84 protein-coding genes, 1 pseudogene and 1 riboswitch (1 of these 86 running past the window's edge) are annotated in these 115,343 nt (G+C 70.5%); of the genes and pseudogenes, 42 read left to right on the top strand and 43 right to left on the bottom strand.

Annotated features, from left to right (window positions below):
• Window positions 1-205: 205 nt before the first annotated feature.
• Window positions 206-1,012 (bottom strand): SGNH/GDSL hydrolase family protein, encoded by an 807-nt coding sequence (locus ACFY3D_RS23605; RefSeq protein ID WP_389982539.1) that lies wholly within the window; start codon window positions 1,010-1,012, stop codon window positions 206-208.
• Entirely contained in the window at window positions 1,009-1,584 is a 576-nt protein-coding gene (locus ACFY3D_RS23610) for a PadR family transcriptional regulator (protein ID WP_389982542.1), read from the bottom strand. The genes ACFY3D_RS23605 and ACFY3D_RS23610 overlap by 4 nt, the downstream gene beginning before the upstream one ends.
• A 373-nt stretch (window positions 1,585-1,957) precedes the next feature.
• Between ACFY3D_RS23610 and ACFY3D_RS23615 the strand changes: the two genes are divergently transcribed.
• The 3 genes from ACFY3D_RS23615 to ACFY3D_RS23625 all read left to right on the top strand — a co-directional run bounded on the left by ACFY3D_RS23615 (window position 1,958) and on the right by ACFY3D_RS23625 (window position 4,700).
• The gene (locus ACFY3D_RS23615; protein WP_350943656.1) at window positions 1,958-3,307 is read left to right on the top strand and encodes a trypsin-like peptidase domain-containing protein; all 1,350 of its coding nucleotides are present in this window, start codon (window positions 1,958-1,960) and stop codon (window positions 3,305-3,307) included.
• A 581-nt stretch (window positions 3,308-3,888) separates the two neighbouring features.
• Window positions 3,889-4,452: a serine hydrolase gene (locus tag ACFY3D_RS23620; RefSeq protein WP_389982547.1), complete on the top strand. Its 564-nt coding sequence runs from the start codon at window positions 3,889-3,891 to the stop codon at window positions 4,450-4,452.
• A gap of 101 nt (window positions 4,453-4,553) precedes the next feature.
• Complete coding sequence (locus ACFY3D_RS23625) at window positions 4,554-4,700, top strand: hypothetical protein (RefSeq protein WP_389982550.1); 147 nt, start codon at window positions 4,554-4,556, stop codon at window positions 4,698-4,700.
• A 143-nt stretch (window positions 4,701-4,843) separates the two neighbouring features.
• On the opposite strand, the gene menC is transcribed toward ACFY3D_RS23625, so the two are convergent.
• The 8 genes from menC to ACFY3D_RS23665 form a co-directional block, all read right to left on the bottom strand.
• Window positions 4,844-5,944, bottom strand: coding sequence for an o-succinylbenzoate synthase (gene menC, locus ACFY3D_RS23630; RefSeq protein ID WP_389982553.1), 1,101 nt, complete (start codon window positions 5,942-5,944; stop codon window positions 4,844-4,846).
• Window positions 5,945-6,183: 239 nt separating this feature from the next.
• Window positions 6,184-6,966 carry a GNAT family N-acetyltransferase gene (locus ACFY3D_RS23635; protein WP_389982556.1) on the bottom strand — a complete coding sequence of 261 codons (783 nt, stop codon included), beginning with the start codon at window positions 6,964-6,966 and terminating at the stop codon, window positions 6,184-6,186.
• Window positions 6,963-8,177 carry a M20 family metallopeptidase gene (locus ACFY3D_RS23640; RefSeq protein WP_389982565.1) on the bottom strand — a complete coding sequence of 405 codons (1,215 nt, stop codon included), beginning with the start codon at window positions 8,175-8,177 and terminating at the stop codon, window positions 6,963-6,965. The genes ACFY3D_RS23635 and ACFY3D_RS23640 overlap by 4 nt, the downstream gene beginning before the upstream one ends.
• A complete protein-coding gene (locus tag ACFY3D_RS23645; RefSeq protein WP_389982568.1) occupies window positions 8,174-9,205 on the bottom strand; it encodes a dipeptidase in 1,032 nt (343 codons plus the stop codon). Before ACFY3D_RS23645 ends, ACFY3D_RS23640 begins: the two co-directional genes overlap by 4 nt.
• 161 nt (window positions 9,206-9,366) lie before the next feature.
• Window positions 9,367-11,133: a thiol reductant ABC exporter subunit CydC gene (gene cydC, locus ACFY3D_RS23650; RefSeq protein WP_389982572.1), complete on the bottom strand. Its 1,767-nt coding sequence runs from the start codon at window positions 11,131-11,133 to the stop codon at window positions 9,367-9,369.
• A complete protein-coding gene (gene cydD, locus ACFY3D_RS23655; RefSeq protein ID WP_389982575.1) occupies window positions 11,130-12,899 on the bottom strand; it encodes a thiol reductant ABC exporter subunit CydD in 1,770 nt (589 codons plus the stop codon). Before cydD ends, cydC begins: the two co-directional genes overlap by 4 nt.
• A 15-nt stretch (window positions 12,900-12,914) precedes the next feature.
• Window positions 12,915-13,685, bottom strand: coding sequence for a cytochrome d ubiquinol oxidase subunit II (locus ACFY3D_RS23660; protein ID WP_389982578.1), 771 nt, complete (start codon window positions 13,683-13,685; stop codon window positions 12,915-12,917).
• 11 nt (window positions 13,686-13,696) lie between these two features.
• Window positions 13,697-14,881 (bottom strand): cytochrome ubiquinol oxidase subunit I, encoded by a 1,185-nt coding sequence (locus ACFY3D_RS23665; RefSeq protein ID WP_389982581.1) that lies wholly within the window; start codon window positions 14,879-14,881, stop codon window positions 13,697-13,699.
• A gap of 166 nt (window positions 14,882-15,047) precedes the next feature.
• On the opposite strand from ACFY3D_RS23665, the gene ACFY3D_RS23670 reads away from it, so the two are divergent.
• The 6 genes from ACFY3D_RS23670 to ACFY3D_RS23695 all read left to right on the top strand — a co-directional run bounded on the left by ACFY3D_RS23670 (window position 15,048) and on the right by ACFY3D_RS23695 (window position 20,716).
• Window positions 15,048-15,377: a PadR family transcriptional regulator gene (locus tag ACFY3D_RS23670; protein WP_389982585.1), complete on the top strand. Its 330-nt coding sequence runs from the start codon at window positions 15,048-15,050 to the stop codon at window positions 15,375-15,377.
• A gap of 437 nt (window positions 15,378-15,814) precedes the next feature.
• Window positions 15,815-16,207, top strand: a complete 393-nt coding sequence (locus tag ACFY3D_RS23675; RefSeq protein WP_389982588.1) for a GntR family transcriptional regulator — start codon at window positions 15,815-15,817, stop codon at window positions 16,205-16,207.
• A complete protein-coding gene (locus tag ACFY3D_RS23680) occupies window positions 16,204-17,094 on the top strand; it encodes an ABC transporter ATP-binding protein (RefSeq protein WP_389982591.1) in 891 nt (296 codons plus the stop codon). The genes ACFY3D_RS23675 and ACFY3D_RS23680 overlap by 4 nt, the downstream gene beginning before the upstream one ends.
• Complete coding sequence (locus tag ACFY3D_RS23685) at window positions 17,091-18,134, top strand: ABC transporter permease (RefSeq protein WP_389982594.1); 1,044 nt, start codon at window positions 17,091-17,093, stop codon at window positions 18,132-18,134. The genes ACFY3D_RS23680 and ACFY3D_RS23685 overlap by 4 nt, the downstream gene beginning before the upstream one ends.
• On the top strand, window positions 18,131-19,549 hold the full coding sequence (locus ACFY3D_RS23690; protein ID WP_389982597.1) for a S41 family peptidase: 1,419 nt from the start codon (window positions 18,131-18,133) through the stop codon (window positions 19,547-19,549). The genes ACFY3D_RS23685 and ACFY3D_RS23690 overlap by 4 nt, the downstream gene beginning before the upstream one ends.
• Window positions 19,550-19,561: 12 nt before the next feature.
• Window positions 19,562-20,716, top strand: coding sequence for an alpha/beta hydrolase family protein (locus tag ACFY3D_RS23695; protein ID WP_389982600.1), 1,155 nt, complete (start codon window positions 19,562-19,564; stop codon window positions 20,714-20,716).
• Between the two features lie 103 nt (window positions 20,717-20,819).
• Here ACFY3D_RS23695 and ACFY3D_RS23700 read toward each other — a convergent pair whose 3' ends face one another.
• Window positions 20,820-21,506: a permease prefix domain 1-containing protein gene (locus ACFY3D_RS23700; protein WP_389982603.1), complete on the bottom strand. Its 687-nt coding sequence runs from the start codon at window positions 21,504-21,506 to the stop codon at window positions 20,820-20,822.
• A gap of 166 nt (window positions 21,507-21,672) precedes the next feature.
• On the opposite strand from ACFY3D_RS23700, the gene ACFY3D_RS23705 reads away from it, so the two are divergent.
• Window positions 21,673-22,509, top strand: coding sequence for an alpha/beta fold hydrolase (locus ACFY3D_RS23705; RefSeq protein WP_389982606.1), 837 nt, complete (start codon window positions 21,673-21,675; stop codon window positions 22,507-22,509).
• A gap of 81 nt (window positions 22,510-22,590) precedes the next feature.
• On the opposite strand, the gene ACFY3D_RS23710 is transcribed toward ACFY3D_RS23705, so the two are convergent.
• A complete protein-coding gene (locus tag ACFY3D_RS23710) occupies window positions 22,591-23,640 on the bottom strand; it encodes a pentapeptide repeat-containing protein (protein WP_389982609.1) in 1,050 nt (349 codons plus the stop codon).
• A gap of 163 nt (window positions 23,641-23,803) precedes the next feature.
• Between ACFY3D_RS23710 and ACFY3D_RS23715 the strand changes: the two genes are divergently transcribed.
• Window positions 23,804-26,185 (top strand): ExeM/NucH family extracellular endonuclease, encoded by a 2,382-nt coding sequence (locus ACFY3D_RS23715; protein WP_389982612.1) that lies wholly within the window; start codon window positions 23,804-23,806, stop codon window positions 26,183-26,185.
• 291 nt (window positions 26,186-26,476) lie between these two features.
• Window positions 26,477-26,848 (top strand): thioredoxin, encoded by a 372-nt coding sequence (gene trxA, locus ACFY3D_RS23720; RefSeq protein ID WP_344748620.1) that lies wholly within the window; start codon window positions 26,477-26,479, stop codon window positions 26,846-26,848.
• A 93-nt stretch (window positions 26,849-26,941) separates the two neighbouring features.
• Here the strand turns inward: trxA and ACFY3D_RS23725 are convergent, their stop codons facing one another.
• Together ACFY3D_RS23725 and ACFY3D_RS23730 are read right to left on the bottom strand one after the other, a co-directional pair.
• Window positions 26,942-28,273: a class II 3-deoxy-7-phosphoheptulonate synthase gene (locus tag ACFY3D_RS23725; protein WP_362896985.1), complete on the bottom strand. Its 1,332-nt coding sequence runs from the start codon at window positions 28,271-28,273 to the stop codon at window positions 26,942-26,944.
• A gap of 65 nt (window positions 28,274-28,338) precedes the next feature.
• Window positions 28,339-29,556, bottom strand: coding sequence for an FAD-dependent oxidoreductase (locus ACFY3D_RS23730; RefSeq protein ID WP_389982615.1), 1,218 nt, complete (start codon window positions 29,554-29,556; stop codon window positions 28,339-28,341).
• Between the two features lie 201 nt (window positions 29,557-29,757).
• On the opposite strand from ACFY3D_RS23730, the gene ACFY3D_RS23735 reads away from it, so the two are divergent.
• Window positions 29,758-30,189: a YkvA family protein gene (locus ACFY3D_RS23735; RefSeq protein ID WP_362896983.1), complete on the top strand. Its 432-nt coding sequence runs from the start codon at window positions 29,758-29,760 to the stop codon at window positions 30,187-30,189.
• Window positions 30,190-30,283: 94 nt separating this feature from the next.
• Here ACFY3D_RS23735 and ACFY3D_RS23740 read toward each other — a convergent pair whose 3' ends face one another.
• The 7 genes from ACFY3D_RS23740 to ACFY3D_RS23770 form a co-directional block, all read right to left on the bottom strand.
• Window positions 30,284-31,285, bottom strand: a complete 1,002-nt coding sequence (locus ACFY3D_RS23740) for a phosphotransferase family protein (protein WP_389982618.1) — start codon at window positions 31,283-31,285, stop codon at window positions 30,284-30,286.
• Between the two features lie 106 nt (window positions 31,286-31,391).
• On the bottom strand, window positions 31,392-32,399 hold the full coding sequence (locus tag ACFY3D_RS23745; RefSeq protein ID WP_350943623.1) for a LacI family DNA-binding transcriptional regulator: 1,008 nt from the start codon (window positions 32,397-32,399) through the stop codon (window positions 31,392-31,394).
• 34 nt (window positions 32,400-32,433) lie between these two features.
• Window positions 32,434-33,819, bottom strand: a complete 1,386-nt coding sequence (locus tag ACFY3D_RS23750) for a GH1 family beta-glucosidase (RefSeq protein ID WP_389982621.1) — start codon at window positions 33,817-33,819, stop codon at window positions 32,434-32,436.
• 35 nt (window positions 33,820-33,854) lie between these two features.
• Entirely contained in the window at window positions 33,855-34,757 is a 903-nt protein-coding gene (locus ACFY3D_RS23755) for a carbohydrate ABC transporter permease (RefSeq protein WP_389772256.1), read from the bottom strand.
• Complete coding sequence (locus ACFY3D_RS23760; protein ID WP_350943621.1) at window positions 34,754-35,731, bottom strand: sugar ABC transporter permease; 978 nt, start codon at window positions 35,729-35,731, stop codon at window positions 34,754-34,756. The genes ACFY3D_RS23755 and ACFY3D_RS23760 overlap by 4 nt, the downstream gene beginning before the upstream one ends.
• 83 nt (window positions 35,732-35,814) lie before the next feature.
• Entirely contained in the window at window positions 35,815-37,164 is a 1,350-nt protein-coding gene (locus ACFY3D_RS23765; RefSeq protein WP_350943619.1) for an extracellular solute-binding protein, read from the bottom strand.
• Window positions 37,165-37,593: 429 nt separating this feature from the next.
• Entirely contained in the window at window positions 37,594-38,289 is a 696-nt protein-coding gene (locus ACFY3D_RS23770) for a CHAP domain-containing protein (RefSeq protein ID WP_389982624.1), read from the bottom strand.
• Between the two features lie 18 nt (window positions 38,290-38,307).
• Window positions 38,308-38,446: riboswitch (cyclic di-AMP (ydaO/yuaA leader) on the bottom strand.
• Between the two features lie 728 nt (window positions 38,447-39,174).
• On the opposite strand from ACFY3D_RS23770, the gene ACFY3D_RS23775 reads away from it, so the two are divergent.
• Both ACFY3D_RS23775 and ACFY3D_RS23780 read left to right on the top strand, forming a co-directional pair.
• On the top strand, window positions 39,175-40,215 hold the full coding sequence (locus ACFY3D_RS23775; protein ID WP_389982627.1) for a hypothetical protein: 1,041 nt from the start codon (window positions 39,175-39,177) through the stop codon (window positions 40,213-40,215).
• Window positions 40,216-40,306: 91 nt separating this feature from the next.
• A complete protein-coding gene (locus ACFY3D_RS23780) occupies window positions 40,307-41,515 on the top strand; it encodes a DUF6716 putative glycosyltransferase (RefSeq protein WP_389982630.1) in 1,209 nt (402 codons plus the stop codon).
• Window positions 41,516-41,638: 123 nt separating this feature from the next.
• Here the strand turns inward: ACFY3D_RS23780 and ACFY3D_RS23785 are convergent, their stop codons facing one another.
• The 4 genes from ACFY3D_RS23785 to ACFY3D_RS23800 all read right to left on the bottom strand — a co-directional run bounded on the left by ACFY3D_RS23785 (window position 41,639) and on the right by ACFY3D_RS23800 (window position 47,417).
• The gene (locus ACFY3D_RS23785) at window positions 41,639-42,928 is read right to left on the bottom strand and encodes a polysialyltransferase family glycosyltransferase (protein WP_389982633.1); all 1,290 of its coding nucleotides are present in this window, start codon (window positions 42,926-42,928) and stop codon (window positions 41,639-41,641) included.
• Window positions 42,925-43,860 (bottom strand): glycosyltransferase family 2 protein, encoded by a 936-nt coding sequence (locus tag ACFY3D_RS23790; protein ID WP_389982636.1) that lies wholly within the window; start codon window positions 43,858-43,860, stop codon window positions 42,925-42,927. Before ACFY3D_RS23790 ends, ACFY3D_RS23785 begins: the two co-directional genes overlap by 4 nt.
• 323 nt (window positions 43,861-44,183) lie before the next feature.
• Entirely contained in the window at window positions 44,184-46,241 is a 2,058-nt protein-coding gene (locus ACFY3D_RS23795; protein ID WP_362896976.1) for an N-acetylneuraminate synthase family protein, read from the bottom strand.
• A gap of 213 nt (window positions 46,242-46,454) precedes the next feature.
• On the bottom strand, window positions 46,455-47,417 hold the full coding sequence (locus tag ACFY3D_RS23800; RefSeq protein WP_389982640.1) for an alpha/beta hydrolase: 963 nt from the start codon (window positions 47,415-47,417) through the stop codon (window positions 46,455-46,457).
• 271 nt (window positions 47,418-47,688) lie between these two features.
• On the opposite strand from ACFY3D_RS23800, the gene ACFY3D_RS23805 reads away from it, so the two are divergent.
• The 4 genes and pseudogenes from ACFY3D_RS23805 to ACFY3D_RS23820 all read left to right on the top strand — a co-directional run bounded on the left by ACFY3D_RS23805 (window position 47,689) and on the right by ACFY3D_RS23820 (window position 50,766).
• Window positions 47,689-47,961, top strand: coding sequence for a hypothetical protein (locus tag ACFY3D_RS23805; protein WP_389982643.1), 273 nt, complete (start codon window positions 47,689-47,691; stop codon window positions 47,959-47,961).
• A 48-nt stretch (window positions 47,962-48,009) separates the two neighbouring features.
• A complete protein-coding gene (locus tag ACFY3D_RS23810; protein WP_389982646.1) occupies window positions 48,010-48,723 on the top strand; it encodes an MgtC/SapB family protein in 714 nt (237 codons plus the stop codon).
• Between the two features lie 162 nt (window positions 48,724-48,885).
• Complete coding sequence (locus ACFY3D_RS23815) at window positions 48,886-49,683, top strand: metalloregulator ArsR/SmtB family transcription factor (protein ID WP_350943602.1); 798 nt, start codon at window positions 48,886-48,888, stop codon at window positions 49,681-49,683.
• Between the two features lie 208 nt (window positions 49,684-49,891).
• Window positions 49,892-50,766: pseudogene (locus ACFY3D_RS23820) on the top strand (IS5 family transposase).
• Between the two features lie 319 nt (window positions 50,767-51,085).
• Here the strand turns inward: ACFY3D_RS23820 and ACFY3D_RS23825 are convergent.
• Window positions 51,086-52,924, bottom strand: a complete 1,839-nt coding sequence (locus ACFY3D_RS23825) for an alpha/beta fold hydrolase (RefSeq protein WP_389982650.1) — start codon at window positions 52,922-52,924, stop codon at window positions 51,086-51,088.
• 236 nt (window positions 52,925-53,160) lie between these two features.
• On the opposite strand from ACFY3D_RS23825, the gene ACFY3D_RS23830 reads away from it, so the two are divergent.
• Complete coding sequence (locus ACFY3D_RS23830) at window positions 53,161-53,496, top strand: hypothetical protein (protein WP_389982653.1); 336 nt, start codon at window positions 53,161-53,163, stop codon at window positions 53,494-53,496.
• A 100-nt stretch (window positions 53,497-53,596) separates the two neighbouring features.
• On the opposite strand, the gene ACFY3D_RS23835 is transcribed toward ACFY3D_RS23830, so the two are convergent.
• The 3 genes from ACFY3D_RS23835 to ACFY3D_RS23845 all read right to left on the bottom strand — a co-directional run bounded on the left by ACFY3D_RS23835 (window position 53,597) and on the right by ACFY3D_RS23845 (window position 56,021).
• Window positions 53,597-53,965 carry a transposase gene (locus ACFY3D_RS23835; RefSeq protein ID WP_389982656.1) on the bottom strand — a complete coding sequence of 123 codons (369 nt, stop codon included), beginning with the start codon at window positions 53,963-53,965 and terminating at the stop codon, window positions 53,597-53,599.
• Between the two features lie 311 nt (window positions 53,966-54,276).
• On the bottom strand, window positions 54,277-55,041 hold the full coding sequence (locus tag ACFY3D_RS23840) for an ABC transporter permease (protein ID WP_350943600.1): 765 nt from the start codon (window positions 55,039-55,041) through the stop codon (window positions 54,277-54,279).
• Entirely contained in the window at window positions 55,038-56,021 is a 984-nt protein-coding gene (locus ACFY3D_RS23845; RefSeq protein WP_389982659.1) for an ABC transporter ATP-binding protein, read from the bottom strand. Before ACFY3D_RS23845 ends, ACFY3D_RS23840 begins: the two co-directional genes overlap by 4 nt.
• A 112-nt stretch (window positions 56,022-56,133) precedes the next feature.
• Between ACFY3D_RS23845 and ACFY3D_RS23850 the strand changes: the two genes are divergently transcribed.
• The 3 genes from ACFY3D_RS23850 (at window position 56,134) to ACFY3D_RS23860 (ending at window position 60,469) form a co-directional block, all read left to right on the top strand.
• Window positions 56,134-57,243: a histidine kinase gene (locus ACFY3D_RS23850; RefSeq protein WP_350943596.1), complete on the top strand. Its 1,110-nt coding sequence runs from the start codon at window positions 56,134-56,136 to the stop codon at window positions 57,241-57,243.
• Window positions 57,240-57,887 (top strand): response regulator, encoded by a 648-nt coding sequence (locus ACFY3D_RS23855; protein WP_389982663.1) that lies wholly within the window; start codon window positions 57,240-57,242, stop codon window positions 57,885-57,887. The genes ACFY3D_RS23850 and ACFY3D_RS23855 overlap by 4 nt, the downstream gene beginning before the upstream one ends.
• 134 nt (window positions 57,888-58,021) lie before the next feature.
• Complete coding sequence (locus ACFY3D_RS23860) at window positions 58,022-60,469, top strand: WD40 repeat domain-containing serine/threonine protein kinase (RefSeq protein WP_389982666.1); 2,448 nt, start codon at window positions 58,022-58,024, stop codon at window positions 60,467-60,469.
• 84 nt (window positions 60,470-60,553) lie between these two features.
• Here ACFY3D_RS23860 and ACFY3D_RS23865 read toward each other — a convergent pair whose 3' ends face one another.
• The 3 genes from ACFY3D_RS23865 to pulA form a co-directional block, all read right to left on the bottom strand.
• Window positions 60,554-63,538 (bottom strand): carbohydrate binding domain-containing protein, encoded by a 2,985-nt coding sequence (locus ACFY3D_RS23865; protein WP_389982669.1) that lies wholly within the window; start codon window positions 63,536-63,538, stop codon window positions 60,554-60,556.
• 96 nt (window positions 63,539-63,634) lie between these two features.
• A complete protein-coding gene (locus ACFY3D_RS23870; protein ID WP_389982672.1) occupies window positions 63,635-65,671 on the bottom strand; it encodes a carbohydrate binding domain-containing protein in 2,037 nt (678 codons plus the stop codon).
• Window positions 65,672-65,762: 91 nt separating this feature from the next.
• A complete protein-coding gene (gene pulA, locus ACFY3D_RS23875) occupies window positions 65,763-71,627 on the bottom strand; it encodes a pullulanase-type alpha-1,6-glucosidase (RefSeq protein WP_389982675.1) in 5,865 nt (1,954 codons plus the stop codon).
• Between the two features lie 366 nt (window positions 71,628-71,993).
• On the opposite strand from pulA, the gene ACFY3D_RS23880 reads away from it, so the two are divergent.
• From ACFY3D_RS23880 to ACFY3D_RS23940, 13 genes are all read left to right on the top strand, one after another.
• On the top strand, window positions 71,994-73,286 hold the full coding sequence (locus tag ACFY3D_RS23880; protein ID WP_389982678.1) for an extracellular solute-binding protein: 1,293 nt from the start codon (window positions 71,994-71,996) through the stop codon (window positions 73,284-73,286).
• A gap of 3 nt (window positions 73,287-73,289) precedes the next feature.
• Window positions 73,290-74,306: a carbohydrate ABC transporter permease gene (locus ACFY3D_RS23885; protein WP_389982681.1), complete on the top strand. Its 1,017-nt coding sequence runs from the start codon at window positions 73,290-73,292 to the stop codon at window positions 74,304-74,306.
• Window positions 74,303-75,181 (top strand): sugar ABC transporter permease, encoded by an 879-nt coding sequence (locus tag ACFY3D_RS23890; RefSeq protein ID WP_389982684.1) that lies wholly within the window; start codon window positions 74,303-74,305, stop codon window positions 75,179-75,181. The genes ACFY3D_RS23885 and ACFY3D_RS23890 overlap by 4 nt, the downstream gene beginning before the upstream one ends.
• Window positions 75,182-75,231: 50 nt before the next feature.
• Window positions 75,232-76,848 (top strand): glycoside hydrolase family 13 protein, encoded by a 1,617-nt coding sequence (locus ACFY3D_RS23895; protein WP_389982688.1) that lies wholly within the window; start codon window positions 75,232-75,234, stop codon window positions 76,846-76,848.
• Window positions 76,838-77,890: a LacI family DNA-binding transcriptional regulator gene (locus ACFY3D_RS23900; RefSeq protein ID WP_389982691.1), complete on the top strand. Its 1,053-nt coding sequence runs from the start codon at window positions 76,838-76,840 to the stop codon at window positions 77,888-77,890. Before ACFY3D_RS23895 ends, ACFY3D_RS23900 begins: the two co-directional genes overlap by 11 nt.
• Before the next feature lie 172 nt (window positions 77,891-78,062).
• A complete protein-coding gene (locus ACFY3D_RS23905) occupies window positions 78,063-80,633 on the top strand; it encodes an AMP-binding protein (protein ID WP_389982694.1) in 2,571 nt (856 codons plus the stop codon).
• A gap of 62 nt (window positions 80,634-80,695) precedes the next feature.
• Complete coding sequence (locus ACFY3D_RS23910) at window positions 80,696-83,791, top strand: amino acid adenylation domain-containing protein (protein WP_389982697.1); 3,096 nt, start codon at window positions 80,696-80,698, stop codon at window positions 83,789-83,791.
• Window positions 83,792-83,795: 4 nt separating this feature from the next.
• Window positions 83,796-89,291 (top strand): amino acid adenylation domain-containing protein, encoded by a 5,496-nt coding sequence (locus ACFY3D_RS23915; protein WP_389982701.1) that lies wholly within the window; start codon window positions 83,796-83,798, stop codon window positions 89,289-89,291.
• Complete coding sequence (locus ACFY3D_RS23920) at window positions 89,282-90,262, top strand: hypothetical protein (RefSeq protein ID WP_389982704.1); 981 nt, start codon at window positions 89,282-89,284, stop codon at window positions 90,260-90,262. The genes ACFY3D_RS23915 and ACFY3D_RS23920 overlap by 10 nt, the downstream gene beginning before the upstream one ends.
• Before the next feature lie 28 nt (window positions 90,263-90,290).
• Window positions 90,291-91,850, top strand: coding sequence for a condensation domain-containing protein (locus ACFY3D_RS23925; RefSeq protein ID WP_389982707.1), 1,560 nt, complete (start codon window positions 90,291-90,293; stop codon window positions 91,848-91,850).
• Between the two features lie 296 nt (window positions 91,851-92,146).
• Complete coding sequence (locus tag ACFY3D_RS23930; RefSeq protein WP_389982711.1) at window positions 92,147-93,367, top strand: hypothetical protein; 1,221 nt, start codon at window positions 92,147-92,149, stop codon at window positions 93,365-93,367.
• A 94-nt stretch (window positions 93,368-93,461) separates the two neighbouring features.
• Entirely contained in the window at window positions 93,462-94,100 is a 639-nt protein-coding gene (locus ACFY3D_RS23935; RefSeq protein ID WP_389982714.1) for an amino acid-binding protein, read from the top strand.
• Window positions 94,101-94,328: 228 nt separating this feature from the next.
• A complete protein-coding gene (locus ACFY3D_RS23940; RefSeq protein WP_389982717.1) occupies window positions 94,329-95,054 on the top strand; it encodes a hypothetical protein in 726 nt (241 codons plus the stop codon).
• A 65-nt stretch (window positions 95,055-95,119) separates the two neighbouring features.
• On the opposite strand, the gene ACFY3D_RS23945 is transcribed toward ACFY3D_RS23940, so the two are convergent.
• Window positions 95,120-96,409, bottom strand: a complete 1,290-nt coding sequence (locus ACFY3D_RS23945) for an ATP-binding cassette domain-containing protein (protein WP_350949274.1) — start codon at window positions 96,407-96,409, stop codon at window positions 95,120-95,122.
• A gap of 294 nt (window positions 96,410-96,703) precedes the next feature.
• Between ACFY3D_RS23945 and ACFY3D_RS23950 the strand changes: the two genes are divergently transcribed.
• Window positions 96,704-97,774 (top strand): LacI family DNA-binding transcriptional regulator, encoded by a 1,071-nt coding sequence (locus ACFY3D_RS23950; protein WP_389982720.1) that lies wholly within the window; start codon window positions 96,704-96,706, stop codon window positions 97,772-97,774.
• A complete protein-coding gene (locus ACFY3D_RS23955) occupies window positions 97,771-98,823 on the top strand; it encodes a carbohydrate kinase family protein (protein ID WP_389982723.1) in 1,053 nt (350 codons plus the stop codon). Before ACFY3D_RS23950 ends, ACFY3D_RS23955 begins: the two co-directional genes overlap by 4 nt.
• A 3-nt stretch (window positions 98,824-98,826) precedes the next feature.
• Here ACFY3D_RS23955 and ACFY3D_RS23960 read toward each other — a convergent pair whose 3' ends face one another.
• Window positions 98,827-102,315 carry an indolepyruvate ferredoxin oxidoreductase family protein gene (locus tag ACFY3D_RS23960; RefSeq protein WP_389982726.1) on the bottom strand — a complete coding sequence of 1,163 codons (3,489 nt, stop codon included), beginning with the start codon at window positions 102,313-102,315 and terminating at the stop codon, window positions 98,827-98,829.
• A gap of 112 nt (window positions 102,316-102,427) precedes the next feature.
• Here ACFY3D_RS23960 and ACFY3D_RS23965 point away from each other — a divergent pair, with 112 nt between their 5' ends.
• From ACFY3D_RS23965 to ACFY3D_RS23975, 3 genes are all read left to right on the top strand, one after another.
• Entirely contained in the window at window positions 102,428-102,880 is a 453-nt protein-coding gene (locus ACFY3D_RS23965) for an Lrp/AsnC family transcriptional regulator (RefSeq protein ID WP_362896948.1), read from the top strand.
• Window positions 102,881-102,992: 112 nt separating this feature from the next.
• Entirely contained in the window at window positions 102,993-103,523 is a 531-nt protein-coding gene (locus ACFY3D_RS23970; RefSeq protein ID WP_389982729.1) for a hemerythrin domain-containing protein, read from the top strand.
• Window positions 103,524-103,534: 11 nt separating this feature from the next.
• Window positions 103,535-104,236, top strand: a complete 702-nt coding sequence (locus ACFY3D_RS23975) for an NAD-dependent deacetylase (RefSeq protein ID WP_389982732.1) — start codon at window positions 103,535-103,537, stop codon at window positions 104,234-104,236.
• Between the two features lie 38 nt (window positions 104,237-104,274).
• On the opposite strand, the gene ACFY3D_RS23980 is transcribed toward ACFY3D_RS23975, so the two are convergent.
• The 7 genes from ACFY3D_RS23980 to zwf form a co-directional block, all read right to left on the bottom strand.
• Window positions 104,275-104,601, bottom strand: coding sequence for a cupin (locus ACFY3D_RS23980; protein ID WP_362896945.1), 327 nt, complete (start codon window positions 104,599-104,601; stop codon window positions 104,275-104,277).
• A 67-nt stretch (window positions 104,602-104,668) separates the two neighbouring features.
• Window positions 104,669-105,325 carry an AAA family ATPase gene (locus ACFY3D_RS23985; RefSeq protein WP_389982735.1) on the bottom strand — a complete coding sequence of 219 codons (657 nt, stop codon included), beginning with the start codon at window positions 105,323-105,325 and terminating at the stop codon, window positions 104,669-104,671.
• 386 nt (window positions 105,326-105,711) lie between these two features.
• Complete coding sequence (locus tag ACFY3D_RS23990) at window positions 105,712-106,953, bottom strand: TIGR03118 family protein (protein WP_389982738.1); 1,242 nt, start codon at window positions 106,951-106,953, stop codon at window positions 105,712-105,714.
• A 115-nt stretch (window positions 106,954-107,068) separates the two neighbouring features.
• Window positions 107,069-107,680, bottom strand: a complete 612-nt coding sequence (gene eda, locus ACFY3D_RS23995) for a bifunctional 4-hydroxy-2-oxoglutarate aldolase/2-dehydro-3-deoxy-phosphogluconate aldolase (protein WP_350949265.1) — start codon at window positions 107,678-107,680, stop codon at window positions 107,069-107,071.
• The gene (locus ACFY3D_RS24000) at window positions 107,677-108,633 is read right to left on the bottom strand and encodes a glucokinase (RefSeq protein WP_389982742.1); all 957 of its coding nucleotides are present in this window, start codon (window positions 108,631-108,633) and stop codon (window positions 107,677-107,679) included. The genes eda and ACFY3D_RS24000 overlap by 4 nt, the downstream gene beginning before the upstream one ends.
• A gap of 43 nt (window positions 108,634-108,676) precedes the next feature.
• On the bottom strand, window positions 108,677-110,572 hold the full coding sequence (gene edd, locus ACFY3D_RS24005; protein ID WP_389982745.1) for a phosphogluconate dehydratase: 1,896 nt from the start codon (window positions 110,570-110,572) through the stop codon (window positions 108,677-108,679).
• 74 nt (window positions 110,573-110,646) lie between these two features.
• Window positions 110,647-112,122 (bottom strand): glucose-6-phosphate dehydrogenase, encoded by a 1,476-nt coding sequence (gene zwf / locus ACFY3D_RS24010; RefSeq protein ID WP_389982748.1) that lies wholly within the window; start codon window positions 112,120-112,122, stop codon window positions 110,647-110,649.
• A 147-nt stretch (window positions 112,123-112,269) separates the two neighbouring features.
• Between zwf and ACFY3D_RS24015 the strand changes: the two genes are divergently transcribed.
• Window positions 112,270-113,481 (top strand): ROK family transcriptional regulator, encoded by a 1,212-nt coding sequence (locus tag ACFY3D_RS24015; RefSeq protein WP_389982751.1) that lies wholly within the window; start codon window positions 112,270-112,272, stop codon window positions 113,479-113,481.
• Window positions 113,482-113,499: 18 nt separating this feature from the next.
• On the opposite strand, the gene ACFY3D_RS24020 is transcribed toward ACFY3D_RS24015, so the two are convergent.
• Together ACFY3D_RS24020 and ACFY3D_RS24025 are read right to left on the bottom strand one after the other, a co-directional pair.
• The gene (locus ACFY3D_RS24020; RefSeq protein ID WP_389982754.1) at window positions 113,500-114,804 is read right to left on the bottom strand and encodes an MFS transporter; all 1,305 of its coding nucleotides are present in this window, start codon (window positions 114,802-114,804) and stop codon (window positions 113,500-113,502) included.
• Window positions 114,791-115,343: the 3' portion of a phytanoyl-CoA dioxygenase family protein gene (locus tag ACFY3D_RS24025; RefSeq protein ID WP_389982757.1), read on the bottom strand. It continues 317 nt past the right edge of the window; the window shows 553 of its 870 coding nt (coding positions 318-870); the start codon falls outside the window, past its right edge; its stop codon occupies window positions 114,791-114,793. The genes ACFY3D_RS24020 and ACFY3D_RS24025 overlap by 14 nt, the downstream gene beginning before the upstream one ends.

Genomic DNA, 115,343 nt, shown 5'->3' on the forward strand with positions numbered 1-115,343 from the left:
ATTACCTGCGTGGGGGGGGGGGCCCCCCCCGCCCAAAACCCCCGCCCCCGGGGGGGGGGGCAAAAACACCCCCCCCCCCCAATAACAACGGGGGCGGGCCCGGGGGGGGGCCCCCCCCGTCCGCCGGGCCGCGATCTCGTCCGTGAGATCGCGGCCCGGTCGCGTACGGGCACCTCTCGCCGAACCCGCGGGGCGAGCTCGTCGATCAGCCGATGCCTGATTTGCCGGGCATCGGCTGATCGTTCATCGCCGGTGGAGCGAGAAGGGGACGCTTGGCCGTGCGGCCGTCACCCGAGGATCGGCCACGCAGACGACGGCCGATCCACGGCCTGGCGAAGGTGACCAGCCAGCGCAGCTCCGTCGCCGCGGTCCGCCAGGCGGCGGGGACGGGCAGCGTGGGGAGCGGAGACATCCAGGTGGAATCGCTACCCGGAAGGCTCAGGGCGTGCGCCATGGCGGCGGCGAGCCTGGCGTGCCCCACGGAACTGATGTGCAGGCGGTCCTCGTGCCACATCCGGGCATCCGTGACGAACGCGAGCGGGTACATGTCGACCACGGTGACGCCGTGGCGGGCGGCGGCCTCGCGGATGCGCTCGTTGAGGTCGACCACCCTGGGCAGGAGCGGGCGGGTGAGCGGCGCGACCCTGGTGATGTCGGGGAAGGTCGCGGTGACCACGTGCGCCCCGATGGCGGTCAGGCCCGCGAACATGTCCTCCAGGGCGCCGGCGACCTCGGCGGCCCGGTATCCGGGCCGGATGACGTCGTTCATGCCGGCCACGACCGTGGCCAGGTCGGGGCGCAGTTCCAGGGCGACCGGCAGTTGCTCGTCGCGGATCCGGGCGGCCTGGCGGCCGCGTACGGCGAGGTTGGCGTAGAGCAGGTCCGGGTTTGCGGCGGCCAGGTGCTCGGCGAGCCGGTCGGCCCAGCCGCGGTACCCGCTCACGTCGTCGCCGTCGCCGAGGCCCTCGGTCTGGCTGTCGCCGAGCGCGACGTAGCGGTGGTAGGTCTTCACGTCGGTTTTCCCTCGTTGTGTACGGCGCGTTCACCCAGCGTCATGGCGGTCTGCAGGCACCAGTCGCGCATCTCCCGCTCCAGCCGAAGCCCTCCCAGACAGGTGAGGTACGGGCCGACGCGCTCCCCCCCGCGCAGGAACGACTCCTCGTCCATGTCGCCGCGCAGGCGCACCAGCATCTTGCCGAACAGCGCGAGCTTGGCCGCCGCCGCCTCCGCACGCTCGTGGAGCTGGGCGATCAGAATCTCGGGGTCGAGCAGGTCGGACGCGTGGACCTTCACGGCCAGGTCGTCGCGGATGAGCAGGGGCTTGACCGGGCTCGCGGCGAAGGCGGCGAGCTCGCTCATCCCGGCCTCGGTCACGGTGAAAACCCGCTTGTTGGGACGTCCTCGTTGCACGACCTCGCGGCCCGTCACCAGAGCGTCGGACTCCAGCTTGGCCAGCTCGGCGTAGAGCTGCTGGGGGGCGGCGTACCAGAAGTTGGAGACCCCCACATCGAAGATCTTGGTCAGTTGGTAACCGCTGTACTCGCCGTCCAGCAGCGCGGCCAGCACCGCGTGTCGCAAGGCCATCGACTAGCCACCACAGTCATGGTGATTAATACTCATATTTATGAGTATAGAGCTGAGATGGGCTGAGAGCACGAGAGCGAGGCGAAATGCCGGTGGTGTCCTCGCGGGTGATCACCGCATTCCCCGGCCGGAGAGGTGGGTGGTCCTCGGCATCCCCGTCCGCGCGCCGAGTTCGGAAAAGATCTTCACGGTGGTCTCCACGCCGCGGGGTGCCCGCTGAGCACGGCGGATAAAGCCGTTGTCAGAGGATCCCGCTCGACGCGATCAGGCTCTTAACCTGGTCTTACGCGCGGTCGGGCATTGTTTTCCCTAACCGGTGAGTACCGGCCTCCGCCCCGTCGAATCGTGGGGGATGTAGGACTTGGGGGAAGACATGGACCCGAACAGGAATGAGCAGCAGGGCACACCGGCCGAGGCGACCCCCGGGAACGACGGCTGGACCCAGTTCGGCAAGGTGCCGCCACGCGTCGGCGCCTACCGCGCCGACGCCGACACCGGACCGCAGCCGACGCTGATCCACCCGGTGCCGGAACAGCTCGCCGCCGAGGCGCCGGTAGGAGCCGGGGGGTACGGGGGATCGGGGGCGGTCCCCCCGCAGCGAGGAAGACTCAGCGTCGGGCAGAAGGTAGGCGCCGGTCTCGCTCTGGCGGCCATGGCCGTCGGAGGTGGGGTCGCGGGGGCCTTCGCCGCGACGAGTCTCAACGGCGGCGCCGTCGCCCAGGTCTCGTCGGCCGGCCCGGTGGTGAGCCAGGTCGGCAACGTGACCACGGTCGCCGACATCGCCCAGGCCGTCCAGCCCTCCGTGGTGTCGATCGAGATCAGGACCGCCGCCGGCGGGGGCGAGGGGTCCGGGGTGGTGCTGTCGGAGGACGGACTGATCCTGACCAACAACCACGTGGTGGAGGCCGGAGGCCAGGGGGGTCCGGGCAGCCAGGTGACCGTCAAGTTCAGCGACGGGAAGTCCGCCACCGCGAAGATCGTCGGTACCGACCCGGCCACCGACCTCGCGGTCATCAAGGCGGAGGGGGTCTCCGGCCTGACCAAGGCCTCGCTCGGCGACAGCGACCGGCTGAAGGTCGGTGACTCCGTCCTCGCGATCGGCAGCCCGCTCGGTCTGTCCGGCTCGGTCACCGCCGGTATCGTCAGCGCGCTGAACCGTACCCTGACCGTCGGCGGCGACCAGGGCCGGCAGCAGCTCCCGCCCGGCTGGGGCAGGCAGCAGCAGAGCGGCAGCGCGGGCACCACCATCGGCGGCGCCATCCAGACCGACGCGGCGATCAACCCCGGCAACTCGGGAGGTGCGCTGGTCAACGCGGCCGGCCAGGTGGTGGGCATCAACACCGCCATCGCCACCAACGGCGGGGAGGGCAGCATCGGCGTCGGCTTCGCGATTCCCATCACCACCGCCAACCAGGTCGCCCAGCAGCTCATCGAGAGCGGCAAGGTCTCCCACGCCTTCCTGGGCGTGAGCATGACCGACGCCACCGGGGACGCGGGCGGAGCCCTGGTCGGCCAGGTCACCGAGGGAAGCCCCGCGGCCAAGGCGGGCATCCAGCAGGGCGATCTGATCACCAAGATCAACGACACGGCGGTGGACGAGGCCGCCACCGTGGTCGGAGCCGTCCGCGGCTTCAAGCCCGGCCAGCAGGTGAGCATCACCTACGTCCGGGACGGGCAGCCCCACAGCGTCACGGTGACCCTCGCGGAGAAGACCGGCGAGTAAGGTTCCCCGACGGATGTGCCGCCGGAGCCACACGGCTCCGGCGGCACATCCGTTTTCGTCGTTCACGGCACATCCTCGCCGTGGGCCGTGGGCCGTGGGCCGTGGGCCGCCGCCGGGTCCCGCTGGTCTCGAGCCCTCGCCGGAGGCGCCCCCTGCACGGGGCCGGAGAACGGGCGCTCCCGCGAGGCGGTTGGAGAACGACACAACGGATCGGGCCCGGTTCGTCGTGAAGGCCGAAGAAGCGCCGCCCGGGTGGGCTTAACGTTCGGACATGCCTCGCCTTCGGGTGGACCACGAAGAAAGGATCGTCGAATGGCTGGAGCAGCGGATCCCGGTCGCTGGCACGCCCGTCTCGCCGAGCAGATCATCGAGCCGCTCGGCCTGACCCACACCTGGACCCTGCCGGAGGACGTGCTGCGCTTCCGCGGCGCGATGGGCCACATCGACGGCGCACCCGCACCCGTCTGGGGCCTGATGCGCTCCTGCGGCCCGGCGGGGTTGATCTGCGCGCGTCCCGCCGACGTCGTGGCCTTCGCCCGCGCGCACCTGGGCAGCGGCCTGCTCGCCGACCCGCGGGCGATGTGGGAGCCGCAGGTCGACATCCCAACCCGTACACCCTCGGGAGGCAGTGGGGGCTGGGCTGGATCCTGGACGAGTGGCAGGGGCACCGGATCATCTCCCACGGCGGCAACACCATCGGCCAGGCGGCCATGCTCTGGGCCGTACCCGACAGCGAGACCGTGGTGTGCGTGCTGGCGAACGGCGGCCACACCGCCGCGTTCCACCACACCCTCGCCACCGAACTCTTCGACGAACTGCTCGGCCTGGCCGTGCCGCCCGTGCTGGGACCGCCGGCCGTGCCGTTCGAGACCGACGTCGAGCGGTACGCCGGCGTGTACGAGCGGGCGGGCAGTCGGATGACGCTCACGGTCCGCGACGGCAGGCTCTCGCTGCACATCGAGGCCACCGGAGCCCTCGCCGGGCTGAAGCAGCCCATGGAGTTCGGTCTCGTCGCGGTGGACGACGTCACCTTCGTCGGCCGTCCCGAAGGAGAGCCGCAGTGGCTGTCGGCGGTGTTCTACGAACTCCCCGACGGCTCGCCGTACATCCACCTGGGTGTGCGTGCCACGCCCAAGATCGCCTGAGGAGCCGGGATGTCCGAGAACCTGCGAGAGCGCCTCGACGAGGCGGCGCGCAGGAGCGGTGGCCGTACTCGGCGCCCCTGTTCATCTCGCACAACCTCGCCGTGGTCCGGTACGTCTCCGACATCGTCGCGGTGATGCACCGGGGCAGGCTGGTCGAGATGGGGGCGACCGAGGACGTGGTGGGGTCACCCAGGGACGACTACACCCGGTCCCTGCTTGAGGCGGTGCCCCGCCTCAGGCGCGGCTGAGAGAGGCCGGTCCTCCGCCTCTCCCGTCCCGGACAGGCGAGGCCGAAGACCGGCCGCGCCGTGGAAGGCGACGAGAAGGGGAACCGGCCGCGGCGCTCGCCACGACCGGCTCCACCTGGGTTCTCGCCGAGGTGGGGAACGCTTCAGACGGTGATCCATTCGGTGGAGACGGTGACCTCGTCCAGGATCGCGGGGACGGGGGCGACACCGATGCCGGGCCCGGTGGGGACCTCCAGATGCCCTTCGTCCAGCTCGAAGGGGGCGGTGATGTCGGTGGCGTAGTAGCGGCGCGAGGCGGAGGTGTCGCCGGGCAGCGTGAAGCCGGGCATCGCGGCGAGGGCGAGGTTGGCCGCGCGGCCGATCCCGGTCTCCAGCATGCCGCCGCACCACAGGGCGACGCCGTGGGCGCGGGCGAGGTCGTGGATGCGCCGCGCCTCGAGGTAGCCGCCGACGCGGCCGGGCTTGACGTTGATGATCGAGCAGGCGCCCAGGGTGATGGCGGCGGCCGCGTGCTCGGCCGACTCGATGGACTCGTCCAGGCAGACGGGAGTGGTGATCTTCGTGGCGAGCCGGGCGTGCTGGACCATGTCGTCGTTCGCGAGGGGCTGCTCGATGAGCAGCAGGCCGAAGTCGTCGAGCCTGGCCAGGTGGGGGGCGTCGGCGAGGGTGTAGGCGGCGTTGGCGTCGACCTGCAGGAGAAGGTCGTCGCCGAAGCGTTCGCGGACGGCGCGGACGGGGGCGAGGTCCCAGCCGGGTTCGATCTTCAGTTTGATCCGGGCGTAGCCCTCGTCGAGGTAGCCGGCGACGGCGTCGAGGAGCCGGGGGACGGAGTCCATGATGCCGACCGACACTCCGCAGGGCACACGGTCGGCCTCCGCGCCGAGGAAGGAGGCGAAGGACTCGCCGGAGGTGCGGAGCCCGGCGTCCAGGACGGCGGTCTCCAGGGCCGCCTTGGCCATGCGATGGCCCTTGAAAGGGCGCAGGGCGCGGTTCACGCCGTGGGCGTCGACGTGGGCGGGCAGGGCGGGGATGAGGAAACGGCGCAGGACGTCGGCGGCGCCGTCGACGTATTCGGAGGAGTAGAGGGGGTCGGACATGGCCACGCACTCGCCCCAGCCCTCGGCGTCGGGGGTGACGACGCGCAGCAGCAGGACGTCGCGTTCGGTCTCGGTGCCGAACGAGGTGCGGAAGGGGGCGACCAGCGGCATTTTGATCCGCCGCAGTTCGATTCCAGTGATCTTCATGACGATGTGCGGCCTCCGCCGCGTCTCCCTCCTCTAGCGCCGCCGGTCAGGCGACCCGTTCCACGATTGTCGCGCGGCTCGCGCCGCGTCCTTCTCCGCGCGCCCCGCCGGACGTCTCCGGAGCCTCCGCCGCGAGCCTCGCAGATCGGGGCACTCAGCGGCGCAGCTCCACCGGGTGGCGGCCCTCGCGATGAACCCGGTCAGCTCCACGAGGCAATCGCCCTGGGTGGTGAACCCGGTCACCCGGGCGCCCTTTCCACGAGGTAGTCGCCCTTGGTGGTGAACCCGGTCACCCGGGCGCCTTCTCCCATCAGTGAGCCGAGCACGTCGCGCACGGCGTGGCGCCATGACTTGGCCGCACCGGGATCGGTGCGGCGTAGTGCCTCGATGTCGGCCGGTATCGCGACCAGCAGCGTCCGGGCGTCGGCCCTTCCCAGGGCCGGGCGGCCGTCGCGTTCGGCCAGGGCGGTCACCGCGTCCGGCGGGGTCTTCGGCCGGTGCGGCTCGCCCCGTACGGCGGCGAGCACCTGCGGCTCGGTCAGCCGCCAGACGGTGAGCATCCGGTCGGACTCGTCGCCCGCGTTGATCGCGTCCTCCATCACGCCGTAGAAGGACGGCAGGTACTCCTCGGGACGGGCACCGAGCTTGACCAGGTTGAAGTGGGCGTTGCGGCGCACCAGCGGATCGTAGGTCCAGGTGATGCGATCCAGGCCCCGGTCGAGTGCCCAGCGGCGCTGGTGCGACTTGAGCGCGAATCCGATGCCGCGCCCGACGGCGGCGCCGGTGACGTGCGAGTGCAGCACCTGCCCGGCCGGGGCGGCGAGGAAGCCGACCGAGGCGCCCACCAGCCGATCGTCCTGGTAGGCGCCGGCGACGTAGTTGCCCGCGTGTGACAGCGCCCGCATCAGCTCGACGGTGATGGGCTCCCCGCCGGGATCGGGGTGCCAGATGCCGTCGAACAGCTGGAAGACCTCCTCCATCTCCTCGATGGAGCGCAGCTCGCGCAGTATCACGTCGTTCATCCGAGCGTCGCCCGGAGCAGGCCGGCCAGCAGCGCCGTACGGCCGGGCATCTCGGCCACGACCACGTGCTCACCGTCGGCGTGGGCGCCGCCGCCCACCGCGCCCAGCCCGTCGAGGGTGGGACAGCCTGCTCCGGCGGTGTAGTTGCCGTCGGAGGCTCCGCCCACTCCGACACCGATGAGCGGGGCGAGCCCGAGGCCGGCGGCGATCCGCTGGGCGACGGCGAACAGTCCGGCCGACGAGGCCTCCTCCAGGGGAGGGCGGTTCGGGCCGCCTGTCACCTCCAGCCGGGTCCCGGCGAGCCGGGGGGACAGCGCCCTCATCAGCTCGTCCACCCGCTCCTGCGCGGCGAGCGTGGGCACCCGCACGTCCACCGACAGGCGGGCCAGCGCGGGCACGGTGTTGGCCGTGGTCCCCGCCGACAGCACCGTGGGCGTGACGGTGGTCCGCCCCAGGCCGTCGGGCCCGCCGGATGGCGTCCCCGGTGCCGCGGAGCCCGGCCGCGGATCGTGGAGCAGGGACAGCCCGCGCGTCGCGGCGGGCGACGTCTCCGCCGTCGTCATGGTATGGGGAGCACCGTTCACCCGATCGGCGATCCTGGTGACGGCGAGGATCTGGTGGGCCAGCTCGATTCCCGCGTTCACCCCCTTCTCCGGTTCCAGGCCGGCGTGCGCGGCCGTTCCGCGCACCACGAACTCGTAGAGCGACGTTCCCTTGCGCGCCGTCTTGAGCGCTCCGCCGTCGGCGCTCGCCTCCAGCACGAACGCGGCCGCGAGGCCGCGTGCCGACTCCTCGATCAGCGCGCGTGAGGACGGTGAACCGACCTCCTCGTCGCCGGTGACCAGCACGCACACCCCGTCCGGCGAGGGCAGCGCGGCGAGCGCGTGAAACGCCTGCACCAGCCCGGCCTTCATGTCGAACACCCCGGGACCCCGGGCGATCCCGCCGCTCACCGACCAGGGGCGCTCGGCGAGCGTCCCGAGCGGCCAGACCGTGTCGTGGTGGCCGACCAGCAGGACCCGAGGCGTGCCGAAGGTCCACCGCAGGTGGGTGACCCCGCCGATCACGATCGTCTCGGCGCGTGCGCCGAGCCTCCTGAACCCCTGGTCGGCGACCACCCGGGCGCTACGGGCCACCGCCTCGTGGTCGGCGGAGAACGACTCGCACGCGACGAGCTCCTCCAGGTCCTCGAGCATGACGTCCAGGTTCATCGTGCTCGTCCCAGCTCGGCGCGGAACAGGCGGTGCACGTTGCCGCCGATGATCTTCGTGATCTCCTCGTCGGCGAAGCCGTGCTTGAGCAGGGCGTCGGTGACCAGGGGCAGCCCGCTCGGCCCCGACAGCCCCGGCAGGGCCGCGAAGGGATCGACGTCGTAGTCCATCTCACAGCACGGGGGAGTCACGTCCTGCAGCACCTCACGCACGAAATCGGGTCCCAGGCCGACGTGGTCGATACCGCCGACACCCGCGACGTGCGCGAGGTGGTCCACCAGCCGATCCACGGTGTACTCGGCCGGATCCTCGGACAAGAAGGCGGCCACGAAGTTCACGCACACCACCCCGCCGGTCGCGGCGACGGCCCGGATCTGCTCGTCGGTGAGATTGCGGTGATGCTCGCGCAGCGCGCGGGCCGAGGAGTGGGTGGCCATCACCGGCCTGCTCGCCAGCTCCAGCACATGCTCCACCCCCGAGGCACTCAGGTGCGAGATGTCGAAGATCACCCCCAGGCGTTCCATCTCCCGCAGCGCCTGGATCCCGGCGCCGGTGAGCCTGCCGCCGGTGGCGTCCTCGCCGCTGCCGTCGGCCAGCGCGGTACGACCCCAGTGCGCGATCGAGGCGATCCGCACACCCAGCCGGTGCACGGTGGGCAACAGTTCGACCGAGGCGTCCAGACCCGGCATGCTCTCCATCGCCAGGACCAGAGCGATCTTGCCCTCGGCGAGGGCCTGGTCGATCTGCGCACCGTCCAGGCACAGCCGGACGGACTCGGCGTTGCCCTCGGCCAGCACGTGCGCACACTCGATCATGCGCAACGTCTGGCGCAACGCCCCCTCGGGACGGTACTGCTCGTCGACGAACACCGGCAGCACCTGGAGGTTCACCCCTCCCTCCCGCAACTGCGGCAGCCAACGCTCCCGGAAGAACGACGCCCAGCGACGAGGTGGACGAGCGACGACCGCCATCAACAGATCGTTGTGGGTGTCCGCGACGACGGCGCGGTGGTGGAGCTCAACGGACACGTGCCAGCCCTCCGATGCGTGGTTACCGCGACGGTACGACAGGTTGAGGGAGATGTAATTCGGCTGGTTTTCCTAAGAATGGTGAATTGTTCGTCCAATCGGCCAAGATCACTTGTTTCGCTCCGGCCGGAGAGGAGGGACGGGCGGCGGGTGAGCAGGCGTCACCGGCCGGCGGTGAGCGCCTCCGAGCGCCACAGGTCACGGTAGTAGCCGGGAGAGGAGACCAGCTCCCGGTGGGTGCCCCGCTGCGTCACCGACCCGTTCTCCAGTACGACGATCTCGTCCACCCGCTCCAGCCCGCGCAGCCGGTGCGTGACGAGCAGCGTCGTGTGGCCGTGGGTGGCGTCCAGGAGGTCGGCCATGAGCGCGTCCGCCGTCGTCTCGTCCAGGGCCTCGGCGGGCTCGTCGAGCAGCAGCACCGGCGGGTCGTGCAGCAGCGCCCGCGCCAGCGCCAGCCGCTGCAACTGGCCACCGGACACCGTACGCCCGTCCTCCCCGAGCGTCGCGTCCCAGCCGGTGCGCTCCACCCACCGGTCCAGGCGTGCCCGCCGCACCGCCTCGGCCAGCTCCTCCTCACCGGCCTCCGGGCCCGCGAGCCGCAGGTTGTCCCTCAGCGAGGTCTGGAACACGTACGGATCCTGCGTCAGCCCGGTCATCACCCGCCGCACGTCGTCGGAGGCGAGCTCCCGGACGTCCACCCCGCCGACCCTGATCGTCCCCGACTCGGGTTCGACCAGGCGCATCAGGGCCGACAGCAGGGTGCTCTTGCCGGCACCGCTGGGGCCGACCAGGGCGACGCGCCTGCCGGGGGTGAGGGTGAGGCTGACGCCGTCCAGGGCGGGGGCGAGGCCGGTGTCGTGCCGGACCACCAGGTTCTCGATCTCGACGATCGGCGGCCCGCCGGGGACAGGGAGCGGGACGGACGGCTCGGTCACCGCCGGCGGGGTCGCGCCCACCTCCCGCAGGCGGCGCAGGGCGGCGAGCACCCCGGTCAGCCGCTCCCCGGCCGCGGCCATCGGCAGTACCGGCTCGAAGGACACCAGCGAGACCAGCGCGAGCACCGCGGTGGTCACCGAACCCGCCCCCGAGCTTCCCGCCAGCAGGACGACGGCCGTCACGGTCAGTCCCTGGGTGAGCATGCCCAGGGCCGAGGCCACCGCGTTCGCCCGCGCCTGCCTGCGCTCCAGCGCCGCCAGCCGGGCGTCGGTCTCGGCGGCGGCGGCGAGTGCCCGCTCGTCCGCCCCGTAGGCGGCGAGGTCGGCGGCCCCGTGCACCAGATCGGCGACCCGGGCGGCCAGGTCGGCCCGTGCCGGGGCGATCCGCGCCGACCAGCGCCGCGCGGCGGCGGCCGTGCCCGCCGGGATCAGCACCCCGGCCACCAGCAGCCCGGCGAGGAGCGCCAATGCCGCCACCGGGAGCAGGAACAGGCCGATCACCACCGCGGCCACGCCGGTGACCAGCGCCGCCAGCGCCGGCAGCAGGCAGCGTACGAGCAGGTCCTGTACCGCGTCGGTGTCGTCGACCATGCGGCTGAGCAGGTCGGCCCCCCGCTGCTTCGGCGATCCTGTGGGGATGAGCGCCCGGTAGAGCCGCTCCCTGGTCGTCGCCTGGGCCCGCAGCGCCACGTCGTGACCGGCCAGCCGCTCCCCGTAGCGGAAGACGCCCTTGGTCGTCGCGAACGCCCTGACCCCGACGATCGCCACGCTCAGCGCCGCGAGCGGCGGCTGCTCGGCGGCCCTGGTGATGAGCCACGCGGCGGACCCGATCAGCCCGAGCCCGGCCAGCTCGGCCGCCGCCCCCGCGGCCGCGGCGAGGGCGAGCCGCCCGCCGGACCGGCCCACCGGTCGTCCGCCCGCCCGGTCCACCGGTCGCGCCTCCGTCCGCTCCCCGTCCGTCCGGCCCGTCGGGATCCGGCTGACATCGGTCACGGGGAGACCTCCTCTCGTGTCCCCGCCGGAGGTCTCTCCCCGGCCACCACCCGGCCGTCGGCGATCCGGATCACCCGGTCGGCCAGGTCGATCATCGCGGGCCGGTGGGCGACGATCACGGCGGTGCGGCCCTCGGCGAGCTCGCGGGTCGCGTTCACGACCGCGCCCTCGCTGCGGCCGTCGAGCCGCGCGGTCGGCTCGTCCAGCAGGAGCAGGTCGGCCTCCGGGCGGCAGAACGCGCGGGCGAGCGCGACCCGCTGCCGCTGCCCGGCCGACAGGTTCGTCCCACGCTCGCCGAGCACCGTGTGGTAGCCCTCGGGCAGCGCCAGGATGAACTCCTCCGCCTGCGCGGCCCGCGCCGCGACCCCGACCTCCTCGATCGTCGCACCGGGGGCACCGAGCCTGATGTTGTCGGCCACCGAGGTGGCGAAGAGGTGCGGGCGCTGGGGGACGAACGCCAGGCGCGCCCGCCAGGAGTCGTGGTCGCCGATCTCGGCGCCGTCGACGAGCACCCGGCCCTCGGTGGGGGTGACGAAGCCGAGCAGCAGGTGGAGCAGGGTGCTCTTGCCCGCACCGCTCTCGCCGACCAGGGCCACCCGCTCGCCGGGGGCGATCACCAGCGACACGTCCCGCAGCGCGGCCTCCTCGCGGTCGGGGTAGCGCACCGTGACATGCTCCAGCCGGATCTCCGGCGCCCTCCCCGCTGCGGACTCCGCCTCCGGCGGGGATTCCTCCGCCGGACGCGTTCCCGCCCGCCCGCCGCGCGCGGACCCCACCGCCGGGACCGCCGAGACCGCGACGGCTCCCGCGGCCCCCGTCGCCCTCGGGGCTCCCGCCTCGCCGTCGAGGACGGCGAACGCCTCGTCGGCGGCGGCGACGCCCTCCATCGCCGCGTGGAACCTGCCGCCCATGGTGCGCAGCGGCAGGTACGCCTCCGGCGCCAGGAGCAGGACCAGCAGCGCGGTCGACAGGTCCAGGGAGCCGGAAAGCAGCCGCAGGCCCACCGGGACGGCGACCAGGGCGAGCGACAGGGACGCGGCCAGCTCAAGGACGAGCGAGGACAGGAACGCCACCCGCAGCGTGCGCATCGTCGCGGCCCGGTGGGCGTCGGCCACCCGCCGGATCACCTCGGCCTGGTAGCGGGCCCTGCCGAAGGCCCGCAGCGTGGGAAGGCCCCTGACCACGTCCAGGAAGTGCCCGCCGAGGCGGGACAGGGCCTTCCACTGGCGCTCCGTCACGGCCTTGGTGTGCATGCCGACCAGTGCCCCGAAGATCGGGATGAGCGGCAGTGTGACCAGTACGATCACCGCGCTGGCCAGGTCGGCGGTGAACAGCCGGACGAGCACCGCGATCGGCACGACACCCGCGACCGCCACCGCCGGCAGGTAGCCCGACAGGTAGGGGTCGAGGGCGTCCAGGCCCCGGCCGGTCAGGGTCACCAGCTCGCCCGAGCGCTGCGAGGCGGGCCTGACGGGACCCAGATCCCGCAGCCGCGCCAGCAGGCGGTGCCGCAGGGCGGACTTCACCCCGGTGGTCATGCGCCCGGCGGCGACTCCCTGCCCCAGGGTGAGCAGCGCCCGGACGCCGACGACGAGCGCCAGCAGGATCAGGGCCTGGGCCGCGAACCGTCCGGACAGCACCCCGGCGAGCAGCTCCGCCTGGACGAGGACGAGCAGCCCGGTCAGGACGGCGGCGGCCAGGCACAGGGCCAGGTGGCGGCGGACGGCCCGCTCGCCCAGTGCCAGCCGTACAAGATCCTTGTGCATGCCAACCCTAGGAGCTCAGAAGAACGAAGGAACCCGATCGGAGGCGGCGCGCCCGGGACCGAACGTCCGCCATACCCATACTTGCGCACCCACCATGACCGGCGCGAAGGGCAGAATCATGACACTCAGCACACTCAGCGTCCCGGCGGGCGCCGTACGGTCGAGCAGCCAGGGGGCGAGTACGGCGAGCAGCACCGCGACGGGCGCCGCGGCGGCGCACGCGGAGAGCAGGAGCGCCCATCCGGTGCGGCGCGCGCCGGTCACCTGTCCGGGCAGCCGCCACGAGACGAACGTCCAGCCGTGGAAGGCGAGCAGCGCGGCGACCACCAGCCCGCCGACCAGTCCCGGCAGGCTGATCGGGGACCCCGTCAGGCCACCGGCCACCGCGACCAGGGCCATGCCCCAGCTCAACGCCAGGCCGTACGAGCCGGCGACGATCGCCCAGCCCCAGGTCGTCCGCCACGCGCCCCCGTCGGCGCGGCGGCGGAACCAGAGCCCGGCGTCGCGCACGATCCACGACACCAGCAGGGAGACCACCAGCGGGTAGAGGCCGAACAGCACGTCTCCCTCGATCGAGGGGAAGACGCCGAACAGCACGCCCGCCACGGCCACCAGCCACACCTCGTTGGCCAGGACGAACGGCGCCATGGCGGCGACGATCTCGTCCCGGTCCCTCCTCGTCCTGCCGAGTACGGGCAACAGCATGCCCAGGCCGATGTCGAAGCCCTCCAGGGCGAAGTAGCCGATCAGCAGGAGGGCGAACACGCCGAGCCAGAGGATGTCCACGGTCTGTCTCCCTAGTGGCTGAGCGCGTGCGCGCGCTCGGTGGGGTCGGCCGGTGCGTCCGCGCCGAGGGTGGTGGCGGCGGGTCCGCGCCGTACGGTGCGGGCGATCAGCACGTAGTCGATCACCGCGAGCAGGGCGAGCACGCCGCCGAAGGCGATGAGCGAGACGCTGACCATCTGGGAGGTGAGGCCGGGGGACATGGCGTCGGCGACGGTCAGTTTGCCGTTGATCATCCAGGGCTGCCTGCCGGACTCCCTGGCCAGCCAGCCGAGGATCGCCGCCACGAACGGCAGCGGGGTGATCGCGATCAGCAGGGGGTGTGCCCAGCGCCAGCGCGGTAGCCAGTACACGGTCGGCGCCAGCACGAACATGATGAAGAACTGGAGCAGCTGGCCGATCGCGATCATGAAGCCGAGCGCCCACCCGGCCAGACCCCCGTCGTTGAACTTGTCCGGCTGGAACAGGGAGATCGGGCCGAACTGGGCGTAGCCGAAGCCGACCGTGATCAGCGAGCCGACGAACGAGGTGATCACTCCCGTGCGGAGCGCGCTCGTGAAGAACTCCCGCTCGGCGGTGCGCCGGAACAGCTGGTACGCGCTCGCCCCCATCAGCACGAAACCGCCGGCCCACAGGCCCGCGCCGAGCACGTGCGGCAGCGCCATGGTCAGCATCGGGTTGGCGAGCAGCGCGCCGAAGTCGGTCAGGACGAGGTGGCCGTCCCCTTGCACGGCTCCCGCCGGGTTCTGCAGGAACGAGTTGGCCACCATGATCCAGAAGGCGGAGGCGTAGGCGGTCAGCGTCACGATCCAGATGCACACCACGTGAAGCCAGGTAGGCAGCCGGTGCCAGCCGAAGATCCACAGCCCGAGGAAGGTGGACTCCAGGAAGAACGCGACGAGCGTCTCGATCGCGAGCGGCGCGCCGAAGACGTCCCCCGCGTAGTGCGAGAGGCCGCTCCAGTTCATGCCGAACTGGAACTCCATCACCAGCCCGGTGAGGATGCCGAGCGCGTAGTTGATCACGTAGATCTGGCCCCAGAAGCGGGTCGCCCTTTCGTGGACCGGCCTGCCGGTGATGGCGTAACGGGTGTGCATGATCGCGATCAGGGGGGCCAGGCCCAGGGTCAGCACGACGAACAGGAAGTGGAGGCTTCCTGTCACGGCGAACTGCGTCCGGGCCAGGTCGAGCACGTCCACGGTCTCACCTCCATTGTTATGTCTGTCTACCTGTAGGCATGCTACATGTAGAACGCCTACATGTAGCATGCCTATACGAGAGGTAGGCTGACGACGTGAGCCAGCGAAGTGAACGAACCGCCGGGTGCGGTGAGACGGGATCCGCCCGGCGGGCGGAGGCGGTCGGATGAACACCGACGCGCTCCGCGGTCACATGGACGCCCTGTTGCTCTCCGTGCTCGAGCACGAGCCGCTGCACGGCTACGCGATCATCGAGGCGCTCCAGGCGCGCAGCGGTGGCGCGCTGAACGTGCCGACGGGCACGGTCTACCCGGCGCTGCGGCGGCTGGAGCAGGCCGGATATCTGGCCAGCGAGTGGGCCACGGTGGGCGGGCGCAAGCGGCGCACCTACCGGCTCACCTCCTCGGGGCGTACGGCCCTCGCGGGCGAGCGCTCCGCCTGGCGGGAGTTCGCCGGGGCGATCGGCAGCGTCCTGGAACCGCGCACCACCCGCTGACGCCCTCCTGAGCCGCCGGTCGAGGGGGCGCCTCCTCGGCCGCGCCGCCGACGTCAGGGTCGGCCTGGTGCGAGCGTCGCCTTCGTCGATCGCGGCGACCGCTGGAGAAAACGACTCCCGCGGATGGGTGCGGCGGGACTCGCACCCCATGGCACACCAAGGGCCCGTTCTTCCCGTGGGGGGGCGGGCCCGCCCGGTTGAGGCAGACTCCCGGGCCGAACCCTTCCTCCCGGGCCGAACCGTTCCCGCTGGGCGGACGGGCCGCGAACCATGCTGTTGTTCCCGCCGCTTCGCAGCGCATCTCGGACGGGCCGGGCGAACGGGCCGGCGAGCCCTCTTCACGGTGACCGGAGCGGGTGCTCGCCGATCGCTTTCTTAACAAGTCTCATATATCTACTAGCCTAGAGTACTAGAACTATAGATAAATGGAGGAACCGGTGATCCAGTTCCATCTGGACGCGAAGTCCGGCATCTCGCCGTACATGCAGCTGGTCCAGCAGGTACGGCATGCGCTCCGGCTCGGCCTGCTGCACGAGGGCGACCAGTTGCCGACCGTCAAGGAGGTCGTGGCGCAGTTGGCGATCAACCCCAACACCGTCCTCAAGGCCTATCGGGAACTTGAGCACGAGGGCCTGGTCGCCGCCAGGCCAGGGGTGGGGACGTTCGTGACGGCGACCCTCACCGACACCTCCCTCGCCGCGCACGGCCCGCTGCGGCTGGAGCTGCAGCGCTGGCTGGCCAAGGCCCGCCGGGCCGGCCTCGACGACGAAAGCATCGAGGCCCTTTTCACGACCACCTTTCGGACCACCGCTCAGGAGGACATAGCGTGACCGCTGTCTTAGAGGCCCGGGGACTTGGCAGGAGGTACGGCAAGCGCTGGGCGCTGCGTGAGTGCACCGTCGAGATCCCGGCAGGCCACGTCGTCGGGCTGATGGGCCCCAACGGAGCCGGCAAGACCACGCTGCTGAAGCTGGCGAGTGGCCAGCTCGAACCGACGACGGGCGGCATCACCGTGCTGGGGGGCCGTCCCGCCGGCGGTCGCGGGCAGCTGGCCAAGGTCGGCTTCGTCGCCCAGGACACCCCTGTCTACGCGAACCTGACGGTCGACGATCACCTGCGGCTGGGGGCACGGCTCAACCCCCGCTGGGACGCCGCCATGGCACGGGAGCGCGTCGCACGGCTCGGTCTCGTCCCCACCCAACGCGCGGGCAGGCTGTCCGGCGGCCAGCGCGCCCAGCTCGCCCTCACCCTCGGCCTGGCCAAGCGGCCCGAACTGCTGATCCTGGACGAGCCCGTGGCCTCGCTGGACCCGCTGGCCCGCCGCGAGTTCCTGCAGGGGTTGATGGAGGCCACCGTCGAGCACGAGTTCAGCGTCGTGCTCTCCTCCCACCTGGCCTCCGACCTGGAACGGGTTTGCGACTTCCTCATCGTGCTGGTCGACTCCCGCGTCCAGGTGGCAGGGGAGACCGACAGGCTGCTGTCCACCCATTACCGGCTCACCGGCCCGCGCCGCGACCCCGACCGGCTCCCCGCCGACCAGCACGTGGTCTCCGCGCGTCACACCGACCGGCAGAGCACCTACGTGGTCCGTACCGACGCCCCGATCCACGATCCCGCCTGGACGGTGAACCGGCTCAGCCTGGAGGACCTCGTCCTGGCCTACATGGAAAAGCGCATCGCCGAGAGCCGGCGAACCACCCTGGAGGTGCGGCGATGATCTGGCTGACCTGGCGTCAGTTCCGCGGCTCGGCCGCGATGATGGCCGCCCTGCTCGTCACGCTCGTCGCCGCTCTGGCCCTGACCGGACCGGAACTCGCCTCCTCCTACTCCACCGGGATCACCGCCTGCACCCGGGACGGCTCCTGCGACCGCTTCTACGACCGTTTCTTCGACGAGTACCAACTGCCCTTCATGGCCGTCAGCTTTGTCGTGCTGCTCCTGCCCGCCCTCATCGGGCTCTTCTGGGGAGCACCGTTGATCGCCCGGGAGCTGGAGGCGGGCACACACCTGCTGGTGTGGAACCAGAGCATCACCCGCGGTCGCTGGCTCACGGTCAAGCTCGGCCTTGTCGGTCTGGCCGCTGTGGCCGTCACCTGCCTGTGCGGCCTCGCGGTGACCTGGTGGTCCGACCCCCTGGACAGGTCGGCCGCGTCGGAGCTGGCCCTGATGGCTCCCCTGGTGTTCGGCGCGCGAGGCATCGTCCCGATGGGGTACGCGGCCTTCGCCTTCGTCCTGGGCGTGACCGTGGGCATGCTGGTGCGACGCACGCTGCCCGCCATGGCCCTCACCCTGGTCGTCTTCGCCGCGATCCAGATCGCCATGCCGCTGCTGGTCCGGCCCCACCTGATGCCCCCGGTCACGTCGACCTTCGAGCTCAGCAAGGCGAACGTGGACGGCATCGGCGTCGACCGGGACGAAACCCAGTACGTGCGCATCATGCTGGAGTCCGTCGTTCCCGGTCACGCCGGTGCCTGGGTCCTGTCCAGCGACCTCGTCGATCCGACCGGGCGTACGAGTGGCGCGGAAGCCGCCGTCAGGACCTCGACCACGTCGGGCCCCTGCGCACCGCAGGGACCGGGACAGGGCATGGACTCGTGCGTGACCGAGATCAACCGGCTCGGCTACCGGCAACAGGCGACCTACCAGCCGCTTGAGCGCTTCTGGCCCTTCCAGTGGATCGAGACCGGGATCTACGCCCTGTTCACCGTCGGCCTCACGTGGTTCTGCTTCTGGTGGGTCGGAAGGCGCCTGTCATGACCGCCCTCAGGGCGATGGCCACCGGACTCGCTCTCCTGCTCGCGGCCGCCTGCACCGCGCCGGCGCCGCCGCGCGACCAGGCGGGCACACCAGGCGCCACGGTCTGCACGCGCCCCTCGGGAGCTCCCGAGGCGGAGACGGCCACCACGATCGACGTCATCGAGCAGGCGTACTTCTGCATCCTCGGCAACCACTACAGCGGCGCCACCTTGGACGCCCGTTCGCTGCTGAGGGCCGGATTCGCCGCTCTGACCCAGGAGCTCAACCGCGAAGGGCACGACCTGCCGGAGGCGACCATGCCCGCGCTGACCGGCGACCGCAAAGCCGACTGGGCGACCTTCGAGACCGCCTACCGCACGATCACCAACCAGGTGCCCGGCCTGCGCGACAAGACGGCCGTCGTCACCCTGGAGGCCATCGTGGCCGCCCTGGACGACAACCACGCTCGCTGGGCGCACGATGTCAAGCGGCACCCCGACCACTACGACGGCGACGGCTACGGCCTGGGTCTGGAGACCAACGTCAACGGTTCGCAGGTAAGCGGCGATCCCGGCACCGCCGTCGGCCCCCTGTTCGTCACCGGCGTGCAGGGCGGCGCGGCACGGGCCGCCGCACTACGCCCGGGTGACCTCATCGAATCGATCAACGGGTCGGCGCCCTTCATCGACGGCGAGCCCACCCCCGCGATCACCGCCCTCTACCCCGAATACCCGCAAGCGAGGCCGGTCCGGTTGCGGCTCCTGCGACAGACCACCGGCCGCCGCTGGACCGCCACGCTCAAACCCGGCCTCTACCAGCGGGACCCGGACAGCCTGCAGGTGGTGAGATCGCAGCTGCTGGAAGGTGACATCGCCCAGGTACGGATGACCGGTTTCACCCCCGACTCCGCGGACCGGGTTCTGCGAGCCGTCTCCCGGCTGCGAAAGGGGCGGACGCTGACCGGCATCGTGCTGGACCTGCGCGGCAACGGCGGCGGCAGCCCCGCGGAGGCGGTCCGGCTGCTGAGCGCGTTCGTCCACGGCAAGGTCACCGCCTACCAGTGCACCGTGGACGGTGAATGCGAGACGACGCGGACCGACGACACGGTCGAACTGCTCGACCTGCCGCTGGTGGTGCTCACCGACCGCGGCTGCGCCTCGGCCTGCGAGCACTTCAGCTCCGCGGTCAAGGACCTGCGCATCGGCCGGCTGGTCGGCACCCGCACCGCCGGGGTCATCTCCGGCCCCGCACAGCCCTACCTCCTCGCCAACAACACCCTGCTGAGCCTGCCCGCCAGGCACCACCTGGGGCCGAACCGCGAGGTGATCGACCGCATCGGCGTACCCCCCGACCACCACGTCCCCCTCACCCCCGAAGACGCGGCCGCCGGACACGATCCCGCCCTGGCCAAGGCCCTGACCCTGCTGCGCAAGTGAAGGGATCTCTCCGTGAGACAACTTCTCGCCCTCGCCGCGGGCCTGGTCGTCCTGGCCTCGTCCGCCTGCTCGGCCCCCGCGCCACCCCGCTCCGGCGCCCCCTCGACCACGCCGACCGGCCCCGCCACCCTGCCCGCCCCCACCGGTGACCGTCCGGTCGCCACCACCGCCCTGTACCTGACGGACACCTCCCGCCCCGACCCCTGGGACCTCGACGCCGACACCAGACAGCTCAAGGTCACCCTGTGGTATCCGACCGAACAACGTGACGGGCAGCGAGCACCGTACATGACCCCCAAGGAGTCGGAGTTGCTCCTGAAGGGTTCGGGCATCGCGAACACGCCGTACGACACGCTGAGCACGACGCGAACGAACGCCGTCAAAGACGCCGAACCCGCCGGACGACGGCTTGCGCTGGTGGTGCTTTCCGCGGGGTTCACCAAACCGGTGAGCACCCTCACCTCGCTCGCCGAGGACCTGGCCGGCCGCGGATACCTCGTGGCCGGGATCGACCACACCCACGAAAGCCACGCCACCACCCTGTCCGACGGACGAATCGCCGAATGCCTCGCCTGCGACAGCGACACCGACCCCGGTTTCGGCCCACGAGTGGTCCAGGGCCGGGCGGCCGACGTCTCCTTCGTCCTGGACCGGCTGACCTCCACCTGGAAGCATTCCGGCCTCATCGACCGCTCCAAAATCGCGATGGCGGGCCAGTCGATCGGCGGGGCCGCCACCCTGGCGGCCATGGTGAAGGACCCACGCATACGCGCCGGCATCGACATGGACGGCACCACCTACGCCCGAATCCCCAAGAACGGCCTGTCTCGGCCGTTCATGTTCATCGGCTCACCGCAGCACATCCCAGGAGGCCGCGACACCTCCTGGGAGCGCGACTGGAAACTGCTGACCGGATGGAAGCGCTGGCTCGTGGTGACCAACACCGAACACCAGTCCTTCACCGACCTGCCCCTCCTGGCGAACGCCCTCGGCATCGGACCGGCACCCGGCATCCTGCCCGCGGCCCGCTCCGCCGAGCTCACCCGCACCTACGTGGCCGCCTTCCTCGACCGGCACCTGGGATCACAACGACAACCCCTCCTGGACAGGCCCTCACCACGCTACCCCGAGGTCACATTCTGCCCCACGACCTGCGGAATCCCCTGAAGCCGTACGGCATGGGAGCCGCTCGTCACGGCGACTCCCGTGATCGCTTCTGGTACGGCGCGCACCCGCGCGCTCCTTTCCGGTGCCGGCCGGACGAGAATACTCAGGCGATCACGGGGACGGGCCCGCGCCGGGTGATGCTCAGGCAGCGGGAGGCGCAGTACAGCTGTGCGAGCCAGAACGCGTAGCTCATCAGCGACGCGCCGATCCCCGGCGGATAGTCGTCGAACCCGGCCGAGTCGCGTGAGCCGAACATCAGCGCCCCGCACAGCACGAGCATGACCGGCAGCATGGCCCAGACGAACACGGCCAGGGCCCGGGTGACGAGCCGGGGCCGCCTGATCCTGCGCAGACCTCTGCCCAGCGCGAACAGCGCGACCCCGCCGATCACGCCGGTGAGCATCTGGAGCAGGTCCACGCCGCGGGCGACCGGGACGAACCAGTCCGGCATGGTCTCGTACGCCGGGGCGGCGGGAAAGATCTTCCAGATCACGCTCCACATGACCGTGGTGAGCGGCACGGTGACGAACAGCAGGGCCGCGAGCCTCCGGCCCGCCGAGTTGGACAGCTCCTCCTGGTAGCCGGGCGCGATCTCGCGGATCGTCCCGAACTCCTCGACCGCGGCCCGCTCGGCCTCCTCACGCCTCAGGCCCTCGCCCTCCAGTGCCTCGGCGGTGTCGAGCAGGCTGTCGCGCGCCTCGGCGATCATGTCGAGCTTCGGTCTCCGAGGACCCCTGAGAGTGCGGCTGAGCCCGGTCACGTAATCCTCGATGACCCCGGTGCCTGCCATGTGCTCTCCAGTCGCCCGATTTCCGTCCAGGGTACGCGTCTCCCATCCTGGTCTCCCGTCCGGAACCCGCGCATCGGGGAGGCCCCTGAGAAGACCCCGAGTCGGCCCGCGCCCACCTGCGAATACGCTCGAACCCAGCGGCACGGGTGGGAGGGAGGGGCTTGTCGTGAGGATCAAGGATCTTGAGGTGCGTGAGGGCACGCTGGCGGGCGGCCTGCCGTACTACGCCCTCGGCGATGGCGCGCCGCTCGTCGTGCTGCGCTGGTTCACCCCCGCCCACGCCAACCCGACCGGACTGGCGCGTGGCCTGGAACTGCGGGTGCTGGCCCCGCTGGCCCGCCACTTCCGGCTGTACGCCGTCGGCCGTGCTCCCGGCATGGCCCAGGGAACCACCATGGCCGACATCGCCGCCCGGCACGCCGATGCCCTGCACGCGCGGTTCGGCGGACCCGTCGACGTGATGGGCCTGTCGTCGGGAGGTTCGGTGGCGCTGCAAATGGCGGCCGACCGTCCGGACGTGGTCCGCACGCTGGTCGTGGCCGGGGCGGCCTGCAGGCTCACGCAGCGCGTCAGGCGGCTCCAGCGCCGTTACACCGAGGCGGTCGCCGCCGGGCGGCGCGGCCTGCAGCACCAGGCGGTCACGGCCGTCGCCTCGCCCGCGGGCCAGGTCCTCGCCGGGACACTGCTGTGGCTGCTGGACCCGCTGGCACGCCCCGACGACCCTCGCGACATGCTCGCCTTCGCCCGCGCCGAGGAGGGGTTCGATCTGACCGGTCGTCTCGCCGACATCGTCGCCCCCACCCTGGTCATCGGCGGCGAGAGAGACCTGGACTACCCGGTCGAACTCTTCAGGCGGACCGCCGAGGGGGTCCGTGACGGCCGCCTGATCACCTATCCGGGCCTCGGCCACCTGGGAGCCTTCCGCAGCGGGCGGTTCGCGGAGGACGTCACGGCCTTCCTGACGGGAGCCGATCCGGGTGAGAGCCCCCGAACGACCTGCTGACCGTCACGGCTCCCCGCCCTTTCCCGCCCCCGGGTCCGCACGGCCGGACCCCGGTGGGCCGTCCGGCCGCGCGAAAAGCTCTCACCCGTGGTCGGGGGAGCGCCACAGGGACCACCAGCGCGTCCCGCGCGGGACGACGGCGAGCGCGCAGCCGCTCATCCTGAGTCCTTCCGGATGGCGGATGCCGGTGAAGAGGCAGGTGCTGAGATCCAGGTCGGCGAGTTCCAGCTCCTCGGCGTCCACCTCGTGCAGCGAGGTCACCCTGGCGCCGTCCCGGCCCCGCACCGTGGCGGGGCCGCGCAGGGTCGCCCCCTCCAGGTCGGCCTCGGCGTCGTCGAGCCGGACGTTCAACCGCCCACCCACCTCCAGGCGCCGCAGGTCCACCGAGCACCCGCCCGTGGTCACGTCGAGCCCCTTGCCCGCCCACGCCCCGGCGAGGGTGAGGTGGCGGCCGACCGAGATCGGGGCCAGGTAGCCGCCCGCGGAGAAACGCGCGCCGTCGAACCCTGCCAGCCCGCCGAAGCTCGTCTTGCGGAAGGACACCGTACGGCGGAACCTGCATCCTCGCAGGGTCGCGTCACCCGCGAAGCCGGTGCCGTCGAAGGTGACGAAGCCATGGAAGTCGGCGCACTCGAAGGACGCGGTCCTCTCGAAGAGGGCGGCCCCGAACAGGGCGTCACCGTCGATGGAGACCCGGTCGAAGGCCGCGTGCCCGGTGACGGCGACGCCGTGCAGGGACAACCCCCGGTCGAACCTCGCCTCCCTGAAGGAGGCGTTGCGTGCGAAACGGGCGTTGAAGAACGAGGCGAGACGCCGGAAGTGCGCGTGGTCGAAGGAGACGTCCCCACCGAACGTGATGTCGCCGAACCGTACGCTCTCGGGAAAGGTCGCCCAGTCGAACCGGGCCCGGCCCAGGCGCCCTCGGGTGGCGGTGAGGATCCGCTCCAGCAGATCCCTGCCGACGACGGTGGCCCGCAGGTCGACGGCGGAACCGGGGGAGAGGCCGCGGGCGACCTCGTCGAGCTCGGCGGTGTCCAGATGTGCCAGGCACCGCCCGTACGGTTGCCGCGCGGATCCGGCACACTCGGGGGAGGCGGCGCAGGTGACCCAACCCACGTCCAGAGTTCTCATAATTCCAGTGATACCCGCCAACGCCGGGACAAGCGACTTCTAGGTCAAGGAAAGCCATATCTGACCGGGTCGGATAGACATGAAGTGTCAATATTCGGGATTTCACTATCTATCCACTTATATGTGAGTGATAAGCAATGCATGGAGCCTTACGCTCCGGTTCATGCGTGCTTCAACCCGGGCGTTCGCCGCCCTCGTGGCCGCCTGCCTCGCCACCACCGGCGTCGCGGCCCTCGCCTCATCCCCGGCCCTGGCGGAACCGGGCACCGTCGTCATCAGCCAGGTCTACGGCGGTGGCGGCAACGCCGGAGCGCCGCTCGCCAACGACTACGTCGAGCTGTTCAACCGCAGCGCCGCGCCCGTCGCCCTGGACGGCTGGTCCGTCCAGTACGCGAGCGCCACCGGTACGGGCAACTTCGGCGCCAACCCGGTCGTCCCCCTGGCGGGCACCCTCGCGCCCGGCCAGTACCACCTGGTCCAGCTGGCCGGAGGCGCCAACGGCTCCCCGCTGCCCGCCGCGGACACCACAGGAACGATCAACCTGAGCGGCACCGCGGGCAAGGTGGCCCTGGTCCGCTCGGCCACGGGCCTGGCGTGCAACGGCGGCTCCGCTCCCTGCGCACCGGAGCAGACGGCACTCATCGCCGACCTGATCGGGTACGGCGGCGCCAACTACTTCGAGGGCACCGCCGCCCCCGCCCTCGCGGTCGCCCTGGCGGGCCTGCGCAAGGACCACGGCTGCGCCGACACCGACGTCAACGGTGACGACGTGGAGACAGGGGACCCGGCGCCGCGCAACCGGGCGACCACCCCCGCGCCCTGCGGCGATGTCGAGCCGACCCCCACCCCCACGCCGACCCCGACGGTGGAGCCCACGCCGACCCCCACCCCGACGCCCACGCCGACGGGGGAGCCGTGCGAGATTCCGGTCACCCACCAGATCGCCCAGGTGCAGGGGAGCGGTGACGTCAGCCCGCTGGCGGGCCAGACCGTCCGCGTCGAGGGCGTCGTGACCGCCGACCTCCAGAAGAGCACGCAGCTCAGCGGCTTCTTCCTGCAGGATCCGACCCCCGACTCCGACCCGGCCACCTCCGAGGGGCTGTTCGCCTTCGCCCGCGACACCTTCAAGGACGTCAAGGTCGGCGACCGCGTCCTGGTCACCGGCAGGGTCATCGAGTTCAACGGCTGGACCGAGCTGTCGCCGGTCACCGCGGTGGATGTCTGTGGAAAGGGCACCATCACCCCGCTCAAGCAGAAGCTGCCGCTCGCCGAGGGCGCGACCTTCGAGCCCGTCGAGAGCATGCTCGTCACCTTCCCCGAGCTGCTCACCGTCAACGACCACTACAACCTGGGCCGCTACGGCGAGGTCACCGTCGCCTCCGGGGGGCGGGTGTTCCAGCCGACCGACCGGGCGGGAGTGGACGCCGCCAAGAACGCGCGGCGCACCCTGCTGCTGGACGACGGCTCCACGGTGGAGAACCCGGCGACGATCCCCTACACCGACCCGCGCACCGTTCGTCTTGGTGACACCGCGCTCGGCGTCACCGGTGTGATGGGGTACGGCTTCGGCAAGTACCGCCTCCAGCCGACCAAGCAGGTCAACTTCCTGCGGACCAACCCGCGCCTGCCCGCGCCGTTCCCGGTCATCGGCAACGTCAAGGTGGCCAGCCTCAACACGCTCAACTGGTTCACCACCCTCGGCTCGCGCGGCGCGAGCAACGCCCCCGAGCAGCAGCGCCAGCTGGCCAAGCTCGTCGCCGCGCTGAAGGGCATGAACGCCGACGTCGTCGGCCTCATGGAGGTCCAGAACAACGGCCAGACCGCGGTGCAGGCCCTGGTCGACGCGCTCAACGCCGAGGTCGGCGCGGGCACCTACGCGGCGATCACCCACCCCTATCCCGGCACCGACCTGATCCACGTGACCGCCATCTACAAGCCGGGCAGGGTCGAGCCGGTGGGTGCCGCGCGCTCCTCCACCGACCCGGTCTTCCGCAGGCCTCCGCTGATCCAGACCTTCCGCAGGGTCCAGGGCGGCCAGTCCTTCACCGTGCTGGTCAACCACTTCAAGTCCAAGGGCTGCGACGCGCAGGCGGTGGGCCCCGACGCCGACCAGGGTGACGGGCAGAGCTGCTACAACGGCGAGCGCGTCCGCCAGGCGCAGGCGACGCTGGGCCTGATCGACAGCCTGAAGCTGACCAACCCGCTCGTCCTCGGCGACCTCAACGCCTACGGCGAGGAGGACCCGATCGACACCCTGGAGGCGGCGGGCCTGACCAGCGTGACCAAGAGGTTCGTCCCGGCGCCGCTGCGCTACAGCTACCTCTTCGACGGACTGGTCGGCGAGCTGGACCACGCCCTGGTCGGCAAGGACCTGCTCAAGCGCGTGACCAGCGCGACGATCTGGCACATCAACGCCGACGAGAGCCGGATCCTCGACTACAACACCGAGTTCAACCCGCCGAGCCTCTACCAGCCCGACGCGTTCCGCTCCTCCGACCACGACCCCGTGATCATCGGACTGACGCTGACCGGTGGAAAGCACTGATCGCGACCACGGCACATTGACGCGAGACCTCCGCGGGGCCGCCCCGCGGAGGTCTCGCCGTATGACCCGGCCAGGCCAGGCCCGGCCGGCGAGGGGCGTGGGACCGACCCCCGCCCTCGTCCTCCGGTTCCGGTTCCGGGGAAAGGAGAGATCCGGTGCGACGCGCGACGCCGGGCGGGAGGCGTGCGGGCCGTGCGAGGAGCATGCCCGGCGGGATGGCGGGATGGAATGCGCGGGGAGGGGAAGTGGTTATGCCAGCCATACAGACGTGAACGACAGAAGGAGCCACCGGTGGCCACCATCGAGGTAACCGAGAAGAACTTCAACGACATCGCCGACGAGGGGATCGTCCTGCTGGACTTCTGGGCGGCCTGGTGCGGACCGTGCCGCACCTTCGGGCCGATTTTCGAGAAGTCGTCGGCGAAGCACACCGACATCAAGTTCGGCAAGATCGACACTGAGGCCGAGCAGGCGCTCGCGCAGGGGTTCGAGATCACCTCGATCCCGACGATCATGGCCATTCGCGATGGCATCGTCGTCTTCGCCCAGCCGGGCGCGCTGCCCGAGCCCGCCCTTGAGGACCTCATCGGCCAGGTTCGCGCGCTCGACATGGACGCGATCCGCGCCGAGCTCGCCAACGAGCTGGGCGCGCAGAAGGGCTGATGCCCGGCTCCCGATCACGTGAAAAGCCCCGCGCCACCGGAGGAAGACCGATGGCGCGGGGCTTTCGCGTGATGGCAGAACCTGCCGGTGAGATCAGACCGAACGGTAGAGCTCGGCCACCCGGAAGGCGAGGTCGAGTGACTGGCCGCGGTTGAGACGCGGGTCACAGGCCGTCTCGTAGCGCCTGGCGAGGTCGTTCTCGACGATCTCGGCGCCGCCGCCCACGCACTCGGTGACGTCGTCGCCGGTGAACTCGATGTGGACGCCGCCCGGGTGGGTGCCGAGCGCGCGGTGCACCTCGAAGAAGCCCGCCACCTCGTTCAGGACGTCGTCCAGGCGGCGGGTCTTGTGACCGCTGGGCGCCTCGAAGGTGTTGCCGTGCATGGGGTCGCAGATCCACGCCACCTGGGCGCCGCTCGCGGTCACCTTCTCCACCAGCTCGGGGAGGTGCTCGCGGATCTTCGACGCGCCCATCCGGGTGATGAAGGTGAGCCGTCCGGCCTCGTTGTCGGGGTTGAGCTTCTCGATCAGCGCGAGGGCGTCCTCGGAGCTGGTCGTCGGGCCGAGCTTGACGCCGATCGGGTTGCGGATGCTGGCGAAGAACTCCAGGTGGGCGCCGTCGAGCTGGCGGGTGCGCTCGCCGATCCAGACCATGTGCGCCGAGACGTCGTACGGCCGGCCGGTCCGCGAGTCGATCCGGGTGAGCGCCTGATCGTAGTCGAGGATCAGCGCCTCGTGCGAGGAGTAGAACTCGACGGTGTGGAACTCCTCGGGCTCCGCCCCGCAGGCGCGCATGAAGGCGAGCGCCTGGTCGATCTCGCGGGCGAGCTGCTCGTAGCGCTTGCCGGCCGGGGACTCGATCACGAAGTCCTGGTTCCAGGCGTGCACCTGGCGCAGGTCGGCGTAGCCGCCCTTGGTGAAGGCGCGGACCAGGTTGAGCGTCACCGCCGAGGAGTGGTAGGCCCGCAGCAGCCGCCAGGGGTCGGGAACGCGGGACTCGGCGGTGAACTCGAAGCCGTTGACCATGTCGCCCCGGTATGCGGGCAGCTCGACACCGTCGCGGATCTCGGTGTTCTTCGAGCGCGGCTTGGCGAACTGCCCGGCCATCCGGCCGATCTTCACCACGGGGACCTTCGCCGCGTAGGTCAGTACGATGGCCATCTGGAGCAGCGTCTTGAGCTTGTTGCGCACGTCGTCGGCGGTGGCACCGGCGAAGGTCTCGGCGCAGTCTCCGCCCTGGAGGACGAAGGCCTCTCCCCGCGCCACCGCCGCGAGGTCGGCCTTGAGGTTGTCGCACTCGCCCGCGAAGACGAGGGGCGGGAGGCTCTTCAGCTCGGTGACGACCTTCTCCAGCTCGCCACGGTCGGGCCACTCGGGCTGCTGTGCCGCGGGCAGCCGCCGCCAGGATTCGAGGTTGATGCTCACGACATACCAGGTTATTGCAACCGGGTGTCGGAACAGACCCGATCGTCCACGTAGTGAGAAGGACTTTATACCTGGTGAGATTCCTCGGGGCTGGAAACATGCTCCTGGAGGACGCCAAATCCGACAAAACGCCTGGCTAGCGAGCCGATGAGTGGAAGGTGGGAGATGTCGCGCGGTAGCCGCACCGGCCGGCCGCGCTCGCTCAGCGTCGGGCGGATCAGCCGGCTCTGGACGACGCGCTGGGCGAACTGGGTGATCATGGTGGGTGGGGTGCGCCGCCGCTGGACCTTGGCGAGCAGGGATTCGGGAATCTCGGACCCGGAGGCGAGTGGCCCGGCCAGCAGGTTCGCGGCGGCGACCGCGTCCTGTACGGCCAGATTGATGCCGACGCCGAAGATCGGCGACATGGCGTGCGCGGCGTCGCCGATGACCAGCAGGCCGGGGCGGTGCCAGCGGCGCAGCCGGTTGAGCGCGACCGAGAGCACGCTGACCTCCCCGAAGTCCCGCAGCCGTCCGGTCCGGTCGCCGAGGAAGGGCAGGAGCCTGGCGACCGGCCCGCGCAGCGCCTCGATCCCCTCCGAGCGCAGGGTTTCGAAGCCGCCCTTGGGGATCAGGTAGGCGAGTTGCCAGTAGGTCTCGCGGTTGATCGACACCATCATGTGGCCGTTGGACACCCGCAGGAACGTCTCGTCGGGGTCGGAGGGCTCGCGCGGCAGCCGGAACCAGACCACGTCCATGGGGGCGCTGTGCTCGACGGGGACGAGGCCTGCGGCCCGGCGTACGTCGGAGTGGCGGCCGTCGGCGGCCACGGTGAGGGTCGCGCGCAGTTCGTGCTCGCCCGAGGGGTCTCGGTAGCGGACCCCGCGCACCGCGTCGCCCTCGCGGATCACCCCGTACACCTCGGCCTTCATGATGAGGCGGAAGTTCGGATAGCGCCCGGCGGCGGTGGTCAGCAGGTCGAGGAAGTCCCACTGCGGCACGAAGGCGATGTACTGATATCTGCCTTTGAGCCGCCTCAGGTCGGCGATCGGCACCGTGGCGTCGTCGGTGCGGATCTCCATCGTGTACGCCTTGCGGTGCGGGAGCCGGTGGAACTCCTCGGCCAGCCCCAGCTCGTCGAGGATCTGCAGGGTCGAGGGGTGGATGGTGTCACCCCTGAAGTCCCGCAGGAAGTCTTCGTGTTTCTCCAGGAGCGTCACCTCGACGCCGGCCCTGGCCAGCAGCAGCGCCAGCATCGCCCCCGCCGGGCCGCCCCCGGCGATCACGCATGTGTTTCTCCGCATAATTCATCACCTAGTGAAATTCTGACACAGGATCCGGAAGAAGGAAACAGGTTCGGGGTGATAACGGTGACCAGAGCCTTCCGCCTCGGGCCGTCTCCCCGAGGACGCGTATCCTGACCTACGGTTCGGCCATACCCGTTCTGGTGCTTCGGAGCCGTCGGCGCGAAGGCGTTCGCGGGCGGCGAGAACCGGTGAGGACCGGTGAGAGCGAGGAAGGTGAGCAAGGTGGCCGAGGTCTGGCAGGTGGCCGCGGCGATCGCGGGGGGCATGCTGTTGCTCTGGCTCGTGCTCGCCGTCTTCCTGGTGATGGCGCGCCCCAGGGGCGGCGCCCTGGGTGAGGCGTTACGCCTGCTGCCCGACCTGCTCCGCCTGGTCGCCAGGCTCGCGCGCGACGACGGCCTGCCTCGCGGGGTACGGGTCCGGCTGTGGCTGCTGCTGGGCTACCTGGCACTGCCCATCGACCTGATCCCCGACTTCATCCCGGTGCTCGGCTACGCCGACGACGCGATCGTCGTCGCCTTCGTCCTGCGGTCGGTCGTCAGGCGTGCGGGCCCGGACGCGCTGGCAGGACACTGGCCCGGTACGCCCGAAGGGCTCGCCGTCGTACGACGCCTCGTCGGAGGGCCCGGATGATCGCGAGTCGCCGCTCGTCCGCGCCTTCCCGTGTCCGTCCGTGCCTTCCCGTGTCGGCGGCGACGAGCGGCTCAGGTCACCCGAGTGACGCGGGTCACGGCGTCGCCGAGAGCTTGTCGAGGGCTTCGAGCACGTCGGCGGCGCAGCGGTCGCGCAGGGGGGCGTACTCCTTCTCCGGGTACCGGCGGGGGCCGTTCTCGATCAGGATCATCAGCGCCAGGTAGAGACGGTAGAGGACCATCCGGGTACGGGCGGGGCCGGTGAACTCCACGACGCCGCCCGCGTCGCGGTATCCGGCGACGATCGGATCGGACTCCTCCAGCTCGCCGAAGATCGTCGGGACGACGAAGTCGGCGAGCGGGTCACCCCAGAAGGCCCGCTCGTGGTCGATGATCGCCTGGATGCGCGGTGTCTCGTCGCGGGTCAGGAAGACGTTGCCCGACCCCAGGTCGAAGTGGACGAGGCAGGGCGTCACGACCTCCTCCAACGCGCTCGCACCCGCCTCGATCGCCGCCGCGATCTCGGACACCGGCCTCGGCAGCGGGGTGGCGTAGCGGCCCGCGTCGGCCAGGATCGCATCGGTCATCACCAGGAACGCCTCCCGCCACGTGCTCCCGGTCAGGCCCGCGTACGGATAGCCGTAGACGTCGCCGGTGATCGCGTGCAGCCTGGCCAGGTGGCCGCCGAGCTCTCTGCGCAGGGCCCGCCGATCGGCCTCCGCCGGTTTCGCCCGGCTCCAGGGCACCCCGTCGAGGACGGACAGGACCAGGTAGTCGCCGCCCAGCACCGGATCGTCGAACCCGGCGCGCAGCAGCTCGGGGACCGGAATCCCCGCTTGAGCGGCCAGGCCGTAGACCGTGGCCTCGGTACGCAACAGGTTGCGCTCGTAGCGCAGCTGCTCCAGCTCGGGCGGCGGTGCCAGTTTCATGACCACCTCCCGCCCGTCCAGCAGGGTGAGCCGCCACACGGCGTTGGCGAAGCCGCCGGTGAGCTCGGTGACGGACTCGGTGCCGGAGGAGAGGCCGACCCCCAGGGCCCGCCGCGCCAGTGCGTCGAGCTGGGCGAGCGTGAGCGGGCGTTTCGTCCTGCTGTCCATTGTCCTACCTCGTCCTGCCTCGGCGCGGCTGGGGAACGGTGGTGCGGCCTGAACACGGCGCGCCGGGGCAGGGGAGGAAGGTTGGCGCCGACCCTTGAAGGGCAGGTCAGGCGGAGTCGCGCTCGATCAGGTGGGTGTCCAGTATGACCACCGGCTGCTCCAGCTGCTCGCCGTTGATGCGGGCGACGAGCAGATGGGCCATCTGCCGGCCCATCGACTCGGTGGGCTGGTGCACGGTGGTCAGAGCGGGTGAGGAGTGCGCCCCCGCGGGGGAGTCGTCGAAGCCGATCACCGCCACGTCACCGGGAATCGACTTTCCCGCCTCGCGCAGCACACGCATCGCACCCAGCGCCATCGGGTCGGAGGCGGTGAAGACGGCGTCGAGGTCCTGGTGTTCGGCGAGCAGCCTGTGCATCGCCGCCATGCCGCTCTCCTCGCTGAAGTCGCCGTACGTCACCATCTCGCTCACGCCGGTCGCGATCAGCGCGTCGCGGTAGCCCGCGAGCCGGTCGACGCCCACGCCCATGTCCTGGGTGCCCGCGATGGTGGCGATCCGGCGGCGGCCCTTGCTCAGCAGGTATTTGACCGCCTGCCTGGCCCCGGCCCGGTTGTCGACGTCGACGTAGCTGTAGGGGGTGAGGCCGACCGGCCGACCGCCGATGACGGTCGGCACACCCATCGCCTCCAGCCGCCCCGGCAGCGGGTCGGCGCCGTGCAGGGAGATCAGCAGCACCCCGTCGACGTGCTGCCCGGTCAGATAGTGCTCCAGCCGCTCGTGCTCCTGCGCCGACTGCGCCATCGCGAGGATCAGTTGCAGGCCGGTCTCCGACAGGGCCGAGCCGATGCCGCGGATGGTCCCGGCGAAGTACGGCTCGTCGAAGACCCTCAGCTCCGACTCCGAGACGACCAGCGCCACGGTGTCGGTGCGCCGGGTGACCAGCGCGCGGGCCGCCCGGTTGGGCACGTAACCCAGCTCCTGGATCGCCCGCAGCACGGCGTCGCGAGCCCTCTCGCTCACCTTCGGCGAGCCGTTGATGACCCGCGACACCGTGCCCCGGCCGACACCTGCCAGGGCCGCGACCGCCTCAAGCGTCGGACGACGGTCGCCGTTCATGTGATTGTGCCCCCAGTGATGAATTTCCCGGCCCCTATTCTGCCGGACCGCTCAGGCCTCCACGCCTGATGGTCCCGGCATACCAGAGAGCGCTCTCTTTGGGAACTCTAATTTGGGTTTCATAATCGACGTGTACCAGCCCGAACCGCTTGCCGTACCCCCACGCCCACTCGAAGTTGTCCATCAGCGACCAGGCGAAGTAGCCCTCCAGCGGGATCCCGGCCTCGATGGCGGCGTGGCAGGTGCGCAGGTGGGCGTCGAAGTAGTCGACTCGGTCGCGGTCGTGGACGACCCCGTCGGGGCCCACGACGTCGTCGAAGGCCGCGCCGTTCTCGGAGATGACCAGCGGGACGCGCGGGTACTCGGTGGCCAGCCGGTGCAGGATCTCCAGCAGTCCCGCCTGGTCGATCTCCCAGCCCATGGCCGTCACGGGGCGCCCGCCCTCGACGAACGACACGTGCTCGCTGCCCACCCAGGGCGACCCGCTGTCGGTGGGTGCCGCCGCGGCCGACGCGGCGCCGCCGGGGGTTCCCGAGACGGTGAAGCGGCTGTAGTAGTTGATCAGCAGCTTGTCCAGCGGCGTCGAGATGATCTCCATGTCGCCGTCGTGGACGAGCCCTTCGGGCCGGCCGAGGTCCACCAGGACGTCTTCGGGGTACTCGCCCTTGAGCAGGGCGTCCAGGAAGAAACGGTTCTGCAGCCCGTCGATGCGGCGGGCGGCGTCCTGGTCGGCCTCCGAGGAGGTCTGGGGCGAGATCGCGTACAGGTTGACGCAGCCGCCGATCATGCTTTCCGGCCGCTGGGCACGGATCGCCTGCGCGGCCAGGCCGTGCGCGAGCAGGAGGTGGTGGGCGGCGTACACCGCCTTTTCCGGCTCACGCCGCCCGGGGGCGTGCTCTCCCGAGGCGTACCCGAGGTACGCCGAACACCAGGGCTCGTTGACCGTGCTCCAGTTACGGACCCGGTCGCTCAGCGCGTCGTGCACGGCCATCGCGTAGTCGGCGAAGCGCTTCGACGTGTCCCGTGCCGGCCAGCCGCCCGCGTCTTCCAGGGGCTGGGGCAGGTCCCAGTGGTAGAGCGTCACCCACGGGTCGACGCCCCGGGAGAGGAGCTCGTCGACCAGACGGCTGTAGAAGTCGATGCCCGCGGGGTTGACGGCCCCGCGCCCCTCGGGCTGGATCCGGGGCCAGGAGACGGAGAACCGATACGCGCTGAGGCCGAGTTCGGCCATCATCCGCACGTCGTCCCGGTAGCGGTTGTAATGGTCGATGGCGATGTCGGCGTGCTCGCCGTTCACCACCTTTCCCGGCTGCTTGACGAAGGTGTCCCAGATGGAGCGGCCTCGGCCGCCCTCCGAGACAGCGCCCTCGATCTGGTAGGCGGAGGTGGCCGCACCCCAGACGAAGTTCGTCGGAAACATTAGATCCGGGCTCTTGATCCGCGTCTCTTGCGTGGTCACGCCTTGACCGCACCTTCCATGAGTCCGCCGACGATCTGGCGGCCGAACGCGATGAAAACGATGAACAGCGGCAGGACCGATGCCGCGGTGCCGGTGAACAGCATCACGTAGTCGGTTCCGTGGGCCTGGTTGAGCGCCGCGATCGAGGTCTGGACCACCGGGTTGTCCGGGTTCAGCACGATCAACGGCCACATGAACTCGTTCCAGGTCTGCATGAAGACCAGGAGCGTGAGCACCGCCATTCCCGGCCGGAGCGCCGGGAGGATGACGTTGAGATAGATGCGCATGGTGGAGGCGCCGTCGACACGGGCCGCCTCGACCAGTTCGTCCGGCACCGCCTGGGTGGCGTACTGGGTCATCATGAAGACCCCGAAGCCGTTGACCAGGAAGGGCAGGATCACCGCCTTCAGCTGACCGGTCCAGCCGAGCGTGACCATGAGCTCGTACAGTGGCACGACGCCCATCTGCTGGAGCGGGACCATCATCGTCACCAGGATCAGGCCCAGCAGGATCTTGCTGCCCCTGAAGCGCAGCTTCGCGAAGGCGAAGCCGGCGAGGGTGGAGATCAGCACGACCGAGACCGTCACGGTGACCGAGACGATGGCCGAGTTGATCAGGCCGGTCATGAAGTAGGCGTCCTCGGTGGACAGCAGTCGCGCGATGTTCTCACCGAGGTGGCCGCCGGGGAACAGCGGCGGGGGTACGTCGATGGCCTCCTCGTTGGTCCGGGTGGCCATGATGAACATGTAGTAGATGGGGAACGCCGACAGCACGAGGGCGAAGGCCAGGACGACCTTCGTCAGCGGGCCCGCGTCCCAGATGCGGTTTCGCGCGGCCGACTGGCCCGAGGGGCGTCGGGAGTGCTGCGCGGGGGGCCGCCGGAGCTGGGTGGCCGTCACTTGGAACCCCCGATACGGCGGGTGAAGGAGTAGTTGATGAGTGTCCCGATGAGGATCAGTGCGAACAGCAGCCACGAGGCCGCGGCGGCGTAGCCGAAGTCGAAGTCGCGGAATGCCTCCTTGACGATGAACATCGCCACGGTCTGGTACTGGCCGGTGGCGCCACCGCTCATCGTCGGGTTGCCGTCGAACATGACCGGCTCGGTGAACAGCGTCAGGCCGCCGATGGTGGAGATGAAGACGACGAAGATGATCGTCGGGCGGAGCATCGGGATGGTGATCTGCCAGAACTGCCGCCTGGGCGTGGCGCCGTCGATGGCGGCGGCCTCGTAGAGGTCCTTGGGGATGGTCTGCATGGCGGCGAGCAGGATGATCGAGTTGTAGCCGGTCCAGCGCCAGTCGATCATCGTGGAGATCGCGATCCACGCGGACCACTTCTCGTTCTGCCAGTTGATCGCGTCGACCCCGAAGAAGCTCAGGAACCAGTTGATCATGCCGTAGTCGCGCCCGTAGAGCTGGGTGAAGACGACGGCGACGGCGACGACGGAGGTGATCAGCGGCAGCAGTACGCCGAGGCGGAAGAAGAGCCGTCCCCGGATGCGCTTGTTGAGCGCGTTGGCCAGCAGGAGGGCCAGGACGAGCTGCGGGATCGTCGACATGACGAACATGCCGAGGGTGTTGATCACCGCGTTCCAGAAGGCCTCGTCGGTGATCAGCTCGATGTAGTTGTCGAGGCCGACGAGAGTCTTGTCTCCGGCGAGCTCCCAGTCGTGCAGGGAGACCCAGAGGGTGTAGCCGAGGGGGAAGACGCCGAAGACGGCGAAAAGCAGGAAGTACGGGGATACGAGGAAGTAGGGGGTCGCCCGGAGGTCGAAGCGAGACCACCCACCGCCCTGCTTCGGTCCGCGGCGCCCGCCGGACCGGCGGGGGCCGGGCCGTGGCGGCGCGGCCGGGGAGTCGACGTGCAGTGTCATCGGTCAGAGCCTTTCAGCGGGGGCAGGCGACCGGCCCGGCTGCGGGATCGCCACAGCCGGGCCGATGCGGGGCGGTACGGGGATCAGCCCGCTGCCTTGACGCCGGCCTCAAGGAACTTGGTCCAGGCCTGGTCGTAGGGGACCGAACCCTGGTCCATGCCCTCGAGGACCTTCTCCACCGCGGTCTTGACCTGGGCGTGCTTCTCGCCGAGGAAGACGGGCAGCAGGTCCTTGACCGAGGCACCGAAGATCTGACCGGTCGGCGCGTCGTTGAAGAACGGGTTCTTCAGGTCGGCGACCGCCGGGTCCTGCTGGGCGGGGATGGAGCTCGGGAAGGCCGCAGCCTCCTGGAAGGCCATGACGTGGCCCTCCTTGCCGGTGAGGTAGTTCAGGACCTCGGCGGCCTCCTTGGGGTGCTTGCTCTGCTTGGGAACCGCGAGGTAGGAGCCACCCCAGTTGCCCGCGCCGCCGGGCACGGCCGCGACGTCCCACTTGCCCTTGTTGTCGTCACCGGCCGCACCGGAGACCACGCCGAGCATCCAGGCAGGGCAGCCCATGGTCGCGAAGGCGCCCTTCTTGATCGCGGCGTTCCACGGCGGGGTGAACGAGGCGAGCTTGGCGGTCAGACCGGCCTCGCTGAAGTCCTTCACCGTGTCGAAGGAGGTCTTGATGGCCGGGTTGCTCTCGATGATGAGCTGGTTGTTCTTGTCGAAGTAGGCGACGTTGCCGTTCTTCGGCGCCTCCTGCGACAGGATCACGTTGTAGAGCGTGTTCGGGCCGTCGAGGAACTTGGGATCGGTCTTGCCGGGGTTGGCGGCCTTGAACTTCTCACCGATCGCCTTGAAGGCGTTCCAGTCCGGCCAGAGCTTGCCGACCTCCTCGCGGTCGGTGGGCAGGCCCGCCTTCTCGAACAGGTCCTTGCGGTAGCACATGGTCATGCCACCGATGTCGGTGCCCAGGGCGAAGAGCTTGTTGTCGGCGTTGATGCCGTTGTCCCACTTCGCTGCGGGGAAGTCGGCCTTACGGCTGTCCAGCCCGTACTCGGCGAGGTCGGTGAAGAACTGCGGGCGGGCCTTCATGAGACCCATCGCGCCCTCGTCCAGGGCGATGATGTCGGCCGCGCCGCTGCCCGCCTGCAGGCGCTGGAGCAGCTGCGGGAGGTAGACGTCCTCGAAACGGTCGGTCAGGTTCTGGTACTTGACCTGGATGTTCGGGTTCGCCGCGTTCCACGTCTCCACGGCCTTGTCGTAGCCGAAGTTCTCACCGCCACCGAAGGTGTGCACGGTGATGGTTACCGGCTCGGCCGGGGCGGAGGAACCGCCCTCCGCGGCGGGTGCCGCCGGCTCGCTGGAGCTGCATGACGTGATGGCCAGGGCGGTGGCCGCCATGACCGCGACGGCGGCGAGCTTGCCGTGTCGCTTGTTGTTCAACATTCCGGACCCCTCTCAGGTGGTCGCCCGAACTTCATTGGGAGGCGACATCGCGAACCGGTCCCCGACAAACGCGGTCGTCGCGACGAGATCGTTCCTCAATGTGCTTTTGGGAGCGCTCCCACGAAGAGTGGACGATGGGCAACCAGGACGTCAATATGCCGAAACTCAACCGTTACATCCAGCCGCTTTAGGTGGGACTTTTGGTGTGAAAGGTTGACATACCTCCCACAAGGGTGATTGGGAGCGCTCCCACCTCACGGGCATACCAGTTGGGGCATTTCGTGGCCGTGCGGGGCTCGCGGAGGGGAGAGGGAGGGGCGGGCGGGGTGGAATATGGAATATCGTCAGGGGCACCGCTCGAACGAGCGGTGCCCCTGGGAGTGTGATGACCGGTCCGCGTTCACCGGCGGGGGCCGGGGTGGCCGGAGGTCAGTCCGAGTAGACCGGGTAGCCGTAACCGACGACCTGGGAGACGGGCCTGACGCGCTCCTCGACGACGCCGTTGCCGGTGTTGCCCTCGATCGTGGTGATCGTGCCGTTCCCGTTGTCCTTCTTCACGAAGCCGACGTGGTCGATGCCCTCGATGCTCTTGCCGCCGGCCCAGTCGAAGTAGACGACGGCGCCGGGAGTGGGGACGGTGCCCCAGTGTCCGTTGTTCTTGAACCACTTGGCGTGGGTGACGGTGTAGGCGTCCCAGCCCATCGTGGGGCGGATGCCGGCCGTCTCGCCGACCCAGGAGACGAACATCGCGCACCAGGGGGCGTTGGCGTACTCGTACACGCTCTTGCCGCCGTCGCGGGCCATGGTCTCCTTGGCGCGAGGGCTCGAAACGTACCAGGACTGGAACTTGGTTCCACCGCCCTGGGCGTTCTCGCGGACACCGATCTGCTTGGAGGCGATGTCCAGGATCTGTGCGGCGGAGACCTTGGGAAGGCTCTCGGCGATGACCTGCAGGGAGGTCTTCGCGGCCCCGGCGTCCTGCGCGCGGGTGTCGGCGGGCGGTGCGTTCACGACGCCGTGGCTGTCGGCCAGAGCCGCGCCGGTGGTGCCCGTCGCGAGGACGGCGCAGGCGCCCAGGACGGCGCAGACGGCGCGGGGGGTGGAGGTGAGGCGATGCTTGGTCATGCGGGGGTTCGACTCCTTGCTTCGCTTCCATACCGCCTACCGGGTTAGCTGACGGGTTCGGGCTGGGAAGTGCCCTACGACGCATGAGTGCGTTGATTCACCCCAGGAACGTGGTTCCCCGGTTCCGCAGACTTCGCGGATTCGGCGGCCGTGCTCACCGACGGCGGAAGGTTCCGCCGGGTGGAGCGCGGTCGGGCAATGTGACGGCAATGCACAGATCTGTATAGACCTAGACAATTGCCATGAACAGGACGAACGTACGACAACCCGGCAGACGATTACAAGTGGGACACATTGCTCTGACTTGGTAATACGTCCCAAATGAGGGGGTACGGCGGGGTGCCGCCTGGCGAGGGAGAGAGGAGTCGATCACGTCCCTCCGGCGCCGGGCGCACCTCCCTCCGGGGGTGGAGGGACGTCCGGGATCCCCCACTTTCACGGCGATCCGGGTTTTCCCGACCCGTCCGCGAGGCGTCGGCCAGGGTGTGCTATCGCGCGAGGGGAGACCCTCCGTCGAAGATCGTATAATCACCATTTTTTAGAACAAGTATTCGATGGTAAAAAGTATGCGGATGGTAGGAGTTCTCCCATGGAAGTGCCGGAGAGCGCGCACGGGACCCGGCGGCTCACGACCATGTCCGAGGAGGTTCTCGCGGCCTCCAGATGATCGGGGTCCACGGCCGGCGCCTCCCCGCCCGGCCCGCGACGATGAATCGTCGTGGCCCCGCCGACGCCGGCCCGCCCGACGGACATCCGGTCGTATCCGATCTCGGACGGTGGCGGCGGAGAGGTAAAGACCAGAGAGATCATCTGCAATCTCGCGTGGTCGGTTGTTCACCCGCAGTTCCCTGCTCCTTAAGGCCACCGGGTTAGGTTGTGCCAGTCGTGAACGGGTCATCGCCCGGCGTGGAGGACGGTCGAGACCACGCGCGGGAGCAGGATTCGGCCATCGCCTGGGTGGAATCCCCGCTGCAGATGCTCTGCGCGGTGGAGGCCCACCATGCCGGGCTGCTCGGCGCTCGCAGCCATCTCGTCCCCCGGGCGAAACTCCGCCCGCTGGCCGTGACAGGCCGCGAACTCGGCCGCCTCACCCTGCCGAGAGGGCTTGAGCTCACCCCGGCGCGCCCGGACATGCCCCGGCCGCGCCGGGGGGAGACCTGGGCGGTGGGCGACGCCTTCTCCGGCAAGGTCCAGTTCCGCTGGCTCACCGCGTCCCCCGGCCGGATCGTGATCGTCGACGACGGGCTCGCCACCATCAGGCTCCTGGAACTGCTCACCGGCAGGACGGGAACGCCCCTGCTGAGGGCGAGGGGGAAGACGGGAAGGCTCAGGACCGTCCTCGCCACGGCGGCCGGGCTCAGGCTGCGCGCCGCCGCCCGCGCGGGGCGGTTGTCGATCTTCACCGCGCTGCCGGTGCCCTCCGACCTGGCGAAGGCCGTACGTGCCAGGGGAGTCGAGCTGGTCACCCACGACTTCGCCTGGTTGCGATCCCAGCCGCTGCGAAGGCCCCGCCCCGCCGAGCGCACCGTCGTCCTCGGCACCTCGCTGGTCCGCAACGGCCTGATCCACCGCGAACGCTACTTCGGCTGGCTGGCCGGGCTCGGATCGGCCGAGCCGGTGGCCTACTTCCCGCACCGCCGCGAGGACCCCGGCGACCTGGCCCGGGTCGGGGAGCAGCCGGGAATCACCGTCTACGACGGCGGGATCCCCGCCGAGATGACCCTGCGCGGCCTGGCCGCCGAGCAGCGGGTGCTGAGCCTGCCGTCCACCGCGGTCACCTCCCTGCGGGTCCTGCTCTCGGCCCGGGGGGTCGCCGTGGAGACGGTGGACGTTCCCGACGAGTGGTGGACGGCCGAGGCGGCGCCGTCACTGCGCTCCCACCTGTCGAGGTTCGCCCATCACGACACGGGAGTCACCGGGTCATGACCCGACGGCCGAGGCCGGGCGGGCTCGCCGCTCGCGCCACGCACACCGTGCCCGCACACGAAACCGGGGAATTCCCCGCCGGAGGTTTTCTTTGAAGGTCCTGGCCGTGGCCGACTCCGACTCCTACCTGAAGTGGGCGGCCTGTCTGCTGCGGGACCTGCCCGCAGGCTGTGAGTCGGAACTGGCGGTCGTCCGCACCCCCATCACCCCTTCGCCGGCGCAGATCCACGCCGCCGTGGCGGGCTCGGCGGCAGACCCGCCGGTGCTGTCGGCCCGCGCGCTGCGCCGGGCCGCCGAACGATTCAGACCCGACGTGGTGCTCGTCGCCTGTACGGGACCGGTGGTGGACGTGCTGACCGCAGACGTGCTGACCGGGCTGCGGCCCCGGCCGGTGTTCGTCTCGGGGCTGCCGGGCATCTCCGTCCCCGCCACCGAGAAGGCGTGGCTGTTCCGCAGCGGATGCGACCTGTTCGTGCTGCACAGCGGCCGGGAGGTCGAGGAGTTCTCCGAGATCGGCGCCAGACTGGGCGGGGGCGGCCAGATCGGGCTGGCCAGGTTGCCGTTCCTGCGCGGTGACGCGGAGATCGCCGCCACCGGGCCGCGCGACCGGGTGGTGTTCGCCACCCAGGCCAAGGTGCCCAAACGCAGGGAGGAGCGCGAACGCGTCCTGCTCGCCCTGGCCGAGCTGGCCGCAAAGCGGCCCGACCTGGACGTCGTCGTCAAGCTTCGGGCCCTGGACACCGAGCGTCAGACCCACAACGAGCGCTACCACTACCAGCGCCTGTGGCAGTCGCTCGCCGAGGAGGGCCGGGTGCGCGCCGAGGCCGTGCGCTTCGCGGTGGGGCCCATGCACGAGCACCTGGCCCACGCGGTGGGCTTCGTCACCGTCAGCTCGACCGCCGCGCTGGAGGCGATCGCCCAGAAGGTACCGCTCCTGGTGCTGTCGGACTTCGGGGTCGGCGCCGAGATGATCAATCTGGTCTTCGAGGACAGCGGCCTGCTCGGCACCCTCGACGACCTCTCCGCCGGGCGCTTCCTGCACCCGGACGACGCCTGGTGCAAGGTCAACTACTTCCACCCCGGTGGCGAGAGCGACTGGGTGTCGCGGATGGTCTCCCTGGTGGGAAAGGCTCGCTCGGGCCGCCTCGCCCCGGCGATGTCCCTGCTCGAAGGTCCCGAGTACACCACCGCCCGCCGCCGCGCCCGCATGCGCGTGGAGGTGCCGCCGAATATGCTGCGCGTCGGCTACCGCGCCAAGCGCCGGATGCGCCGCTACCTCAAGGGGTTCGGCCGACTCTAGAGCACCGGTCGGGGTAGGGGCCGGGCGATGTCCGGCCACCGGGTGAAACCGCGGTTCGCAACGGATCGGCCTGGCCGCGTCCTATGTCGATCAACGCCTCTGCGTGGTTACCCGACCTTCTCCCTAGGGGAGCGCCTTCGACAGGCGGTCGCGGAGCCTGCCCAGCGGGCTCCGCTCCCTGGGGGCGGCGGCCGGGGGAGCGGTGATCAGATCCAGGGCGCCGAGACGCTGGCGCTTGAAGTAGCGGGCGGTGCCGTGCGCCTCCAGGTAGGCGGTGGCGCTCTCGCGAAGCCCCGGATACACCTCGGCCCGCATGCAGTAGCCGACCGCGCTCACCAGGGTGGGAAGATCCACCGGCGGCGGTTCCTCCAGCGAGCCGTCCGCCGACAGGCGCGGCAGCAGGGCGTCGGCGATGGTGGCCGGGATCCGGTTGCTGTTCTCGTACGGGGTGAGCCGCTCCAGGACCGATTCGACGCCCGACGTCGCCACCGGGAGCCCGAAGTACCGGCTCGCGGTGATCAGGGCGGTGGAGAAGCAGCCGACCACGAGCTCGGGCCTCAGCCCGGCGAAGCACGACTCGGCGGGTACGGTCTCCGCCACCACGTCGAGCTCGACGCCCAGCTCGGCGGCCGTCTCGCGCAGCCGCTGGGCGTGCCTGCGCCCGGCGACCGGGTGGGGCTTGAACAGCACGCCGCGAAATCCCCGGGCGACGAGGCCGCGCAGCATGTCGGCGTGCAGTCGCGCCTCCTCCTCGGGGGTGAGGATGCCGAGGGCGGACAGATACTGTCCGAGAATCATCGCCCGGCCCGAACGCGCGTCCCCGGTCTCCCCGCCGACCTTCCCGATCACGTCGAGGAAGGCCCGGCCGGGAAGGGACTCGGCGGGAACCCCGTACTCCGACAACAGCAACGGCGTGAGGCCGGGCACCAGGTCGAGGTGGAGCAGGCGGGTGATCCGCCCGGAGATCTCCGACGGCAGCGGGTCGCGGGTCGGGCCGTAGCTCATCAGGCCGTCGGAGTAGACCGTGATCGGACAGTCCCTGACCAGCCCTCCCAGGGTCCTGGCCGGGGGGACCGCGACGGACTCCAGGATCAGCTCGGCGGGACCGTCACCCAGGGACAGACGCGAGGCGACCAGGCGGCTCAGCATCGGCACCTCGATGACGCGGGCCCTCCAGTCCGAGGGATGCAGCGGGGCGATGATCTCGTTCCACGAGTGGAGTTCGTCGAAATGCGGGCGCAGCGCGGCAAAACCGGCCGCCTCGTCCAGGGGCGGGGTGATCTCCGGGATGGCCGCGTTGTTGGACACCAGCAGGATCCGGCGCCCTTCGCGGGGACCGAAGCGGCCGTCGTCGATCGCCGCCGCCAGTGTCATCGCGCCGAACAGGGTCGAGGCGTAGAACAGCTGCGTCATCGGTCCTCCAGGAGTCTCTGCAGGATCTGGTCGCGTTCCGGGTCCAGACGGATCTCGGCGAGCAGATCCGGGGGGAAGCGCCTCAGGGCCGCGGCGCCGCGCTCCTCGAAGCGGGCGCGCAGCTCGGGGGAGAACCGCTCGCCCGTCTCCAGGTGGTGGGCGAGAAGCGCGAGGAACATCCGCACCGCCTTGGGGGTGAACTCCTCCTCCAGGCCCTCGAAGACCAGGTCGAAGGCGTCGAAGAAGTGCAGCTGCCTCGCGTCGCCGATCTGTGTCAGCGAGCCCGCCACCATCCGCCGGTAGAACAGCCCGGCCAGCGACACCACCGCGAAGGAACCCGCCTCACGGTGCAGCCGCCAGATCCACGGCCTGTCCTCGGCGGTGTGCAGGTGCCCCGGGAAGGTCAGCAACTCGCCGAGGTCGCGGCGGTAGATCCCCGCCCACGCGTACGGGTAGTCGACCATGGTCTTCGACTCGGCGGGCAGGATGTGGTCGCGCGGCTTCACCACCACCTCCCGGGTGGCGAGCGGCGCCCGGTGAATCGTCCGTTTCCTGCCCTCCACCTGGACGTGATCGACCCGGACGAAGTCGCAGCCGAGCCGCTCGATCGCCCCGACCAGGCTCTCCAGGTATCCGGGCGCGAGCCAGTCGTCGCCGTCCATGAAGGTCAGATAGCGGCCGGAGGCCAGGGAGACCCCGAGGTTGCGCGCGTCGGCCAGCCCGACCGGCGCCTCGTTGCGCAGCACGGCCAACCCTGGCAGGTCGTCGCGGAAGTCCTCGATGATCTGCCCGGTCGCGTCCGCGGAGCCGTCGTCCACCACGATGAACTCGAAGTCCCTGCGCGCGTTCCTGGTCAGCGAGGTCAGCGCGTCACCGATGTAGCCCTCCGCGTCCCGCACCGGAACCACCACCGACAACTTGATCAACTCCACCCTCCCATCCCCACCTCATATCGACCCGCTTCACCTGCCTCCCCACGGGACCACCCCCATGAGGCCCCCAATGGGACTATCCGTGAGGCCGCGCCGGCGACTGGACTGAGGAGAGGGAGGTCGCGAGGAACGAGCGACCTCCCTCGACGAGGGAGGTCGCGAGGAACGAGCGACCTCCCTCGACGAGGGAAGGAGCCGGGTAAGAGCGGCCTCACCGCGACGCGTTAGCGTCGCAAACAAAACGAGCCGGACAAGAGCGGCCTCACCGCGACGCGTTAGCGTCGCAAATCACCCGCCTCACCGCGACGCGTTAGCGTCGCAATTCATACAGTGACTCGGCGCAACCGCGACTTGGGAGCCTCTTCACCGGGGAAGACGCGCTTGACGCCGTCGCCCAGGGCGGTCTCGATGATCCGGATGTCGCGGACCAGGTGCTCCAGCCCGGCCGGCTCCAGGGAGGCGGCGTGGTCGGAGCCCCACATGGTGCGGTCGAGCGTGATGTGTCGTTCCACGGTCACCGCGCCCAGGGTCACCGCCGCGAGCGAGATCTGCAGGCCGCGCTCGTGGCCCGAGTAGCCGACCGGCACGCCGTACCGCTCCTGGAGGGTGATGATCGCGCGGAGGTTGGCCTCCTCGGGAGGCAGGGGGTAGGTGGAGGTGGCGTGCATCAGGACCAGCTTGGAGGTGCCGATGATCTCCACCGCCCGGTCGATCTCCTCCAGCGTGGACATGCCGGTGGACAGGATGATCGGCTTGCCGGTCGCGGCGAGCGCGCGGAGCAGTTCCAGGTCGGTCACGCTCGCCGAGGCGACCTTGTGGGTGACGACGTTCATGGACTCCAGGAACTCCACCGACGGCACGTCCCACGGCGAGGCGAACCAGTGCAGCCCGCGCTCCTGGCAGTACTTGGCGATCTGGGTGTACTCGTCCAGGCCGAACTCGGTCCTGATCTTGTACTCCATGTAGGTCATCTCGCCCCAGGGCGTCTGCCGGATCTGGTCGCGCTGCTCAAGCGGCACGCAGATCTCCGGCGTGCGCTTCTGGAACTTGACCGCCTGGCAGCCCGCTTCGGCCGCCACGTCGATGAGCCTGCGCGCGATGTCCAGGTCGCCGTTGTGGTTGATGCCGATCTCGCCGATCACGTAGACCGGCTGCCCGGCGCCGACGAGCGCGTCGCCGATCTGGACGGGCCTGGCGGTCGGGGTGAGCCGCAGCTCGGCGCGCGGCGCGGGGGCGACGGCGACCTCGTCCACCGGGCGGGCCGCGAGGACGCGGTCACACAGTTCCCGTACGGCCCCGGCGCCTCCTGGCCTGGTCAGTACGGTTCTGGCGGCGGCGCGGACCCTGGGGTGGGCGTCGGGGACCGTGACGGGCCAGCCGACGTCGCTCATCGGGCCCAGGTCGTTGACGTCGTTGCCGACGTACGCGACGCGGGCCGGGTCGATCCCCTCGATGGCGAGCCAGTCGCGCAGCACGGTCTGCTTGTCGGTGAGGCCCTGCAGCACGGGCACGCCCAGCTTGCGGGCACGGGCCGCGACCACCGGGTTGTGCTCGGTGGACATGATCATCAGCTTGACGCCCGAGCGGCGCAGCAGCGAGATGCCCATGCCGTCGGAACGGCTCACCGCGACCGTCTCGCGGCCGTCCTGGTCGACGTAGGCGCGGTCGTCGGTGTGCACGCCGTCGAAGTCGGTGATCACCGCGTCCACGTCGATCGGCTCGGGCTCGTCGACGAAGGGGGCGAGCGCCCGTACGATCTCCAGGTCCTCGGGGGTGTCGATCTCGATGGCGTGGCGCGAGGGCACCTGCTGCACGGCGACGGAGCCGAAGAAGCGGTGGCCGTGCTCGCGCAGCCCCTCGGTGCGCATCACGTAGAACGCGCCGGTCTCGCGGAAGTGCGGCTCGCGATCCTGGCGGCGGGGACGGTAGGACGGGTCGTGGTTCACGCCCGCGCCGGCGGCGTCCCAGAGGAACTCGTGGGTCTCCAGCCCGGAGAACACCACGTCGGCGCTGCCGTCCAGGACCTTCGCGATCGCGCCGTCCAGGTCGGCGGGGTCGATGAACGCGCTGGTGCACTGCACCAGGATGACCACGTCGGGAACGTCGGGGACGTGGTCGAGCGCGTGGAGCACGGCGGACTCGCTGGAGGCGGTCGAGCCGCTCAGCTCTCCCGGCCTGTCGATCACGGTCGCGCCCGCGGCGCGGGCGACTTCGGCGATTCCCTCGTGATCGGTGCTGACCACGACCTCGTCGACCAACTCGGCGCGCACGCAGGCTCGTACCGCACGGGCGACCAGGGGAGTGCCGCCCACCGCGGCCAGGTTCTTCAGGGGGACCCCCACCGAACCTCCACGGGCGGGGACAACGGCCAGGACTCGCAAGGTGGCTCCTCATGACATACGGCGAACGCCCCTGAGCTGGGGTGTCATAGGAACCTAGCTACGGGGATAGACCGAAAAGGGGTGTCTGAGCTGAACGTCCAGAGTCGCCAGTCTTAACTTTCCGCGCCACCGGGAGCCCCAGCCGGGAGTGGGCGGAGAAGAAGGACGAGGGCCTGCTGCTCGTGGCGCTGGACGAGGACGAGTCGGGGGTCCTCAGGCCGCCGCGCCGATGGAGCCCATGAGCAGGGGAAGCGAGCGTTCGAGGCCGCGGCGCCAGTAGGGCCAGGAGTGGGTACCGGGGCCGTAGAAGTCGACCGCCACGTCGACGCCGTTCGCCCTGGCCCGCTCGACGAAGGTCACGGCCTGAAGGAGAAGGGATGCCTCGCCCTCGTCCCGAGCCTCGGAGACGTCGTCCAGTGGTCCGGGGGCGCCGTCGCCGCTGGAGACGAAGAGCCGTATCCCGCGCAGCGCGCCGGTGAGGTCGGCCGGGTTGTGGGCGGCCCACCGCGGATCCTCGGGGGGACCCCAGAGCTTCACGGACTTCTCGCCGTACTGCCCGAGCAGCCAGTCGACGCCGCCGTTGCCGTCGCGGGTGTGCAGCACCCCGGAGAAGGAGGCCGCGGCCTGGAACATGCCGGGGTGGCGGGCCGCGTACGACATCGCCCCGAACCCGCCCATGGACAGCCCCGCCACCGCCCGCCGGTCTCCGGCGCCGTAGTCGCGCTCCAGGATGGTCCGTACCTCGGCGAGGTGGAAGGTCTCCCAGCCGGGGCCCTCGCGCCAGTCGGAGTAGAAACCGACGGTTCCTCCCTCGGGGACGACCACGAGCGCGCGGTAGCCGGAGGTGAGCTCCGCGGCGCCGCCCTTGGTGATCCAGGTGTCGTAGCCGGACTGGCAGCAGCCGTTCAGCAGGTACAGCACCGGCCACGGGCCCGAGCCCGGTGTCCACCCCTCGGGCAGCAGGACCCTCACCCTGCCCTCGCGGCCGAGCGCGGCGGAGGTGACGGTGAGCTCGTGGTCGCGCTCGCCCAGCTTCTTCACCGCGACGGTGGAGACGTGGATGCCCTCCTTGCCGTGCGTGCCTGTCGAGGACGGTGGCAGCAGTGCGAGCAGCACCGCCCCGACCGCGACGGCGGCCAGCAGGAGCACTCCCAGACGTACAGCGGTGCGGTTCACGTCGCCAATCCTGCCGCCTCCCACTGATCGCGTGAAGCCTACTTGCCGTACCGGCCACGAAGCGGTGTCTTTTCGCGGAGGCACTGGAGCTCATGGTCGATGCGGTTCGGCTGATCCGGATCGTCCGTTCGTATCGATTCCGGCGACGCGCAGGGTTTCGCGAGCCGGTGGTCCGAGAGCCGGTCGAAGGGGCAAAGTCCTGGTCAAACGGCGTTACGGCTCGAGTGAGGCAGGGGATTGGCGGGATATGTCGTGATTTGTGGAGGCCGCCATGGCGAGGACAACCACCACCGCTTCGAACGGCAGGGCGCGTGGCAGGGTGAAGGGGGAACAGTTGCCGCCGCACATCACCGTGCCGGTGATCGGGATGTTGACCCTGCCGACGCCTGACCGGCTGGTCTTCTACGGGGTGCTGGGCGCACTGGGAGCGTTGGGAGTCATCGAATGGCCCGTCGCGCTCGTCGTCGGGTTCGGCCACTACCTGTCGGAACAGCGGCGGTTCCCGATGCTGCGGCAGGCTGGGGAGGCCGCGGAGGCGGCGTAGCCGGGAACGCGGACGCCCTTTCCTGGACACGAGACCGGGGTGACGGCGATGGCGCCTCTCGGTGAACTCGCCGGACAGGGCTGGGCGCAGGTGGGGATGCTGCTCCTCGCCTTCGTGCTCTCGGCCCTGATCGGTCTTGAGCGGGAGGCCCGCCAGAAGAGCGCGGGCCTGCGCACCCACACCCTGGTCGGCTTCGCCGCGGCGCTGATCATGCTGGTGTCGAAGTACGGCTTCTCCGATGTTCTGCGGGATCACGTCACGGTCGATCCGTCCCGGGTGGCCGCCCAGATCGTGTCCGGCATCGGCTTCATCGGCGCGGGCCTGATATTCGTCCGTGGTGACGTGGTCCGGGGCCTCACCACCGCCGCGGCGGTCTGGCTCACCGCCGGGGTGGGGATGGCGGCCGGGGCCGGGCTGTGGCTGCTGGCGGTCATCGTGACCGCCGGATACCTCGTGACGGTGTTCGTCCTCACGCCGCTGGCCGACCGGCTTCCCGGGTCCAAGTACGCACCCTCGCGGTTCCGGTTGACCTACCTCGGCGGCCGGGGTGTGCTGCGGTCGGCACTGGCCGAATGCACGGAGCGAGGGTTCGGTGTGGACGAGCTGTCGGTCGACCGGCGCAGCGAGGGCCAGAGCCCGGCCGTCGTCTCGCTCTGGCTCACCGTGCACGGCGTCGGGTCGATAACGGAGCTGACCACGGCGCTCTCCGAGATCGACGGAGTGCTCGCCGTGTTGAGCTGGGACTCCGGCACGGCTTCCTGAACCGCGGTCGCACGCCCTCGGGGGTCCCGCTGTGGTCGCGCCCGCCGCGCTCGTCGCCCGACGGGAGATCGTGAAGGTGCGAAGGTCCGCATTGACGGGCAACTAAAAGGTTGCCTATATTCAGACATGCACCCAAACGGTTGCCTAACTCTGTGAGACAGCATGGACGCGGTATTCAAAGCACTCGCCGACGCCAGTCGCCGGAGGCTGCTGGACAGTCTCAACCGGCACAACGGCCAGACCCTGCGCGAGCTGTGCGCGGGGCTGGACATGACCCGGCAGGCCGTGACCAAGCACCTGTCCGTCCTGGAGGCGGCCGGCCTGGTGGAGACGGTGAGGCGCGGCAGAGAGAAGCTCCACCACCTCAACGCCGCGCCCATCAACGAGATCGCCGACCGGTGGATCGGCCGCTACGACCGCGAGCGGGCGCGCGCGCTCGCCGACCTGAAACGAGCCCTGGAGGGTACGGACGTGTCCGAGACCAGCTTCGTCTACGTCAGCTACATCAAAACCACGCCGGAGCGGCTGTGGGAGGCCTTGACCGGCACGGCCTTCATCACCCGTTACTTCGGTGGCGGGGGCCCGCGATCCGACTGGACGCCGGGTGCCCCGGTCGAGTGGAAGGTCACCGCGGACGGCGAGTACCACGACTGGGGCCAGCGGGTGCTCGAGGCTGACCCCGGCAAGCGCCTGTCGTACACCTGGCACAACTACGAGCAGGAGGTGGCCGACATGTTCGGCTGGAGCGACGAGAAGCTCGCCGAGCTCAGGAGGGAGCCGATCTCGAAGATCACCTTCGAGATCGAACCCGCCGGTGGGGCCACGGTCAAGCTGATCGTCACCCATGAGGGCCTCGTCGCGGGCAGTGAGATGATCAAGGGCGTCAGCGAGGGCTGGCCCGAGATCCTGTCGAACCTGAAGACCCTGCTGGAATCGGGCGAGACGCTGCCGCTCGGCTAGGACCTGTTTTGTGGATCACTAAACGGTGAATGGTGCGGCCCGCGTCTTGGGCCTCGCCGGGTCTTCGCGCTGCGCGTATCACGCTCGGGCTGTGGTCGATTGGGGCTTTGCCCCAAACCCCAGGCGAGGGGCCTTGCGGCCCCTCACACTCCCCGGCCGTCAACCCGTTCGCCTGACACCACAACGATCATGTGGCTGGATAGAGAACATGGTTCGTCGCCATGAACTGACCGATGACACCTGGGAGCGCATCACCCCGTTACTTCCGGCCAACCCCGAACGCGGTGGCCGATGGCGCGATCACCGCCAGGTGCTCAACGGCATCGCCCGGAAGATCCGCACCGGCGCCGACCGGCGCGACATCCCGGAACGCTATGGCCCCTGGCAGACCATCTACCAGCGCTTTCGCCGCTGGTCTGCCGACGGCACCTTCGCCCGGCTGCTGGAGCACATCCAGGTCCACGACGACGCGATCGGCCAGGTCGACTGGTCGGCCATCTGCGTGGACTCCACCATCGTGCGCGCCCGCCGGCACGCCGCCGGCGCCCGTAAAGGGGGAGCCACCAAGGCACAGCCGGGCAGCAATCAGCTCAGACCGATCAGGGCCGACAGGCGCTCGGGCGCTCGCGCGGCGGACTGACCACCAAGATCCACCTGGCCGTCGACGGACGCGGCCTGCCCCTGGCGTTCGTGCTCACCGGCGGCAACATCAACGACTGCACCCAGTTCACCACCGTGATGGAAGCCATCCGCGTCCCCCGCACCGGCGCCGGCCGACCACGCACCCGCCCCGAGCACGTGATCGCCGACAAGGGCTACAGCTCCCGCGCCATCCGCACCTACCTCCGCCGACGCAAGATCGGCGCCACCACCCCCGAACGCGCCGACCGGCTGGCCGGACGAGCCCGCCGCGGACACCGCCGCCACGCCTTCGACCCGGTCCGCTACAAACGACGCAACGTCGTCGAACGCTGCTTCAACCGGCTCAAGCACTTCAAAGGCATCGCGACCCGCTACGACAAGCTCTCCGCCCACTACCGATCAGCCGTGACCATCGCCTGTCTACTGCTCTGGCTCAAGTGATCCACAAAACAGGACCTAGAGCTGCGCACAACGCGGGGAAGTGATCCAGGAGTTACCCGCCGCGTGATGCGCCGTTTCGACCTGGTCACCGACGGGTTGGTTATGACGGTTGGAACAGCCCCGCACGGACGGCTTGACCTGGACCCACCGTCAGTCCGTCAGCGCCGAGGCTCCATGATCGTTCTCAGCGCTAACGGCTGTCCGCAGGCTCCTCAACCCCGAAGTAGTGGCGCCGGCATGGCCGAGCAAGCCACTGATAAGCACTTCTTCGAGATGGAAAAGGTGCTGACCTCGCCCGCCAGTCTCCGGCGGCCGCGGGTCACAAGAGATAGACGTACCACCACGTGAGGAACCCCAGGTAGACGACTCCCGCCACCAGGTGGGCTCCCGGCGGTTTCCGGAAACCTCCCACGGCGAGCCCTTCGTCTCCCGCGCGCGGTCGGCGGGCCGCCGCGACAGCGGTGGCGGCGAGGCCGAGCCAGGCGAGCAGGCCGTACCAGGGCAGGGCCGAGGGGACGCCCACTCCCAGCACTGTCTCGTTCTCCGTGATCACCCCGTACAGCGCGTCGGCCGTCAGCCCGGTGAGGAGCAGCCCCGACAGCCCCGCAACCACTGTGTACGGCCTGCGGCGCGGGCGCCGCAGGCCCACCGCGAGCTGGACCAGCGCGGTGAGCACGAACAGCCCGAACGGCAGCAGGGGCCACCATGTCCGCTGTGCCCGGTAGAGGGCGGAGGTGAGATGGAGCTCCCCCGGCCGGACGACCCGGTAGGCGGCCTGCCCGGGATCACAGGGCGGCGCGGCCGCCGGGTCGGCGAGGAAGGCGGCGATGGTCCGCCGGCCGCATCTGCTCGACAGGAAGACCGCGTGCCCGACCCCGGCGAACTCGACGAACCGCGCGCCGGGCAGCGCCTCGGCGGCGGGTCTGGCCGTACGGGTGGGCGTCGTCGGGTCGTACTGACCGCCGAGTACCAGGACGGGCGCCGTGGTGGTGGCCGCCGGGGCGGATGCGCGGGGCAGCTTCCAGGTGTCGCAGACCGCCTGGTCGTGGACCGCGGTGAACAGCCTGGGCCGTGCCGGGGGGAAGGAGTTGTAGGGCACCTCGTCCTGGCACTGGACCGCGTGGTAGAGGCCGAACGCGTAGCTGGTCAGCGCCGGGCCCGCCGCGTCGACCAGGGGTTGCAGCAGGTCACGGCGGCCTTCCGCCAGCCCGTCGACCAGGGCGGGAACGATCGGCAACACCTCGACCGCGTGCATGGCCTCACCGATGATCGTCGCCACGTCGTCGCCGGTGAGCCTGACGGTGATCGGCTCGCCCGTCAGCGGGTCGCGGGTGGTGACGGCCGCCGGGTTCGCGTTCAGGTCGGCGATCATCTCCGTGAATCGCGTGGCGAGGTCCGGCCAGCCCTGGCCGGCCAGCTTCCCGAGCGCCTCCGTCAGGTTGCGGGTCGTGTCGTCGTACCAGTTCACGCCAGCCGGCAGGAAGGAGTCGAGCACCACCGAGCGGGTGCCCCCGGGGTCGGCGGCGGCCGCCGCCAGCATCGATCTGGTCGAGTAGCTCACCCCGAACAGGTTCCACCGCGGGTATCCCAGCGCCCGCCGCAGGTCCACCACGTCGGCGGCGATCTCCGCCGTCCTGTATCCCCGCAGGTCCACGCCGAGCCGGGCACGGCACGCCGCCGCGCCCGCGGCGATCACGCCTGTCTCCGCCGTGGCTTGGCCGGGGCTCGCGAGCGTGTCCAGCATCGCGCGGACCGTTTCCGGGCAGTCGAGCCGGGGCCGCGACCACAGGCCGCCGCGCTGCTCCAGCGCGATCACGTCGCGGTCCGGGAACATCTCGGCGAGATAGCCGACGAGCTGGATCGACGCCGAGCCCGGTCCCCCGCTGGTGTAGACGACCGGGTCCGGCCTGCGGTCCGCGGCGGCCGACCGGTGCACGGCGAAGCCCACCTCCGCCCTCGGCCCGTCCGGCAGGTCACGCCGCTCGGGAACCACCAGATACCCACACCGGGTGCCCTCGGGAACCGTCACGGGGCACGGGTGATCCTCCAGATGCGGAGGCTCCGGAGCGCTCCGCGCGACGGCGGGGACCGGCCCGGTGAGCGCCAGCGCTCCGGCGGCGATGAGCGCGGCCACGGCGGCGACGATGTTTCTCACCATTCCTGAGATCGCCCGCGGGATGCGCTCATCTCAGATTGGATCACCTACGAATGATGACATATACGGTGTCACCCGGCTGGAATGAGCTTGTTCTCCAGAACCACATCGATCCCGGACGGCTGAAAACGCGGCATCCACCCGCCGATTCACCATTCAACTGTCGCGAGTTCTCGATGCCGAGGGGCATGGTAGTGACTTTCCGTGAAAGCCGCTGGTCAGATCGCTATGGTCTCGTCATGACCTCAGCGAAAACACACGCCATGGCTCTACGAATCAAGAGCATGGTGGCGCAAGAGGCCGCCGAGTCGCTTCCTGGTGAGCTCAACGAAATCTCGGGGACGCACTGCCACGTTGCCGAGATTGATGACGAGCTGGTGGCCATCCGGCTGATCTCCAAAGTGCTGGCCGAGCGCAGCGTCGAGGCGCGTGGCCGGATCCTGCGCTACCTCTCGGACCGGTGGGAGACGGCGGACGTCCCCTGTGCTGAACGACATGGTCATTCGGTGGCGGGTGCTCCGTCGAGCGGTGCGGGTTCCTGGGAGACGGACCCGGTCTGGGCGGGGGTCGCGTAAGCGCTGTTGGCTGATCCATTGTTCCACGAAGCCGTTGTCCGGGTCGCCGCCGGGCTACGGGGTCACGGTGGAACTCGAGGTCTAGGTCCTGTTTTGTGGATCACTTGAGCCAGAGCAGTAGACAGGCGATGGTCACGGCTGATCGGTAGTGGGCGGCGAGCTTGTCGTAGCGGGTCGCGATGCCTTTGAAGTGCTTGAGCCGGTTGTAGCAGTGTTCGACGATGTTGCGTCGTTTGTGGCGGACCGGGTCGAAGGTGTGGCGGCGGTGTCCGCGGCGGGCTCGTCCGGCCAGCCGGTCGGCGCGTTCGGGGGTGATGGCGCCGATCTTGCGTCGGCGGAGGTAGGTGCGGATGGCGCGGGAGCTGTAGCCCTTGTCGGCAAAACAGGTCCTAGGCGCCGGAGCGGTCTTCGCGGACGTCCGGCCTGCCCCGGTCTCCCGCTCAGCGGGCAACGTTCCTGCGCCTCCCATCGATGACCTCCGACATGGATATATGAGCATCTGCGTGATTTGTTAACCGAGAACCGCAGGGCATGAGTAGGGGATACTCATGCTTTGCGCCGTGCCCCCGCCTAGCGTTCGGAAAGACCCGTCCCGGCCGATCCGCGGGGCGGGCGTGCAAGGGCTGGATCCATACCCGTCGTTTTCGATGCCGTCGGCGCCGCTCCTCGTGGGTGTCGTACCGGGTGCCGGGAAAGCCGCGAGCCTGGCGGGGGCCGGCTCGCGGACCGTCCCATCGGGCCGTGCCCGAGCGCCGGTCGCCCCGGGGGACGTACGGCGGGCTACTCCCAGCGGAAGAACACGGCCGCGACGACGCCGCCGAGCACGATGGCCGCGGCGAGGCCGATCAGGTTGGAGGCCTCGATGGGCGCGCCGATCCAGGCGGCCGACAGGGCCTGGCTCCCGGCACCGAACGGCAGCCACTGCCCGATCGTCGCGATCACCTCGGGCAGGTTGCCGCGCCCGCCGAACATGCCGCCGGTGGCGCCCAGCACGAAGAAGACGACCAGGCCGATCGCTACGGAGGAGTTCGGGGTGGGCGAGAGCGCGGCGACGGTCAGCCCCAGGGCGTACATGGCGGCCACCGTCAACGCCAGCACACCGAGCGCCGCGCCGACGCGCACCGGGGGGTGGGCGCCGAACGCCAGCAGGGCGAGGATCCAGGCGGCCGCGATACCGAGGGCCATCTGCAGCACGCCGGCGGCCGCCTGGGCGACGAGGACCAGCGCGGGCGAGGCGGGGGTCACCCCCAGGCGTCGCAGGATGCCGCTGCGACGGTAGTAGGCCAGAAAGCTCGGCATGTTGACGATGCCGGTCGTGGCCACGACCATCGTGAACACCAGCGGCAGCACGTAGACGTCGAACGCCGTGCGACCGTGCGCGATCGTCTCCCGGCCGGCGGACGAGGCGTTCATCACCAGGATGAGCATGGGCAGGCCGATCGGCACGATCAGCCCGGCGGTGTCGCGGGTGACCATCTTGAGCTCGCAGATCAGCAGTGCGGCCCAGGCCCGCGGGCCTGGGCGGTGGACGGTGATGTCCGTCATCGGATCGTCTCCTCCCTCGTGTCGGGCACGGTGTCGAACTCTGCGTCGAGCTTGGTGTTGTCGAGCCGGTGCCCGGTCAGCGCGAGGAAGGCGTCGTCGAGGCCGGCCTGTTCGCTGCGCGTCTCGGCCGCCGCGACGCCCGCGTGCACGAGCGCGACGCTGACGGCCTGGAGCAGCTCACCGCGGCCCTCGACGACGACGCGGTCGCCGTCGGCGTGCACCCGGTCGACCCCGTCGAGTCCTTCGAGCAGCCCGCCCGGTACAGGGGTGATCGCGCGGAAGGTGACCCGCTGGGCGAACCCGGCCCTTCGCACGAGCCCCGAGGGAGAGTCGAGGGCGACGACCCGGCCCTCGTCGAGCAGCGCGACCCGGTCGCACAGTCGTTCGACCTCCTCCATGGTGTGGCTGACGAGCAGGATGGTCACGCCTGACTCGCGCAACCGCTCAAGGGTCGACCACATCCGACGGCGCGCCTCGGGGTCGAGGCCGGTGGTGAGCTCGTCGAGGATCACCACCCGGGGCCGTCCGACGAGCGCGAGCGCGATCGACAGTCGCTGCTGCTGGCCGCCGGAGAGCTTCTCGAAGCGGGTGTGCCGGGAGGCGGTCAGGCCGACCGACTCGATCAGGTCGTCGGACGGCAGCGGGTCGCGGTAGAAGGTCCCGTACAGGTGGACCAGCTCGGTGACCGTGAGCGCGGAGTGCAGGACGGCCTCCTGCAGCTGGACCCCGAGGACCTGGCGCAGCCGGGCCCGGTCCCGCCGGGGGTCCAGGCCGAGCACGCGGACGGTGCCGCGGTCGGGCCGCCTGAGCCCGGCGATCAGCTCGACGGTGGTCGTCTTACCGGCTCCGTTGCGTCCCAGGATGCCGAAGATCTCACCGGCGGCGACGGAAAGGCCGACCTCCTCGACGGCGACCTTGGAGCGGTAGCGCTTGTGCAGGCCGTCCGCTTCGACGGCGGGAGATGACGTTGTCGCATGCATGCCGTCGACGTTAGGAAGGGCGAGCCGCCGGCGCCTGTGCCGATGGTCAGTATCGGCACCCATGACTTTCGGCACCTCAGCGGGGGCACGAGCGCACGTTAGGGTGAACGGCATGCGGCGAATCGAGCCGGACGTGTGGGCGGGGCTGGCGGCACTGCTGGTGTGCCTCGCGGTGGGCACCCCGATATTGCTCGGCGTGGCCGAGACACAGGTCCCCCGGCCGGTGTGGGGCGCGCTCTTCGTGGCGCTGCTGGTCACCGCGCTGATCGCCGCGCTCTGGGAGGAATGCCGGCCGAGGCAGGCGTGGGTCTGCTACGGCGCGGCCGTCGTGCTGGGATGGCTCACGATCCTGACGGCCCCCGGCGCCGGATGGCTGCCGATCCTGCTGGTCTTCACCGCCGCCCTGAGCGCGTACGTCGCGCCGCCGTGGGCGGGCCCGGTGGTGATCGTGCTCAACGTCGTCGTGATCGCCGTGACCGTGGGTCTCACCGGTTCCACCGTCGCCGAGATCGGCCTCAGTGCGCTGCTGTACCTGCTGATCCAGATCGCGACGCTGCTGAGCGTGCTGGTGACCATCAGGGAGCAGCGGATGCGCCGCGAGCTGAGCGAGGCTCATCTGGAGCTGCGGGCGGCGAGTGTGATCCTGGCCGACACCGCACGCGCTCACGAACGCCTGCGCATCGCCAGGGAGCTGCACGACCTGATGGGGCACCAGCTCACCGCGCTCACCCTGGAGCTGGAGGTCGCCCGGCACCGCGAAGGGGCGGGCGCGCGCGTGCACATCGAGCGTGCCGACCGGGTGGCGCGGGACCTGCTTCGCGACGTGCGCGCGACCGTCGGACAGCTGCGCACCGACGCGCCCGACCTGCGCGAGGCCCTCGCCGCCGTGGTACGCGACATTCCCGGCCTCGACATCGGCGTGTGGATCGACGACGACGTGTGCCCCACCGAGGAGGTGACCCTGGCGCTCATCCGTGTCGTCCAGGAGATCGTCACCAACACCATCCGGCACGCGGACGCGACCTCGTTGCGCATCCGGATCGAGAGCACACCGGAGCGGGAGGTGAGGTTCACCTCCGTCGACGACGGGCGCGGCAGCCCCGAGCTACGGCCGGGCAACGGACTGCGCGGCCTGAGCGAGCGGATCGAGGCGATCGGCGGCGACGTACGGCTCGACGGCAGCGACGGTTTCCGGGTCACCGCCACGGTGCCCGCGCGATGATCCGGGTGATCGTGGTCGACGACCAGACCCTGGTCCGGCAGGGCATCCGCAGCCTGCTCGACCTGACCGACGACATCGAGGTGGTGGGGGAGGCCGACGACGGCATGGCCGCGCTGGCGGCGATCGAGGAGCACGCCCCCGACGTCGTCCTGCTCGACCTGCGCATGCCCCGCCACGACGGCATCTGGGTGCTCAGGGCGTTGCGGGAGCGCGCGGACGACTCGCCGCCGGTGCTCGTGCTGACCACGTTCGACAACGACACCCTGGTGCTGGACGCGATGCGGGCGGGGGCGTGCGGCTATCTGCTGAAGGACGTGACGCTCGAACGGCTGACCCGGGCCATCCGCGTCCTGGCCGACGGGGGGACACTGATCTCGCCGTCGATCACCGACCGGCTGCTGCGCGCGGTGCGGCGCCGCCGACCGGCGGACGACGACCTGCCCGCGATCCAGCGGCTCACCGAACGAGAGGTGGAGGTGCTGCGGCTCGTCGCGGAGGGCTACAGCAACCGCGAGATCGCCCAGGCTCTCTTCCTGGCCGAGGGCACGGTGAAGAACCACGTCTCGACCATGCTGCTCAAACTCGGAGCGCGGGACCGGACCAACGCGGTGCTGCGCGCCCTGCACGCGAACATCCTCGACTGATAGCTGCGGGCATTTGGTCAAATTTGCCGATACTGGCATGCTCTTTTCCGGGACAGGCTGCCCGGAACCCGGCGCGTGCGGCAGGGCGTGGCCGCCGGACCACTCGGGCGGGCTCGCGGCGGGGGAGGAGCACGATGGCCGGTACGGAGCTCAGATCCGGCGACCCCACCGCCTTCGGGCCGTACGTGATCGAGGCGAGGCTCGGCGAGGGCGGGCAGGGAACGGTCTACCTCGGCCGTGATCCGGCCGGTGAGCGTGTCGCGGTCAAGGTGCTGCACCCCAGGTTCGCCGCCGACCAGGTCGCGAGGACGCGCTTCGAGCGGGAGATCGCCGTCGCCCGGCAGATCGCCGAGTTCTGCACCGCCCGGGTGCTCGACGCGGGGGAGAGCGGCGACCACCTCTACGTGGTGAGCGAGTTCATCGACGGCCCTTCGCTGCAGCAGGCCGTCGAGAGGGAGGGGCCGCGCGACGGCGCCGCCCTGCAGCGCATCGCGATCAGCACGGCCACCGCGCTCGTCGCCATCCACCAGGCGGGCATCGCGCACCGCGACTTCAAACCGGCCAACGTGCTCCTCGGCTTCGACGGCCCGCGCGTCATCGACTTCGGCATCTCCAAGGCACTCGACGCCGGGTTCGCCCAGACCAGCGGCGCCGTCGGGACCCCGACGTACATGTCGCCCGAGCAGATCCACGGCCAGCCCGCCGCCGCCCCCTCGGACGTGTTCAGCTGGGCCGTGACGATGGTGTTCGCGGCCACCGGCAGCCCCGCGTTCGGCCGGGACACCATCCCGGCCGTGCTCCACCGCATCCTCACCACCGAGCCCGACCTGTCGGGGGTTCCCGAGGGGTTGCGCCCGTTGCTGCGCGCCTGCCTGGCCAAGGATCCCGCCGATCGGCCGGTCGCCTCCGACCTGCTGTTCCGGCTGATCCGCCAGCCGTCGGCCGGCACCGCCATGCCGCCCGCGGAATCGCCGCAGACCGGTCAGTCGGCCGAGGTCCAGCCCTCGCCGTCCCAGTGGCCGTCGCGGACCGAGCAGCCGTCCCCGTCCCCGTCCCCGCAGCCTTCGCAGCCTTCGCAGCCTGAGCCTTCTCGGCCACAGTCTTCGCAGTCACCGCTCCACGACCGGCCGCCCTCGTCGCAACGACAGCCGTCACCCGGGTGGGAGGCCGACCCTCAGCGGCCGCCGTCCCGGCCGTCGCCGCCGTTCGAGCCGGGCGCGGCACCTTCGCTGCCGCCGTACGCCGGGTGGTCACCGACGGGTCCGAGCACCGAGCCCGGGCAGTGGCACCGGCAGGGCCACGGGGGCTCCACCTCTCCTGGTGACCCATGGGAGGGGGCCGGTGGCGCGACCGCGCCGGGCGGGTCAGGACGATCGCGCCCGTGGCGGATCGGGGCCGTCGTCGCCGTCTGCGCCGTCGCGGTCTCCGCGGGCGTCTTCGTGCTCCCGTCACTGCTGGCGGGGACCGGGGAGGAGAGCGTGGACCCCACTCCCGTCGCGATGACCGGCTCCCCTTCGATCTCCGGCGGCTCCCCCTCACCCGGCGAGTCCACGCAGCCCAGCGCCTCACCGTCTCCCAGCACCTCACCCTCTCCCAGTGGAGCGCCGTCCCCCGCCGCCACCCCCACCTCGGTCACCGGGAACTGGAAGAGCGCACCGGTCGGCGGCCCGCTGCGCGGCCATCGCGACGACCTGCAGTCGGTGGCGATCGCCCAGGTCGGCGGCAGGTCCGTGATCGTCTCCGGTGCCAACGACCGCACCGTCCGCCTGTGGGATCTCGCCACCCGCAAGCCGCTGGCCACCCTCACCGGGCACACCAACTGGGTGCGCTCCATCGCGGTCACCGAGCTGGACGGCAGGACGATCGCGGTGTCGGGCGGCGACGACGGCACCGTACGCCGCTGGGACCTCGCCACCCGCAAGCCGGTCGGCAAGCCCTTCGACGCCGCCGTGCCCGTCTTCTCCCTCGCCCTCGCCACCCTCGACGGCGAGCCCGTCGTGGTGACCGGAGGCCGCGACGGGAGCCTGCGCGTGTGGGACCTGAGGACGGGCGCCGCGATCGGCAAGGCCCGTCGCGCCTCCGAGGGCGCCGTGTTCGGCCTCGCCACGGCCACCCTCGACGGTGAGCCCGTCGTGTTCACCGGCGGCGGCGACGGTACGGTACGTCGCTGGCCGCTCCGCTCGGGGCCGGGCGAGACGCTCCTCACCCAGCGAGCCCAGGTCACCGCCGTCACCACGGCCGAGCTGGACGGCAGGCTCGTGGTGCTGTCCGCCGGCGGCGCGCAGGACATCCACATCGACGACGCCGCCGGTGCCGGTGAGGCCCGCCCGCCCATCCGGAGTCACAGCGGCTGGATCTACTCCCTCGCGGTCGGCCGGGTGGGGTCGCTCACCGTCGTCGTCTCCGGCAGCAACGACGCCACCGCGCAGGTCCACGACCTCGACACCGGGAAGCGGGCGGGACGGCCGTTCAAGGCCCACGACCACAACGTGTTCGCCGCCGCGGTGACCGAACTCGACGGGCGCCCCGTCGCGGTCACCGGCGGCGGCGACGACACCGTCCGCGTCTGGCGCCTGGGCTGATCGTCAGGCGGGCGCGGGGCCGGTGGAAGGCTCCGTCCGGAGCGGAGGGGTCGGGTCTCCACTCCGGACGGAGCCAGACATGGGTTACTTCAGATACGGTCCCGCGTCGCCGATCCTGCCGGGGGCAGGGTTGCCCGGCAGGGACAGCACGTAGGCGCGCATGTTGCCCTTGCCGCTCGCGGCGATCGACAGCGTCCCGTTGTTCACCGTCTTGGTGTCACCGGTGACCGCGTCGACGTAGGTGCCGCTCGGGATTCCGGTGAAGGTGGCGCTCCCGCTGACCGAGACCAGCACGAAGCTGTCCACGGATCCCTGGGTGAAGCGGCGCTTGTAGGCCATCTGGCCGCTGACGCCCTCGGTCGAGTACTGGCCCTTCTGGAGCGCCGGGATGGCCCGGCGAATCCGGTTGAGTCGCTGCACGTGCTTGACCAGCGGCTTGTCGAGGGTCTGCGCCACCGTGCCCGAGGCGCTGGACACCGTGCCGAAGCCCGAGGCGGTGACCGATCCCGCCAGGTGGTCACCGAAGTAGGCGCGCCCCGTCGTGGACAGCGGGCAGGTCGGCCCGCAGTCGATCCGCTTGCCCGCCTGGAACTCGATCTCCGAGCCGTAGTAGAGCGTCGGAATGCCGCGGAAGGTCCACATCAGGCTCATGTTCTCGGCCCAGGCGTCGGTGCCGCCGTCGTAGCGGACCGAGGACTTGTTCGGACCGTAGTCGTGTGAGTCGACGTAGACGGTGTTGTAGGTGGCGTCGTTGTAGCTGTCGTCGGAGTCCTTACCGTTGTGGAACGCGCTGGACGCGTCGCCGAAGTTCATGTGCATGCGCATGTCGATGACGTTCATGCCGGAGAACCTGCTGTGGTCGGGCGCGTGGTAGGTGTTGCCGTTCAGCGTGGCGTTGGTGCTGGTGGGCTGGTTGCCCGAGCCCATCAGATTCTCGTAGTCGTACTGCTCGATCGCGGCCCTGACGTCGTCGGGACTGTACTCCTTGCGCTCCTTCCAGGTGAAGAACTGGGCGGAGTGGTTCACCGAGCCGCGGTTCCACTTGTCGTGCACGAACGCGGCGACCTCGCCGAAGACGTAGAAGTCCTTGGCCTTCTCCGCGCCGAACCTCGCGGTCGCGTGCTCGCGGATCGCGGGCAGGAACCGGCGGTTCCAGGTGACCCTGGGGATGTGCACGGCGGTGTCGACGCGGAAGCCGTCCACCCCCATGTCGATGTACTTGTTGTAGACGTCGATCAGGTAGTCCTGGACGGTCTTGCTCTCCGTGTTGAAGTCAGCCAGGTCGTCGTGAAGCCAGCAGCTACGGGAGTCCTCGCCCTCCCAGTTACCGATCCAGCACTGGTGGTAGTAGTTTGCCGGAAACATGCCGGATGTCGGGTTCGGCCACTGGCAGTTGTGGATGCGGAACCCCTCGGGGCTGCTCCACTGGGTGGGAGTGCCCCAGTTGCGGCAGGTGTTGCCCGCCGGCTCGATGGTGGACCACTGGTCGCCGTTGTACGGCCTGCCCTTGGCCATCGCGTTCTGTGCGGCCGTCAGGTTCGGGTCGTTCCCCTGGTGCTCCTGCATCGGGTCGTACTCCCGGCCCGCCTCCTTCTCGTTGTAGAGCCACTTCCACTGATCGTCGCGCGCACCCCACACGGTGGGGGTGAACAGGCCCTTGGCGCCCCAGCGGGAGCTGTGGTTGTAGACGACGTCCTGGTAGATCTTGATGCCCTTGGCGTGGGCGGCGTTGATCAGGTCCTGGTACGACGTGCCCTCGGACTCCAGGCGGGGATCGACCCGGTAGAAGTCCCAGCCGTGGTAGCCGTGGAAGTCGTAGTCGGAGCGGTTGAGCACAACCGGGGTGATCCACAGGGCGGAGAAGCCGAGGCCCTTGATGTAGTCGAGCTTGTCGACCAGGCCCTTGAAGTCACCGCGGAACATCGGGTCGTTGTTCGCGGCGTTGCCCGACTTCACGTGCTGGCTGCCACCCCGGTTGTTGGAGGTGTCGCCGTCGGCGAAACGGGCGGTCATCACGAAGTAGATGGAGTCCTCACGCGGGTCGCCGCCGAGCGGGGTGCCGCCCTCGGGCGCCTCGGGCTTCTTCCCGGTGGTGGCGGTGGCCTCCTGGCTCGCCTCGGAGATGTTGCCGGCGGCGTCCTTGGCCTGGACGGTGTAGCGATAGAGGGTGTTCTCCGCGAGGCCGGTGTCGGAGTGCGAGGTGGCCGTCACGTCGACGACCTTGGTTCCCCCGGTGCCGCCGGTGCGGGTGACCTTGTATCCGGTCACCTTGACGTTGTCGGTGGAGGCGCTCCAGGCCAGCGCGATCGAGACGCCGTTCGCGGTCGCCGTCACCCCGGTCGGGGTGCTGGGCTTCTCGGTGTCCGGAATCTCGGGGGCGCACGGGTCGGCGGCATTGCCGGTCACGACGCCGTTCTTGACGGTGCTGACACCGGTGCCGATGGTGTGGTCGGCGCCGTTGTTGTTGTCCCAGGTGCCGGAGCCGTTGTTGAAGGCGGCCTTGAGCCCGGTGGCGGTGCCGAGGTTGACGGTCTTCTTGGCCCAGTCGGTGCAGGCATCCTCGTTCATGGGGACGCCGGGGAGGCCGGTCCAGGCGCCGCCGGTGGGCTGGTAGTGGATATTGGCGGTCGTCCAGCCCTTGGTCTTCTTGTGGAAGTAGACGACGGCCTGGTTGTCCGGTAGTTCGCCTCCCGGGCACGGGTTGCCCGACGTCACCTGGCCGCCGGAGACCTTTACGGTCCCGGTGCCGATGGTGTAGTCGGCGCCGGAGTTGTTGTCCCAGGTACCGGAGCCGTTGTTGAAGGCGGCCTTGAGCCCGGTGGCCGCGCCGAGGTCGAGGGTCTTCTTCTTCCAGCCCGCGCAGGCGGTCTCGTTCATGGGGATGCCGGGGACGGGGGTCCAGGTTCCGCCGGTGGGCTGGTAGTGGATGTTGGCGGTCGTCCAGCCGGTGGCGTAGTAGACGGTCACGTTGTTGGCGGCCAGAGCTGCGGACAGCGGGACGACGGCGGAGCCCAGGCCGAAGGCCGCTACGGTGAGCAGTCTGAGGACACGTTTGGGAGATGAGCGCATGGGGGTTCCTCTGTGCGAGGCGGCGAGGGGATGGTCCGGGGCGCCGGCGGGCGCCCGGGGTGGCGGGCCAGGCCGAGGCCCGGCCCGGCCCGAAGGTCAGCGCCAGGTGTCGTTGCGCGCCGTGGTGCCGCTCGCCGGGGTGGTGAAGGACCGGTTGGGGTCGCTCTCCCATGCCACTGAGCCGTTGGGGTTCTTCTTGATGTACTTGTAGGAGACCGCGGTGTTGGCCGGCAGGTTGGCCGTGACCTTCCAGACCGGGTAGTCGGCCGAGGAGAGCGCCACCGCGTTGGCGGGGTTCCAGCCGCCCAGTTCGGCGATGTCGCCGACCACGAAGACGTTCTGGCCATAGGAGGTCGTCACGTTCGCATTGAAGGAGGTGGCGACCTTGCCGGGGTTCACCGTCGGGGTGGGGCTGGCTTCGGGGCCGCAAGGAGAGGTGGCGTTGGCGGTCACGACGCCGTTCTTGATCGTGCTCACCCCGCGGCTGATGGTGTAGTCGGAGCCGCCGTTGCTGTCCCAACTGCCGGAGCCGTTGTTGAAGGCGGCCTTGAGGCCGGTGGCGGTGCCGAGGTCGACGGTCTTCTTCTTCCAGCCGGTGCAGGCGGTCTCGTTCATGGGGACGCCGGGGACGGGGGTCCAGGTTCCGCCGGTGGGCTGGTAGTGGATGTTGGCGTTCGACCAGGTGGTGGAGTAGTAGACGGTCGCCTCACCGGGCGGCGGGTCGGTCGGCCTGATGCCCCCGGCGTGGATGGCGATCGCGCTCTTGCCGGGGACGGTCACCGAGGCGGAGCCGTTCGAGTCGACGGTGACCGTGCCGCCACCCACGTCGTTGGAGTAGGTTCCGGCGGGCAGGCCGGTGGAGAAGGTGCGGGTGACGCTGCCACCCTCGTTGTTGATCGCGACCCAGCCCTTGTCGCCGCGGCTGAAGGCGATCACGTTGTTGCCGTTGTCGTACCAGTTGCCGACCGAGGTGCCGGCAACGGCGCGGTTGAAGCCGACCATTCCGCTCATCTGGCGGTGGAAGCAGGTCCACTGGCCGTTGCCGCAGTTGACGTCGGTGACGAAGCCGCCGTTGGCGGACGGCGGGCCGCCCTCGCTGTCGCCCCAGGTGAACCCGGAGTAAACGCGCTGCGTGCCGTACGGCCAGGCGAGCATGAAGATGTTGGCCAGCTTGTAGGCGTCGCCGTACTTGTAGTTCATGGTCGAGCCGTTACGTTCGGTGTCGTGGTTGTCGACGAAGACCACGGCCTTGTCGCTGGGCACCGACAGGCCCCAGCTCTGCCCGAACGACTGCAGGTTCTTGATCTGGCCGCCGCTGAACTGATCCTTGAGTTTGCGCCCGTACACGAACTCGTGCACGTCGCCGATCCCGGTGTACTGGCTCGGCGTGATCGCCTCCTGATCGCCCTCGATGACCTCCTGGTGGATGTAGGGCGAGCCGGTCAGCTTGCCCTTGATCGCGGCTAGGTCGCCGGGGTTGATGTGCTTGGCGGCGTCGATGCGGAAGCCGTCCACGCCCAGGGAGGTCAGCTTGTTGAGGTAGCCGGCGATCTGGTCGCGGACGTACTCGGAGCCGGTGTTGAGGTCTGACAGGCCGACCAACTCGCAGTTCTGCACCCGCCAGCCGTCGTTCTTGTAGTCGGAGTTGTTGATCCCGCAGGTGGGGGAGTGGAAGTCGGCGGACGAGTAGAGCCCCGGGTAGTTGTACTTGCCGAAGCTGTAGCCGCCGTAGCTGGTGCTGCCCTGGCCGGTCATGTGGTTGATGACGGCGTCGGCGTGGACCTTGACGCCCGCCGCGTGGCAGGCGTTGATCATGTTCTTGAACGCGTTCTCGTCACCGAACTTGCTGGTGAGGGTGTAGCGGGCGGGCTGGTAGATGTCCCACCAGACCGAGCCGCCCTTGGACATCGAGTCACTCGGCGGCGAGACCTGCACGGCGGAGTATCCGGCCGGGCCAAGGACGTCGGTGCACTCCCTGGCGACGGAGTTCCAGTTCCAGTTCCAGAGCTTGACGATCGGGCCGGGGGTGGGCGGTGCCGCCTGGGCGGGGGTGCTCAGTGCGATGGGCACCACGACGACGGCGCTTGCCAGCGTGCTTAACGCCGTGGCAACGATGGCTCTGTAGGGTTTCATGAGTGGGGGCCTCCAGGATCGATGGACGGGTTCCCTGGTCGGGCCGGGTGCTGCAACACCCGGCCCGGCCGTCTTGGCGGGGTATGCGGGGTCAGGGCTGGACGAAGACGGCGACCGTGCGTGCCGGGACCGTCAGCGTGCCCGTGGCGGAATCGAACGTCGACTGCTTCACGACGGCGTCGTCGCCGGCCGTCTGGACGGGGTGGAGCGTCACCTGGGTGCCCTTCAGTGCGGCCACGGTCTGCGGCCGCGTCTGCGGGGTCGCGTTGAAGACGACGGTGACCGACTTCCAGCGAGGGTCGATCCCCGAAGCGTCCAGGTGCATGGTCACGACGCCCGGGGTCTCCGAGGTGCCGCTGGTCGGGAAGGTGAGGCGCTTCTGCACCTCGGCCAGGCTGCCGAGGGCGAAGGCCGGGGACGATGAGCGGATTTTCAGCAGCTCCCCGTAACGGGCGCGGGTCGCGCCGATCGCCGCGCAGTCCGGCCGCAGCGCCGGGTCGGCGAGCAGTGGCTTGGCGTACTGCCACTTGTCCTCGTTGTCGGCCTTTGGGGGGAGCCCGGCGCCGAAACCGTTGCCCGCGGAGCAGTCCCAGAGCAGCCGGTTGAACCAGTCGCCGGAGTCGTAGGAGTTGCGGTCCAGCGACTTGGAACGGAGCCGCTCGCTGCCGGCGTGCACGAACGTGGTGCCCTGCGCGAGCACGGCCGTGGCCAGCGAGAGCGACTGCATGCGCACCCGGTCGGCCATGGTGGTGGCCTGCGGCAGCTTGTAGGCGAGCGCGTCGAACAGCGTCTCGTTGTCATGGGCGTCGACGTAGGTGACGACCTCGCCGGGCGAGGCGGTGTAACCGGCGGGGGAGCCGTTGTAGTCGACCTGCGAGCCCTTGACCTCCTTGCCGTTCGAGGCGGTGAAAGTGTAGTCGCGGAGGTTGCCTGTGAGCCCGACCTTGATCAGGTCCTGGTAGCCGAACAGCCGGGCCCGCCGCTGTGCCTCGTCGCCGTTGGCGGGCGACCCGTTGGGTGCCCCGGCCAGGCCCGAGCCGAAGCCCTGGATCCGCGGATCGGGATCGAACGGAGTGCCGCCGCGGACCGCGTCACGGAGCCGGTCGCTGAAGGTGCCGATCCCGGTGCCCGCCATGTTGGCCTGGGTGGCCTGCTCGAAGCGGGCGTTGTCGGCGACCTCGCCGAAGTTCCATCCCTCGCCGTACAGGATGATCGACTTACCGTCCACGCCGTCGCGGGCCACGGTCAGCCTGTCCAGGGCGGCGCGGACCGCGAGCATGTTCGCCTTGGGGTGATGGCCCATCAGGTCGAACCTGAAGCCGTCCACCTTGTACTCGCGGGCCCAGGTGACGACGGAGTCGACGACGAGCCTGCCCATCATGGTGTGCTCGGGGGCGGTGTTGGCGCAGCAGGTGGAGGTGGCCACGGTGCCGTCGTCGAGCAGCCGGTGGTAGTAGCCGGGCACGATCCGGTCGAGCACCGAGGTGGAGTCCTGGCCGGCGGCGTGGGTGTGGTTGTAGACCACGTCCATCACCACTCGCAGTCCCGCACCGTTCAGCCCGCCGACCATGCTCCGGAACTCCTCGATGCGCGAGGAGCCCTCGGGGTCGGTGGCGTAGGAGCCCTCGGGCACCGTGTAGTGCAGCGGGTCGTAGCCCCAGTTGAAGGAGTCTTTCGCCGCGGTGCGCGCGACGCAGGCCTGCTGCTCCTCGGAGTCGGGGGGCATCGAGGCCAGGTCGCAGTCGGGCTCGGTCCGTTCCGCCTTGCGCTCGGGGACCGTCGCGATGTCGAAGACGGGCAGCAGGTGCACGTGGGTCAGGCCGTCCTTGGCCAGTCCGCGCAGCTGCTTCATCCCCTCCGAGTCACCGGTGAAGGCCGAGTAGGTGCCGCGCTTGGAGGCGGGGACCGTGGTGTCGGAGGCGGAGAAGTCGCGCACGTGCAGTTCGTAGATCGACGCCTTCTCCTGTGGCACCGCGGTGGGCTTGGTGAGTGAGGACCAGCCGTCGGGCCGCAGGGAACGGTCGGACAGGTCGACGAGCTGGCTGCGGCCCGACCCTGCGGCCAGCGACAGGCTGTAGGGGTCGGTCACCTCGTTGGTGACGATCTTGCCTTCGGTGGGCACGTAGACCGTGACCAGGAAGGTGTAGTAGCGGTTCTTCCAGCTCTGTTGCCCGCGGACCGACCAGATGCCGGTGCCGTCGTCGCGCCGCATGGCGTGGACGGTGCGAGCTCCGCCGGAGGGGGCGTGGTAGAGCGCCAGCTCGACCTTGGCCGCCGTCGGCGCCCAGAGTGACAGGCTCGGCCTGCCGCCGTTCCACGAGGAGCCGAGGCCGGCGGTCGCCGCCTTGGCGTACAGGTCGTCGAGCACGCCGGGCAACTGCACGCCGGTGGCGGTCAACAGCGTGCCCGAGGCGTCGCGCTCGACGGCCACGACCTGTCCGCGCAGTGCCTTGCCGACGAGGTCGGCGTCACGCGGGTCGACCGTGAACGCGGCGTGCTCGGCCAGGTGCGGCCACTTCGCCTTCTGCGCCTCGGTGAGCGCTCCGGGAAGGAGGCGGATGATCCGGAGGTCGCCGGTCAGGTCGCCCTTGCTGTAGGCGATGTCACCTTTCTCCGAGAAGGCGAGCGAGTACCGGAGCGAGGACGACGGCTCGACCTTCCAGGCGACGGTGCCGCGGTCGATCCAGTGCGCCGAGGACTTCGACAGGTCGGCGTCCGCGCCACGGGCCGCCGGCTGTGGCAGCAGGTAACCCTCGGTGGCCGCGATCCGCCAGACCTCGTGGCCGGTCGCGGTGAGGTCCAGCGGCTGGTTGTCGGGAAGGTCTTTCTCGTCCCCCTTGTGGATGATGTAGTTCACGTTCTTGGCCCCCTCGCTCAGGGGGACGCGGAAGTAGACGCCGAAGGCGTCTTCGCCCGCGGGCTGGAGCGGGGTGGCCCACTCGGTGGGCTGGGCCACATCACCCCACAGGTGTAGTCCCCAGCCTTCATACTTCCCGTCGGGGCGGTTGTAGCGCAGGATCGCCACGTTCTCGGCCGAGGCCCGGGTCGGATGGATCTTCGCCACGCCCGAGACGACGTTGGCCTCCGGCTGGAGCGCCGGGGTGAACGACTGGTCGGGGCCGGGGTCCTTGGTGTCGCCCTTGTGGATGATGAAGTTCACCGGCGTCGAGGCGTCCTTCAGCGGGACCTTCCAGAACACGCCGTAGGAGTCGGTGCCGTCCGGCGGGCGCGGGGTGGCCCACTCGGTGGGCACCCCGTCGGCGAGTCCGTCGCCCCACAGGTGCAGGCCCCAGCCGTCGTAGTCCTTGTCCGGCCGGGTGTAGCGGATCGTCGTATGACCCTGGGCGGCCGCTTGGGACGGGTACGTCTCCGCTTTCCCCTGCGCGAGCCAGACCTCACCGTTCCTGGCGGGGTTGACGACCCTGTCGCCGCCGTCCTTCTCGTCACCCTTGTGGGCGATGATCCCGACGTTGGACGCGCCGGGCTTGAGCTTGATCCAGGCGAAACGTCCATAGGCGTCCTCGCCGGTGAGCTGGAGCGGCTCGGCCCATTCCGTGGGATTCTCGACGTCGCCCCAGACGTGCAGGCCCCAGCCGTCGTAGTCCTCGCGCTGGTAGTGAACGACCAGCCAGTCGCGCTTCACCGTGCCCGGCTCCTCGGGGGCGGGCTCGGCACCGACGGTCGCCGTCGCGCTCGCCGAGGCGAAGCGGCCCGCGGAGTCCTTCACCACGGCCTTGTACGAGATCGGTGTCCCCGCCGCGATGCCGCGCAGGTCGTGGAAGACCCGGAACGCGCGGCCCGAGGGGGTGGTGTTCGGCGCGTCGTCGGTGCCGATCGCCCGCCAGGGGCCCTCGCCCACCTTGGCGGCGAAGGTGACCTGGTCGAAGCCGGTGCCGGGCACGATCGCGACGACCGGGATCCGGCCGTCCTGCGCGGTGCCCCTGATCTCGGCTCCTGGCAGGGCGACCGAGACGGCGGGGGCCGAGGCCGGGGCGGCGAGCTTGGCGGGCGCCTTGTAGACCACCGCCGACAGGGCGGGGACGGTGAGCGCCGGTTTCGTGTCCGCGCCGGTGGTGAGCGTGGCGGCGCCCTCGCCGTACACCCTGGTGAAGGTCGCGCCCGCCGAGAAGGTGGGCGGACTCACGGTCGCGGGCTGTTCGGCGTTGTTGACCGCCACCAGATACTCGACCTGCCGGGCGGCGTCGATCCTGGAGAAGGCGTAGACGCCGCCGGAGGCGAGCCGCTCGATCTGGGCGCCGTCGGCTAGGGCCGGGTGGGCGTCGCGCAGCGCGGCCAGGGCGGAGATCCCCCGGTAGAGCGGGTGGGAGGGGACGAAGTTGTCCCTGGCGTGGGTGGAGTCGGTGCCGATCAGGTCGTCGCTCAGGTAGCTCTCGGTCCTGGAGGCGAACATGGACGCGCGGGCGTCCTGGTCGCCGCCCTTTCCGGTGAAACCCTGTTCGTCGCCGTAGTACACGACCGGCTGTCCGCGGGTGAGATACATCAGCTCGTGGGCGAGCAGCGACCTGCGCAGCAGCTCGGAGTCGGGGGCGCCGGGGTTGTCCTGGGAGACGAAGCGGCCGATGCGGCCCATGTCGTGGTTGCCGAGGAAGGTCGGCAGCGACGCGGCGTTGCCGTCGGCGTCGGTGTGATAGTCGTCTTCGGCGTACAGCCGTGCCAGCCTGGACGCGTCCGCCGTGCCGCCGCTGAAGGAACGGGCGGCCTCCTGGAACGGGAAGTCCAGGGTGGCGTTCATGCCGCCTCGGGTGGAGTATCGGCTGGTGAAGGAGGGTTCGCCCGAGTAGACCTCGCCGAACATGAAGAACCGCTTGTTGCCCTGCTGGGCCGCGTAGCCGCGCAGGGCGGGGGAGAACCTCTCCCAGAACTCCATGTTCACGTGCTTGGCGGTGTCGATGCGGAAGCCGTCGAGGCCGGTGTCGCGCACCCACGTCTTGTAGATGTCGATCATGCCCTTGACGACCTCCGGGCGCTCGGTCCACAGGTCGTCGAGGCCGAAGAAGTCGCCGTACTCGTCGTTCTCGCCGCCGCTGAAGGTGGAGTCGCCCCGGTTGTGGTACATCGTCGGGTCGTTCAGCCAGGCCGGCGTCTTGACGTTCTTCGGCGCGACCGGGGTGTACGGGAACGAGCCGGTGTCCACCTTGGGGAAGGTCTCCTCGCCCGCGTGATCGCGGTCGTCGAACGGCGTGCCGCGGGTGTCGACGTAGGGGTAGGCGCCCTTGCCGCGATACGAGTAGGTCTTCTCCGCGTAGTCGACCACGTCGGCCGTGTGGTTGGTGATGATGTCGAAGAAGACCTTCATCCCGCGCCGGTGCGCCTCGCGCACCAGCTCCTTCATCTGGGCGTTGGTCCCCAGGTGCGGGTCGATCCTGGTGAAGTCGGTGATCCAGTAGCCGTGGTAGCCAGCCGAGACGTTGGCGCCGGTGCCCTGCACGGGACGGTTCACGAACGCCGGGGTGATCCAGATCGCGGTGCTGCCCAGGTTCTTGACGTAGTCGAGCCTGCCGAGCAGGCCCTTGAGGTCGCCGCCCTGGTAGAAGCCCTTGTGCGTGGGGTCGAAGCCGGTGGTGAGCCGGTCGCCGGACAGGCCGCCCCGGTCGTTGCGGGTGTCGCCGTTGGCGAACCGGTCGGTCATCGCGAAGTAGAAGCGCTCGCGGCTCAGGTCGGTGCGGAGCGCGTCGCGGGCGAGGTCCCTGTCGGAGGGCTCGGCGGTGCGGCTGAGCGCGGAGACCACGGGATCGCCGGCCGTCGCGGGCGCACCGGACGGCACCGTGGACGGCGCTGCGGAGACCGGTGCGGTGAGGGGCGCGGACGCGGGGGAGGTGGACGCGGCGGCGGGGGGCGGGGTGGCGGCGAGAGGGTTGGCGATCAGGGCTGCCGCGAGCGCGGCGCCCGTCAGGAGGGTCGTTCTCGCGCGCCGTGGGGGGAGCGGCCAGACCACGGGGGCCTCCACGGGATGTTGTTTCGGGGGTATTGCCCGGAAGTTACTCACTAGTGATGGTCTATGCAATCCCTTGCGGCAAATTTCTGAATCCTGGCAATTCATGAGCGTCCTGACGAGATCCAGTCGAGCGACCAAAACACACAAAAAGGGATTTATAGCCCTTAAATGGTTGATATCGCCATCTGTGATCCCGTCGGAAGGTGGTCCGGCTCCTTGGGTTTGGGATGGCTTTGTAACGACTTTGCAGACTCTTGCAGAAACTTCTTCCAATGAGGTTCACGTAGGCGTAACGTCCGGCGTACTCCAGACCCCGGCCGGACGGCTCTTCGGTCCCGGCCGCCCCTTGAACACGAGGAGAAGAACATGCGGCGAGCCTTCTCGGCCGCGACGATCGTCGCGGCCCTCGCCCTGGCGGTCTCCGCCTGCGGTGGCGGTGACGCCGGCACGGCGGCCCCCGCCCAGTCCGCGGCGGCGGACCCGTCGAAGATCACCGGTGAGATCACCTGGTGGGACACCGTCAGGCCCGACAGCGAGGGCCCGACGTTCCAGGCGCTTATCAAGGACTTCCAGGCGAAGTACCCCAATATCAAGGTCAACTACGTCAACGTCCCCTCGGACCAGGCGCAGAACAAGTTCCAGACCGCGGCGCAGGCCGGCACCGGGGCGCCCGACGTGGTCCGCTCCGAGGTCGCCTGGACTCCCCAGTTCGCCTCTCTGGGCTACCTCCAGCCGCTGGACGGCACGCGCGCGGTGGAGAACGAGTCCGACTTCCTGGCCAGCCCGCTGAGCAGCACCAAGTACGAGGGCAAGTCCTACGCGGTGCCGCAGGTCACCGACACCCTGGCGCTGCTGTACAACAAGAGGCTCCTCAAGGAGGCCGGCTGGGACAAGGCGCCCACCACGGTCGAGGAGTTGAAGAAGGCCGCGCTCGATGTCAAGGAGAAGACCGGCGTCAACGGCCTCGCGCTCAACGTCGACGCCTACTTCCTGCTGCCCTTCATCTACGGCGAGGGCGGCGACCTCCTCGACGTGCAGAACAAGAAGATCACCGTCAACTCCCCGGCGAACGCGAAGGCCATGGCCTCGGTCGCCGACCTGATCACCTCCGGGGCCGCGCCCAAGCCCGCCATCCAGGACAGCTACGCCAACGCGATGACCGCCCTCAAGGACGGCAAGGCCGCGATGATCTACAACGGCCCCTGGGCTCTGGCGGAGGTCTACCAGGGCAAGGAGTTCGCCGACAAGGAGAACCTCGGCATCGCCCCCGTCCCCGCGGGGTCGGTCAAGGCGGGCGCACCCACCGGCGGCTGGAACTACGCCATCTACGCCGGTTCCAAGAACCTGGACGCCTCCTACGAGTTCGTCCGTTTCATGAGCACCCCCGAGGCCCAGGCCAAGGTCGCCAAGGAGATCGGTCTCCTGCCGACCCGCCTCTCCGCCTACGACAACCCTGACGTCCAGGGCAACAAGGACGTCGCCACCTTCAAGCCGATCATCGACACCGCGGTCGCGCGCCCGTGGATCCCCGAGGGCGGCCAGCTTTTCCAGCCGCTTCTGGAGAGCTACCAGTCCCTGGTCGGCGGTAAGACCACGCCCGAGGACATGGTCAAGACGGTGGACGAGAAGTACCGCGGCATCTTCAAGGACTGGAGCTGATCCGTGGCGACTTCCACTGGACGTGTGACCGGCACGGCCAGGGACCGGGCCGCGGGCGCCGCTGACGGTGCCCGCGGCCGGGGCCGCCCCAAGAAGGTCGGTCCGATCCGGCGGTCGATGTCGCAGCACTGGTACGCCTGGGCCATGGTGGCCCCGGTTGTCGTGGTCACCGCCGTCCTGATCGGATGGCCGCTGGTCCGGGGTGTGTATCTGTCCCTGACCGACGCCACCGAGGCCACGATGGGGCGGACGATCGGCGTCAACGTCATCCCCTCGACCTACGAGTTCATCGGGATCGGCAACTACCTCGACATCCTCAGCGGTGGCTTGTTCTGGGACAAGCTGACCTGGACGGTCATCTGGACCGTCGCCTGTGTCGGGCTGCACTACGGTCTCGGCCTCGGTCTGGCCCTGCTGCTCAACCGGAAGTTGCGCTTCCGCTCCGCCTACCGGCTGATGCTGATCCTGCCGTGGGCGATCCCTCCCTTCGTCGCCGCCTTCATCTGGCGCTACCTCTACAACAGCGACTTCGGCGTCATCAACGCGATGCTGAAGGTCACGGGACTGGGCGCGGTCGGCTGGCTCGACGACCCGACCACGGCGAAGATCGCGGTCATCGCGGTCAACGTCTGGGTGGGCGTGCCGTTCATGATGGTGGCCCTGCTGGGCGGGCTCCAGTCGATCCCCGGTGAGCTCTACGAGGCGGCCGAGGTGGACGGCGCCACGCCGTGGCAGCGCTTCCGCCACATCACCGTCCCCGGCCTGCGAACCGTCTCCAGCACCATCGTCCTGCTGGGCACGATCTGGACGTTCAACATGTTCCCGTTGATCTTCCTGATCACAGGCGGAGGTCCGGGCAGTTCCACGGAGATCCTGGTGACCTACGCCTACCGTGAGGCCTTCACCGGCATCCGCAACTACTCGGGTTCGGCGGCATGGGGAGTGATCATCCTTCTGCTTCTCGTCGTGATGGCCCTGGTCTACCGCCGCGCGCTGCGCAAGCAAGGGGAGGTCTGGTGAGCACCGTCACGGCAGGTTCCGCGAGGCGCGGGCGCGCACGCGGCCGCGAGGAGCGCGGCATCGGCAGCTCGATCCTGCTGCACGGGACGCTGATCATCGCGTCCGTCATCTCGCTGTTCCCCATCGTGTGGCTGATCTTGACCTCGCTCAAGCCACGCGACGGCTGGCTCTCCAGCGAACTGAAGTTCTTCGACAACTCCTCGTTGGACAACTACGTCCGTGTGCTGACCGAGACACAGTTCCCGGCCTGGTTGCTCAACTCCGTGATCATCGCGGGGCTGACCACGATCATCGGTGTGTTCCTGGCCTCCACGACCGGGTACGCCATCAGCCGCTTCCGCTTCCCCGGCTATCGCGGTGTCATGTGGATGCTGCTGATCACCCAGATGTTCCCGGTGGCGATCCTGATCGTGCCGCTCTACAACCTGATGGCGGGCCTTGGCCTGCTCAACCAGATTCCGGGACTGGTCATCGCCTATATGACCGTGGCGGTGCCGTTCTGCGCGTGGATGATGAAGGGCTACTTCGACTCCATCCCGCGCGAGATCGACCAGGCCGGCATGATCGACGGACTGACCCCGTTCGGCGTGTTCTGGCGGGTTATCCTGCCGCTGGCCCGGCCCAGCATCGCGGTCACCGCGTTCTACTCCTTCATGACAGCCTGGGGTGAGGTCGCCTACGCCTCGGTCTTCATGACGGGGGACGACAAGCGCACCCTCGCCGCCGGTCTGCAGCAGTTCGTCGGGCAGTTCTGGGCCGATTGGGGCCTGCTCACCGCCTCGGCGGTGTTGATCGCGCTGCCCGCGTCGATCGTCTTCCTGCTCGTTCAGCGGCATCTGGTCGCCGGACTTACCGCCGGTGCCACGAAGTCGTAACACCATCGTGCTACTACATCCTGGTATGTCATCTGATCGGGGGATTTAACATGACTGAGCTTGTCCGGACGGACAGCGGCGCCGGAACCGTCACCCGGTGGTGGCGTGACGCGGTGATCTACCAGATCTACGTCCGCAGCTTCGCCGACGGTAACGGCGACGGCGTGGGAGACCTGCTCGGCGTGCGCGACAGGCTCCCCTACCTGGCCGACCTCGGGGTCGACGCGATCTGGCTCACCCCGTTCTTCACCTCGCCGATGGCCGACTTCGGCTACGACGTGGCCGACTACCGGGACGTCGACCCCATCTTCGGGTCGCTCGCCGACGCCGGGGCGCTGATCGAGGACGCGCACCGGCACGGCCTGCGGGTCATCGTGGACGTGGTGCCCAACCACACCTCCGACCGGCACGCGTGGTTCCTGGAGGCCCTGGCGGCGCCTCCGGGAGACCCCGCGCGTGAGCGCTACATCTTCCGCCGAGGCAGGGGCGCCGATGGGGAGCTGCCGCCCAACGACTGGGAGTCGGTCTTCGGCGGCCCCGCGTGGACCCGGCTGCCCGACGGCGAGTGGTACCTCCACCTGTTCGCCCCGCAGCAGCCCGACCTGAACTGGGAGAACCCCGAGGTCCACGCGGAGTTCGAGTCGATCCTGCGGTTCTGGCTCGACATGGGCGTGGACGGCTTCCGCGTCGACGTCGCCCACGGCATGGTCAAGGCCGACGGCCTGCCCGACGTCGGCCACGCCGACCAGGTCGGGATGATCGGCACCGAGGTGGTGCCGTTCTTCGACCAGGACGGCGTGCACGAGATCCATCGCGCCTGGCGCAAACTGCTCGACTCCTACCCGGGGGAGCGGATCGGCGTCGCCGAGGCGTGGGCGCCGTCCTCGCAGCGGCTGGCCAACTACGTCCGCCCCGACGAGATGCACCAGGCGTTCAACTTCCACTTCCTCGTCACCCCCTGGGAGGCCGCTCCGTTCCGCGCGGTCATCCAGGAGTCGCTCACGACGGCGGGGACGGTCGGCGCGCCGTCCACCTGGGTGCTTTCCAACCACGACGTCAAACGCCATCTCACCAGGTACGGCGGCGGCGAGATCGGCCTGCGCCGCTCCCGCGCGGCCGCCCTGCTGACGCTCTCCCTGCCCGGCTCGGCCTACGTCTACCAGGGCGAGGAACTCGGGCTGCCCGAGGTCCTCGACCTGCCGGAGGAGTTCCAGCGCGACCCGCAGCGCCTGCGCAACCCCGAGCACGGGCGCGACGGCTGCCGGGTGCCGCTCCCGTGGGCCGGCGACGAGCCGCACTTCGGCTTCAGCCTGCCCGGCGCCGAGGTGACCTGGCTGCCCATGCCGCCCTCCTGGGGGCTGCTCAGCGTCGCCTCCCAGCTCGACGACCCGCTCTCCACGCTGAACCTCTACCGGGAGGCGCTGAGGATCAGACGCGAGCGCCGCTCCTTCGACGACGCCCCGCTCACCTGGCTCGACTCCCCGGAGGGCACTCTCGCCTTCTCCAGGGGCGAAGGCTTCGCCTGCACGCTCAACCTCACCGGCGAGCCCGTGGAACTGCCCGCCCCCGGGCGGATCCTGCTGGCCAGCGCGGAAACGGCCGTCGAGGACGGCGTGGTGCGGCTCGCCCCCGACTCCGCCGTCTGGTGGGAACCCGATGTCGCATAGCACCGGGCAGCTCGGCACCGGCGGCACCGCGAGACTGACCGACATCGCCGCGCAGGCCGGGGTGAGCGAGGCCACGGTCAGCCGGGTGCTCAACGGCAAGCCGGGCGTGTCGGCCGTCACCCGGCAGGCGGTGCTGACGGCCCTGGACCTGATGGGCTACGAGCGCCCCCAGCGGCTGCGCCAGCGCAGCAACGGTCTGATCGGCCTGGTCACTCCCGAGCTGGACAACCCGATCTTCCCCGCCTTCGCCCAGGCCTTCGAGAAGACGCTCACCCAGCACGGTTACACCCCGGTGCTGTGCACCCAGTTGCCCGGCGGGGCGGTCGAGGACGAGTTCACCGAGGTTCTCGTGGAGCGCGGGGTGAGCGGCATCATCTTCGTCTCCGGGCTGCACGCCGACATCACCGCGCGATCGGACCGCTACACCCAGCTGATCGGGCAGGGCGTGCCGATCGTCCTGCTCAACGGGCACGCCACCGACGTGCCTGCCCCGTTCATCTCCCCGGACGACCGGGCCGCGGCCCGGCTGGCCGTGCAGCATCTGGCCGACCTCGGGCACGAGCGCATCGGTCTCGCCGTCGGTCCCAGCCGGTTCGTGCCGGTGATCAGGAAGATCGAGGGGTATCGGCAGGCGATGTCGCAGTTGCTCGGTGTGACAGAGGTCGACGAGTGGATCTCGCATTCGTTGTTCTCGGTGGAGGGGGGTCAGGCGGCCGCGGCGCAGTTGCTGGCGCGGGGGTGTACGGGCATCGTGTGCGCCTCTGACCTGATGGCGTTGGGTGCGATCCGGGCCTGCCGGGATCGAGGGCTCTCGGTGCCGGGGGAGGTGTCGGTGGTGGGGTTCGACGACTCGCCGTTGATCGCGTTCACCGACCCGCCGCTCACCACCGTGCGCCAGCCGGTCCAGTCGATGGTGACCGCCGCCGTCCACACCCTCCTGGAGACCATCGCCGGCACACCGGGACAGCACTCCGAACTGATCTTCCAGCCCGAGTTCATCGTCAGGGGGTCGACGGGATCCGGTCCCAAGGTGCTCCGGTGACGGCCTGACCCCCACCCTCCCCCGTCGCTCGAATCCATCACCTCCCTTCCCCCTAGGGGGCCGGTGTCATCTCCGGTCCCTCTCCTCGCCATGCGCCTCACCCGGATCGCTCGCGGTCCGGGCTCTCACTCTCGTTCGATCCATCGATCTCGCGCCCGCCCAGGAGGTCGGCATGAGTGTGTACGCCCCGGCTCCTCCCACCGTTCCCCAGTTGCTCGCGGCACGGGCGGAGACCGATCCCGACCGCCCCGCCCTCGCCGTCGGTGAGCCCGCGGACGGGTCGGGCGACCTCACCTTCGGCCAGTGGGAACGGCGCTCCAACGCCGCCGCCCGCGGCCTGCTCTCGCGCGGGCTCGGTCCGGGAGGCCGCGTCGGCCTGCTGTTCGGCGGGGACGAGTGGCCCGCCTTCGCCGTCGCCTTCTGCGCCGTGCTCAAGGTCGGCGGGGTCGCGGTGCCGCTCTCCGCCCGACTCGGCGACCATGAGATACGCGACACCCTGCGGCGTTGCGCCGCCGTGGGCGTGCTACACGGGCGGCAGGTCCCCGCGCTCGCCGACAGGGACCCCGGCCGGTGGTGGTCACCGGTGCCGGACAACGGCGACGGCTCGCCGATCGGCGGCGTCGAGGTACGGGCGGACGACCTCGCTCAGATCATCTACACCTCCGGCACGACCGACACCCCCAAGGGCGTCGGTGCCACCCACGCCAACCTGACCCACGGCCGCCCGCTTCGTCCTCACCGCCGGGCCTACGCCCACTCTGAGCGCTTCCTGCACGCCTTCCCCATCGGGACGAACGCCGCGCAGATGATGCTGATGGACGCCCTCACCGCCCACCCGGCCGCGCTTACCCTCCCGGGATTCGAGCCCGAGGAGTTCTGCCGCCTCATCGAGACCCACCGTGTGGGCACCGTCTTCCTCGTCCCGTCCATGGCCATCGAACTGCTCGGTTCCGGCGCCCATCGCAGACACGACCTGTCCCGGGTGCTGCTGCTCAGCTCCTCGGCCGCCGCGCTGCCCCCGTCCGTCGCCCAGGACCTGGCCGTCGCCTTCCCCGGGGCGACGCTGGTCAACTACTACACCTCGACCGAGGCGGTCCCCGCCCAGACCACCATGATCGTCGATCCCGCCAGGCCCACCTCCCTGGGCCGCGCCACCGACCTCGGTGACCTGCGCATCCTCGGAGAGAACGGGGAGAGGCTACCCGTGGGTGAGACGGGCGAGGTCTGGCTCCGCTCCCCGGCGCCGCCGCGCTCCTACGTGGGCGACCCCGAGGGCAGCGCGCTGGTCTTCCGCGACGGCTGGGTCCGGATGGGCGATGTCGGCCACCTCGACGCCGACGGCTACCTCTACCTGTCGGACAGGGAGACGGACGTCATCAAGTCGGGCGCACTGAAGGTCTCGACCGTGCGGATCGAGGCGGTCCTGCACGAGCACCCCGCGGTGGCGGAGGCCGCCGTCGTCGGCGTTCCCCACCCCGTGATGGGCGCGCTGCCCGCCGCCGCCGTACGGCTGGCCTACCCGGTGCCGATGGACGAGATCCGCGACTTCCTGTCCGGGCGGCTGGCCCGTCACGAGTTGCCGACCAGGATCGTGCCGGTCGAGGCGTTCCCCCGCAACGACCTCGGAAAGATCCTGAAGTCCGGGGTGCGCGAACTGTTCGCCGCGCGGGGCCGCCGGGTCCCGCTGACCGCGGGGCAGGCCGGAGCGCCGGCCCGCGGGGAGACGGTCCGGGTGGCGATGCGGGTGCGCGACACCGTCGACCCGGGGATCCTGCGCAGGGCGCTCCGCGAGGTCGCCGCCGCCCACGAGGCACTGAGGCTCAGCTTCCCGGTGCTGGACGGCGCCCGCGTCGCCGAGATCGCGCCGGAGGCGGAGCCGGAACTCATCCGCGTCCCGGCGGAGGCCGCCGTCGAGTACGAGCTGTCCCGGGGGTTCGACCTCGAAAGGGGACCGCTGCTCAGGACGATCCTCACCGATCTCACCTCCGATGGGTCCCTGCTGGTGCTCTGCGCCTCCGCGCTGGCCTGTGACGACTGGTCACTCGAGACGGTCCTGTACGAGCTCGGCACCGCCTACGCCGCGGCTCTCGCCGGGCGTACGGCGCCGGCCCCGCCGGCCGCCGTGAGCTACGCCGACTGGGCCGCCACCCGCCCTCCGGTCCCCGGCCTCCCGCCGACTCGGGTCCCGTCGCGGCTCCCGCACGTCCAGGCCGGTGTCGCCGGGACATCCGGCTTCAGCCTGCCGCCCGAGACGGCAGGGCGGCTGCGGCAGGTGGCGCGGGCCCGCCGGGTGGCGCCCGCCGAGGTGGCTCTGGCCTGCTGGGCGGCCACGCTGTCGCGGAGTGGGGACCTGCCCGAGCCGACGGTGCTCGTGCGCGAGCCGGGGCGCTCGGAACCCGCCCACGCCACCCTGGTCGGCCCGCTCGCGCTGGACGTGCCCGTCCGGATCACGATCCCCGGCGACCCCGTCGATCCCGTCGCGCTGATCGGCCTCGCAGAAGCGGTGCCGGAGGCGGTGGAGCATGCCGGCCGGTTCCGTTTCGAAGGCTTCCGTCCTGAGCCGTACCTGCCCGGCCTGAAGTCCGAACCGTACCCGCTGCCCGTGGCCCCGCCCGCCGACGGCCGCCCGTCCCTCACCCTCATCGAACAGCTGGACGGATCCATGTCCGGCGTCTGCGCGGGGCCCGCCGCCGATGACCTCGGCCGGGATTTCCAGCGACTGTGCGACCTTCTCGCTCCCTGATCGACTCCTTGACTCCCCCTGATGAGTTCGCTCCGCCGAGCCCTCATCTGAGATCGGAAGTGATGTCAGTGACGTCCGAAATCGTCTCCGCACCCGTTCGGGCCTCGCTCGCCCAGCAGGGAATCTGGTTCAACGAACGGCTGGGCGGCATCGGGACCGTCTACACGATGCCGTTCTCCGTCACCTTCGACGGCCCGCTCGACGCGGTCGCCCTCGCCGCCGCATGGGAGGGGCTCGTCGCCCGCCATTCCGTTCTGGCCCGCGCGGTCGAGGAGCGGCAGGGCGTGCCCTATCTGATCCCCGCCGTCCCACCTGAACTGCGGGTGGTGGACACCTCGAGGGAACGGATCGAGGAACTGGTGCGGGCCGAGATCCTGCGCCCCTTCGACCTGGCCGCCGGCCCCCTGGCGCGGGCGGTCCTGTACCGGGAGGGCGCGGGGAGGGCGACGCTGCTGGTTGTGGCACACCACATCGTCTTCGACGGCGAGTCCACCTCGGTGTTCCTGCGCGACCTCGCCGAGCTCTACCGGGCCGAGGTCACCGGAACCCCCGCCGACCTGCCCGAGCTGCGTCAGGAGGAGCCGGAAGTCGGGCGGATCGAAGCGGGGCTCTCCTTCGCCAGGGAGTTCTGGAACTCGCGGTGGCGCCAGCCGGCGGAGGTGACCCTGCCGGGCCTGTCGGGGGAGACGGCCACCTCGGCCGGGGGCGCGTCCGAGGGCGCGGTCGTGGAGTTCGCGCTGGCGGACGAGGCACGGCAGGCACTGACCCGCGTGTCGGAGGAGATCGGAGCCAGCAGGTTCGAGATCGTGCTCGCCTCGCTGCACGCGCTCCTGTACCGGTACGGCAACACCGAGCCGACCGTCGCGGTCGATCTGGGCACCCGATCGCCGGAGACCCGCCGGCACCTCGGCGCCTTCGTCAACGAGTTGCCTGTCACGGCCAGGATTCAGCCGGACTGGAGTTTCCGCCGGTTCGTCACCGACCAGCGGTTCGGCTACGGACTCCGCTCCGACCTGCGTGGTCTCTACCGGGTCAGGCAGGTGCCGCTGTCGCGGGCGGTCAGCGGCGTACGGCCCGGCGTCTCACTCGCGCCGGTCTCGCTCGGCTACCGCAGGCGCGAGGCCGAGCCCGCCTTCCTCGGCGTGGACGCCCATGTGGAGTGGGCGCTGTTCAACCACATGGTCCGCGGCGCCATGCGCGTGCACATCGTGGACGGGCCGGACCGGTTCGGCGTCGCGCTCCAGTACGACCCGCGGGCGATGGGCCGTGACGACGCCGAGCGGGTCGCCGCCCACTGGCGGACGCTGCTCGCCGCGGTGACGGCCGAACCGGACGCGCCCCTGGCCGGGCTGCCGCTGCTCGGCGCCGAGGAGACCGGGCTGCTGCTGTCGGACTGGAACGACACAGCGGTCGACTACCCCGAGCTCACCCTGCCCGAGCTGGTGGCCGCGCAGGCGGCCCGTACCCCGGACGCCACGGCCGTCGAGTGCGGCACGGACTCGATGACCTACGCGGAGCTCAGCGCGGCCACCGACCGCCTGGCCGTGCGGCTGCGCGCCGAGGGGGTGGGCCAGGGGAGGCTGGTCGCGATCTGCGCGGAGTACTCGCAGGCGACCCTGGTCGGGCTGCTGGCCGTGGCGCGAGCCGGAGGAGCCTACCTGCCGCTCGACCCCGGACACCCCGAGGAGCGGCTCCGTTTCGTGCTGGAGGACTCCGGTGCCGGGCTGCTCCTGACCGATCTCGCGACACGGGATCGCCTGGCCGGATTCGAGCTCCCCACCCTCGTCCTCGAAGACCCGGGTGCCCCGGCCGAGGCGGAGGAGCCGGCCGGTCTCGGCCGGCCGGCGCCGGAGGATCTCGCCTATGTCATCTATACCTCCGGCTCCACCGGGCGCCCGAAGGGCGTGGAGATCCCGCACCGGGCCCTGACCAACCTGCTGCTCGCCATGCGCGACCGGCTCGGCTCCCGCAGGGGGGACGGCTGGCTCGCCCTCACCTCACTGTCGTTCGACATCTCCGCGCTGGAGCTCTACCTGCCGCTGATCACCGGTGGCCGGGTCGTCATCGTCTCCGGCGCCACCGCCAGGGACGGGCGCGAACTCGTCAGGATCGCCGGGTGCGGGGTGACCCACGTGCAGGCCACCCCGTCAGGCTGGCGGATGCTGCTCGACTCCGGGTTCGACCTGCCGCACGTGACGGCGCTGGCCGGTGGGGAGGCGCTGCCCGCCCCGCTGGGTCGCGAGATTCTGCGCAGGACCGGCCGTCTGATCAACGTCTACGGTCCCACCGAGACGACGATCTGGTCGATGAGCGCGGAGATCACCGAACCTGTCACGACGGTGCCGATCGGCGAGCCGCTCGCCAACACCCGGGTCCATGTGCTCGACGAGCGGCTTGGCCTGCTCCCGATCGGGGTGCCGGGTGAGCTCTGCATCGCGGGCGACGGCCTCGCCGATGGCTACCGGAACCGGCCCGAGTTGACCGCGGAGCGGTTCGCGGACGATCCGTTCGGCCCCGGGCGGCTCTACCGCACCGGCGACCGAGTGCTCAGGAGGGCCGACGGCCTGATCGAGTTCATCGGCAGACTGGACGACCAGATCAAGCTCCGAGGTCACCGCATCGAGCCGGGTGAGATCGAGGCCCGGCTGCTCGAACACCCTCAAGTCCGCCGCGCGGCCGTGCTCGCCAGGCAGGACGACAAGGGCGAGCGACGGCTCGTCGCCTACTTGGAGGCCGAGGCCGTCCCCGGTGACCTGCGGGAGCACTGCGCGAGGACGCTCCCTTCGTACATGATCCCGAGCGACTTCGTGTGCCTGTCCCCGCTGCCGCTCACCGCGAACGGCAAGCTCGACCGGAGCGCGCTGCCCGCCCCCGAGTGGGCGGGAGAGCGGGAGGCGAGGGCGGGCTCGGCGGGGCCGGTCACCTACACCGGCGTGGCCGCCGAACTCCACGAGATCTGGTGCGAGGTGCTGGGGGTGGCGGAGGTCGGTCCTGAAGAGGACCTGTTCGAGCTGGGCGGGCACTCGCTCACCATCACCCAGATCGCCTCCCGCGTCCGCCTGCGCCTGGGCGCCGACCTGCCGCTCCACGTCTACTACAACGACTCCACGATCCAGGCGGTCGCCGCCGCGGTCGAGCGCCTGTGCGGAGAGGGCTGAGCACGTGCCGACCCACCTGCGGGACACCACCCGAGCCGACGGCGTCCCGCTCTCGCCCGGCCAGGAACGGCTCTGGTTCCTGGATCAGCTCAACCCCGGTGACGCCGCCTACAACGTCTACGTCTCGGAACGGCTGCGCGGGCCGCTGGACGCCACGGCGCTGACCCGCGCATTCGATGAGGTCGTGGCCAGGCACGAGGTGCTGCGTACCCGCTACCCGAGCATGGACGGCCGGCCGGTCCAGGTCGCCGAGGAGTCCGGCCCCGGCCTGGAGCGGGTCGACCTGTCCGATGAGACCGTGCCGGATCCGGTCGCGCGGGCGCGGGAGCTGGTGGCCGATCTGACCAACCGGGGGTTTGACCTGGAGGCGGGGCCGGTGCTGCGCGCCGTCCTCATCCGGCTGGCCGCCGACGACCACGTGTTCTGCCTCGTCGTCCACCACATCGCGGTGGACGGCTGGTCGCTGGGCGTGCTCCGAGGCGAGCTGACCGCCCTGTACGGGGCGTTCGCCGCGGGGCTGCCCTCGCCGCTCCCGCCGCCCGCGCTGCAGTACGCCGAGTACGCCGTGGCCCGCCGCGAGGCCCCCGCCGCCGAGGAGGACCTGGGGTACTGGCGGGCCAAGCTCGCCGATCCGCCGGTTCTCGCGCTGCCCACCGACCGCCCGCGCCCTCGGATCAGGACCGCGCGCGGCGCCTACGTCGCGCGGATCATCCCCGGGCCGCTGGCCGCGGAGGTGGCCAGGCTGGCCAGGAGCGAGCGCTGCACGCTGTTCATGACGCTCACGGCCGCCTTCCAGGCACTGCTGGCCCGCCACACCGGACAGGAGGACATCTGCCTGGGCACCCCGGTCGCGGCCAGGGACCGGCCCGAGCTGGAGAAAATGATCGGTTTCGTCGTCAACACGCTCGTGCTGCGGGGCGACCTGTCGGGCGACCCGACCTTCCGCGACCTGTTGCGCCGTACCCGCGCGACCGCGCTGGAGGCCTACCAGCGCCAGGACACGCCCTTCGACGCCCTGGTCAACGAGCTCGGGGTGGAGCGGGACCTGTCGCGCACCCCGGTCTTCCAGGCCCAGCTGGTCCTGCACAGCCAGAGCCAGGACGAGCCACCGCTGCCGGGAATCACCACCGAGTTGTTCGAGGGCGGCTTCGCCCTGTCCAAGTTCGATCTCTCCCTGGAGATCGGGCACGACGGCGACGGGCTGCGGGCGCATCTCTCCTACAACGCCGACCTGTTCGAACCCGGCACCGCCGAACGGCTCGTCGACCATTTCGAGACCCTGCTGCGTTGCGTGACCGGTGCCCCGGAGACCCGGTTGTCGGAGCTGGAACTGCTCGGCCAGGACGAGCGCGAGCTCGTCCTGGAACGATGGAACGGCGGGGCGTCACGTCCCGACGCCGGGGAGGTCACCACCCTGCACGGGCTCGTGGAGCGTGCCGCGGCCCGCTCGCCGGAGGCCGTCGCGGTCGTCTTCGGCACCACCGAGCTGACCTACGGCGAACTCGACTCCCGAGCCGGCAGGCTCGCCCAGGTACTGCGCGGTCACGGGGTCGGCAGGGACGAGCGCGTCGCCGTCTGCCTGGAGCAATCACCCGACCTGGCGGTGGCCGTGCTGGCCGTGCTCAAGGCGGGGGGCGCCTACCTGCCGCTCGACCCTGAGCAGCCCGCTGACCGGCTCGCCCACCTGGTCTCCGACTCGGGGACGAGGGTGCTGGTGACCGCTCCCGCGCTGGCCGATCCGCTCCGCGCCCAGGTCACGGTCCTGCTCGACGAGGGCGAAGTCGTGGCCCCCGAGTTCCCCGAGTTCCCCGAGGTCCCCGCGGATCCTCGGGAGCCCGCGGAAACGGGACCGGACGACCTGGCCTACGTGATCTACACCTCGGGCTCCACGGGCCTGCCCAAGGGCGTCGCCGTGCAGCACAGGCAGGTCCTCAACTACCTCGCCGACGTGCGCGAGCGATTTGAGATCGTGGACGGCGCCCGGTACGCCCTGCTGCAGTCGCTCTCCTTCGACTTCGGAGTCACGATCTTCTACCTGGCCCTGGCCACGGGGGGATGCCTGCACCTCGTCCCTTCGCGGATCTCGGGTCCGGATCTCGCCGACTACGCGGACCGGGCGGGGATCGACTACCTGAAGATCACTCCCTCGCATCTGGCGGCGCTCACCGCCGAGGTCGACCCGCGCCGGATCCTGCCCCGCCGCATGCTCATCCTCGGCGGTGAGGGCTCGGCCTGGGAGTGGACCCGTGAGCTGGCCTCCCTCGGCGCCTGCCGCGTGGTGAACCACTACGGTCCCACCGAGGCGACCGTCGGCGCGACCACGTATGAGGTGGGGGCGGGCGACGACGTCCGGGGGCCGATCACCCCGATCGGGCGGCCGCTCGGCCATGTCCGGGCCTACGTCCTGGACGCCGGCCTCAGACCGGTGCCGATCGGCGTGGTCGGCGAGCTCTGTCTCGGCGGCGACCGGCTGGCACGCGGGTATCTCGGACGCCCGGACCTGACCGCCGCCGCCTTCGTCCCCGACCCTTATGGCGAGCCGGGGGACAGGCTTTACCGCACCGGCGACCTGGCCCGCAGGCTACCCAGCGGCGACCTGGAGTTCCTGGGGCGCCGCGACCTCCAGGTCAAGATCCGCGGGTACCGGGTCGAGCTGGGCGAGGTGGACGAGGCGCTCCGCGCCCTCCCCGGTGTCGCCCACGCGGTGGTGGACGCCCGCGGTCGGCCCGGGGCGCTGGAACTCGTCGCCTACCTGGTCGCGGCGGAGACATCCGGGACGTCCGAGGACGAGGGCGCTGGCCAGGCCCCCGCCGGATCGAGCGTGGCCGAGCTGCGCGGGCGGCTGCGGACCGTGCTGCCCGACTACATGGTGCCGACCCGCTATGTCTGGCTGGAGCGGCTGCCGCTGAAGTCGCACGGCAAGGTCGACAGGGCCGCGCTTCCCGATCCCGGGGCGGCAGGACCGGATCGGAGCGGGGAGTTCGAGCCGCCCTCCGGGGCGGTCGAGAAGACCGTCGCGGCGGCGTTCGCGCAGGTGCTCGAAGTGGAACGGGTCGGTGCCGAGGACGACTTCTTCGACCTGGGCGGGCACTCGCTGCTCGCCGTGCGGGTGGTCGCCATGCTCCGCCGGAGCCTGGACGGCATGCGGCCGGTGAGTGTGATGGACCTGTTCGGCCATCCGAGCCCGCGGGCCCTGGCCGCCCTCGTCAAGTCGGGCGATGGGCCGCGCGGCCTGCTGTACGAGCTGACCCCTTCGATCGCCGCACCCGAGCTGTCCCTGGTGTGCGTGCCGTACGGCGGCGGCAGCGCGGTGGTCTACCAGCCGCTCGCCGACGCCCTGCCCGCCGGGTGCGCGCTGCACGCGGTGGCGGTGCCCGGCCACGACCTGGGGCTGGCCGAGGAGCCACGCCCGCTGGCCGAGGTCGCTGCCGAGTGCGTGACCGAGATCCTGGCCAAGGTGACCGGGCCACTGGTGCTCTACGGCCACTGCGGGGTGGGCGGCGCGCTGACCATCGAGATCGCCCGCCAAGTGGAGGCCGCGGGGCGTCCGCTCGAGGCGGTCTACCTCGGCGGGCTGTTCCCGTTCGCCCGGCCCTCCCGCGGCGTGCTCGGCCGCTGGGCCCGTCTCACCAGGCTGGAACGGCTGCGCGCCGACCGGGGCCAGGTGAACTGGCTGACCGGAATGGGCGCCGACCTGTCCGGGCTGACCGAGGAGCAGCTGGCGTTCGTCGTGCGCAACATGCGGCACGACTCCCGTGAGGCGGAGGACTACTTCACCCGGCTGGTCGAGGAGGGGGCGGAGCCGCTGAGTGCCCCGATCATCTCGGTGGTCGGTGAGCGCGACCCCAGCACCGAGTTCCACAGCGAGCGCTACACCGAGTGGGGTTTCCTGTCGCCTCGTACCGCCCTCACCGTGCTCGACGAGGGCGGCCACTACTTCCTCAAGTACCGGGCCGAGGAACTGGCCGAGATCGTCACCACGGTCCACCCGGCCCTCGCGGAACCTCCGGTGCCGGGGGCGGTACCGCCGGAATCCGCCGACGGCACCTGGCGCCTCGCCGCGATCTCCGGGGTTCCTGGCGCCCCGGGCGAGCTGGATCGCTCCAGCGGGCCGGGCGGAGGGAAGGCGCCGGAACCGAGCCTGGCGCGCTTCCTGACGATCGCGGTCGGGCAACTGGTCACCATCGTGGGCGCCACGCTCACCGAGTTCGCGATCCCCATCTCCACCTACCTGGACGGCGGATCGCTCACTCGGTTCGCCGTGCTCCAGATGCTCGCGCTGATCCCCGGCATCCTGGTCGCCCCGCTGGCCGGGGCGATCGTGGACCGGTCGAGCAGGCGGGCCGTCATGCTCGGCGGCAACATCGCGGCGCTCGTCGTGCAGCTGATCACCGGAATCCTGGTGTGGAGCGGCGGCCTGGAGGTCTGGCACCTGTACCCGTTGCTCACCGCCCTGTCCGTCGCGCTGACCTTCCAGCGACTGGCCTACATCTCGGCCATCCCGCAACTGGTACCCAAACGCTATCTCGGCCACGCCAACGGCGTGGTCCAGGCGACCACAGGCGTGGCGCAGTTCATCGCGCCGCTCGGCGCGGTGGGGCTGCTCGCGCTCACCGGTCTGGGAGGCATCCTGGCGCTCGACGTCGCCGGATACGTCGTGGGTGTGATCGTGCTGCTCTGCGTCGCCTTCCCCGCGAGGCTGGCCGGTGAGCGCCACGAGTCCGTCGCGGCGGAGATCGCCGGGGGCTTCCGGCTGCAGATGAGCCGGCCGGGCTTCCGGGCCATGCTGATCTTCTTCGCGCTCTTCAACCTGGTGCTCTCCCCGGTCTTCCTGCTCTTCTCACCGCTGGTGCTCTCCTTCGGGACGCTCGGCGACGCCGGGTTCGTAGCGCTGCTCGGCGGCGCGGGCGCGGTGACCGGCGGCCTGATCATGAGTGTGTGGGGCGGGCCGGCGCGCCGCCGGATGTTCGGCGTGCTGATGGGGACGCTGGCGCTGGCGGCCTGCTGCCTGGTGACCGGTGCGCGCGAGTCGCTGCTGGTCGTCGGGGTCGGTGCGTTCGGGGTGTCCTGCTCACTCGCGCTCGTCAACGGCGTCTATGCCACCATCGTCCAGGTCAAGGTGCCCCAGCGGTTCCATGGCCGGGTCTTCGCGCTCAACCAGATGGTCGCGCTCTCGACGATCCCGCTCGGTGTGGTCCTGATCGCGCCGTTCGGCGAGCGACTGCTGGAGCCGATGTTCCTGTCGGGCGGCCTGCTGGCCGATACGGCGGGCGCGGTCATCGGGGTGGGGCCGGGCCGCGGCATCGCGTTCATGTACATCCTGTGCGGCCTGCTGGTCGCACTCATCGTGGCCGGCGCGCTGCGCAGCAGGGCGCTGTCCCGTTTCGACGACGAGGTGCCAGACGCCGTGGCGGACGACCTCGTCGGCATCGAGGCCCTGAGCCGGAGGAACGAGCCGGACGGAAGAACAACGAGAAAGGAGCCGGTCCGGTGTCCCTGACCGTACCCGCACTCCACGTCAACTGGACCGGCCCGTACCGGGCCGGCCTCCGCCGCCACCGAGACCGGGCGCTGGAGAACGGCCCCTACGGGCTGCCGGTCGAGGAGATCCTCACCTGCGTGCACAGCGTCCATGCCTGGCGTGCCTTCCACGGAGGCGTCGAGCTGGTGACCGATGAGCTGGGAGCCTCCTACGCCGCCGCGCAGGGGCTCGACACGCTCTACGACCGGGTCGACACCGGCCTGGACGAGCTGGACGCCCTTGACGTCGACCCGCTCCTGTACTTCGCGGCGGGCAAGAGCCATGTGGCCCTGTCGCGGACCGCGCCGTTCGCCGTGGTCGACACCGATCTCTACCTGCGCCGCCCCATCGACCACCTGGAGCGCGGCGGGTTCGTCTTCGCGCATTGGGAGTCGGTCGGCAACTCCGTCTACCCGCCGATCGAGGAGATCCCCAATCCGTCGGGCCTGGACCTGTCCCGCTGGCCGTTCGACACCCCGGCCGCGAACATGGCCATCTCGGTCTTTCTCGACGACCGGCACCGCGCCGAGTACGCCGAGGCGGCGATGGCGTTCATGACCGGCAACGCGGGCCCTTCGAGCACCGCCCCGATCGTCCGCCAGACCTTCGCCGAGCAGCGCATCGCCCCCGCGGTCGCCCGCTCCCTCGGCGTGGACCCGCGCCCGGTCACCGAGCGCTTCTGGATCGTGGAGACCGAGGAGTGGGACGGGCCTTCCTACGCCGACCGGTTCCACCACACCTGGAACCAGAAGCGTCAGCTACGCCAGTTCCCCGAGCTGCGCCTGGCCTACTGGCGCTACCTGCTGGAGGACCTGCTCTGGAAGCACCCTTCCTCCGCCGAACTGCTCTTGTCAGTGCCCGCGCTCGAAGAGTGCGCCGACCTCATCCGGGCCGTCCGGCGCGACCTGGCCGCGCACGGCCCGAGCGTCATCGATGGGAAGAGGCCATGACCCCGTACCGAGACCGGCTGGAGGAAGAATGACCGCGCAGAGCACCGAGACGGAGCTGGGCGCTCTGTGGCGTCAGGTGCTTCGTGTTCCCGAGGTCGCCCCCGGAGACAACTTCTTCGAGCTGGGCGGCGACTCCTTCAGGGCCGCCCAGCTCGCCTCCCTAATCGGTGACCGCCTGGGCGTGCCCGTCACTTCGGCTCTCGCCTTCGACCGGCCCGAACTCAAAGGGCAGGCCCGCTGGATCGACGACGCCCGCGCCTCGGCCACCTCGGCCTCGGCCGCTCCGGAGACGGCAGGGGGAACGGCGCTCAGCACCCAGCAGGAGGAGTTCCTGGACTGGATGTTCGAGAGCGAGCCGGTCCGCGACATAGGATCCTGCGCCACCGCGATCCGCATCAGGGACGCCCTCGACGTGCCGCTCCTCACCCGGGCGCTGGAGGCGGTGATCGCCCGGCACGAGCCGCTGCGCACCGTCGTCACCGCGTCGGGGCAGGTCCTGATCGCCGACGAACTGCCTCCTGAGGTCGCCGAGGTCGCGGCCTCCGGTGACACGCCGTCGGAGCGCGAGCGCGACGCCGAGCGGATCGTCTGGCACGAGCGCATGCGTCTGGACAGCGTGCTGCGCGGCCCGCTCGTGCGGGCACTGGTGGTGCGCGTCGGCGAGGACGACCACGTGCTGGTTCTCGCCGTGCATCACTTCGCCTTCGACGGGTTCTCGCTGGGCGTCATGCTCAGGGAACTGGGCATCGTCTACTCGGCGTTGCGAACCGGCCACCCCAACCCGCTGCGCCCGCTGCCCATGACCTACGCCGACCACTGTGCCTTCGCCAGGGAGCAGTGGCCGCGCAACCGGGCCTACTGGGACCGGGTCCTGGACGGGGCCCCTCGCGACCTCACACCGTTCCCCGGTCGCAGGGACACCGCCCTGTTCTCCCGGCGCAGGCACGCCTTCGAGATCGACGCGGAGCTGGCCCACGGCCTGCGGGAGACCGCCAGGACGCGGGGCGCGACCACGTTCATGGCGGTGGCGGCGTGCTGGACCTGGCTGCTGCGCCAGTGGACGGGGATGACGGATCTGGTGGTGATGTCACCCGTGCCGGGCCGTACCGCGCCCGAACACGAGGCGCTGATCGGCTGTCTGGTGCAGTCGCTCGTCCTGCGCTTCGACGCCTCGGGAGAGCCCGCCTACTCCGAGCTGCTCGACCGGGTCAGGGAGGTGTCGGTGGGGGCGGTGGCGCACCAGTTCCACTCCTACCTGGAGACCAGGCTGAAGGTGCCGTTCCCCTCGCGGATCCACTACGAAAGCTTCGGCGCCCCGCACTTCCCCGGCCTGATGTCGGAAGCGTTCCCCTTCCCCCGCGAACAGGAGGGGCTCGACTGGGCGGCGAATCCCGGCGAACTCGACCTCAGCGCTCCCGAGTTGATCGTCGAGGAGCAGCGGGACGGCTCCATGCTCGCCGCCGTGGTCTACAACCGCTACGGGTACGACCCCGAGACGGCCGCCGAACTCGCCGTGGCCTTCCAGCGCTACGCCCGCATCGCGGTCGAGCACCCCGACGAGCCCTTCCCCGAGCTGGGGGCGGCCTAGCGGCGCTCGCGTGCTGCGCGGGCAGCAGCCGCCGGTAGGCGGGCCGGTGGCTCCGCCCCGACCGTGACGGACGCTCCTCCCGGCGGCTGGGCCGCCGGGAGCCACACCGTCGCCGACCTGTCAGGAGCCCGCAGGTGAAGCGAAAGTAACGGCTGGCTGTGGGTCCGCCCTTGGGATCGCTGACCAAACCCCGGGTGTGCGAAGATCTGCGCCTGACACACCCCGTGGTGACGGTGATGGAGCGTACCAGGATGAGATCGACGAGACGATGGGCCACTCCGGTGGCAGGGGCTTTCTTGGCGGGAGGCATACTCGTCGCACTACCCGAGGCCACCGTGGCGGCGGCGGGTACCGTTTACTACGTCGATTCCAGGGCGGGAGACGACGCCGCGGCGGGCACCTCGGCCGCGACGGCCTGGCGCAGCCTGGACAACGTGAACGCCGCCACCCTGGGCGCCGGTGACACCGTGCGTCTCAAGCGCGGCGGCAGCTGGCCGGGAGTGCTCACGCTGTCCGGCAGGGGCACCGCCGCCGCCCCCATCGTGGTCGAGCCCTACGGCAGGGGCACGGCCCCGAGGATCAGCGGCAGGGACGAGGACTGCGTGGTGATCACGGGCTCCTACGTGCGGGTCGTCGGGGTGCGGGCCGTCAACTGCCGGTGGGCCGGTTTCGAGGTCAGCGGCAACCGCAACGAGCTCGACCGCGTGATCGCCGAGCGCAACATCACCGGCGTCCACCTCATGGGCAGGTACAACGTCGTCAAGAACAGCCTGCTGAGCGAGAACAACCGCATGAGCGTCAACACCGAGGGCGGCGACGACGACTCCGGCGCGTTCGGCGTGCTGCTCAACGGCGACGACAACCTCGTCACGGAAAACGTGATCACCGGTAGCTACGCCGCCAGCAAGGACTACGGCTACGACGGCGCCGCCGTCGAGGTGTTCAACGGCAACCGCAACCGGGTCACCCACAACATCGCCAGGAGCAACGAGACCTTCGTCGAGCTCGGCGCGCAGAAGGGCAAAACCGCCGCGGACAACGTCTTCGCCCACAACGTGGTCACCTCCTCGCGCAGGGCCGCCTTCCTCGTCACCCGAGGCGCCCGCCACGTGGTCGGGCCGGTGAAGGGCACCGTCGCGGTGCACAACTCGGTCTACCTGCCCGCGCGCAAAACCCTCGGCTGGGCCTGTCACGACGGCTGCTCCCCGGGAATCCTGAAGCTGCGCAACAACATCGTCGTGGTCGGCGGCGAGGTGGGCTTCGAGGACGGCAAGGGGGCCGACGAGGACGCGGGCGTCTACAAGGGCCGCTCCCGCAAGTTCAAGCTCGGCCCCCGGTCGATCATGGCCGATCCGCGTTTCAGGAGCCGGACGGACCTGCGCCTGCGCCCCGGTTCCCCGGCGCTCGGCCGCGGTGTCAAGCTCGGTCCCGACTGGTACGGGGGCACGGGGCTCGCCCGTGACCTCTCCGGCGCCGCGCTGTCCGCGTCCCCCGCCGCCGGGGCCTATCAGTCCTGACTTATACCTATTTCAGGTCTTATTTTGGACATCTCCCTGGAACCTCCGTGAAACCTGGCTAGGACAGTCTGGTGCGCAGAGTGAGGTGATCGGCATGATGTTGCGGCTACGCGTTTCCTTCCCCGACAGGCCAGGCGCCCTGGGGCAGGCGGCCCGGGTGCTCGGCACGCTGGGCGCGGACATTCTCCAGGTGACGGTGCTGGAACGTGAACTCGGCCGGGCGATGGACGACTTCACCGTCTCCTGGCCCGGCACCGTGGACGCGGAGACGGTGCGAGACCGCCTCTCCGGCGTCCCCGGGATGCGCGTCGAGGGCGTCTGGCCCACCCGGGAGATTCCCGGCGCCGCCCCCGACTACGACCTGCTGAAGCATGTCGCCGCCGATCCGGGCAGGGCCTTCGCCACCCTCGTGGACGCCGTGCCCGACCTGGTGAGCGCCGATTGGGCGGTGATCGTGTCGCCGGAGAGCGGAGAGCTCCTGCACCGCAGCTGGCAGGCACCCGAGGCCTTCGACGAGGGGAGCGGTCTGGTCGGTGTCAAGGTGACCGATCTCGCCACGCTGAGGCCCGCCGTCCTCGGCTCGGGGCGGCACCAGCTGATGAGCCTGCCGGTGCCTGGGACGAGTCGGCACCTGATCCTGGCCAGGGCCGACGGCCCGCCTTTCCACCGGGCGGAGGTGGACCGTGCCATGCGTGTCCTGGAGATCGTCTCCATCATGGGACGTACTCCTTGAGTGCCAGCGTTTCCGATATGTCGGTTATGGGGTAAGAAGACGAGGAGTGGCCTGATGCCACTCCCGTGACCGGGCATTCCCGCCCGTCGTGCCCCATCCCGCCCGTCGCGGGTCGGCTCCCCGGCGAGGCGATGGCCGCCGCCCACACCCGCATCAGCTCTCCCCCCGACAGACGCCGCAGGTCGTATCGGTACCGGGCCCTCGCGGGTCCGGGAGGAGGGCAGCCTGATGCCTAAGCGCCATCACGTCGTGACGACGAGCCTGCTCGGGCTCTGTCTGGGGGTGAGTACGGCCTGCGGGAGCGGGGGACCGGTCGCCGTGGACGCCGCCCCCGCGCGGGGCCTGGAGACGGTGCGAAGCCCCGGTCCCGGGCAGGGCGCGCCCCCCGGTGCCACCGCCACGCGAAGCCCCGCATCCGTGCCCGAAGGATTCAAGCTGATCGGAGGGCCCGCCAACGGCGTCGTCGTCGCGGTCCCCAAGGACTGGGTCGCGCTCGACCTGGCCAAGGACGACCTCGACAAAGGACTGAGGAACAGCGGCCTGTCGGGGCCCATGCTGGAGCAGGCCAAGGGGAGCCTGCAGACCCTGGTCGACAACAAGGGCCTCTGGGCCTCGGGCGGAACCTCGGCCGGGCCCTCCGCGAACGGATTTCCCACCAACCTCAACGCCTTCTGCCAGGCCGGCCGGCAGATCCCGACGGAGCAGCTGATCAAGGAGACCAGAACCCAGCTCGAACAGCTCGGCGCCAAGGTCGTCGAGGCGAGGAGGGTGCCGATCGGCTCCAAGGAGGCGGCACGGCTCGTCTACACGTTCGAGACCAACGGCGTCCACATCCGGGGCACCCAGTACTACGTGCCCGCCGAGGACAAGACCTGCATCGTCACGCTCAGCACCGACACCGAGGGCGAGCAGGCGCTGTTCGACCGGATCGGCGAGACGATCAGGACGGTCTGACCGGCGCCCCCGCCCGTACGACCGCCGCCACGACGGTGCCGGGTGGTGCCGGGGTGGGTGTCGTCTCAGCGCTGCGGCGGGTCGATGCGGGCGCCGTCCATGGTGAAGAGCATCAGGCGGGTGACGTCGACCCCCACCCTGGCGGGCTCTCCCGCCCGCCAGACCGGCCGGGAGCCCAGACGGACGATGAGGTCGGCCCGGCGGTGGCCGCCGGAGCGCTCCTGCTCCTGCTCCGGCTGGGGCTCGTCCTCGTCGAACATGGCACTGGGCATCAGCCTCCGCAACACCGAACGGACCCGCCCGCCGACGAGGGGGACGCCCATGCCGTTCATCTTCTGCCGGGGGTCGGGAGGCTCGGGGACGGTCACGGAGGTGAGCCCGCTCTCGACGTAGGCGAGCCACTCGTGGCCGTGGTACTCCAGGGCGCGGACGCGGCCGAGGAAGGTCGGTCCCTCGAAGCTGTCGGGGACCGGGGCCAGGCAGTCGGGACGCAGGCCGACGATGATCTGGCGGCCCACGTGCTGTGAGATGACGTACGCCCTGGGATCGGTCCAGGGAATCATGATCTGGTGCGGGCCGAAGTCCAGCAGGATGAACTGGTTCTGCGGGGTGCGGACGGTGGCCGCGAGCAGGTTGATCTGCTGGGAGCTGAGGAAGGCCGCGGTGAAGGCGGTCGCCGGGTCGTTGTAGACCTGTGCGGGGGTGCCGACGTCCTGCAGGACGCCGCGGTTCATGATGGCGATCCGGTCGGCCAGGGTGAGGGCCTCGACCTGGTCGTGCGTCACGTAGATCGTGGTCACTCCGAGGGAGCGGACCAGTGACGAGATCTCCATCCGGAGCTCGGTGCGCATGCCCGTGTCCAGGTTGGAGAGCGGCTCGTCCATCAGGAAGAGGGAGGGTTGACGGACGATCGCGCGGCCCATCGCCACCCGCTGGCGCTGGCCGCCGGAGAGCGTTCCAGGGCGCCGCTCCAGGGTCTCGTCGATGTGCAACGCCTTGGACAGCTCCGTCACCCGCTCCTTCACCAGCGAGGGGTCGGCCTTGGCTATCTCCAGGGGGAAGGAGAGGTTGCCGCGTACCGTCCGGTGCGGGTAGAGCGCACCGTTCTGGAACACCATCGCCACGTCGCGGTCGCGGGGAGCGAGATCGTTGGCGAGCGTGCCGCCCAGCCACAGGTCTCCCTCGGTGACCTCCTCCAGGCCCGCGATCATCCGGAGCAGGGTGGACTTACCGCAGCCCGAAGGGCCAAGCAGCACGAGAAACTCCCCGTTCTCGGCCCGCAGGCTCATGCGGTCGATCGCGAGGTATCCGCCTGGGTATACCTTGCTCACGTTGTCGAGAACGACGGTACTCATGCGCGCTCGTTCCTCCCGGGCGCCCCCGCCCGGATCCCAGCTGTGTGATTGATGAGGTAGTACATCGCGACACTTACCCGCGTGTCCATAGATGTCGTTAGAAATCGCTCATCTGTTAGTTACTTCTCCGCTCCCCGACGTGACGACCAGCGGTGACAGGGAGCCCTGACCAGACCGCCAGACAAGGGTTGAAATGTTACAGTTTGCGAAAAGTTGCAGAAACGAATTTCATGGAGGGCGCCGGACGCCGATCGGTTCGCGCCCGGTTCAGCCGCATGGTGGGGTGACTTCCTGATGGACGATGAGCTCCCTCAGAACTCGCGTTCCCGCTCCGACGGGACGACGATACGGCTGGCCGACATCGCCGCGCAGGCCGGGGTGAGCGAGGCCACGGTCAGCCGGGTGCTCAACGGCAAACCCAGCGTCTCGCAGTCGACCAGGCAGGCGGTGCTGACGGCTCTGGACCTGATGGGCTACGAGCGCCCACAGCGGCTGCGTCAGCGCAGCAACGGGCTGATCGGCCTGGTCACCCCCGAGCTGGACAACCCGATCTTCCCCGCCTTCGCCCAGGCCATCGAGAAGGCGCTCACCCAGCACGGCTACACCCCGGTGCTGTGCACCCAGCTGCCCGGAGGAGCCCCCGAGGACGAGTTCACCGAACTCCTGATGGACCGCGGAGTGAGCGGCATCGTCTTCGTCTCCGGGCTGCACGCCGACACCACGGCGAAGATGGACCGTTACAGCCGCCTGATCGAACGCGGACTGCCGATCGTCCTGCTCGACGGCTACAGCGAGCGCGTCGAGGCCCCGTTCATCTCCCCGGACGACCGGGCCGCGGCCCGGCTGGCCGTGCAGCATCTGGCCGACCTCGGGCACGAGCGCATCGGTCTCGCCGTGGGTCCACGCCGGTTCGTGCCGGTGATCAGGAAGATCGAGGGGTATCGGCAGGCGATGTCGCAGTTGCTGGGGGTGACGGAGGTCGACGGGTGGATCTCGCATTCGTTGTTCTCGGTGGAGGGTGGTCAGGCGGCCGCGGCGCAGTTGCTGGCGCGGGGGTGTACGGGGATCGTGTGCGCCTCTGACCTGATGGCGTTGGGGGCGATCCGGGCGTGCCGGGATCGGGGGTTGTCGGTGCCGGGTGAGGTGTCGGTGGTGGGGTTCGACGACTCGCCGTTGATCGCGTTCACCGACCCGCCGCTCACCACCGTGCGCAAGCCCATCGGCGCGATGGCCTCGGCGGCGGTGGCGACCCTCCTGGAGGAGATCAACGGAGTCCGCGCCAAACACGTCGAGCTGATGTTCCAGCCCGAACTCGTCGTCCGCCGCTCCACCGGCTCGGGCCCCCTGGTCAAGGGAACACGTTGAACACCGGCCACGACGTCGTCGTCATCGGCGGTACCGGTGTCGACACCACCGCCTACGTGCCCTCGCTCCCCCTGCCGTACGCCGACACCTACCCGGTCCCCCCGGTGATCGACCGGATCGGCAACACCGGCAGCGGTGTCGCCCTCGGCTGTCACGCGCTCGGGCTGAGGGTGAAGCTGGTCGACCTGATCGGCGACGACCCGCAGGGCAGGTTCATCAGGGCACACTTCGAGGAGAAGGGGGTGGACACCGGCTGGGCACTCGCCCCGCAGGGGACCCGGCGCAGCGTCCTGCTCGTCGGCCCGGACGGGCGGCGCACCTCGCTGTTCGACCCGCGCGCCGCGGCGGGCGAGCGACTGCCCAGGGAGCTCTACCTGGACGCGGTCCGCGCGGCCCGGCACGTCCACGTGTCGATCACCGACTTCTCCCGGCACGTCTACCCCGACCTGCGCGACGGGTCCGGCCCGCGTACCGCTCCCGAGCCGGTCCGCGGCACCGGGACGGGAGCCGGACCGGCGGCGGGGATCGCCCTGGGCGCCGGGTCGGTCTCCACCGACCTGCACGACTGGGACGGCGAGAACGACCACCACAGGGACTTCGCCTACTCCTCCGACCTGGTCTTCCTGTCGGCCACCGCACTCGGCCCGCGCCGCGACGAGGTCATGCGCGACATTCTGGCGCGCGGCAGGGCGAGGGCCGTGGTCTGCACGGAGGGCGCCGAGGGCTGCCACGTCCTGGACGCGGACGGACCGCGCGCCTTCCCCGCCGCACCCCTGCCGGGCCCGGTGGCCGACAGCAACGGCGCCGGGGACGCGTTCGTCTCGGGGGTCCTGTACGGCCTGCTCTCCGGCCGTTCCCTCGACGACTCCATCCCCCTCGGCGCCGTCGCCGGAGCCCACGCCTGCACGTCGGAGGGCACCCACGAGAACCCCATCACCGAGCCGGACCTCCTCGGCCGCGCGGGGGCACTCGACCCCGTGAGGCCGCGCGAGCGGCCCGGCGGGGAGTCGCCCCCCGCCGGCGGCGCGGGAGTCGTCCCCACGCCCTGACGTTCAGCCCTCGCGCAGGTCGTCGAGGAGCGCGGTCACGCGCTCACGGTAGGCGGCCACGTTGCGCAGCTTCACGTGCTCGTACCCCCTCACCATGGCGGGCAGCTCCGCGAGCTCGCGGACCCGCTCCTCGGTCGCCGGGCGCAGGTGGTCCAGCGCCCGGTGCACGTCGCGGGTGTACTCGGCGACGAGCTCCCGCTCCGTCGCGCGCACCCCGCCCAGGCCGAACGGGTCCAGCCGGGTGCCGCGCAGCACGCGCATGCCGTACAGCAGGCGGAAGGCCGGGTCGAACCAGGGGCCGAGGCGGAGCTTGCGCCTCATGCCCAGGGCGCGCAGGAACGGCGGGTGCAGGTTGTAGGAGACCCTCGCGCCATCTCCGAACTCGGCGGCGATCCGCGCCCGCTCGGCCGGGTCCAGGTGCAGGCGCGCCACCTCGTACTCGTCCTTGTACGCCATCAGCCGGTGCAGCTGCCTGGCGTAGGCCTCGGTGACGGCGGTGCCGCCCGGGAAGACCTCGCGCTCCCTGGCGAGGACCGCGCGGACGGCGTCGACGTACCCGGCGGCGTAGCGCGCGTTCTGGTACGCGACGAGGTCGGGGACCCGGACGGTGAGGATCCGGTGCAGCTCGCCGCCGGGTTCGGCGACCGCGTCGACCAGCTGCGCCGCCGACCTGTCGGGGAGCGGCGCGGCGGGGACGGCGGGGCGGGTCACCGCCGCCACGGCCTCGGGGGCGGCGACCACCGCGCGGCCCCAGTGGAAGGCGGCGACGGTCCGCTCGGCGGCCCTGCCTCCGCCCGCGCGGATGGCCCGCTCGACCGACTCCAGGCCGAGCGGGATGAGCCCGCGCTGCCAGGCGGCCCCGACGATGATCGTGTTGGCCGGCATGTGGTCGCCGAACAGCGCCTGGGCCAGCTCCTCGGCGTCGAGGTAGACGTTCAGCTCGCGCCGGGTCCGCGACTCCAGCGCGGCGATCGGCGAGCGGGGGTCGGTCAGGTGGGTGGACGGGTCGAGCACCATCGAACCGGTCGGCACCAGACTGGTGGAGACCACCGCCACGGTACGGTCACGGTCGGCGGCGGCCAGGTGGGCGGGGTCGGTGGCGCCGATCAGGTCCAGCGCCAGGTAGGCGTCCACGCTGGCCGCCCCGCCCCGCGCCGAGCGCTCACCGTCACCGTCGAAGATGAGGATGTCGGAGACGACCGTGCCGCCCTTCTGGGCGAGGCCGGTCTGGTCGAGTCCTCGCGAGCGCCTGCCGTCGAGCATCGCGGCGGTGCCGAGGATCTGCGCGACCGACACCACGCCGGTGCCGCCGATGCCGACCAGCCTGATCGAGGCGTCCCCGGTGCGCGCCTCGGGGAGGGGCATGTCCGGCGGCGCGGGCACCGGTGCGCGCCCGCGGGAGGCGGCCTTCCTCGTGGCGGGCAGCACGGTCAGGAAGGACGGGCAGTCGCCCTCCACGCACGAGTAGTCCTTGTTGCAGGACGACTGGTGGATCTCGGTCTTGCGACCGAACTCGGTCTCCACCGGCAGCACGGACAGGCACTCGGACTTCTGCCCGCAGTCGCCGCAGCCCTCGCAGACGCGCTGGTTGATCGCGACCCGCCTGACAGGGTCGGGCAGGTCGCCCTTCTTGCGCAGCCGCCGTTTCTCGGCCGCGCACTGCTGGTCGTGGACGAGGACGGTCACGCCGGGGATCGCGGCCAGCTCGCGCTGGGCGTCCTCCAGTGCCGTCCTGTCGCGGACCTCGGCGATGCCCGCGAGCCTGACCCCCCGGTAGCGTTCCGGCTCGTCGGTGGTGACGACGATCCTGCGCACCCCCTCGGCCTCCAGCCAGCGGGTCAGGTCGGGCACCGACAGGGCCGGGGTGATCGTCTGGCCGCCGGTCATCGCGACCGCGCTGTTGTAGAGCAGCTTGTAGGTGATGTTCACGCCCGCTCCGACCGCGGCCCGCACCGCGAGCGAGCCGCTGTGGTGGAAGGTGCCGTCGCCGAGGTTCTGGAAGATGTGCGGGGTGTCGGTGAAGGGCGCCTGGCCGATCCACTGCGCCCCCTCGCCGCCCATCTGGGTCAGGCCGGTGAGCGTGCCCTTGCCCTCGCGGTTGAGCACCACCATCGTGTGGCAGCCGATCCCGGCGCCGACGGGCGCGTCGTCGGGGACGGCGGTGGAACGGTTGTGCGGGCAGCCCGAGCAGAAGAAGGGGGTGCGCTTGGGCGCGAGCAGTGTGAGCGGTGCCGGGCGCGAGATGACGGAGAGCCCCTTCGCCACCCGCTCGCCGAGGTCGGTCAGCCCCCTGCGGCGCAGCCGGAAGGCGACGGCCTTGGCGGCCAGGTCGGCGTCGACCGCACCGTGCGGGGGAATGAGCCGCGCGCCGTTCTCGTCGAGCTTGCCCAGCACGCGCGGGGCGTCGGCGGTCCCGTACAGGATGTCCTTGATCGAGGTCTCCAGCAGCGGGGCCTTCTCCTCCACGACGAGGATCTCCGACAGTCCTCGGGCGAAGGTCCGGACGATCTCGGGGTCCAGCGGCCAGAGCATGCCGATCTTCAGGAGGCGGACACCGGCCTCCTCCGGCGTGACGCCGAGCTTGCGGAAGCCCTCGCGGACGTCGTGGTAGGCGGTTCCCGAGGCGACGATGCCGAGCCAGGCGTCGCGGGGGTCGGCGGTGACGCGGTTGAGCCCGTTCTCGCGGGCGTAGGCGCGGGCCAGGTCGAGGCGGGGGCCGACGAGCGTGCGCTCCATCTCCAGCGACCACGGGGTGAGCAGGGTGGCGTCGGGCACGTGCCGGTACGGCCTGCCCTCGTACTCGACGACGGGCGTGACCGGGACGACCCGGTCACGCCCGACGTCCACGGTGCCGGTGGCGTCCACGACGTTGGAGACGGCCTTCACCGCGACCCACAGGCCGCTGGCCCGGGACGCCGCGATCGCGTGGCGTCCCAGGTCGAGCAGCTCCTGGACGCTGCCGGGATGAACGATCGGCATGCCCAGCGTGGCGAGCGTGCCCTCGGTCGCCGAGGGGAGGGTGGAGGACTTGCAGGTGGGGTCGTCGCCGCAGAGCGCGATCAGGCCGCCCTCGGGGTGGGCGCCGACGAAGTTGCCGTGCCGGAACGCGTCGGCCGCGCGGTCGACACCGGGCGCCTTGCCGTACCAGACGCCCAGCACGCCGGAGGTGCGCGGACGGGGAAGCGCGGGCACGAGCTGGCTGCCCCAGACGGCGGTGGCGCCGAGTTCCTCGTTCTGTCCCGGGCGGTGCACGACGCCGAGCGGCTCGGCGTGCCGGCGGGAGCGGGCCAGCTCCTGGTCGAAGCCGCCGAGCGGGGAGCCGGGGTAGCCGGACACCATCGCGCCGCTACGCAGGCCCGCGGCCCTGTCGGCGCGCATCTGGTCGAGGATGATCCGCACCAGGGCCTGGGTGCCGGTCATGAAGACCTGGCCCTCGTCGAGCAGGTAGCGGTCGTCGGGGGAGATCTCACGGGCGTCTGCGAAGATCGTCATGGTTTGTCGTCCCATCGTCGGCGCTCCTGCAGTGCCGCAAGGTTATGCCAGGTAGAACAAAATTCGATGTCAAACTTTCCAGGGAGAGGACCTCTCGTTAGCATCCGATGTCATGGATGTGACGGATCGCGCAATTCTCGGTCTCCTGCAGGTGGAGGGGCGGTTGAGCAACCTGGAGCTGGCCGAACGGGTGCGGCTCACCCCCTCGCCGTGCCTGCGCCGGGTCCGCAACCTGGAGGAGACCGGAGTGATCACCGGCTACCGTGCCGTGATCGACCCGGTGGCGGTGGGGCGGGGCTTCCAGGTCGTCGCCTATGTGGAGCTGGAGGGGCAGGACGCCGAGACGGTCACCGCCTTCGAGGCCGCCGTGATGGAGATCGACGACGTGGTGGAGTGCCTGCGCATGTTCGGCCGCCCCGACTACGTGCTGCGGGTGGCGGTGCCCGACATGGACGCCTACAGCCAGCTGTGCCTGGAGAAGCTCGGCCGCCTGCCCGGTCTCGACAAGCTCACCTCCCAGATCGCCATGAAAGCCCTCAAACCCGGCGGCATCCTGCCCCTTTGAGCTTCCGGACGCCGTCAGGACCACAGACGCCGTCAGGACCACACCGGAATTCGCCGCGCTCCCCGGGACTTCGAGAACACCGGGGAATCATCGCCCACCGAAGAGGAGGAGTGTGAACGCACGTTCAGGGGCGGGTGACCGTCTCACCGCCATGGGCACCCAGTTGCTCGAAGTGCACATCTGGCTCCGCGAGATGCTGCAGGACCTGCAGGACGGCGTCGACGACTACTTCGACGGCAAAGGGCTGCCGCCACGGGACCTGCGCGCCCACTGTCTCTCCTTCTGCACCGCGTTGACGCGCCACCACACCGGTGAGGACAGGGGCGCGTTCCCGGTGATCGCCGAGGAGTTCCCCGAGCTGCGCAAGGTGCTCTCCGAGCTGCGCGCGGACCACAACCAGCTGGACTGGCTGCTGGGGAATCTGCGGAAACTCCTCGAAGCCCTCCCGGAGAAACCGGACCCGGTCACGGCCGCCAAGGTCCGCGAGGAGGTGGGGGCGCTGTCGGCGATCATGCAGACGCACTTCATCTACGAGGAGAAGAAGCTCATCTCGGTGCTCAACTCGATGGACGTGCCCGAGTGGCGCGAGAACCGGCCCGACTTCCTGCTGATCGACGACGAGGACGAGCCTGCGGCTGGCTAGGATCACTCGTCATGAGGGTGACGGTGCTGACGGGTGCGGGGATCTCGACCGAGTCGGGGATCCCCGACTACCGCGGGCCGAACGGCATGTGGCGCAGGGACCCCGACCACGAGAAACTCGTCACCTACGACTACTACATGGCCGATCCCGAGATCCGGCGGCGCTCGTGGCTGATGCGCCGCGACAACCCCGCGTGGGAGGCCGAGCCGAACGCGGCGCATCGTGCCCTGGCCGCCCTGCCGGACGCGTGGATCGTCACGCAGAACGTCGACGGCCTGCACCAGCGGGCCGGGTCGCCGCCCGAGCGGGTGCTGGAACTGCACGGCAACATGTTCGGCGCCCTGTGCACCGCCTGCGGCGCCCGCTCCACCACGCGCGAGGCGATCGACCGGATCGACGCGGGCGAGAGCGACCCCGCCTGTCACGAGTGCGGAGGCATCGTCAAGACGGCCACCGTGATGTTCGGCCAGTCCCTCGACCCGGTCGTCCTCACCCGCGCGGTCGAGGCGGCCGAGGAGTGCGAGGTGTTCCTCGCCGTCGGCACCTCGCTGCGGGTGCAGCCCGCGGCCTCCCTGGTGGAGGTGGCGGTGCGCGCGGCTGCCCGGCTGGTCGTCGTCAATGCCGAACCGACCCCGTACGACCACCTGGCCGACGAGGTGATCCACGACCCCATTGGCATCGCCGTCCCGCGCCTGTGCTCATCCCTCATCTGAGAGAGCTGTGCCCACCTGACGGGGCGGCGTGAACGTCCTCAGTCGCCGATGTTGACGACGCTGGTGAGGATGACCACCGACTCCTCGTCGGCCTCCAGCGAGTGCCGCCGCTGCGGGATCGGAGCGGTGTGGCCCTCGCCGAGCTCGACGGTCCGCTCGTCGTCGACGAGCCGTACCCGTCCCATCAGGACGTGCAGGCTCCCGGCCGGCGCGGCCTCGTGGTCACCGAGGGCCGTCCCGGCGGTCAGCGCGATGACCGCCTGGCGCAGGGTGCCCTCGTTGAGGTAGGTGTGGGCGCTGCGGCCGTGCGCGCTCGCCCTGGCGAGGCTGAGATGCTCCTGGGCGAGAGCCAGTACGTCGGTCATCGGTTTCCTTCCGGTCGCTGTGTACCTGCCCTGGCCGGACGAGGCGCAGAGCCAGGCGAAGGTAAAGTCATCCGTCCCGCCGAGCGGAGGGCCGCCCGTCGAAGCGGATGGTCCGAAGCAGGTCCGCGGCCGCACGGTCGAGGATCGTGACGCTCGCCGCGGGAGGGAGCGAGCCGCCGCGGGCACGCTCGACGAGCACCCGCCAGCGGCGGCAGTGCCGGGCGAAGGTCGCGCTCGTGACGACCCGGCCGCGCGAGAGCTGCCCCTCGCGGGCGAGCCTCGGCTCCACGTCGAGCAGGATCAGGTGGACCTCGTTGCCGACCCTGCGGGCCAGCCAGGCGAACCCGTACAGGATGTGCGGCCATGTGCCGCGGGTGTGCGCGACGACGGCGTGCCCCTTCCACATGGCGCGGGCGATCCGCACCGCGTGGGTGGTGTGCACGAGCGGGATGCGGGCTCTTTGCGGGATCGGTCCCAGGTAGGGGGCCCACCAGTTGCGGGACTGGCGTGAGTCGATGACGAGGGCGTCACCGGCGCGCACCGGCTCCCTCTCGTCGCCGCGCAGCCCGTACAGACGGTCGAGCAGGGTGCTCTTGCCCGCGCCGGGGATCCCCGCGAGGAGCACCAGCGATCCGGCCGGATAGCGCAGATCCCCGGCGGAGGGCCCGCTGGCCGGTGGGGTGGCCATCACGTGCACCTCGCTGGTGTGGGGGGTTTCAGTCATGCCGCGTCCCGCGTTCCGGGGGAGACACCGGTGGGACGGTGCCCGGAGGGGGAGGGGGGTGTCAGGGGGCATGCTCGCTCCTCGAATGCGCTCGGCCATTCGAGGTCTCCTTCACCCGCGTCTCGCGGGCGACCGTCCGGGGACGCCACAGGGCGTCCGTATTGACCGGATCGGTCTTTGGGAAGTACTCCCCTCGTTCGTTCAAGGTTAAAGGAAAGCGGGCGATCTCGCGTTCATGGAGGGTGACTCTTCCGGACGCGCCGCGGCGCCGGCACCCCTCCCGCGATCCGTACGGGCCGGTCTGCCGGCTCGGCCTCGTGGTCCGCTGGTGTGGGGGTGCCGGCGCCGCCGGGAAAACCCTGGGCCTGACGCCCGTCGGTGGCCCGTCAGTAGTTGTAACCGGAGTTGTTCGAGTTGCCGGAGTTGTTGGAACCGGAGTTGTGGGAACTCGGGTGCGAGGAGGGCGTGGGGGAGGAACCGCCCGTGGGGGAGGTCGTCGAGGTGGCCGCTCCGCCCGGCCTGATCAGGCCGAGCAGGCCGTGCGTACCGCCGTCGCTGCCCGCGCTGAACCACAGGGAGTTCGTGCCGCCGACGGTCTCGGTACCTGGCTCCAGGTCCCACAGGCCGCTCAGGGTGATGGGCCTGCCGTCGGAGGAGCGCAGCGGGCCGAGCGAGCGGCCGTTGCGCGGGTTGTAGGCGTTGATGCGGCCGTCGCCGAAGTTGCCGACCAGCAGGGCGCCGGAGAGGTTGCCGAAGTTCTTCGGGGCCAGCGTCATCGCCCAGGGGGCGTTGAGGGCTCCGCGCGCGACGAAGCGGCCGAGGAACCGGCCGGAGCCGTTGAACTGGCTGACGAACCCCTTGCCCTGCCCGGCCACGGACTTGCCGGTCTCGGGGTCGCGCTTGGCGTACGCGACGAGCACGGAGTTGCCCACGACCTCCACGTTGAACGGCGCGTAGTTCTCCGGCAGGCCGGGGTCCTGGAACGCGCGGCGGCCCATCGAGATCCGGTCGAAGTCGCCGTTGAAGACGTGGATCCGGTTGCGGGCGAAGTCGGCGGCGAGCAGCATCGGCCCCCGGTTCGTCTGGGCGAGGGCGAGGCCCTTGAAGTCGGCGCCCTTGACGAACGCGCTGATGATCGCGTCGTCGGGGTCGGCCTCGGCGTTCCAGCCGGTGATCGCCCCGCTGGGGCTGGCGAAGATGAACGTGGCCGGCCCGGAACCACCGGGCCCCTTCACGACGAACTCCTCGCCCATGTTGACGACCTGCCCGGTGGGCCTGCCGCCGGGGACGCGGACCTGGGTCTTCTCCTGCTTCACGGTGCCCGCGCCGCCGGAGTAGACGGTGGCCAGGCCGGTGCCCGTGGCCGAGACCCAGAGGGTCTTGCCCATCGCCAGTCCCCACGGGTTGACCAGCGCGGGGTCGGTGACCGCGGCCCGTCCGCTGACGTCCGAGACCAGGTTGGTGACCGCGAAATGCTTTCGCAGGCTCTGTTGACCGGCCTTCTCGGGGCCGCTCGCGGTCCCCGCCTGTTTCGCTCCGGCCCGCGCCTGATGGGTCCCGGCGGACGCCGTACCGGCGACGCCCATGACCAGGACCGTGGCGCAGATCGTGACGGTGCGTACTCGCATTCATGGCTCCTCTGTGAGGGAGTGCCTTTCGCCGCGAGATACGCGTGGGGTCCGTGCGCGGTTCAGTCCGCTTCTCCAGGGCCGGCACCCGGGAGGAGCCGTGGGGACGGGGGAGTCAGCGGAGGGCGGCCGCCTCGGCGGCCAGTTTCTCGATGCGCGAGTAGTCGCCGTCGGCGAGCGCGTCGGCCGGGGTGAGCCAGGTGCCGCCCACGCACCCGACGTTCGGCAACGCGAGATAGTCGGGGGCCGTCGCGAGCTTGATGCCACCCGTCGGGCAGAACGTGACCTGCGGCAACGGGCCGCCGAGTGCTTTCAGGTACGGCAGACCGCCGGCGGCCTCGGCGGGGAAGAACTTCATCTCGGTCACCCCGCGGTCGGCGAGCGCCATGACCTCGGAGGCGGTCGCCACACCGGGCAGGAACGGCACCCCGCTCACCTCCATGGCGTCGACCAGCCCCGGGGTGGTTCCCGGGCTGACCAGGAACCTGGCGCCGGCCGCGACGGAGGCCGCCACGTCGGCCGGGGTGCGGATGGTGCCGGCGCCGATCACCGCCTCCGGGACCTCGGCGGCGATGCGCGTGATGGAGTCCAGGGCGGCGGTGGTGCGGAGGGTCACCTCGATGACCGGCAGGCCGCCCGCGACCAGGGCTCGGGCCAGGGGGACCGCGGTCTCCGGATCGTCGATCACGACGACCGGGACGACCGGGGCGATGTCGAGCAGACTCATGCGAACTCCAGGTTGGACAGGCGCTGGCTCAGCCAGGCCGCCGCGCCGGTGAGGGCGGGCTGAGGGGCCACGATCAGCACCGTGGCGATGTCGGAAAGGTAGTCGTTCAGGGTCGGGGTGGCCTCGAAGCGACGGCGGAAGTCGCTGGAGCGGACCCGGTCCACGATACGTGGCAGCACGCCGCCGCCCAGGTAGACGCCGCCCCGCGCGCCGAGGGTGAGGGCGACGTTCCCGGCGAAGGTGCCGAGCATGGCGCAGAAGACCTCGACGGTCTCCGCGCACAGCGAGTCGTCCATCCGGGCCACGATGTCGGAGGCGGACAGTGCCGGCGCGTCCGTCCCGTGGACGAGCGCGAGGGCCCGGTGCAGACGTGACAACCCCGGCCCGGACAGCAGGTGCTCGGCCACCACGTGCTCCAGGCCGTCTCCGCGCAGTGCCCGGACGATCTCGTGGTCCCGCATGTCGAGGACGGGCGCCGTGACGTGCCCGCCCTCCCCGGGGATCGGCACCCATCCCTCGGCCGCGGGCACCAGACCGCCCACGCCGAGACCCGTCCCAGGCCCGAGCACGGCCTTGACGCCGTGCGAGGGCTCGGGACCGCCCAGGGAGACCAGGTCGTCGCCCCGCAGGTACGGCAGGGACGCGGCCAGGGCCTCGAAGTCGTTGAGCAGCCAGGCGTTCGGGATGCCCAGGTCGCGTACCGACCCGGTCCACCCGGAGTTGGTGAGCCGATAGCGGTCGCCCTCCACGGGCCCCGCGATCGCGACGCACGCGGCTCCCGGCTGAACTCCGCCCGCATGATCTGCGATATAGGCGGCTACGGCTTCGGGAAGGCCATCGTGTTCCGCGCCCGCGAGCACGGCCACCGCCTCGGGCTGTCCACCGGGCTCGGTGACCAGCCCGAACCGGGCGTTGGTGCCGCCGATGTCGGCGACGAGCCAGGGAAGGCTCACGAGATCTCCTTCGCGGACCGTGTGAAGGAGACGATGTGCGCGCTCACGCCCGGATCCCGCTCTGGGCGGTCGCCGGGCGGGTGCCGTTCGCGACGGCCTCGGCGTGGCCGTTCAGCGCGAAGACGCCCGCGCCGCGTTCCGCGGGGCCCGCCGCGCGGCGGAAGGCGCCGAACAGTTCGCGGCCGGTGCCGACCCACTGGGCGTCGGTGAGCGGCGCGCCCTGAAGGGGCCTGGCGGCCAGTTCCTCGGCGCCGACCAGCAGCTCCAGGGTGCCCGCGGCGGCGTCGAGGCGGATGGGGTCACCGTCGCGCACCAGCGCGATGGGGCCTCCGTCGGCGGCCTCCGGCGACAGGTGGATGGCCGCGGGGACCTTGCCGGACGCGCCGGACATGCGGCCGTCGGTGACGATCGCCACCCGCTGCCCCCTGTCCAGCAGCACCGCCATCGGCGGGGTGAGCTTGTGCAGCTCCGGCATGCCGTTCGCGCTCGGCCCCTGGTAGCGGATGACCGCCACGAAGTCCTGCCCGTCCAGCTCGCCCGCGTCGAAGGCGCGCAGCAGCTGAAGCTGGTCGTCGAAGACCTTGGCCGGGGCCTCGATGACGAGGTGCTCGTCCTTGACGGCGGAGACCTTGCTGACCGCGCGGCCCAGGTTGCCGTCGAGCATGTGGATGCCGCCGTCGGCGGAGAACGCCTCGGAGACCGGGCGCAGCACGTCGAGGTCGGTGCTGCCCTCGGTGCGCTCCTGCCAGACCAGCTCGCCCTCCTTGAGTTCGGCGGCCGAGCGGTAGTGGTCCAGCCCGCGCCCGGCGATCGTGAGCACGTCGCGGTGGAGCAGCCCGGCGTCCAGCAGGTCGCCGATGAGCACCTGCATGCCGCCTGCGGCCTGGAAGTGGTTCACGTCCGCGTGGCCGTTGGGGTACATGCGGGTCAGCAGCGGCACCGCCTTCGACAGCGCGGCCAGGTCGTCCCACAGGAGCTCGATGCCGGCCGCCGCAGCGATGGCGACGATGTGCATGGTGTGGTTGGTCGAGCCGCCGGTCGCGAGCAGTGCCACGCAGGCGTTGACGATCGCCTTCTCGTCGACGACCTCGCCGACGGGGGTGTACTCGGAGCCGTGCGCGGTCAGCTCGACCGCCCGCCTGCCCGCGGCCTTCGTCAGGGCCTCGCGCAGCTCGGTGCGCGGGTTGACGAACGTCGAGCCCGGCAGGTGCAGGCCCATGACCTCGATCATGACCTGGTTGGAGTTGGCGGTGCCGTAGAAGGTGCAGGTGCCGGGGGAGTGGTACGACTTCGCCTCGGCGTCCAGCAGCTCGCCCTTGCCGACCTTGCCCTCGGCGAACAGTTGCCGGGTGCGGGCCTTGACCTTGTTGGGCAGGCCGGAGGTCATCGGTCCGGCGGGGACGAACACCGCGGGCAGGTGGCCGAAGTGCAGCGCCCCGATCAGCAGGCCGGGAACGATCTTGTCGCAGACGCCGAGCATGAGGGAGGCGTCGAACATGTCGTGCGAGAGCGCGATCGCGGTGGCCATCGCGATGACCTCGCGGCTGTAGAGCGAGAGCTCCATACCCGCCCGGCCCTGTGTGACGCCGTCGCACATCGCGGGCACGCCCCCGGCGAACTGCGCGACGCCGCCGGCCTTCCTGACGGCGGCCTTGAGGATCGCCGGGTAGGTCTCGTACGGCTGGTGCGCCGACAGCATGTCGTTGTAGCTCGACACGATCGCCACGCCGGGCTTGACGTTGGCGCGCAGGTCCCGCTTGTCGCTCTCGCCCACGGCGGCGAAGCCGTGCGCGAGGTTCGCGCAGCCCAGGCTCGCCCGGGCGGGGCCGCGCAGGCGGGCCGCCTCGGCCTCGGCGTGAAGCCGGTTCAGGTAGGCGGTGCGGCTGGGGCGGCTGCGCTCGACCAGACGGTCGGTCACCTCCTGGATCACGGGGTGCATCCGGACTCCTCGATCGTGGTCGGCGTCATCGTTGCCGGGATGGTCGCTTCGGGCAGGGCGGTCGGCTCGCGCGCTCACTCCGCCCCCTCCTCGTGCCAGACGCGGCCGCTGCGGCCGACGAGCTCGTGGGCCGCGGCGGGTCCCGCGCTGCCCGCCGGATACGGCTCGGGCGGGGTTCCCCTGGACTCCCACTCGTCGAGGATCGGGTCGATCCACCGCCAGGCGGCCTCGACCTCGTCGCGCCGCATGAACAGGGTCGGGTTGCCGGCGAGGACGTCCATGAGCAGCCGCTCGTAGGCCTCGGGCACCCGGCCGGTGAAGGTCTCGGCGAAACTGAGGCTCAGCGGGACGGGCTTGAGCGCCACCTCGCCCGCGCCGGGCTCCTTGGCCATGATGTTCAGCTGGATGCCCTCGCTCGGCTGCAGCCGCAGCACGAGCCGGTTCGGCGTGCTGCCGGGGAAGATCGAGTGGGGCACGTCCTTGAACTGCACCACGATCTCCGAGCAGCGCTGCGGCATGCGCTTGCCCGTACGCAGGTAGAACGGAACCCCGGCCCAGCGCCAGTTCCTCACCTCGGCGCGGATCGCGGCGAAGGTCTCCACCCGGCGGGAGTCGTCGGTGGGCGCGGTGTTGTCGGGCTCGTCGAGGTAGCCGGGTACCGGGACACCGCCGGACTCACCCGCCGTGTACTGGCCGCGCACGGTGAAGCGGTCCACCTCACCGCCGGTGATGGCCCGCAGCGCCTGGAGGACCTTGACCTTCTCGTCGCGGATCGACTCGCGGTCGTTGCGTGACGGCGGCTCCATCGCCACCAGGCACAGCAGCTGGAGCAGGTGGTTCTGCACCATGTCGCGCAGCGCGCCGGCGTGGTCGTAGTAGCCGCGACGGCCGGGGGTGCCGACGGTCTCGGCGACGGTGATCTGGACGTGGTCGATCCACAGGGAGTTCCAGATCGGCTCCAGGAACGCGTTGGCGAACCGGAGCACGAGGAGGTTCTGGACCGTCTCCTTGCCCAGGTAGTGGTCGATGCGGTAGATCTGCCGCTCGTCGAAGATGGCGCCGACCTCGTCGTTGATCCGCATCGCGCTGCGCAGGTCGCGTCCGAGCGGCTTCTCCAGCACCACCCGCGAGGCGGGGGTGACCAGGCCGGCGCGGTGCGCCTCGCGGCAGAACGGGCCGAACGTCATGGGCGGGCTGGCCAGGTAGAACACCCGGTCGCGGCGCTCGTGCCCGTCGAGCGTCCTGGCGAGTTTCGTCCACCCCGTGGGGTCCTGGCCGCTGATGTCGATGGTGACGTGGTGCAGGCGGCCGAGGAAGCGCCGCCAGGTGTCGAGGTCGTCCTGCGGCACCGAGCCGCGCATCGCGGCGTCCACCTTGCCGCGGAAGTCGGCGTCGTCGAGCCCGCCGCGGGACATCGCGATCACGCGGGTCTCGGGGGCGAGACGTCCGTCCCGGTCGGAGTGGTAGAGCGCCGGGAGGAGTTTCCGCATGGAGAGGTCGCCGGTGCCGCCGAAGACGATGAGGTCGGCGGGTTGCGGGGTCTCGGACATCGGGGGAACTCTCCGTGATGATCTATCGAATTTGGGGATAGATCGGACACTAGCTAGATCTTGCGCTCTACACAAGCGGAGTTTTGTAATTTGAGATGAGAAAGTAGGAAGTTTTCATTTCCTAAGTGGGTGTGATTCACTTGGCGGATGCCTCGACGTCCCGCTGCCGCGCTGGCCACCAGCGGTGAGGTGTTGCGCCTCATCCGCTCGGGCGAGGCCGCCACCCGAGCGGACATAGGGCGTGTCACCGGCCTGTCCAGACCCGCCGTGTCCCTGCGCGTCACCGAGCTGCTGGAGCGGCGCCTCGTCGTGGAGGACAGTGAGGGCCCCTCCACCGGAGGCCGCCCGCCCACCCGCCTGATCTTCAACGCCTCAGGCGGGGTCGTCCTCGTCGGCTCTCTCGGCGCGAGCCGCGCACAGGTCGCCGTCTGCGACCTCGCGGGCAAGGTGCTGGCCGACACCGCCCTCTCGGTGGACGTGGAGGAGGGGCCGGACGTCGTCCTGCCGCTGGTCATGCGGAGCTGGAGCGAGCTGCTCGGCGACCGCCCCGTCTCCCTGGTCCGCGGCGTCGGCCTGGGGGTCCCCGCCACGGTGGAGTTCGCGGCCGGTCGCACCGAGAGCGCCCGGATCATGGCCAGCTGGACCGGTGTGGCCATCCCGCCGATCATCGCCGAGAGCTTCCCCGCCCCCGTCTTCCTCGACAACGACGTGAACGTCATCGCGATCGGTGAGCATCGCGAGATCTACGCGGGCGAGGCCGACGACCTGCTGTTCATCAAGGTGTCCACCAGGATCGGCTCCGGAGTGATCGCCGGGGGCGAGATCCTGCGGGGGGCGCTGGGCGCCGCGGGGGAGATCGGGCACATCCCGGTCCGCGACGGCGGGGGCGTCCTGTGCCGCTGCGGCAACATCGACTGCGTCGACTCCGTCGCCAGCGGCACCGCGATCCTGCGTCAGCTCCGGGCCAGGGGGCACGAGGTCACGAGTCTCGCCGACGTGGTGAGCCTGGTCAGGGCAGGGGACGCGGAGACCATGACCGTGGTCCGCGACGCCGCCCGGATGCTCGGCGAGGTCGTCGCCAGCGCGGTCAACCTGCTCAACCCCTCGGTGGTCGTCCTCGGCGGAGACGTCGCGGAGACCTTCCAGCCGATGGTCTCGGGGGTCCGCGAGGTCATCTACCGCCGCTCGACGGCGCTGGCCACCCGCAACCTGCGGATAGAGCGCAGCCGGCTCGGCCCGAGCGCCGGGATCATCGGCTGCGCCCACATGGTCCTGGACCACATCCTGTCGCCCGAGGCCGTCGACTCCGCCGGCTGGCAACCGCCGCGCTCGGTCCGCTCCGTCCGCTCCCTCGTCTGAGCGGCCCCTCGTCGCCCCCTACGCCTCCTGCGGGCTCTCCCTGCGATCCGCCGTGCCGGTGGACCTGGCGTTGAGCACCACCAGCGCCAGCAGGACGAGCAACCCGGCGAAGGTCGCGGCCAGGCCCACGAACTCGGCGAACCAGCCGACCAGGACGGGGCCCAGCAGCAGTCCCGAGTAGGTCAGCGTGGTGAACCTGGCCAGTGCCGCGGCTGCCCCGAGGCCCTCCGCGCCGTGCCCCACCGCGCTGAAGATGAGGGGGAGCAGGACCGAGAGACCGATCCCCACCACCGCGAAACCCGCGATCGCGACGACGATCCCCGGGCTGAGCACGACCATCAGCAGGCCGCAGAGGGCGATGCCACCGCTCACCCTGACCAGGGCGGGCGCGCCGTACCGCTCGTGGAGGCGGTCACCGACGAGGCGGCCCGCGGTCTGGCACAGGTTGAAGAACGTGTATCCCAGCGAGGCGACGGCGAGGGTGGCGCCGCGATCCTCCAGGAGGAAGACACCGCTCCAGTTACCGACCGCGCCCTCCAGGATCAGGATGACGGCGCCCATCGCGCCGAACATCAGCACCCGCGGGGTCCACCCGTCCCGCCACTTCACCCGGACCTTCTTCTCGCCCTCCCGGCTCGCATGCCGGTCGGCCGAGGCCGGCAGCATCCACAGCCCGGTGACCAGCGAGAACAGCGCCACCGCCACGCCCAGCCACAGGAAGTGCGACATGGGGGTGAGGCCGGCCTGGATGGCGAGGCCGCCCAGCACGGAGGCGATCATCGCGCCGATGCTCCAGGCGGCGTGGCAGCGGTTCATGACGGACCGTTTGTGAGCGCGCTCGACCGCGATGGCGTGGGCGTTCATGGAGACGTCGAGAAGCCCGTCGATCAGACCGAAGATCACCAGTGCGACGGCGAGCTGGATCGGATCGGAGGCCAGCGCGAGGCCGACCAGGGAGAGCGGCAGCGCCACCCCGGTCACCCGGGCGATCGGCGCGCTGCCGTACCGGGCCACCAGGCCACCGGCGAGCTGCATGGCGATCAGGGCCGAGACGGAGGGGACGACGAGCAGGAGACCGAGCTGCCCGGCGGAGAGGTCGTGCTCCACCTTCAGCGAGGGGACCCTGATCAGGAAGCTGGCGTAGGAGATCCCCACGATCAGGAACGCCGACATCGCGGCGAGGCGGGTCAGGCCCGCGGCCCGCGACACCACCGCTTCGGGAGGCGTCCCCGGCGGCTCACCGGCGGGAGAGTCCACCCCGGGCGGCTCGTTGGGAGGCCGTCCTCCGGAGGCGGGTTCGGTCATGTTCTCAGGCGCCGTCATCGCCGGCCCACTCCTTCATCCACCTGGGGTCCACGTCGTCCTCCTCGCGGATGAACCGCACGTCGGCCGAGACACGCATGACGTCGGTCACGGTGTCGAGGGAGGCGTGCACCACGTACGGGTTGTGCACGGTCAGGTCGCCCGCCTCGTAGTCGCTCCACAGCCATCGCCGGTCGACGACGCGGGCCGTCGTCTGGAGGTCGTGGCTGATCGGCCGGGAGTCGTGGGCCCGATCGGTTCGAAGCCGCGCCGGATCGAACCGCTCCGCGGACTCCCGGTGCGAGCCCTCCAGGTAGACCAGGCCCCCGGTCTCCATCGGGCAGTCGCCGACCGGTATCCACATCGTCAGGACGCGGTCGCTGCCCTGGGACATGTACGCGTGATCGGTGTGGGCGCGGGAGGCCCGCAGCGAGCCCGCGTAGAAGTGGCGCAGGATGCCCCGGGGCAGCAGCCGGACGGGGCCACCGAGCAGGGTCGAGGCGAGCTCCGTCAGGGCCGGTTGCCGGGCGAAGGAGGCGAACCGCTCGGTACGCACGAAG

The sequence above is a fragment of the Streptosporangium sp. NPDC000509 genome, assembly GCF_042898365.1.
Taxonomy (GTDB): domain Bacteria; phylum Actinomycetota; class Actinomycetes; order Streptosporangiales; family Streptosporangiaceae; genus Streptosporangium.

Excerpts from the sequence above, each read along its gene's own strand:
- ACFY3D_RS23610 (WP_389982542.1), bottom strand. The coding sequence starts at position 1,584 with ATGGCCTTGCGACACGCGGTGCTGGCCGCGCTGCTGGACGGCGAGTAC.
- ACFY3D_RS23615 (WP_350943656.1), top strand. The coding sequence starts at position 1,958 with ATGGACCCGAACAGGAATGAGCAGCAGGGCACACCGGCCGAGGCGACC.
- menC (WP_389982553.1), bottom strand. The coding sequence starts at position 5,944 with ATGAAGATCACTGGAATCGAACTGCGGCGGATCAAAATGCCGCTGGTC.
- ACFY3D_RS23635 (WP_389982556.1), bottom strand. The coding sequence starts at position 6,966 with ATGAACGACGTGATACTGCGCGAGCTGCGCTCCATCGAGGAGATGGAG.
- ACFY3D_RS23640 (WP_389982565.1), bottom strand. The coding sequence starts at position 8,177 with ATGAACCTGGACGTCATGCTCGAGGACCTGGAGGAGCTCGTCGCGTGC.
- cydD (WP_389982575.1), bottom strand. The coding sequence starts at position 12,899 with ATGCACAAGGATCTTGTACGGCTGGCACTGGGCGAGCGGGCCGTCCGC.
- ACFY3D_RS23670 (WP_389982585.1), top strand. The coding sequence starts at position 15,048 with ATGAACACCGACGCGCTCCGCGGTCACATGGACGCCCTGTTGCTCTCC.
- ACFY3D_RS23685 (WP_389982594.1), top strand. The coding sequence starts at position 17,091 with ATGATCTGGCTGACCTGGCGTCAGTTCCGCGGCTCGGCCGCGATGATG.
- ACFY3D_RS23690 (WP_389982597.1), top strand. The coding sequence starts at position 18,131 with ATGACCGCCCTCAGGGCGATGGCCACCGGACTCGCTCTCCTGCTCGCG.
- ACFY3D_RS23700 (WP_389982603.1), bottom strand. The coding sequence starts at position 21,506 with ATGGCAGGCACCGGGGTCATCGAGGATTACGTGACCGGGCTCAGCCGC.
- ACFY3D_RS23710 (WP_389982609.1), bottom strand. The coding sequence starts at position 23,640 with ATGAGAACTCTGGACGTGGGTTGGGTCACCTGCGCCGCCTCCCCCGAG.
- ACFY3D_RS23715 (WP_389982612.1), top strand. The coding sequence starts at position 23,804 with ATGCGTGCTTCAACCCGGGCGTTCGCCGCCCTCGTGGCCGCCTGCCTC.
- ACFY3D_RS23730 (WP_389982615.1), bottom strand. The coding sequence starts at position 29,556 with ATGCGGAGAAACACATGCGTGATCGCCGGGGGCGGCCCGGCGGGGGCG.
- ACFY3D_RS23740 (WP_389982618.1), bottom strand. The coding sequence starts at position 31,285 with ATGGACAGCAGGACGAAACGCCCGCTCACGCTCGCCCAGCTCGACGCA.
- ACFY3D_RS23745 (WP_350943623.1), bottom strand. The coding sequence starts at position 32,399 with ATGAACGGCGACCGTCGTCCGACGCTTGAGGCGGTCGCGGCCCTGGCA.
- ACFY3D_RS23750 (WP_389982621.1), bottom strand. The coding sequence starts at position 33,819 with ATGTTTCCGACGAACTTCGTCTGGGGTGCGGCCACCTCCGCCTACCAG.
- ACFY3D_RS23760 (WP_350943621.1), bottom strand. The coding sequence starts at position 35,731 with ATGACACTGCACGTCGACTCCCCGGCCGCGCCGCCACGGCCCGGCCCC.
- ACFY3D_RS23765 (WP_350943619.1), bottom strand. The coding sequence starts at position 37,164 with ATGTTGAACAACAAGCGACACGGCAAGCTCGCCGCCGTCGCGGTCATG.
- ACFY3D_RS23770 (WP_389982624.1), bottom strand. The coding sequence starts at position 38,289 with ATGACCAAGCATCGCCTCACCTCCACCCCCCGCGCCGTCTGCGCCGTC.
- ACFY3D_RS23785 (WP_389982633.1), bottom strand. The coding sequence starts at position 42,928 with ATGACGCAGCTGTTCTACGCCTCGACCCTGTTCGGCGCGATGACACTG.
- ACFY3D_RS23805 (WP_389982643.1), top strand. The coding sequence starts at position 47,689 with ATGGCGAGGACAACCACCACCGCTTCGAACGGCAGGGCGCGTGGCAGG.
- ACFY3D_RS23810 (WP_389982646.1), top strand. The coding sequence starts at position 48,010 with ATGGCGCCTCTCGGTGAACTCGCCGGACAGGGCTGGGCGCAGGTGGGG.
- ACFY3D_RS23815 (WP_350943602.1), top strand. The coding sequence starts at position 48,886 with ATGGACGCGGTATTCAAAGCACTCGCCGACGCCAGTCGCCGGAGGCTG.
- ACFY3D_RS23825 (WP_389982650.1), bottom strand. The coding sequence starts at position 52,924 with ATGGTGAGAAACATCGTCGCCGCCGTGGCCGCGCTCATCGCCGCCGGA.
- ACFY3D_RS23830 (WP_389982653.1), top strand. The coding sequence starts at position 53,161 with ATGACCTCAGCGAAAACACACGCCATGGCTCTACGAATCAAGAGCATG.
- ACFY3D_RS23835 (WP_389982656.1), bottom strand. The coding sequence starts at position 53,965 with ATGGGAGGCGCAGGAACGTTGCCCGCTGAGCGGGAGACCGGGGCAGGC.
- ACFY3D_RS23840 (WP_350943600.1), bottom strand. The coding sequence starts at position 55,041 with ATGACGGACATCACCGTCCACCGCCCAGGCCCGCGGGCCTGGGCCGCA.
- ACFY3D_RS23845 (WP_389982659.1), bottom strand. The coding sequence starts at position 56,021 with ATGCATGCGACAACGTCATCTCCCGCCGTCGAAGCGGACGGCCTGCAC.
- ACFY3D_RS23850 (WP_350943596.1), top strand. The coding sequence starts at position 56,134 with ATGCGGCGAATCGAGCCGGACGTGTGGGCGGGGCTGGCGGCACTGCTG.
- ACFY3D_RS23855 (WP_389982663.1), top strand. The coding sequence starts at position 57,240 with ATGATCCGGGTGATCGTGGTCGACGACCAGACCCTGGTCCGGCAGGGC.
- ACFY3D_RS23860 (WP_389982666.1), top strand. The coding sequence starts at position 58,022 with ATGGCCGGTACGGAGCTCAGATCCGGCGACCCCACCGCCTTCGGGCCG.
- ACFY3D_RS23865 (WP_389982669.1), bottom strand. The coding sequence starts at position 63,538 with ATGCGCTCATCTCCCAAACGTGTCCTCAGACTGCTCACCGTAGCGGCC.
- ACFY3D_RS23870 (WP_389982672.1), bottom strand. The coding sequence starts at position 65,671 with ATGAAACCCTACAGAGCCATCGTTGCCACGGCGTTAAGCACGCTGGCA.
- ACFY3D_RS23880 (WP_389982678.1), top strand. The coding sequence starts at position 71,994 with ATGCGGCGAGCCTTCTCGGCCGCGACGATCGTCGCGGCCCTCGCCCTG.
- ACFY3D_RS23895 (WP_389982688.1), top strand. The coding sequence starts at position 75,232 with ATGACTGAGCTTGTCCGGACGGACAGCGGCGCCGGAACCGTCACCCGG.
- ACFY3D_RS23900 (WP_389982691.1), top strand. The coding sequence starts at position 76,838 with ATGTCGCATAGCACCGGGCAGCTCGGCACCGGCGGCACCGCGAGACTG.
- ACFY3D_RS23905 (WP_389982694.1), top strand. The coding sequence starts at position 78,063 with ATGAGTGTGTACGCCCCGGCTCCTCCCACCGTTCCCCAGTTGCTCGCG.
- ACFY3D_RS23910 (WP_389982697.1), top strand. The coding sequence starts at position 80,696 with ATGTCAGTGACGTCCGAAATCGTCTCCGCACCCGTTCGGGCCTCGCTC.
- ACFY3D_RS23925 (WP_389982707.1), top strand. The coding sequence starts at position 90,291 with ATGACCGCGCAGAGCACCGAGACGGAGCTGGGCGCTCTGTGGCGTCAG.
- ACFY3D_RS23935 (WP_389982714.1), top strand. The coding sequence starts at position 93,462 with ATGATGTTGCGGCTACGCGTTTCCTTCCCCGACAGGCCAGGCGCCCTG.
- ACFY3D_RS23940 (WP_389982717.1), top strand. The coding sequence starts at position 94,329 with ATGCCTAAGCGCCATCACGTCGTGACGACGAGCCTGCTCGGGCTCTGT.
- ACFY3D_RS23945 (WP_350949274.1), bottom strand. The coding sequence starts at position 96,409 with ATGAGTACCGTCGTTCTCGACAACGTGAGCAAGGTATACCCAGGCGGA.
- ACFY3D_RS23950 (WP_389982720.1), top strand. The coding sequence starts at position 96,704 with ATGGACGATGAGCTCCCTCAGAACTCGCGTTCCCGCTCCGACGGGACG.
- ACFY3D_RS23960 (WP_389982726.1), bottom strand. The coding sequence starts at position 102,315 with ATGACGATCTTCGCAGACGCCCGTGAGATCTCCCCCGACGACCGCTAC.
- ACFY3D_RS23965 (WP_362896948.1), top strand. The coding sequence starts at position 102,428 with ATGGATGTGACGGATCGCGCAATTCTCGGTCTCCTGCAGGTGGAGGGG.
- ACFY3D_RS23975 (WP_389982732.1), top strand. The coding sequence starts at position 103,535 with ATGAGGGTGACGGTGCTGACGGGTGCGGGGATCTCGACCGAGTCGGGG.
- ACFY3D_RS23980 (WP_362896945.1), bottom strand. The coding sequence starts at position 104,601 with ATGACCGACGTACTGGCTCTCGCCCAGGAGCATCTCAGCCTCGCCAGG.
- ACFY3D_RS23985 (WP_389982735.1), bottom strand. The coding sequence starts at position 105,325 with ATGACTGAAACCCCCCACACCAGCGAGGTGCACGTGATGGCCACCCCA.
- ACFY3D_RS23990 (WP_389982738.1), bottom strand. The coding sequence starts at position 106,953 with ATGCGAGTACGCACCGTCACGATCTGCGCCACGGTCCTGGTCATGGGC.
- eda (WP_350949265.1), bottom strand. The coding sequence starts at position 107,680 with ATGAGTCTGCTCGACATCGCCCCGGTCGTCCCGGTCGTCGTGATCGAC.
- edd (WP_389982745.1), bottom strand. The coding sequence starts at position 110,572 with ATGCACCCCGTGATCCAGGAGGTGACCGACCGTCTGGTCGAGCGCAGC.
- zwf (WP_389982748.1), bottom strand. The coding sequence starts at position 112,122 with ATGTCCGAGACCCCGCAACCCGCCGACCTCATCGTCTTCGGCGGCACC.
- ACFY3D_RS24015 (WP_389982751.1), top strand. The coding sequence starts at position 112,270 with ATGCCTCGACGTCCCGCTGCCGCGCTGGCCACCAGCGGTGAGGTGTTG.
- ACFY3D_RS24020 (WP_389982754.1), bottom strand. The coding sequence starts at position 114,804 with ATGACGGCGCCTGAGAACATGACCGAACCCGCCTCCGGAGGACGGCCT.